102 protein-coding genes and 2 tRNA genes (1 of these 104 running past the window's edge) are annotated in these 115,343 nt (G+C 60.9%); 43 read left to right on the top strand and 61 right to left on the bottom strand.

What is annotated here, in order from left to right; translation table 11 throughout:
• The 3 genes from Q0601_RS02915 to Q0601_RS02905 all read right to left on the bottom strand — a co-directional run.
• A protein-coding gene (locus tag Q0601_RS02915; protein ID WP_305286953.1) for an SLC13 family permease crosses the window boundary here: on the bottom strand, window positions 1-162 show its 5' portion. 1,440 nt of this gene lie to the left of the window's left edge; only the first 162 of its 1,602 coding nucleotides appear in the window; the start codon lies at window positions 160-162; its stop codon lies beyond the left edge, outside the window.
• A 422-nt stretch (window positions 163-584) separates the two neighbouring features.
• Entirely contained in the window at window positions 585-1,055 is a 471-nt protein-coding gene (locus Q0601_RS02910; RefSeq protein WP_305286952.1) for an ABZJ_00895 family protein, read from the bottom strand.
• A 122-nt stretch (window positions 1,056-1,177) separates the two neighbouring features.
• On the bottom strand, window positions 1,178-2,170 hold the full coding sequence (locus Q0601_RS02905; RefSeq protein ID WP_305286950.1) for a hypothetical protein: 993 nt from the start codon (window positions 2,168-2,170) through the stop codon (window positions 1,178-1,180).
• Between the two features lie 671 nt (window positions 2,171-2,841).
• On the opposite strand from Q0601_RS02905, the gene Q0601_RS02900 reads away from it, so the two are divergent.
• On the top strand, window positions 2,842-3,006 hold the full coding sequence (locus Q0601_RS02900; RefSeq protein WP_305286948.1) for a hypothetical protein: 165 nt from the start codon (window positions 2,842-2,844) through the stop codon (window positions 3,004-3,006).
• Window positions 3,007-3,296: 290 nt separating this feature from the next.
• On the opposite strand, the gene Q0601_RS02895 is transcribed toward Q0601_RS02900, so the two are convergent.
• Window positions 3,297-4,064 carry an SDR family oxidoreductase gene (locus tag Q0601_RS02895; RefSeq protein ID WP_305286946.1) on the bottom strand — a complete coding sequence of 256 codons (768 nt, stop codon included), beginning with the start codon at window positions 4,062-4,064 and terminating at the stop codon, window positions 3,297-3,299.
• Between the two features lie 16 nt (window positions 4,065-4,080).
• Window positions 4,081-4,761: a GntR family transcriptional regulator gene (locus Q0601_RS02890; protein WP_305286944.1), complete on the bottom strand. Its 681-nt coding sequence runs from the start codon at window positions 4,759-4,761 to the stop codon at window positions 4,081-4,083.
• 163 nt (window positions 4,762-4,924) lie between these two features.
• Between Q0601_RS02890 and Q0601_RS02885 the strand changes: the two genes are divergently transcribed.
• Genes Q0601_RS02885 through Q0601_RS02865 form a run of 5 tightly spaced genes read left to right on the top strand, consistent with a single transcriptional unit; the run spans window position 4,925 to window position 11,489 of the window.
• Window positions 4,925-6,178: an ABC transporter substrate-binding protein gene (locus Q0601_RS02885; RefSeq protein ID WP_305286942.1), complete on the top strand. Its 1,254-nt coding sequence runs from the start codon at window positions 4,925-4,927 to the stop codon at window positions 6,176-6,178.
• 54 nt (window positions 6,179-6,232) lie between these two features.
• Window positions 6,233-7,111, top strand: coding sequence for a branched-chain amino acid ABC transporter permease (locus Q0601_RS02880; RefSeq protein WP_305286940.1), 879 nt, complete (start codon window positions 6,233-6,235; stop codon window positions 7,109-7,111).
• Window positions 7,112-7,115: 4 nt separating this feature from the next.
• On the top strand, window positions 7,116-9,638 hold the full coding sequence (locus Q0601_RS02875) for a branched-chain amino acid ABC transporter ATP-binding protein/permease (protein WP_305286938.1): 2,523 nt from the start codon (window positions 7,116-7,118) through the stop codon (window positions 9,636-9,638).
• 10 nt (window positions 9,639-9,648) lie between these two features.
• Complete coding sequence (locus Q0601_RS02870; RefSeq protein ID WP_305286936.1) at window positions 9,649-10,557, top strand: 3-hydroxyacyl-CoA dehydrogenase; 909 nt, start codon at window positions 9,649-9,651, stop codon at window positions 10,555-10,557.
• A complete protein-coding gene (locus tag Q0601_RS02865; RefSeq protein WP_305286934.1) occupies window positions 10,557-11,489 on the top strand; it encodes a 3,5-dioxohexanoate:acetyl-CoA acetone transferase in 933 nt (310 codons plus the stop codon). The genes Q0601_RS02870 and Q0601_RS02865 overlap by 1 nt, the downstream gene beginning before the upstream one ends.
• A gap of 153 nt (window positions 11,490-11,642) precedes the next feature.
• On the opposite strand, the gene Q0601_RS02860 is transcribed toward Q0601_RS02865, so the two are convergent.
• Entirely contained in the window at window positions 11,643-12,653 is a 1,011-nt protein-coding gene (locus Q0601_RS02860; protein ID WP_305286932.1) for an ABC transporter substrate-binding protein, read from the bottom strand.
• Between the two features lie 136 nt (window positions 12,654-12,789).
• Here Q0601_RS02860 and Q0601_RS02855 point away from each other — a divergent pair, with 136 nt between their 5' ends.
• From Q0601_RS02855 to Q0601_RS02830, 6 genes are all read left to right on the top strand, one after another.
• Complete coding sequence (locus Q0601_RS02855) at window positions 12,790-13,452, top strand: TetR/AcrR family transcriptional regulator (RefSeq protein WP_305286930.1); 663 nt, start codon at window positions 12,790-12,792, stop codon at window positions 13,450-13,452.
• A gap of 89 nt (window positions 13,453-13,541) precedes the next feature.
• Complete coding sequence (locus tag Q0601_RS02850) at window positions 13,542-14,351, top strand: ABC transporter permease (RefSeq protein ID WP_305286928.1); 810 nt, start codon at window positions 13,542-13,544, stop codon at window positions 14,349-14,351.
• Window positions 14,348-15,415 carry an NAD-dependent epimerase/dehydratase family protein gene (locus Q0601_RS02845; protein WP_305286926.1) on the top strand — a complete coding sequence of 356 codons (1,068 nt, stop codon included), beginning with the start codon at window positions 14,348-14,350 and terminating at the stop codon, window positions 15,413-15,415. The genes Q0601_RS02850 and Q0601_RS02845 overlap by 4 nt, the downstream gene beginning before the upstream one ends.
• Window positions 15,402-16,235: a GNAT family N-acetyltransferase gene (locus Q0601_RS02840; protein WP_305286924.1), complete on the top strand. Its 834-nt coding sequence runs from the start codon at window positions 15,402-15,404 to the stop codon at window positions 16,233-16,235. Before Q0601_RS02845 ends, Q0601_RS02840 begins: the two co-directional genes overlap by 14 nt.
• A gap of 12 nt (window positions 16,236-16,247) precedes the next feature.
• Entirely contained in the window at window positions 16,248-17,312 is a 1,065-nt protein-coding gene (locus Q0601_RS02835; RefSeq protein WP_305286923.1) for a dihydrodipicolinate synthase family protein, read from the top strand.
• A complete protein-coding gene (locus Q0601_RS02830) occupies window positions 17,309-18,106 on the top strand; it encodes an ABC transporter ATP-binding protein (protein WP_305286921.1) in 798 nt (265 codons plus the stop codon). Before Q0601_RS02835 ends, Q0601_RS02830 begins: the two co-directional genes overlap by 4 nt.
• A gap of 9 nt (window positions 18,107-18,115) precedes the next feature.
• Here the strand turns inward: Q0601_RS02830 and trhA are convergent, their stop codons facing one another.
• From trhA to sauS, 13 genes are all read right to left on the bottom strand, one after another.
• Window positions 18,116-18,808, bottom strand: coding sequence for a PAQR family membrane homeostasis protein TrhA (gene trhA / locus Q0601_RS02825; RefSeq protein WP_305286919.1), 693 nt, complete (start codon window positions 18,806-18,808; stop codon window positions 18,116-18,118).
• 154 nt (window positions 18,809-18,962) lie between these two features.
• A complete protein-coding gene (locus tag Q0601_RS02820) occupies window positions 18,963-19,256 on the bottom strand; it encodes a CcdB family protein (RefSeq protein ID WP_305286917.1) in 294 nt (97 codons plus the stop codon).
• An 11-nt stretch (window positions 19,257-19,267) separates the two neighbouring features.
• Window positions 19,268-19,489, bottom strand: coding sequence for a type II toxin-antitoxin system CcdA family antitoxin (locus Q0601_RS02815; protein ID WP_305286915.1), 222 nt, complete (start codon window positions 19,487-19,489; stop codon window positions 19,268-19,270).
• Window positions 19,490-19,596: 107 nt separating this feature from the next.
• Complete coding sequence (locus tag Q0601_RS02810; protein ID WP_305286913.1) at window positions 19,597-20,487, bottom strand: dimethyl sulfoxide reductase anchor subunit family protein; 891 nt, start codon at window positions 20,485-20,487, stop codon at window positions 19,597-19,599.
• The gene (locus Q0601_RS02805; RefSeq protein ID WP_305286910.1) at window positions 20,487-21,245 is read right to left on the bottom strand and encodes a 4Fe-4S dicluster domain-containing protein; all 759 of its coding nucleotides are present in this window, start codon (window positions 21,243-21,245) and stop codon (window positions 20,487-20,489) included. Before Q0601_RS02805 ends, Q0601_RS02810 begins: the two co-directional genes overlap by 1 nt.
• Window positions 21,242-24,031, bottom strand: a complete 2,790-nt coding sequence (locus Q0601_RS02800) for a molybdopterin oxidoreductase family protein (RefSeq protein WP_305286908.1) — start codon at window positions 24,029-24,031, stop codon at window positions 21,242-21,244. The genes Q0601_RS02805 and Q0601_RS02800 overlap by 4 nt, the downstream gene beginning before the upstream one ends.
• Complete coding sequence (gene pta, locus Q0601_RS02795; RefSeq protein ID WP_305286907.1) at window positions 24,028-25,074, bottom strand: phosphate acetyltransferase; 1,047 nt, start codon at window positions 25,072-25,074, stop codon at window positions 24,028-24,030. The genes Q0601_RS02800 and pta overlap by 4 nt, the downstream gene beginning before the upstream one ends.
• A complete protein-coding gene (gene xsc / locus Q0601_RS02790; protein WP_305286906.1) occupies window positions 25,074-26,852 on the bottom strand; it encodes a sulfoacetaldehyde acetyltransferase in 1,779 nt (592 codons plus the stop codon). Before xsc (Q0601_RS02790) ends, pta begins: the two co-directional genes overlap by 1 nt.
• A 98-nt stretch (window positions 26,853-26,950) precedes the next feature.
• Window positions 26,951-28,453 carry a tripartite tricarboxylate transporter permease gene (locus tag Q0601_RS02785; RefSeq protein ID WP_305286905.1) on the bottom strand — a complete coding sequence of 501 codons (1,503 nt, stop codon included), beginning with the start codon at window positions 28,451-28,453 and terminating at the stop codon, window positions 26,951-26,953.
• 16 nt (window positions 28,454-28,469) lie between these two features.
• Window positions 28,470-29,072 (bottom strand): tripartite tricarboxylate transporter TctB family protein, encoded by a 603-nt coding sequence (locus Q0601_RS02780; protein WP_305286904.1) that lies wholly within the window; start codon window positions 29,070-29,072, stop codon window positions 28,470-28,472.
• Between the two features lie 17 nt (window positions 29,073-29,089).
• Window positions 29,090-30,040: a Bug family tripartite tricarboxylate transporter substrate binding protein gene (locus Q0601_RS02775; protein WP_305286903.1), complete on the bottom strand. Its 951-nt coding sequence runs from the start codon at window positions 30,038-30,040 to the stop codon at window positions 29,090-29,092.
• Window positions 30,041-30,117: 77 nt separating this feature from the next.
• On the bottom strand, window positions 30,118-31,647 hold the full coding sequence (locus Q0601_RS02770; protein ID WP_305286901.1) for an AMP-binding protein: 1,530 nt from the start codon (window positions 31,645-31,647) through the stop codon (window positions 30,118-30,120).
• Window positions 31,644-33,053: an acylating sulfoacetaldehyde dehydrogenase gene (sauS, locus tag Q0601_RS02765; RefSeq protein WP_305286899.1), complete on the bottom strand. Its 1,410-nt coding sequence runs from the start codon at window positions 33,051-33,053 to the stop codon at window positions 31,644-31,646. Before sauS ends, Q0601_RS02770 begins: the two co-directional genes overlap by 4 nt.
• A gap of 171 nt (window positions 33,054-33,224) precedes the next feature.
• On the opposite strand from sauS, the gene Q0601_RS02760 reads away from it, so the two are divergent.
• Window positions 33,225-34,256: a LacI family DNA-binding transcriptional regulator gene (locus Q0601_RS02760; RefSeq protein ID WP_305286897.1), complete on the top strand. Its 1,032-nt coding sequence runs from the start codon at window positions 33,225-33,227 to the stop codon at window positions 34,254-34,256.
• A 96-nt stretch (window positions 34,257-34,352) separates the two neighbouring features.
• Here Q0601_RS02760 and Q0601_RS02755 read toward each other — a convergent pair whose 3' ends face one another.
• Window positions 34,353-35,558 carry an MFS transporter gene (locus Q0601_RS02755; protein WP_305286895.1) on the bottom strand — a complete coding sequence of 402 codons (1,206 nt, stop codon included), beginning with the start codon at window positions 35,556-35,558 and terminating at the stop codon, window positions 34,353-34,355.
• Window positions 35,559-35,584: 26 nt separating this feature from the next.
• Window positions 35,585-37,690: a TonB-dependent siderophore receptor gene (locus tag Q0601_RS02750; RefSeq protein ID WP_305286893.1), complete on the bottom strand. Its 2,106-nt coding sequence runs from the start codon at window positions 37,688-37,690 to the stop codon at window positions 35,585-35,587.
• A gap of 230 nt (window positions 37,691-37,920) precedes the next feature.
• On the opposite strand from Q0601_RS02750, the gene Q0601_RS02745 reads away from it, so the two are divergent.
• Window positions 37,921-38,721, top strand: a complete 801-nt coding sequence (locus Q0601_RS02745; protein WP_305286891.1) for an endonuclease/exonuclease/phosphatase family protein — start codon at window positions 37,921-37,923, stop codon at window positions 38,719-38,721.
• A 30-nt stretch (window positions 38,722-38,751) separates the two neighbouring features.
• Here the strand turns inward: Q0601_RS02745 and Q0601_RS02740 are convergent, their stop codons facing one another.
• From Q0601_RS02740 to Q0601_RS02710, 7 genes are all read right to left on the bottom strand, one after another.
• On the bottom strand, window positions 38,752-39,780 hold the full coding sequence (locus tag Q0601_RS02740) for a phosphate acetyltransferase (RefSeq protein WP_305286890.1): 1,029 nt from the start codon (window positions 39,778-39,780) through the stop codon (window positions 38,752-38,754).
• Between the two features lie 343 nt (window positions 39,781-40,123).
• Window positions 40,124-41,905, bottom strand: a complete 1,782-nt coding sequence (gene xsc, locus Q0601_RS02735; protein WP_305286888.1) for a sulfoacetaldehyde acetyltransferase — start codon at window positions 41,903-41,905, stop codon at window positions 40,124-40,126.
• A 12-nt stretch (window positions 41,906-41,917) separates the two neighbouring features.
• Window positions 41,918-43,309, bottom strand: coding sequence for an NAD(P)/FAD-dependent oxidoreductase (locus tag Q0601_RS02730; RefSeq protein WP_305286885.1), 1,392 nt, complete (start codon window positions 43,307-43,309; stop codon window positions 41,918-41,920).
• 7 nt (window positions 43,310-43,316) lie between these two features.
• Window positions 43,317-43,727 carry a nuclear transport factor 2 family protein gene (locus tag Q0601_RS02725; protein ID WP_305286883.1) on the bottom strand — a complete coding sequence of 137 codons (411 nt, stop codon included), beginning with the start codon at window positions 43,725-43,727 and terminating at the stop codon, window positions 43,317-43,319.
• Window positions 43,728-43,742: 15 nt separating this feature from the next.
• Window positions 43,743-45,083, bottom strand: coding sequence for a TRAP transporter large permease (locus Q0601_RS02720; RefSeq protein WP_305286881.1), 1,341 nt, complete (start codon window positions 45,081-45,083; stop codon window positions 43,743-43,745).
• Window positions 45,080-45,640: a TRAP transporter small permease gene (locus tag Q0601_RS02715; protein WP_305286879.1), complete on the bottom strand. Its 561-nt coding sequence runs from the start codon at window positions 45,638-45,640 to the stop codon at window positions 45,080-45,082. The genes Q0601_RS02720 and Q0601_RS02715 overlap by 4 nt, the downstream gene beginning before the upstream one ends.
• A 93-nt stretch (window positions 45,641-45,733) precedes the next feature.
• Window positions 45,734-46,744, bottom strand: coding sequence for a TRAP transporter substrate-binding protein (locus Q0601_RS02710; protein WP_305286877.1), 1,011 nt, complete (start codon window positions 46,742-46,744; stop codon window positions 45,734-45,736).
• A 113-nt stretch (window positions 46,745-46,857) separates the two neighbouring features.
• Here Q0601_RS02710 and pdxR point away from each other — a divergent pair, with 113 nt between their 5' ends.
• Window positions 46,858-48,327: a MocR-like pyridoxine biosynthesis transcription factor PdxR gene (gene pdxR / locus Q0601_RS02705; protein WP_305286875.1), complete on the top strand. Its 1,470-nt coding sequence runs from the start codon at window positions 46,858-46,860 to the stop codon at window positions 48,325-48,327.
• Window positions 48,328-48,471: 144 nt separating this feature from the next.
• The gene (locus tag Q0601_RS02700; RefSeq protein WP_305286873.1) at window positions 48,472-49,395 is read left to right on the top strand and encodes a LysR family transcriptional regulator; all 924 of its coding nucleotides are present in this window, start codon (window positions 48,472-48,474) and stop codon (window positions 49,393-49,395) included.
• Here Q0601_RS02700 and Q0601_RS02695 read toward each other — a convergent pair.
• The 16 genes from Q0601_RS02695 to Q0601_RS02620 form a co-directional block, all read right to left on the bottom strand.
• Window positions 49,349-50,728 carry an MmgE/PrpD family protein gene (locus tag Q0601_RS02695; protein WP_305286870.1) on the bottom strand — a complete coding sequence of 460 codons (1,380 nt, stop codon included), beginning with the start codon at window positions 50,726-50,728 and terminating at the stop codon, window positions 49,349-49,351. The genes Q0601_RS02700 and Q0601_RS02695 overlap by 47 nt on opposite strands.
• A gap of 3 nt (window positions 50,729-50,731) precedes the next feature.
• The gene (locus Q0601_RS02690; protein ID WP_305286868.1) at window positions 50,732-51,646 is read right to left on the bottom strand and encodes a serine hydrolase domain-containing protein; all 915 of its coding nucleotides are present in this window, start codon (window positions 51,644-51,646) and stop codon (window positions 50,732-50,734) included.
• On the bottom strand, window positions 51,643-52,425 hold the full coding sequence (locus tag Q0601_RS02685) for an ABC transporter ATP-binding protein (RefSeq protein WP_305286866.1): 783 nt from the start codon (window positions 52,423-52,425) through the stop codon (window positions 51,643-51,645). The genes Q0601_RS02690 and Q0601_RS02685 overlap by 4 nt, the downstream gene beginning before the upstream one ends.
• Entirely contained in the window at window positions 52,422-53,288 is an 867-nt protein-coding gene (locus Q0601_RS02680) for an ABC transporter ATP-binding protein (protein WP_305286864.1), read from the bottom strand. Before Q0601_RS02680 ends, Q0601_RS02685 begins: the two co-directional genes overlap by 4 nt.
• Window positions 53,281-54,192, bottom strand: a complete 912-nt coding sequence (gene nikC / locus Q0601_RS02675; protein ID WP_305286862.1) for a nickel transporter permease — start codon at window positions 54,190-54,192, stop codon at window positions 53,281-53,283. The genes Q0601_RS02680 and nikC overlap by 8 nt, the downstream gene beginning before the upstream one ends.
• An 8-nt stretch (window positions 54,193-54,200) precedes the next feature.
• Entirely contained in the window at window positions 54,201-55,253 is a 1,053-nt protein-coding gene (locus Q0601_RS02670) for an ABC transporter permease (RefSeq protein WP_305286860.1), read from the bottom strand.
• A gap of 76 nt (window positions 55,254-55,329) precedes the next feature.
• Window positions 55,330-56,934, bottom strand: a complete 1,605-nt coding sequence (locus Q0601_RS02665; RefSeq protein WP_305286858.1) for an ABC transporter substrate-binding protein — start codon at window positions 56,932-56,934, stop codon at window positions 55,330-55,332.
• Between the two features lie 35 nt (window positions 56,935-56,969).
• A complete protein-coding gene (locus Q0601_RS02660) occupies window positions 56,970-58,394 on the bottom strand; it encodes a M20 family metallopeptidase (protein ID WP_305286856.1) in 1,425 nt (474 codons plus the stop codon).
• A gap of 9 nt (window positions 58,395-58,403) precedes the next feature.
• Entirely contained in the window at window positions 58,404-60,182 is a 1,779-nt protein-coding gene (locus Q0601_RS02655) for a S9 family peptidase (protein WP_305286854.1), read from the bottom strand.
• Entirely contained in the window at window positions 60,175-61,152 is a 978-nt protein-coding gene (gene pip, locus Q0601_RS02650) for a prolyl aminopeptidase (RefSeq protein ID WP_305286852.1), read from the bottom strand. The genes Q0601_RS02655 and pip overlap by 8 nt, the downstream gene beginning before the upstream one ends.
• A gap of 281 nt (window positions 61,153-61,433) precedes the next feature.
• Complete coding sequence (locus Q0601_RS02645) at window positions 61,434-62,201, bottom strand: 5'-nucleotidase, lipoprotein e(P4) family (RefSeq protein ID WP_305286850.1); 768 nt, start codon at window positions 62,199-62,201, stop codon at window positions 61,434-61,436.
• A 121-nt stretch (window positions 62,202-62,322) separates the two neighbouring features.
• Window positions 62,323-63,822, bottom strand: a complete 1,500-nt coding sequence (locus Q0601_RS02640; protein ID WP_305286848.1) for a M81 family metallopeptidase — start codon at window positions 63,820-63,822, stop codon at window positions 62,323-62,325.
• Window positions 63,823-63,982: 160 nt separating this feature from the next.
• Window positions 63,983-64,822 carry a hypothetical protein gene (locus Q0601_RS02635; protein WP_305286846.1) on the bottom strand — a complete coding sequence of 280 codons (840 nt, stop codon included), beginning with the start codon at window positions 64,820-64,822 and terminating at the stop codon, window positions 63,983-63,985.
• A 71-nt stretch (window positions 64,823-64,893) separates the two neighbouring features.
• Window positions 64,894-65,733 (bottom strand): hypothetical protein, encoded by an 840-nt coding sequence (locus Q0601_RS02630; protein ID WP_305286843.1) that lies wholly within the window; start codon window positions 65,731-65,733, stop codon window positions 64,894-64,896.
• Window positions 65,733-68,405 (bottom strand): toxin VasX, encoded by a 2,673-nt coding sequence (locus Q0601_RS02625; protein WP_305286841.1) that lies wholly within the window; start codon window positions 68,403-68,405, stop codon window positions 65,733-65,735. The genes Q0601_RS02630 and Q0601_RS02625 overlap by 1 nt, the downstream gene beginning before the upstream one ends.
• Complete coding sequence (locus tag Q0601_RS02620; protein WP_305286839.1) at window positions 68,398-69,651, bottom strand: DUF4123 domain-containing protein; 1,254 nt, start codon at window positions 69,649-69,651, stop codon at window positions 68,398-68,400. The genes Q0601_RS02625 and Q0601_RS02620 overlap by 8 nt, the downstream gene beginning before the upstream one ends.
• Window positions 69,652-69,940: 289 nt before the next feature.
• On the opposite strand from Q0601_RS02620, the gene Q0601_RS02615 reads away from it, so the two are divergent.
• On the top strand, window positions 69,941-70,987 hold the full coding sequence (locus Q0601_RS02615) for a tyrosine-type recombinase/integrase (RefSeq protein ID WP_305286837.1): 1,047 nt from the start codon (window positions 69,941-69,943) through the stop codon (window positions 70,985-70,987).
• Between the two features lie 83 nt (window positions 70,988-71,070).
• Here Q0601_RS02615 and Q0601_RS02610 read toward each other — a convergent pair whose 3' ends face one another.
• Together Q0601_RS02610 and Q0601_RS02605 are read right to left on the bottom strand one after the other, a co-directional pair.
• Complete coding sequence (locus tag Q0601_RS02610; RefSeq protein WP_305286835.1) at window positions 71,071-72,468, bottom strand: sensor histidine kinase; 1,398 nt, start codon at window positions 72,466-72,468, stop codon at window positions 71,071-71,073.
• A complete protein-coding gene (locus tag Q0601_RS02605) occupies window positions 72,465-73,136 on the bottom strand; it encodes a response regulator transcription factor (protein ID WP_305286833.1) in 672 nt (223 codons plus the stop codon). The genes Q0601_RS02610 and Q0601_RS02605 overlap by 4 nt, the downstream gene beginning before the upstream one ends.
• A gap of 79 nt (window positions 73,137-73,215) precedes the next feature.
• Here Q0601_RS02605 and Q0601_RS02600 point away from each other — a divergent pair, with 79 nt between their 5' ends.
• From Q0601_RS02600 to Q0601_RS02585, 4 genes are all read left to right on the top strand, one after another.
• Window positions 73,216-74,307 (top strand): ABC transporter substrate-binding protein, encoded by a 1,092-nt coding sequence (locus tag Q0601_RS02600; RefSeq protein WP_305286831.1) that lies wholly within the window; start codon window positions 73,216-73,218, stop codon window positions 74,305-74,307.
• 205 nt (window positions 74,308-74,512) lie between these two features.
• A complete protein-coding gene (locus Q0601_RS02595) occupies window positions 74,513-75,454 on the top strand; it encodes a Bug family tripartite tricarboxylate transporter substrate binding protein (protein WP_305286829.1) in 942 nt (313 codons plus the stop codon).
• Window positions 75,451-75,945: a tripartite tricarboxylate transporter TctB family protein gene (locus tag Q0601_RS02590; protein ID WP_305286827.1), complete on the top strand. Its 495-nt coding sequence runs from the start codon at window positions 75,451-75,453 to the stop codon at window positions 75,943-75,945. The genes Q0601_RS02595 and Q0601_RS02590 overlap by 4 nt, the downstream gene beginning before the upstream one ends.
• A gap of 3 nt (window positions 75,946-75,948) precedes the next feature.
• The gene (locus Q0601_RS02585) at window positions 75,949-77,466 is read left to right on the top strand and encodes a tripartite tricarboxylate transporter permease (RefSeq protein WP_305286826.1); all 1,518 of its coding nucleotides are present in this window, start codon (window positions 75,949-75,951) and stop codon (window positions 77,464-77,466) included.
• A gap of 56 nt (window positions 77,467-77,522) precedes the next feature.
• Here the strand turns inward: Q0601_RS02585 and Q0601_RS02580 are convergent, their stop codons facing one another.
• The 3 genes from Q0601_RS02580 to Q0601_RS02570 all read right to left on the bottom strand — a co-directional run bounded on the left by Q0601_RS02580 (window position 77,523) and on the right by Q0601_RS02570 (window position 80,284).
• Window positions 77,523-78,713: an OpgC family protein gene (locus Q0601_RS02580; RefSeq protein WP_305286824.1), complete on the bottom strand. Its 1,191-nt coding sequence runs from the start codon at window positions 78,711-78,713 to the stop codon at window positions 77,523-77,525.
• Between the two features lie 306 nt (window positions 78,714-79,019).
• Complete coding sequence (locus Q0601_RS02575; RefSeq protein WP_305286822.1) at window positions 79,020-79,946, bottom strand: SRPBCC family protein; 927 nt, start codon at window positions 79,944-79,946, stop codon at window positions 79,020-79,022.
• On the bottom strand, window positions 79,943-80,284 hold the full coding sequence (locus Q0601_RS02570; RefSeq protein ID WP_305286820.1) for an ArsR/SmtB family transcription factor: 342 nt from the start codon (window positions 80,282-80,284) through the stop codon (window positions 79,943-79,945). Before Q0601_RS02570 ends, Q0601_RS02575 begins: the two co-directional genes overlap by 4 nt.
• A 323-nt stretch (window positions 80,285-80,607) precedes the next feature.
• Here Q0601_RS02570 and Q0601_RS02565 point away from each other — a divergent pair.
• The 7 genes from Q0601_RS02565 to Q0601_RS02535 all read left to right on the top strand — a co-directional run bounded on the left by Q0601_RS02565 (window position 80,608) and on the right by Q0601_RS02535 (window position 87,698).
• Window positions 80,608-80,697 (top strand) — tRNA-Ser (locus Q0601_RS02565).
• A gap of 132 nt (window positions 80,698-80,829) precedes the next feature.
• Window positions 80,830-81,759 (top strand): LysR substrate-binding domain-containing protein, encoded by a 930-nt coding sequence (locus Q0601_RS02560; RefSeq protein ID WP_119748235.1) that lies wholly within the window; start codon window positions 80,830-80,832, stop codon window positions 81,757-81,759.
• Between the two features lie 120 nt (window positions 81,760-81,879).
• A complete protein-coding gene (locus Q0601_RS02555; protein ID WP_305286814.1) occupies window positions 81,880-82,884 on the top strand; it encodes a Bug family tripartite tricarboxylate transporter substrate binding protein in 1,005 nt (334 codons plus the stop codon).
• Window positions 82,885-82,943: 59 nt separating this feature from the next.
• Window positions 82,944-83,456, top strand: a complete 513-nt coding sequence (locus Q0601_RS02550; protein WP_305286812.1) for a tripartite tricarboxylate transporter TctB family protein — start codon at window positions 82,944-82,946, stop codon at window positions 83,454-83,456.
• Complete coding sequence (locus Q0601_RS02545; protein ID WP_305286810.1) at window positions 83,453-84,964, top strand: tripartite tricarboxylate transporter permease; 1,512 nt, start codon at window positions 83,453-83,455, stop codon at window positions 84,962-84,964. Before Q0601_RS02550 ends, Q0601_RS02545 begins: the two co-directional genes overlap by 4 nt.
• Window positions 84,961-86,847 (top strand): bifunctional sugar phosphate isomerase/epimerase/4-hydroxyphenylpyruvate dioxygenase family protein, encoded by a 1,887-nt coding sequence (locus Q0601_RS02540; RefSeq protein ID WP_305286809.1) that lies wholly within the window; start codon window positions 84,961-84,963, stop codon window positions 86,845-86,847. The genes Q0601_RS02545 and Q0601_RS02540 overlap by 4 nt, the downstream gene beginning before the upstream one ends.
• On the top strand, window positions 86,844-87,698 hold the full coding sequence (locus Q0601_RS02535; protein WP_305286807.1) for a shikimate dehydrogenase family protein: 855 nt from the start codon (window positions 86,844-86,846) through the stop codon (window positions 87,696-87,698). Before Q0601_RS02540 ends, Q0601_RS02535 begins: the two co-directional genes overlap by 4 nt.
• 88 nt (window positions 87,699-87,786) lie before the next feature.
• On the opposite strand, the gene Q0601_RS02530 is transcribed toward Q0601_RS02535, so the two are convergent.
• Window positions 87,787-87,862 (bottom strand) — tRNA-Val (locus tag Q0601_RS02530).
• Window positions 87,863-87,891: 29 nt separating this feature from the next.
• Window positions 87,892-88,443, bottom strand: a complete 552-nt coding sequence (locus Q0601_RS02525) for a histidine phosphatase family protein (protein ID WP_305286804.1) — start codon at window positions 88,441-88,443, stop codon at window positions 87,892-87,894.
• 124 nt (window positions 88,444-88,567) lie between these two features.
• Here Q0601_RS02525 and Q0601_RS02520 point away from each other — a divergent pair, with 124 nt between their 5' ends.
• From Q0601_RS02520 to Q0601_RS02510, 3 genes are all read left to right on the top strand, one after another.
• Entirely contained in the window at window positions 88,568-90,169 is a 1,602-nt protein-coding gene (locus tag Q0601_RS02520) for a bifunctional metallophosphatase/5'-nucleotidase (RefSeq protein WP_305286802.1), read from the top strand.
• A gap of 451 nt (window positions 90,170-90,620) precedes the next feature.
• Window positions 90,621-91,685: a Hint domain-containing protein gene (locus Q0601_RS02515; RefSeq protein ID WP_305286800.1), complete on the top strand. Its 1,065-nt coding sequence runs from the start codon at window positions 90,621-90,623 to the stop codon at window positions 91,683-91,685.
• Window positions 91,686-91,906: 221 nt separating this feature from the next.
• Window positions 91,907-93,046, top strand: a complete 1,140-nt coding sequence (locus Q0601_RS02510; protein ID WP_305286797.1) for a Hint domain-containing protein — start codon at window positions 91,907-91,909, stop codon at window positions 93,044-93,046.
• A 182-nt stretch (window positions 93,047-93,228) separates the two neighbouring features.
• On the opposite strand, the gene dtd is transcribed toward Q0601_RS02510, so the two are convergent.
• The 6 genes from dtd to Q0601_RS02480 all read right to left on the bottom strand — a co-directional run bounded on the left by dtd (window position 93,229) and on the right by Q0601_RS02480 (window position 97,773).
• Window positions 93,229-93,678, bottom strand: coding sequence for a D-aminoacyl-tRNA deacylase (gene dtd, locus Q0601_RS02505; RefSeq protein WP_305286795.1), 450 nt, complete (start codon window positions 93,676-93,678; stop codon window positions 93,229-93,231).
• Window positions 93,675-93,899, bottom strand: a complete 225-nt coding sequence (locus Q0601_RS02500) for a hypothetical protein (RefSeq protein WP_305286793.1) — start codon at window positions 93,897-93,899, stop codon at window positions 93,675-93,677. Before Q0601_RS02500 ends, dtd begins: the two co-directional genes overlap by 4 nt.
• Window positions 93,900-94,207: 308 nt before the next feature.
• A complete protein-coding gene (locus Q0601_RS02495) occupies window positions 94,208-94,966 on the bottom strand; it encodes an iron ABC transporter ATP-binding protein (RefSeq protein WP_305286791.1) in 759 nt (252 codons plus the stop codon).
• Window positions 94,963-95,937 carry an iron chelate uptake ABC transporter family permease subunit gene (locus Q0601_RS02490; RefSeq protein ID WP_305286789.1) on the bottom strand — a complete coding sequence of 325 codons (975 nt, stop codon included), beginning with the start codon at window positions 95,935-95,937 and terminating at the stop codon, window positions 94,963-94,965. Before Q0601_RS02490 ends, Q0601_RS02495 begins: the two co-directional genes overlap by 4 nt.
• Window positions 95,915-96,868 carry an ABC transporter permease gene (locus Q0601_RS02485; protein WP_305286787.1) on the bottom strand — a complete coding sequence of 318 codons (954 nt, stop codon included), beginning with the start codon at window positions 96,866-96,868 and terminating at the stop codon, window positions 95,915-95,917. The genes Q0601_RS02490 and Q0601_RS02485 overlap by 23 nt, the downstream gene beginning before the upstream one ends.
• Window positions 96,868-97,773: a siderophore ABC transporter substrate-binding protein gene (locus tag Q0601_RS02480; RefSeq protein ID WP_305286785.1), complete on the bottom strand. Its 906-nt coding sequence runs from the start codon at window positions 97,771-97,773 to the stop codon at window positions 96,868-96,870. Before Q0601_RS02480 ends, Q0601_RS02485 begins: the two co-directional genes overlap by 1 nt.
• Window positions 97,774-97,926: 153 nt before the next feature.
• On the opposite strand from Q0601_RS02480, the gene Q0601_RS02475 reads away from it, so the two are divergent.
• The 4 genes from Q0601_RS02475 (at window position 97,927) to Q0601_RS02460 (ending at window position 103,448) form a co-directional block, all read left to right on the top strand.
• Entirely contained in the window at window positions 97,927-98,217 is a 291-nt protein-coding gene (locus Q0601_RS02475) for a DUF2218 domain-containing protein (RefSeq protein ID WP_305286783.1), read from the top strand.
• A 71-nt stretch (window positions 98,218-98,288) separates the two neighbouring features.
• Entirely contained in the window at window positions 98,289-99,113 is an 825-nt protein-coding gene (locus tag Q0601_RS02470) for a 2-dehydro-3-deoxygalactonokinase (protein WP_305286781.1), read from the top strand.
• Between the two features lie 145 nt (window positions 99,114-99,258).
• Window positions 99,259-100,362, top strand: coding sequence for an efflux RND transporter periplasmic adaptor subunit (locus tag Q0601_RS02465; RefSeq protein ID WP_305286779.1), 1,104 nt, complete (start codon window positions 99,259-99,261; stop codon window positions 100,360-100,362).
• Complete coding sequence (locus Q0601_RS02460) at window positions 100,359-103,448, top strand: efflux RND transporter permease subunit (RefSeq protein ID WP_305286777.1); 3,090 nt, start codon at window positions 100,359-100,361, stop codon at window positions 103,446-103,448. Before Q0601_RS02465 ends, Q0601_RS02460 begins: the two co-directional genes overlap by 4 nt.
• Window positions 103,449-103,468: 20 nt before the next feature.
• Here the strand turns inward: Q0601_RS02460 and Q0601_RS02455 are convergent, their stop codons facing one another.
• Window positions 103,469-104,455, bottom strand: coding sequence for a calcium-binding protein (locus Q0601_RS02455; protein ID WP_305286775.1), 987 nt, complete (start codon window positions 104,453-104,455; stop codon window positions 103,469-103,471).
• Between the two features lie 130 nt (window positions 104,456-104,585).
• Between Q0601_RS02455 and Q0601_RS02450 the strand changes: the two genes are divergently transcribed.
• Genes Q0601_RS02450 through der form a run of 3 tightly spaced genes read left to right on the top strand, consistent with a single transcriptional unit; the run spans window position 104,586 to window position 108,108 of the window.
• A complete protein-coding gene (locus tag Q0601_RS02450; protein WP_305286773.1) occupies window positions 104,586-105,248 on the top strand; it encodes a tetratricopeptide repeat protein in 663 nt (220 codons plus the stop codon).
• 53 nt (window positions 105,249-105,301) lie between these two features.
• Window positions 105,302-106,627, top strand: a complete 1,326-nt coding sequence (locus Q0601_RS02445) for a PQQ-like beta-propeller repeat protein (RefSeq protein WP_305286771.1) — start codon at window positions 105,302-105,304, stop codon at window positions 106,625-106,627.
• Window positions 106,624-108,108 (top strand): ribosome biogenesis GTPase Der, encoded by a 1,485-nt coding sequence (gene der / locus Q0601_RS02440; RefSeq protein WP_305286769.1) that lies wholly within the window; start codon window positions 106,624-106,626, stop codon window positions 108,106-108,108. The genes Q0601_RS02445 and der overlap by 4 nt, the downstream gene beginning before the upstream one ends.
• Before the next feature lie 146 nt (window positions 108,109-108,254).
• Here der and Q0601_RS02435 read toward each other — a convergent pair whose 3' ends face one another.
• From Q0601_RS02435 to Q0601_RS02425, 3 genes are all read right to left on the bottom strand, one after another.
• Window positions 108,255-108,956, bottom strand: a complete 702-nt coding sequence (locus Q0601_RS02435) for a hypothetical protein (RefSeq protein WP_305286767.1) — start codon at window positions 108,954-108,956, stop codon at window positions 108,255-108,257.
• 187 nt (window positions 108,957-109,143) lie between these two features.
• Window positions 109,144-110,439, bottom strand: a complete 1,296-nt coding sequence (gene serS / locus Q0601_RS02430; protein ID WP_305286765.1) for a serine--tRNA ligase — start codon at window positions 110,437-110,439, stop codon at window positions 109,144-109,146.
• A 132-nt stretch (window positions 110,440-110,571) separates the two neighbouring features.
• A complete protein-coding gene (locus Q0601_RS02425; protein ID WP_305286763.1) occupies window positions 110,572-111,000 on the bottom strand; it encodes a thioredoxin domain-containing protein in 429 nt (142 codons plus the stop codon).
• A gap of 235 nt (window positions 111,001-111,235) precedes the next feature.
• Between Q0601_RS02425 and soxX the strand changes: the two genes are divergently transcribed.
• The 5 genes from soxX (at window position 111,236) to soxB (ending at window position 115,208) form a co-directional block, all read left to right on the top strand.
• A complete protein-coding gene (soxX, locus tag Q0601_RS02420; RefSeq protein WP_305287402.1) occupies window positions 111,236-111,706 on the top strand; it encodes a sulfur oxidation c-type cytochrome SoxX in 471 nt (156 codons plus the stop codon).
• Between the two features lie 6 nt (window positions 111,707-111,712).
• Complete coding sequence (gene soxY, locus Q0601_RS02415) at window positions 111,713-112,153, top strand: thiosulfate oxidation carrier protein SoxY (protein WP_305286761.1); 441 nt, start codon at window positions 111,713-111,715, stop codon at window positions 112,151-112,153.
• A gap of 20 nt (window positions 112,154-112,173) precedes the next feature.
• Complete coding sequence (soxZ, locus tag Q0601_RS02410; protein WP_305286760.1) at window positions 112,174-112,503, top strand: thiosulfate oxidation carrier complex protein SoxZ; 330 nt, start codon at window positions 112,174-112,176, stop codon at window positions 112,501-112,503.
• A 67-nt stretch (window positions 112,504-112,570) separates the two neighbouring features.
• Window positions 112,571-113,443, top strand: a complete 873-nt coding sequence (soxA, locus tag Q0601_RS02405) for a sulfur oxidation c-type cytochrome SoxA (protein ID WP_305286758.1) — start codon at window positions 112,571-112,573, stop codon at window positions 113,441-113,443.
• A 76-nt stretch (window positions 113,444-113,519) separates the two neighbouring features.
• The gene (gene soxB / locus Q0601_RS02400; protein ID WP_305286756.1) at window positions 113,520-115,208 is read left to right on the top strand and encodes a thiosulfohydrolase SoxB; all 1,689 of its coding nucleotides are present in this window, start codon (window positions 113,520-113,522) and stop codon (window positions 115,206-115,208) included.
• Window positions 115,209-115,343 lie beyond the last annotated feature (135 nt).

The raw sequence follows: 115,343 nt of genomic DNA, 5'->3' as shown, positions 1-115,343 counted from the left end.
ATCGGCCGGCAAATCGTCCGAACCACCCAGCAGCAACCACACAGCTCCCGCCGCAACCAGTCCCATCAGGCGCAGAATCCAGGTTAACCGCGCCGACCGTTCACTACCTGCACCGTCGTCGTCGTATTCACCCTGCTGGTGCATTTCTTCCTCGAGCTTCATTTCTGCGCCTTTCCCTACTCGTACGATCTACTCCGTCCGATCAGAGCACGACATCCAGTCGGGTCGATCCGGCCTCTTCCCTTGTTCGGCACTTCATAGCCCCCGGTCCGAACCAACAAACCCCGTGCGTTTCCGGATGGCCGAAATTCCCGGCCCAGCGGCACCGCCGCTATCAAGGTTCTCGTGATAGCCGCAATCCTCCGACACCCGCAGTGATCCGATATTCGCACCGTTCCGTCGCGTCTCCCATCAGAGCCGGACCTTCGGACAAAAAAGGGGCATGAGTCTATTGTGGTTATCCGAAACCATGCGTCACGCCAATTCCGGCGCCTGCGACCTGTTCGGCTTCGGGGCCATGGCATAACGCCGGATTCGCGCGGCGGATTTTCCGGGCTACCGCTATGGGCGGCGGATGGAATCGGCTAACCGCGCGCCTGCATTTTTTCTTTCACTTTCTGCGCTTGCCGGGCACCGAATCCGAAACTGAATCTGCATAAAACCGAAAGAAGCAATGAAACGACGACCAGAATCCCGGCAAGGATCGCAACCGAAGCAGGTTCGCGCAGCATCTCGTCCAATTCGGGGAATAGCCCCAACAGATAAACCGCGATGAACACCGCAACGCCCAGCAGGGTCGAAGTCAATGCAAAACTGAAACCCGCCTTCCAGGCGAAACCGCGCTGGGGACGCTGGCCGGTCCGGTTGAAATACATCGTGCCGACCTGCATCGCCGATAATGTGGGAATGACAACACCCATTGCGCTGCTGTCGAAGCTGAACTGGAAGAACATCTCCAACGCCACGAGCAGCAAAAATACCGCGACCGAAATCAGCAGATACAATCCGGCAAAGATCAGGATCAGCGTTTTCAATGATGCGTTGGACTGTGTCATGCTGATCGATATCCCCTGAATCAGGCCATCAGAATCTCACGGTCTCATGTATGTCGCAAGTGGTATTGATGGTCAGCTTCCCGGAAACAAGAATTGAACCCGCCGACACAATCTTTTCAGGATCACCGGTTACGAACGGGGTTCAGTTGCAGTTCATGGATTGCCCTGAAAACTTTTTGCAACAGTTCCAGCTGTTCTTCCGTAAATGTGCTGGCTTGTTCGGTTTCATATGGCACCTTCAGATCAGACATGTCGAACAACGTGGCCGAATCCACGAAATATTCCTTCCGTATTGCCTCATTCCCCTTGGTGCAGTCATCCATGATTTGACAGCGCAGATCATATGGCAAGATCACCCTTGTCGCGCCGGTATCCGGAATACCCAGCTTATGAAGTCGGCGATAGATTTCTCTGGGCTTGTAGTTCTTGAAACGGGCCAACTGGCTCATCACGGCAAGCGCATCCGCATGAGGCGCATTATTCCCGAATGATCGTCCTTCCGCGGAATAAAGGTTCTCACGGCCGATCAATGACAGGAAATCCGCTGCGACATCCCCGGAAACAAGATGATCCTTCTCGTATCTCCGCACGATAATCCGGGCTTCAGGAAATACATCTTTCCAGCTTTGGATGATGTCATTGTAATTCGTACCCCCCGCAGCTTTTTGTTTTGCAACGTAATCCTCAAGGCTTCCGACGAAACTCCCGGTCTTGGCGCGCTGGGCATATAGAGATTCCAGATACCTGTCCTGCCGCCTGATATAGCAGACGATTTTCAAGTTGATATCGGCCCCGTTGATATGCTCCCTTATGATGGTCGACAATTTGGCAGCCGGAATTCTGAACAACATCTCGCTGGAGACAACGACATCGCGCATATCTTCAAACTGCGCGTTTTTGAAAATCTCGGCGCAGATATTGGCTGCTTCTCCTGTTTTGCCGTTACCAAGGCTGATGGCAAGGCGATTGGACTCCCGCATTTTCGGTGCGGGAGTCACATATTGCAGCCCCTTCTTCTCAAATGCTGCGCGATTCCTAAGCAGATAGGTCTGCAGGGATGACGAACCCGTCTTTTCCGACCCAATATGCAGCCATAAATTCCTTGCATCGGTCATTTATCCTCTCCTGTTTTCCTGTCGCATAAATTTCCAAGCTGTCTCGCGTCCTGAAATCCGCATCGTGATTTCCGTGCTTCTCATCGCCATTCACGCATTGCCCCGATTGTCAGGATCAACAGACACAAGCAAACCAAAGGAAAAACCGGCATCAAAAATATACATCAATATCCCTGCGCCACAGCGGATCCTGCGAAATTTCCGGGCAATAATCCAGCACCAAAAGGCACCGGTTCGATCAACCCATCTGAATGGTCCGGCATGACTGTCTATGCATGATCGGTCTGGGGCCTATCGGAACGACGGTTCTGCCATCAGTGGCTGGTCTAAGACGGATGGGATCCGCTGTACCACGCTGCGGATGGCTGCCGACGCAATAACATATCACGTCAAATGGCTGCACCATAACAAGCCCCGATCCCGGTCAAGCCAAAAGCCTGCGACAGCAACTCGAACCGCGCGGTAAGTTTTCGCGCCTCCATGGCTACAGCGGGAATTCGCCAAGCGAGCTTCATGTAAATGGCTTGTTTTCGCTTGCTAATTCAGTGGAGGTCTGGTCGCTCCGGCGCGAATGGATTAGATCATGACAGGCAGCCTGCGATGCATCACCAGCTAAGCGCATACGCGCCATCGTGGGAAGCGAAACGAAGTTGCAATGGAGATACAGCGGAATGTCTATTAACCCGAAGCCCCTGCGCGCATTTGTTATTGTCGCCGCACTTGCTGCCACCACGGCACTTGGTGCCTGCAAGGAAGAAGGTGAAGGCGGCGATGCCATGACCACAGATCCTGCCGCTGCGCCCGCGACGGAAGAACCGGCTCCGGGCCTTGAGTAGGTTTCTCTTCTGGTAAAAAAGTGTTTCTAAGTTCGGAAATGAACAGTTGCAGGGATCGCCGCTATCTTGCTGGCGATCCCTTCTTTTTGGGGTAGATGATCCCGCAGCCCTGCACTGGACACCATTCCTCCCCTGAATGTTCTCGATAATTCGGGCATACTACCGGATCCACCGCCGTCGACGCCATAAGAGCCGGTGAAGTAATCCGAGCTCTTGTCGATAATCCTTGAAGCTCTTCGGGTGTCGGCATGGATCCGGACCTGCATCCCGATCAGCACCATCCGTAAATGCTAAGCCAGCATCTTCAGATCACCGCAGATCGAGATCGCCTGCCCCGAGATCGTGCCGCCCCTGCCGCTGGCCAGGTACAGGATCTGATCGGCAATCTGCTGCGGGGTGACATAATGCCGGATAGAAGCGAAGGAAAAAGCCTCCGCCTCGATCTCGGCGACGTTGCGCCCCTGGGACTGCGCCTTGGCCTCCAGTACCCGGCGCTGCCGGTCGCCGCTGACCAGTCCCGGCAGGATGGCGTTGACGCGAATATCGTCGGGACCAAGTTCAATGGCCAGCGATTTCGTCAGCCCGATCACCCCCCATTTCGCCGCCGAATAGGGCGTGCGCAGCCGGAACCCCATCCGTCCCGCAGCCGAAGACAGATTCGCGATCGAAGCATTATCGCTTTTCCGCAGATACGGCACGGCGCGGGCGCAGGCCGCGAACTGGCTGGTCAGGCAGATATTCATGCACTGTTCCCACGCCGCCAGGTCGATATCCTCGATACGCGCGGTCGGCCCGGCGATACCCGCATTGTTCACCAGACAGTCGAGCCCGCCCAGATCGGCGGTCGCCGTATCGATAAAATCGCCCAGCCCCTTCGTGTCACCGACATCGACGCGATAGCAGATGGCCCCGGATGGCAGGCTTTCCAGTCCGGCCTCATCGATATCGCAGGTCGCGACCCGGGCGCCCTCGGCCAGAAACGCCTCGACAATGGCGCGTCCTATGCCATTGGCGCCCGCGGTGACGATCACGCGATGTCCTGCTAGCTGCAAGTCCATCCTTCCCCCTCCCGTTTCAGCCGCGCAAGGCGTCACGCGACAGGATGAATTCAGCGGCCGAACGGATATCGGCAGCCAGCGCCGTGGCCGCCGCCCCGCCGTCCCGCCGCTCGATGGCCGCGACGAGATCCGCATGGTTGCGCACCGATGCGGCATTGCGATTGCGGCGCGAAGCATTCCCCAGATCGAGATTAATCACCGGCCCGGCCTTGAGCCACATGGTCGAGATCACCTCGTACAGCACCGGAGATCCGGCAGCTTCATAGATATGGAAATGCAGCGCCTTGTTGGCCCGCACCGCTTCGCGTCCATCGGGATTGACCAGCGAATCGCGAAAACGCCGGTCAAGGTTTCGCATTTCATCCATCGCGCGCACCGGCATGCGTTCGGCGGCAAGCCGTACCGCATATGTCTCGTTATGAATCCGGACCTCGGTCAGGTCCTGAAATCCAGCTCGCGTCAGCACTGGCACCGCCACAGCACGGTTCGGCCTGACCTCCAATGCCCCACTGGCGACCAGCCGGCTGACTGCCTCCCGCACCGGCATGACCGACACGCCCAGCCGGTCAGCCAGGTCGCGCATCGACATGCGGTCATCGGGCCGCAATTGCCCGGACAGCAGCATTTCGCAAAGAATGTCATGCACCTGCCGGGCAAGCGAACCGGGGCGCGTAACGGGGGGAGAATCCGGGATCATTTATTCATCCTGATCATATCACCAGTTTGACGACTGTGATCTCATTCTGCAAGAGATATCCAAATGAATCGTTGACAAATGTTCCATAAAATAAAACTGTGATCTCAGATCGCAGCGGTGGGGAGGCCGCGTGATCCGACACCGAACAGAGGAGGAATGTTCGATGACTCTCCGTTCCAGTTTCGACCGCCGCGGGTTCCTGCGCACCACGAGCGCCGCTGCCCTGGGAACGCTGGCTGCGCCCTCAATCCTGCGGGCGCAGGACGGCCCCATCATCCTTGGCCACCTGACCCCACATACCGGTTTCCTTGGTCCGCTTGGCGAATATGCGGTGATGGCTGCCGAACTCGCGGTCGAGGAAATCAACGCGGCGGATGGCATCGATGGTCGCCAGCTGCAACTGATCAAGGAGGATTCGGTCAATCCGCAGACGGCCTCGACCAAGGCGGAACGGATGATCGGTCGCGACAAGGTCGCCGCCATTATCGGCGAGATCTCGTCCGCTTCCGCACTGACCATCGCCCAAACCGTCGAACGCGGCAAGACACTGTTCCTGAATACCGGCGCCAATTCCGATGCTTTGCGCGGGGCCGATTGCAAGCGGCACATGTTCCATGTCGAGACGCAAAATGCCATGTATGTGAATGCCGAAGGTCAGCATTTGCTGCAAAGCGGGCTGGTCGAGGGCAAGAAATGGTATGTCCTGACCGCCGATTACGCCTTTGGGCATGACCTGCTGGCCGGAGCCAAGGCATTTCTGGAGCGCAATGGAGGCAGCATCGCGGGCGAGGATCTGGTGCCGACCGATGCGACCGATTTTTCGTCTTTCATGCTGAAGATCCGCGCCGCCGAGCCCGATCTGGTCGCCCTGAACCTCGCCGGCACGCAAATCACCAGCTTTTTCAAGCAATACGGCGAATTCGGGCTGGATTTTCCCGTCGGCGGCTTCGGCTTCGACACGGCAATGGCATGGGCTGCCGGGGTGCAGAATTTCCGCGGCACCTGGCCCTGCGTCTGGAACCACCAGATCGACACTGAACGTTCCCAGGCGTTCACCAAGGCGTTCACCGACAAATACGGCATGCCGCCGGAAAATCAGGCCTGGGGCGACTATATGGCAATCCAGATCCTGGCCCAGGCCATCCGCGAGACCAAGGGAACCGATGCCGCAGCGATCATCGAATATTTCGAAGACCCGGAGGCGAAGTTCGACATGATGAAAACGCGTGAGGGCTATTTCAACTCGGAAAATCACCAGCTGCTGCAGGAAATCTACGCCATCACCGCCGTGCCTGCCGGTGATGCGGAAAACGAGTGGGACATCTTCACTACCTCGGAACCGCTGCCTGCGCCGGATCAACCGCTGGAGACCCTGATCGCCGATGCGGTCGGCGGCAGCTGCAGCTTTTCCGCCTGATACCGGCGGGGCGCATTCGCGGCGCCCCGACCCATGCAAGGGAGTACCATCGGGATGAGTCTGTTCCTGTTTCTCTCCCAGCTTCTGAACGGGTTGCTGGACGGCTTCTATTATCTTCTGATCGCTATCGGCCTATCGCTGATCTTTTCCCTCGGCGGGATCGTGAATCTCGCCCACGGGGCGTTTTTCGCCATCGGCGCCTATCTGGCCATCGCACTGACGCCCTATACCGGCTTTTTCGGCGCGGTCATCCTGGTCCCGCTGATCGTCGCCGGGCTGGGCATGATCGTCGAAAGGCTGCTGTTCACGCGTTTCTACAGGGCCGATCCGCTTTATTCGCTGCTGTTGACTTTCGGTCTGGCGATGATCATCGAACAGGCCCTGCGGTGGAGTTTCGGAGCGGCGCCCCTTGCCTACAACATGCCCGAGCTTTTGCGCGGACAGGTTTTCATCGGAGATTTCATCTATTCGCGCTATCGCATTTTCCTGATCACGGTGGCGGTTCTGGCGGTAGCCGCCCTGTGGTTGCTGCTGAACCGGACGGCCTTTGGCCGGATCGTGCGGGCGGGTATCCAGAACCCGGACGTCCTTGGCGCCATGGGTATCTCGCTGCGGCCCTATCTGTCGGTGGTCGCGGGGATTGGCATCGGACTGGCGGGGCTGGCGGGCATGCTGATGGCACCGATCGTTCCTGTTCATCCCGCGATGGGTACCGAAGTGCTGACCGCGGCCTTCGTGGTGGTGGTGATCGGCGGGCTGGGATCGTTCTGGGGGGTCGTTCTGGCCGCGATCCTGGTCGGCGTGGTCAAGGGCTTCGTCATCGGTATCAATCTGCCGTCATGGTCGCTGGCAGCCATCTACCTGCTGATGTTCCTCGTTCTGCTGCTGCGTCCACGCGGGCTGATGGGCGAACGAATCCTGCGTTTCGAGTGATCCCATGCCCGCAAGACATCCGCTTCTTCATCCCCTGGCAATCGCACTGACCGCCACGGTCGCGCTGCCGCTGCTGATGCAGGCGGTCGGCCTGACCATGACCTCGGCCACCGAGGTCGTCATCTTTGCACTGGCCTGCATGGGGTTAAACCTGCTGGCCGGTTATACCGGGCTGGTGTCTTTCGGGCATGGCGCCTGGTTCGGCTTCGGCGCCTATGCGGCAGCCCTGATCGCCCTCGCCTTGCCGGGAAATGCCTTCGTCCTGCCGCTGATTCTGTCGGTAACACTGACGGCGGTGGTCGCCTTGCTGTTCGGCTGGCTGATGCTGCGGCGGCGGGGGGTCTATTTCTCGTTGATGACGCTGGCGCTGTCCGCGCTTGGCTTTACCGTCGCCTTCCGCTGGACCTCGGTAACCGGCGGCGAGAATGGGCTGGGCGGGGTCGAGCGACCGGTTCTGCTGGGCATCGACCTGAACGACAATCTTTACTTCTATATCGTCGTTGTAATCATCGCGCTCCTTGTGGCCGGAGCGATGTGGCGCTTTGTGAATTCCCCGCTTGGACGGGTGCTGGAAGCGGTCCGGGAAAACGAAACCCGCGCCACCGCGCTGGGCTACAGCACGCTGCGCTACAAGCTTGCGGCCTTCGTCCTGTCGGCCAGCGTCACCGCGTTGGCGGGCGGGCTTTTGCTGTACAAGAACCGGCTGACCTCGGCCGAACCGATGTCGATCATCTTTTCGGGCGAATTGCTGGCCATGACCGTGATCGGCGGGATGCGGGGTTTTCTGGGTCCGGCATTGGGGGCGCTGTTCTACATCATGTTCCGCGAATACCTGTCGATCTATACCCAGAACTGGCTGTTCTGGTTCGGGTTGGTCTTCGTGGGATTTGTTCTGTTCGCCCGCGACGGTCTGATCGGCATCGGGCGACAGGTCTCGGCCCGGCTGTTCCCCGGCCCCGATCTGAACGCCGCCATGGCCGAACGCCGGGTCGAGGCGCTGCCCCTGCCCGGGATGCTGCGCGCCAAGGGCGATCCCGCCGGATCGGTGCTGAAGGCGCAGGATCTCGTCAAATCCTTCGGCGCTTTCAAGGCCGTCGATGGCGTCAGTATCGATGTGCAGGACCGCAGCCTGCACGCGCTTATCGGACCGAACGGCGCGGGCAAGACTACCGCCTTCAACCTGATGACCGGGATGCTGACGCCCGATAGCGGGAATGTCACGCTGGCCGGACAGCAGGTCGCCGGCCTGTCCGCCGGGCGGATTGCCGAAATGGGCATGGGCCGATCCTTCCAGATCACCAGCCTCTTCCCCGATCTGAGCGTCGAGGAAAATATCCGGCTGGCCATTCAGGCCGAGGATCCCTTGCGCATGAATCCATGGCTGCGCACCGAGAGTATCGACCGGATCAACGACAAGGCCCGGCAGATCCTGGCCTGGGTGGGTCTTGCCGGGATGGAGCGGGCCAAGGCAAGCTCGCTGTCCTATGGCGGTCAGCGGCTGCTGGACCTGGGACTGGCGCTGGCCAACCATCCACGCGTCCTGCTGGCGGATGAGCCGCTGGCCGGCCTGTCGGTTGCAGAGCGCGAGCGGGTCGGTGATCTGATCAAACAGGTCTCGGCCGATATTCCGGTACTGCTGGTCGAACATGATATCGACCGGGTCTTCAACCTTGCCGATCATGTGACGGTGATGAATGAAGGCAAGGTTCTGCTGGATGGCACCGTCGCCGACGCCCGCGCCTCGGATGCCGTACGCGAGATCTATATCGGCTCAGGCACTGCCGAGGTCGCCGCAAGCGCCAATCCGGGCGAGGTCGGCGCAGCGGTTTGCACGCTGGACAAGGTCAATGTCCATTACGGCAAAAGCCATATCCTTCACGATGCCAGTTTCGATATCCGCAAGGGCGAGATCCTGGCTTTGCTGGGGCGCAATGGCGCCGGGAAATCGACCCTGCTGAAATCCATGATCGGCATCGCTCCGGTCAGTTCCGGTTCGATCCGGCTGGAAGAACGCGAGCTCGCCGGGCTGGATTCGGCCACCATCGCACGGGCGGGGATCGGTTACGTTCCGCAAGGGCGCGGCCTGTTCGCCGGAATGACCGTGCGCGAGAACCTTGAACTGGGTCGGATCAGGCGGCGTACCGGCGCGGGCAGCCATTGGAGCGACGAGCAGATCCTGGAGTTCTTTCCACGTCTGGGAGAACGCATGGAGACCGAGGCCGACCGCCTGTCTGGTGGAGAGCAGCAGATGGCGGCAGTGGCCCGCGCGCTGTCGGGCGATACGAGAATATTGTTGCTGGACGAGCCATTCGAAGGTCTGGCGCCTGCCGTGGTCGAGCAATTGTTTCACAGCTTTGACCGGCTGCGCGAATATCTGTCCATCGTGATCGTCGACCACAATCTGGATTTGGCGCTGGCATTGTCGGATCGCACCGTCGCGCTGGAAATGGGGCGGGTGTTTCACGAAGGACCCTCGCGGGCATTGGCGGAGGATCTCGATCTGCGCCGCAAGGTGCTTTGGCTGTAAAGGAAAAAAGATGACCGCAATCGCTATCGTTGGTGCCGGACTGATTGGCAGATCATGGGCAATCGTCTTCGCCCGCGCGGGGTTGTCCGTGCGGGTCTGGGACCCGGATCCCGATGTTCTGGAACGCCTGCCAGCCGATATCGCGGCAATGATCGATGATGCCGGGGCCGATCCGGCTGTCGCCGATCAGGTCACCGCCATTCCTACCTTGGCCGAAGCATTGGACGGGGCCGAATGGGTGCAGGAAAACGGTCCGGAAAAACTGGAGGTGAAACGCGCTCTCTTCGCCGATATCGACCGGCTGGCCGCGCCCGGGGCCATCCTTGCCTCATCCAGTTCGGCTTTGATGCCCTCGGCCTGGTCCGAAGGGCTGGCAGGCGCCGCGCGCTGTCTGGTCGCCCATCCCGTGAACCCGCCGCATCTGGTTCCCGTTGTGGAACTTTGCCCCTCTGCCCGCACCGCGCCCGAAGCAATGGACCGGGCCGAAGCGCTGTTCCGTGATGTGGGACAGGTTCCCGCCCGGCTGAACCACGAGATCGGCGGCTTCGTGCTGAACCGTTTACAGGCCGTGCTGCTGGCTGAATCGCTGCGGCTGGTCTCTGAAGGCGTGATCAGCGTCAAAGGGCTGGATGACACAGTGCGGCACGGGCTGGGCCGCCGATGGGCATTCATGGGTCCACTGGAAACGATCCTTCTGAACGCCCCGGACGGCGTGCCCGATTACATGCGCCGCTATGGCCCCATGCTCGCCGCCCTGACCGATGGCGCGGCGCGCGGCGAAGCATTCACCGAGGATGCAGGCGGGATCGTTGCCGAAGCCTTTCCCGGCACCCTTATCCGCGACCGGCAGGATTGGCGCGACCGGGAACTGGCCGCGCTGGACAGGCATCTACGCAGCCGTATCGAAAGGAACAATTGATGGCCAAACCCCGCAAGACGATCATTACCTGCGCCGTGACCGGCGCGATCCACACCCCCTCGATGTCGGAATATCTTCCGGTCACACCTGCCGAAATCGCCGAAGCGGCCATCGGCGCCGCCGAAGCGGGTGCGGCCGTCATCCACCTGCATGCCCGCGATCCGCGGGACGGCCGCCCCGACCAGACGCCCGAAGCCTTCGAACCCTTTCTGCGGGTGATCAAGCAGCGTTCTGACTGCGTGGTCAACATCACCACCGGCGGCGCCCCGACCATGTCCATCAAGGAACGCATCCGGCCCGCCGCGACATGGCAGCCCGAGGTCGCCTCGCTGAATATGGGCACGATGAATTTCGGCTTGTTCCCGATGCTGGCTCGTTTCGATGGCAAGCTGAAACATCAATGGGAACGCGACTATCTGGCCAATCGCGACATCGTCTTCCGTAATACTTTCGGCGATATCGAGCATATCCTGACGACACTGGGCGCAAACGGCACCCGTTTCGAATTCGAATGCTATGACAGTGCACACCTCTACAATCTCAAGCATTTCTTCGATGCCGGGCTGGTCAAGGGGCCATTGTTCATCCAGACCGTCTTTGGACTGATGGGCGGGATCGGCGCGCATCCCGACGATGTCATGCATATGAAGCGCACCGCCGACCGGCTGTTCGGCGACAATTACCGATGGTCGGTCCTTGGCGCGGGCAGGAACCAGATGGCCGTTGCCGCCATGGCTGCCGCGATGGGCGGGCATGTCCGGGTGGGGCTGGAAGATTCGCTATGGAACGGTCCCGGACGGCTCGCCCGTTCGAACGCCGAACAAGTGACCCGGGCGCGGCAGATCATCGAGGGGCTGGGGCTGGATATCGCAACACCGGATGAGGCTCGCGAGATCCTCGCTTTGAAAGGCGGCGATCAGGTTGAATTCTGATCTGGTGGCTGGCCGCTCGGGCGGTCCGTACCCTCCGCAAGACGCTGCATGACCGGTTCGCCGGCCGGTCCCCAAGGTCTTTTACGGTTCCCCAAAGAAAACCGCCCCGGAGCAGTCGCGCGGGGCGGTTCCAGCGGTATTTCCGGGACGCGCTCAGTCGGCAGGCATTTTGATCGACTCGTCAAGGAATTCGTTCGTATAGGCCGTCCCGACATCGAAGGGCTGCTCAAGCTCGAAATAGGTTTCGACCGTTTGATAGTCGACTTTCATGCGCTCGTCGTTGAATGCGCCCAGCGCGACGGTCGTCGTGGTCTCGTCTGCCATCAACTCCTTGATGCGGTTCCACTGGTCGACCTGATTGTCGTGATCCAGTCCCGACACTTCGGCCATCAGGGCCTCGAGGCAAGGGTCTATGTCTTCCACGCAGGCAGCAAAGGCTCGCTGCGTGATCGCGGCAAATTGGGCGACGACATCTTTGTTCCCTTCGAGAAAATCGCCATTGACGACGACCGAAAGACCATAAGGATTGATGCCGATGTCGCGCCAGGCGACGAAACCGAGATCGTCGCCGAATTCGCGCAGCTTCAGATCATGCTCGTTATAGAAATCGCTGGTGATGTCGATCGCGCCACTCTTCAGCGAAGTAAGCTTGGCCTGAGGCGAGACATTGACGAACTTCACCGAATCCTCGGCGATGCCCACCGTCTCCGCGAAAAGAGGCCACATGATGCGGGAAGCGTCTGCCGGAGGATTGCCAATGGAATGGTCGGGGAAATCTTCCGGACCCTCGATACCTTTGCTCTTGAGCCAGTAGAAACCCTGTGGGGAGTTGGCATAGACGGCCATGATCGCAACGGCATCGGCGCCTTGACCCTTGGAAAGCAGCACGGTCGCCATGTCGGCAATGCCGATCTGCGACATGCCCGCGCCGACACGCTGGGCAGCCGCGCCCGACCCGCGGCCCGCCTCGATGGTCAGGTTGATGCCGGCCTCCTCATACCAGCCCTGCGACTTGGCATAGAAATAAGGCGAATGGTCCGCTGTGGGAACCCAGTTAAGCACCATGTTGATATCGGCGGCCTGAGCTCCGAACGAAAAGAGCGAGGTTGCAAGTGTCGTGGTCAGTGAAAAGGTTCTGCGAAACGTCATGTGGGTCTCCAGCAATGTAAGCGTTTCTTCCGATGGCGTGTCGGGCGGCCATCCCATCTTTCTTGGAATGAGCCGAGTGGCAAACTATAGGCACCGATGATACAGTTGTTCAACAAACAATCAACCGGTTGGTTATAATGGAGAGATAGCGATGGACGAAACGCCCGTTGCAGGACGGCCCGCAAAGAAGGCGAAGCCGCAGCGCCGAGACCCTGCCGCGACATGGAAGGCATTGCTGGATGCCGCCGTTATCGAATTCAGCAGCCATGGTTTCGAAGGCGGGCGCGTGGACCGCATCGCGCAGCAAGCCGGTGTGAACAAGCAACTCGTCTATCATTATTTCGGCAGCAAGGATGATCTTTATCGCGCAGCGCTGGAGGAAGTGTACCGGCAGATCCGCGAGCGCGAACAGGAACTTCACCTTTCCGATCTGCCGCCAGAGGACGCGATGCGCCTTCTGGTAGGCTTTTCCTTCGATTACCTCGCCGATCATCCCGAATTCGTCGCGCTCGTCAACGACGAGAACAGGATGGAAGCCCGACATCTGAAGGCTTCCGACAAAGTGGCAGAGATGCATTCTCCGATCGTCGAACTTGTCGAGGAAACGCTGGAGCGGGGCATAGCTGCCGGCGTCTTCAATGATCGTTTCGGCCCGGTGAACCTGTATCTTTCAATCGCCGCGCTCTCGTTCTTCTACTTTGCCAATCGCAATACCTTATCCGTGATCTTCGACCGCGACATGGCATCCCCTGCTCAGGCCGCGCGCCGGCGCGAACATGTTGTCTCTTTGATCGTGTCCGCGTTGCGGCCATGATAATTAATCAACCAGTTGGTTGACTGTGACGATTTTGCGAATTAATGTGCCGTTACGAATTGGCATGCCGCGCAAAAAAGGGAACTGGAATGGTCTCAGTAGCCGAGGTTTCACCCGCCGCAGAAATCGCCCGGCTGGAGCGGCGTCGCGCCAACCGGATGCGGCTCGTCGCGGTCATCGCGCATCTGACGGCGTTCGCGCTTTGGGAAATCGTGGTGCGGATGTTCGAGGTGCCACGCTTCATCCTGCCGGCACCTACCGAGATTCTGTCCACGCTCGGCTCGGCCCAGTACGACTGGATCGGCAATAGCTGGGTCACCGGCCTCGAGATCGTGGGAGGCTATCTGCTCGCGCTGGTTCTGGGTGTCGTGACGGCATTGCTGTTTTCGTGGTCGCGGATCCTGCTGATGGTGCTTTTCCCGCTTCTGGTGACGCTTAACATGATCCCCAAGGTGGCGCTTGGGCCACTGGTGATCGTGTGGTTCAGCTATGGCATCTCGACCAACATTCTGATCACATTCTCGCTCTGCTATTTCCCGATCCTGCTCACCACCGTACGCGGTCTGCGCGAGGTAGAGCCCGACCTGCTTGATCTGGTGAAATCGCTGCGCGGATCGCGCTGGCAGATGTTCCAGTACATCCAGCTTCCCGGCGCGTTGCCCTATATCATCTCGGGCATGAAGGTCGCCGCGATCCTGGCCGTCGCCGGTGCGGTCGTGGGTGAGTTCATCGCATCGGATCGCGGCCTTGGCTACCTGATGATCCAGGTGCAGGCCGCGCTTGATACTCCGGCGATGTTCATGGCTGTCATGCTCATCACGCTTATCGGCATCGCGCTTTATCTCGCGGTGCTGCTGCTCGAATACCTGATCGTTCCCAAAGATGCGAGGATGTCGTGAACGCTGATCCCAACCTGAACGGTATCGAGTTGCTGGATACCTCACGCCTGCCCGATCGCTTCGAGAATCCAGAGCAACTGGACGATTTCCTGGCACGTCCTTCACGTGCTCTGGTCCAGGACATGGCCGCTCTGGACGGCGATGTCATGATCCTCGGCGCAAGCGGCAAGATGGGTCCGACATTGGCGCGGCTGGCCCGCAATGCCGCGCCCGGCAAGCGCATCGTCGCCGTGGCGCGCTACAGCGACCCCGCAGCGCGCGCGGAACTGAACAGGCATGGCGTCGAGACGATCGCCTGCGACATGCTTGACCGCACCGCGCTCGGGGCCCTGCCGAACGTGCAGAACATCATCTTCATGGCCGGCCGCAAATTCGGCTCGGGCGGCAGCCAGCCGCAGACATGGGCGACCAATACGCATATGTCGGCGCTCGTCGCCGAGACCTTCAGCAAGTCGCGCATCGTCGCCTTCTCGACCGGCTGCGTCTATGCGTTCGCGCCGGTGGACAGCATGGGATCGGACGAAACCTCGCCACTGGATCCGCCCGGCGAATATGCGCAATCCTGCATCGGACGCGAGCGGATGTTCGAATATTTCTCGGGCATCCATGAAACGCCCGGCCGGCTTTACAGGCTGAACTACGCCATCGACCTGCGCTATGGCGTGCTGCACGACGTGGCGGTGAAAGTGCGCGACGGCCTGCCAATCGACGTCTCCATGGGACATGTGAACGTGATCTGGCAGGGTGACGCCAATGCGATCGCGCTGCGTTGCCTGAAGCAGGCAACCGTCCCGACAAGCCCGATCAACGTCACCGGCCCGGAAGTGATCCCGGTGCGCTGGCTTGCCGAAAGATTTGCCGAAAGGCTTGGTCGCGATCCCGTCATCATCGGTCAGGAAACGCCACAGGCATGGCTATCCAACGCGCGCCAGTCCAATGGTCTGTTCGGCTATCCCCTGGTGTCGCTTGACAGGATGCTGGACTGGACGGCCGACTGGGTCTCCCGCGCGATGCCGTCCCATAACAAGCCAACGCATTTCGAGGCGCGCGATGGCGCATACTGAACAATTCGCTCCGGTCATCCTGTCGGATGATGACATCGCGCAAGCGATGGAATTGTCTGCGGAAGCCGGCTGGAACCAGCTTCCGGCGGATTGGCTGCTTTTCCTGAGACAGGGCCGGGTATTCGGATTGTTCGACAGCGACCATCTGGTCGCCACGGCGGCGATCATGCCTTACGGTGACAATTTCGCCTGGATCGGAATGGTGCTGACGCGCAAAGCCTGGCGCGGGCGCGGATTCGGGACATCCCTTCTGAAAACCTGCATCGCGGAACTGGAAAGTCAGGGCCGCAGCGCATGGCTTGACGCGACGCCGGACGGTGAGCCGATCTATCAGGGTTTGGGTTTCGAACCGGTCAGCCGTTTTACCCGCTGGCAGGGAACCGGTACCGGTAACCGCGGAAACGCGCCCCGGCCAGCCGATGCGGCCAAAACCGACGCTGCCGCGATCGAGGCCGCGAACATTGCCTTCGGCGCGAATCGATCTGCGATCCTCCGCGATCTTGCTGCCCGTTGTCCTGCTGCGCATCAAAGTGCGAATGGCGCTTTCTCGTTCGGACGCGACGGACGGGTCGCCACGCAGATCGGCCCGGTGGTCGGAACCGATGACACGGCCATCGCCGGGCTTGTCGATCATGTTCTTTCGGCACTCGAAGGTCCGGTTTTCCTCGATGTCGCAGAGCGCTGCAGAAAGCTGACCGGACTCCTGAAAGCCAGAGGGTTCACCCGTCAACGCCCTTTCCTCCGCATGAGGAAAGGCTCGCATGGAATTCCCGGAAACCCGCGCCACACCGCAGTGATCGCCGGGCCGGAATTCGGATAGGACGTCTTCGACATGGGTCTTCATCATTCCAATCTGCCGCAAGACGTTCTTGCCATCCTGCGCAAGGGCGCGGTGATCCCCGCGCATCCTCTGGCGCTCGATGCGAATCGCAAATTCGACCCGGTCCGCCAGCGCGCGCTGTCGCGCTATTATGTCGATGCGGGCTCTGGCGGGCTTGCCGTCGGCGTGCATACGACACAATTCGCCATTCGGGATACGGGGCTTTACGAACCGGTTCTCAAAGCTGCGGCAAACGACGCGGCCGGCTGGACGGATCGGCCGCTGGTGATGATCGCCGGCGTGGCGGGCAAGACGGCGCAAGCCGTCAACGAGGCGGTTATCGCCCACGATCTCGGATATCATGCCGTACTTGTCAGCATGGGCGCAATGCGTGGCGCTTCGGGTGACGAGCTGATCACCCATTGCGAAACCGTTGCCCGCGAGATGCCGATCATCGGCTTCTACATGCAGACGGCGGTCGGCGGCATCGATCTTGACGCTGCGTTCTGGACCCGCTTCGCCGCCATCGACAATGCCGTTGCGATCAAGGTGGCGCCGTTCAACCGCTATCGCACGCTCGACGTGATGCGCGGTGTCGTGGAAGCCCGCGCGGAAGATCGCATCACGCTTTACACCGGAAATGACGATCACATCGTCGCCGATCTCGCCACGCCCTTCGATATTCCGCGCGGCAACGATATGGTGCGGTTGCGCTTCCGCGGCGGCCTGCTTGGCCATTGGTCGGTCTGGACGCGCAAGGCGGTCGAATTGCTGGACAGGATTCATGCGGCGATCGATGCCGGGAAGGCGATGCCGGCAGAGCTTATGGGCCTCGACGCGCGCGTGACCGACTGCAACGCGGCCTTTTTCGACGTCGCCAATTCCTTCCACGGCTGTATCGCCGGCTGCCATGAAGTGCTGCGCCGGCAGGGGCTTCTGGAAGGCATCTGGTGTCTCGATCCGGAAGAAGGTCTTTCGCCCGGACAGGCCGCCGAGATCGACCGCATCTATGCCGCCCATCCCGACCTCGCCGACGACGATTTCGTCGTGGCCAACCGCGAAAGATGGCTATCATGAACACTGCCGCGCAAACCGCATCCCACACGGAAGCTTCGCCGCTGATCCGGCTGCAGAATGTACGCAAGGTCTATCGCACCGGAGGAACCGAGGCGCTTGCCATCTCGGATGTGACGCTTGACATCAACGAGGGCGATTTGCTCTCGGTCGTCGGGCCATCGGGATGCGGCAAGACGACCGTGCTGAAGATCCTGGCCGGGCTGCATGACGCGGATGGCGGCACGGTGAGCATCGGTGACGGTCACGGCTCATTCGTAGAGGGGCGTGATGTCGGCATGGTGTTTCAGCAACCGCTGCTGCTCAAATGGCGTACGATCTCGGATAACGTCATCCTGCCGGCGCAGATTCTCGGCCTGCCGATGAAAGCAGCGCGCGAACGCGCGCGCGATCTGCTGCAGATGGTTGGGTTGGGCCAGGCAGGCGACAAATATCCGTTCGAACTTTCGGGCGGCATGCAGCAGCGTGCCGCAATCGCGCGCGCCCTTATTCACGATCCGAAACTGGTGCTTATGGATGAGCCATTCGGCGCACTTGACGCAATCACGCGCGAGAAGATGAATCTCGAAATGCTGCGCATCTGGCAAGAAAGCCGCAAGACATTCGTTTTCGTGACGCATGGTATCCAGGAAGCGATCTTCCTTGGCTCGCATTGTGCGGTGCTGACGGCCGGACCTGCGCGCATGGCGGATTTCTTCCGCATCGACCTGCCTCATCCGCGCCATCTCGACATCAAGACAAGCGCAGCGTTCGGCGATTACGTTAAAAGGGTATATCGCCAGCTCGGCATGGAATAGGGCCAGACGTCACAACCGGTTGACCACCAACAGATCCATCATTGCCGCCAGATGAAGCGCGGAACCCGAGACGACGAAACCGTGCCAGATGGCCGACTGGAACCGCAAGCTGCGCCAGATGAAGAAAAGAACCCCGATCGAATAGGCGACACCGCCCGCAATCGTCAGCCACACGGTGCTGGCAGGCAGGATTGCGGCGAGGTCGCCGGCGATCACGACTCCGCTCCAGCCGATGGCAAGGTAAAAGAGGATGGCCAGCCGGTCAAAGCGGCCGGGCAGAAACAGCTTCGCCGCAATCCCAAGCGTCGCGGCCACCCAGACGAATACAAGCATGGCAGCCGCCGACATGCCGTCAAGCTGGGCAAGGAAAGGCGTGTAGGTTCCCGCGATCAGAAGATAGATCGCGGCATGGTCGAAGCGGCGCAACACGGCTTTGACCGCGGAGACGGGCCACAGATTATAGGCGCAAGAGACCGAGAGCACCGTAAGCAGCGACGCGACGTAAAAGACGACGGCCACATATTCCGCAGGGGCCGCGCGCATGGCGGAAAGCGCCAGCAAAGCCGAACCCGCCGTAATCGCCAGCACGATACCCACGGCATGCACGATGCCATCGGCCCATAACTCGGCGCGCGAAATGCGAAAGCATTCGCGAAAGAGATCGGGCGTCCCTGCCGGGGGGCGATTGCTATCCTTCATCATGTCAATATGGCACTTTGCGGTGAAAATAATACCGGCGTTACTCTACGACAGAATCGCCTTCGATTCGATCTTTCCCATCTGCCATTGGACAAGCCGCTGTCAGTTGATCATTCTCCGGTGCCGGGTAACACGCTGGTCTGACGGAATAATCCTGTCAAACGCCGTCAATCAGAATGTCCAGAGCCCGTTTGAGCGGATCACGCGCATGATTAAGATTGCCGACGCAATCACGCAATTCCGACCCGGGCACGGCGGCCATTTCCTGAACCCTCACGATCCATCTGCGTCCGCCGACCTCCACAGCGGGCGTTAAGCCGGGAAAGGCGGCATAGGCTCCCTCTTCCCGAAGCGGTGCGACGATCCGCGTAGCATCGATCCCGATCAGATCGGTCTGCAAATCGACGACAAGAAGATCATCAGACAGGCGAAAAACGTCAAACTGCGCCATTGAAAACCCGATCAGAAGCTACGGTAACGCGCCAGCGGCACACCATTCTGCTCGACCTCATGGCTATATGCATGAATTGCTTCGCGATTTTCCTCGCGCCACCGCCGATTACGTTCCTCTTTGGCGGCTGCGGCGATCGCGGATTCCGCCAAACGCGACATGTTGAGCCCGTAAGCGCGCGCCGCCCGCGAGAGTTCTTCATCGATCGTCAGATTTACCTTGATGCGCCCCATGAAAGACCTCTTCTCATATAAGTATGAAACAGGAGTATATACTGACCACATCAATTCCGCAACCTGCCACTGAACGCGCCGACAAGGCAAATCCTTTCATTGCCTTATCAGGTGCCAAGTGGCGCCGGAGCGTTCCCGTAATATAGCTGCACCACATGTTCCGCTTCGGCGAAGAACAGCCATCGCGATACACATATGCCGGCAAGATGGAATGCGAAGGCCAGAATCAGTGAAACGATACCGCCTCCCAGGAAGATAAGCAGAACCGGGATCATGCCGAGGGTCGCAATACAGATGACCTTCAGCTTCACGGCGTGGCGGCGGGCAACCTGAAAGCCGAACTCTTTCAGCAGATAATTGCTGCCGCTATGCGGGGCTTCGAAGAGCCGGATACTTCCGGGCGTACCCAGACCCGTCGCCGATGCGATGCTGTGACCGCGCTCCGCGAAGCGGCGATCACCGCGCAACCAGCAGGCAATCTGAATCAGCGTCAGAACAAGCAGCAACAGAATTGCCGTCGCGCCTTGCCCTGCCAGCATCGCTCCGGCGGCAAGTGCGGCGGCAACGAAATAGATCGGCGTCAAAACCGTGTTCCACCGGGGAACAGTCGCCATCTGCGCATAAATCATCGAGGTTACGAAAACCGTCGCGATACACATCGCCGCGACCAGCCATCCCAAAGACGTAATACGGGTAGCGAAGAATATCACGCCAATCGCATAAAACCCTGCAATCAGCAGGGTGGCGACCGCCGCCCATGCCTCACGGCTGAGCCAGCTTGTCCGCCACTGGGTAAACGCCAGCAAAGCGCGCTGCGGATTGCCAAGATGGAATGTCGATGAAATCAACCCGCCTACCGCCATCGAGAATGCCAGAGTGAATTGCCAGAAGGCCGTAAAACCGGTGTCCAACGACAGTCCAAGGCCAAGAAACGCCAGATAGCCGAAGCCCGCTCCGGAAAGGACGGTGAAGATGATGACGGAAGGTGCCGGATGCATCAGATTTTCTCCAAAGCGCGGTCAAGCCAGGCAAAGAAGCCTTGCGCATCTGTCGCGCCGGCGGAAGGGCTGGCAAGGGGTGCGGATCTCGGGCCCGCGCCGTTCAGCCGATCCTTGGGCCGGGGTGGCAGATATTTGTTTACCGGGCGGGTTCCCATCTCGGGCATCAGGTCGAAGCCGCCCCGTTCAGTGACCAACTGACTAACGGCGCTTTCCCTGTCGCCCAAATCGCCGAAATGACGGGCGCCGGCAGGACAGGTGCGAACGCAGGCAGGCACCCGGTCCTCCTCTGGCAGGTTCTCGTTATAGATACGGTCCACACAGAGAGTACATTTCTTCATCACCCCCGCTGCACTATCCATCTCACGCGCGCCATAGGGGCATGCCCAGGCACAAAGGCCGCATCCGATGCAGGCATCTTCGTTGACCAGAACGATACCGTCCTCGGCCCGTTTGTAACTGGCGCCTGTCGGGCAGACGGTGACGCAGGGCGCATCTTCGCAATGCAGGCAGGATTTGGGAAAATGCACGATCTGCGCGGGACTGTTATCCTCCGGTTCGATCTCGAAGCTGTGGACACGGTTGAGAAAACTGCCCGAAGGCTCGGCGCCATAGGCATCCGTGTCGGACAGCGGCGCGCCATAATTCTCGGTATTCCAGCCCTTGCAGCTGATGACGCAGGCATGGCAGCCGACACAGGTATCCAGATCGATCACCAGTCCCATCTTGCGCTCGGTACTCTGCGGCAAAGACGTCATTCGCTTACCTTCCATTGCAGGTTTTTCGGCCCTCGCCCCACAGGCGAGCCAATCGCGGCGAAAGCCGGGTCGGTTTCGGCCTGCGGCGCGACTTTCTCGATGCTGACACGCAGATCGAACCACGCCGCCTGACCGGTGATCGGATCGGAATTCGTCCAGCGAAGGCCATCGCCACGCGGCGGCAGCAATTCGTGGATAAGATGGTTCAGCAAAAAGCCTCGTGTCGCTTCGGGGGCGTCAGGATCCAGAGCCCAGGCCCCTTTGCGTTTACCAATCGCATTCCATGTCCAGACCGTTTTCGCGTTCAGCCCGCCATGCAGCGCGACCGGCACGGTGATGCTGCCGTGGACCGAACTGACCCGCGCCCAGTCGCCATCCTGAAAGCCATGCCGGTCCCAGACATCACGCGGGACGTAAAGCGGGTTATGACCATGAATCTGGCGCAGCCATGCGTTCTGGCTACCCCAGCTGTGATACATCGCCATAGGTCGCTGCGTCAACGCGTGCAGGGGATAATCGGCGGGATCCGTATGATCATCTTCAAATGGCGGATACCAGATCGGCAGCGGATCCATGATCCGGCGCAATTGTCCGCGCAGATGATCCGGCGGCTGCCGTTCGCCATGCCCTTCGGCGGCACGCTGGAATTTGCGCATCGTTTCCAGATACAGGTTGAACAGGTACGGCTGCGGCTTGTCGTAGAAGCCCATGCCCACCGCCCAATCCTGATAGACCATGTTCCACGGCTTGTAGAAACCGGCCTCCCCGGGAATGTGGTTCACAAAGAAGCCCCCATTCTCGATATAGCGCTGCAACTGATCCGGGTTCGGCGCCCCGCGTCCAGTCTGATCGCCATTGCCGCGAAAGCCGGCCAGCGGACCGATGCCGGGCTTGCGTTCGTGGTTCACGATATAATCGGCATAGTCACGCCATTTCGGCGCTTTGCCCTCGTCCACGAATCCCGGCAATTCCATAAGATTCGCCAATTGGATCAGAACGGTCTGGAAGCCGCGCACATCGCGATCCGGCTCGACCACCGGCCAGCGGATCGCATCCGCCGCAGCCTCGGCCTCGCAGATCGGACGATCCAGCAGGCTGATGCAGTCATGCCGTTCCAGATAGGTCGTGTCCGGCAGGATCAGATCGGCATAGGCAACCATTTCGGAACTGTAGGCATCGGAATAGATGATCCGGGGGATGACATAATCGCCGTTTTCATCCGTATCGGTCAGCATCTCGATGACGCCACGGGTATTCATCGAGGAATTCCACGACATGTTGGCCATATACAGGAACAGCGTGTCGATCGGATAGGGATCTCCCGCATGGGCGTTCGAGATGACCATATGCATCAGCCCATGCGCCGACATGGGATTTTCCCAGGTGAACGCCTTATCGATCCGCGCAGGGGTGCCGTCTTCGGTCAGGGCCAAATCCTCGGGGCCTCTTACGAAACCCAGATGCGGGCCGTCCAGCGGGCAATCGGGCTGCGTCTTGCAATGCGGCACGGGATGCGCCTCGACGGGCTTGGGGTAAGGCGGCTTGAAACGGAAGCCGCCCGGCACCTCGACCGAGCCCAGCAGGATCTGCAGCACATGCAACGCCCGGCAGGTCTGGAACCCGTTGGAATGCGCCGAGATACCGCGCATCGCATGGAAAGCGACGGGACGTCCCGTCATGGTTTCGTGCCTTTCGCCGCGAAAATCGGTCCAGGCACGGTTCAGCGTGATTTCCTCTTCAAATGCCACGCGGGCTATCTCGTCCGCGATGGCGCGGATGCGCGGGGCCGGGATGCCGCAGCGACCGGCCACGGCTTCGGGCGCATATTCCGGGCACAGATAACGTTTCGCCATCAGTTGCAGCACGGTCTGATGACCGGGATGGCGGGCATTCGGATCGGGGCGCACGGCCTTGCGGTCAAAGGGCGCAAGCTCGCCTGTCGCGCGGTCGATGACCAGCGTCTTGCCATCACTGTCGCGCAGGAACAGGCCGGTTTCGTCATCGACCAGCAGCGGCGCATCGGTGTAACGGGCCAGATAGTTGAGATCGATCTTGCCCGCCGACATCAGGCAATGGATCAGCGACAGGATGAACAGCCCGTCGGTGCCCGGTGTAATACCCAGCCATTCGTCGGCCACCGCGTTATAGCCCGACCGGATCGGGTTGACGCCGATCACCCGCGCGCCGCGCGCCTTGAGCCTGCCGATGCCCATCTTGATCGGATTGCTGTCATGATCCTCGGCCACGCCGAACAGCATGAACAGCCGGGTTCGTTCCCAGTCGGGCTGACCGAACTCCCAGAACGCGCCACCCATCGTATAGATCCCGGCCGTCGCCATGTTGACCGAACAGAAGCCGCCATGCGCGGCATAATTCGGCGTCCCGAATGCCTGGGCCCAGAAGCTGGTGAAGGACTGGGACTGATCGCGCCCGGTAAAGAAGGCGAGTTTCGAAGGATCGGTTCCGCGAATCCGGCTTAGCCAGTCGCCGGCGATGCCAAGAGCTTCTTCCCATGATATTTCCTCGAACTCGCCCGATCCGCGCGGCCCAACCCGGCGCAGTGGCGCGCGCAACCGCGAGGGGGCGTTGACCTGCATGATGCCCGCCGAGCCCTTCGCGCACAGGACGCCCCGGTTCACCGGATGGTCCCGATTGCCCTCGATATAGGCAACGCGGCCGTCCTTCATGTGGACATTGATGCCGCAGCGGCAGGCGCACATGTAACAGGTCGTCTTGCGAACCTCGTCCGAAACCTTGGGCGACGTGTCTAGCTGGGGCTGGGTCATGGCAGGGCTGCTCCTTGGCGGACAGGTTGCGGCTGGGTCGTGGAATGGCTGGCCGCCTGAAGGGCAGTCAACGCGATCATATGAAATACATCTTCGGCGGAACAACCGCGCGACAGATCGTTTGCAGGCTGCGCCAACCCTTGCAGAACGGGTCCGATGGCAATCGCTCCCCCCAGTCTCTGGGCGATTTTATAACCGATATTGCCGGCATCCAGATTGGGAAAGATAAACACATTCGCGTTGCCGGCAATGGGTGAGTTCGGGGCCTTCCTCTGTGCCACCTCGGGCAGAAGCGCGGCATCGAACTGCAATTCGCCGTCGATCAGCAAATCCGGCGCCCGCTGCCGCACCAGCCGCGTAGCCTCGGAAACCTTTTCCGACGAGCGATGGGAAGCACTGCCATGAGTCGAGAATGACAGCATGGCGACACGCGCCACCTTGCCCGTCAGGCTTGTGAAGGAAGATGCCGAATCCAGCGCGATCTGGGCCAGTTGTTCGGCATCTGGATCTATCACCAGACCCGCGTCGGAAAATATGCAGCCATGATTCCTGCCATCGGCACGGTCGCAGAACATCATCAGGAAATAGCTCGAGACCAGCCTGCTGCCCGGTGCCGGACCAATGATCTGCAACGCGGTCCGGACGATCTGGGCGGTCGATAAGACCGCGCCGCCCACCGTGCCATCTGCATAACCCGCACGAACCATAAGCGCCGCATGAACATGCGGCAGACGGGCTGTCCGTGCGGCCTCGTCAGGCGTAATGCCCTTGCCGCGGCGAAGATGATGGAACAGCATCGCCAGTTCTTCCGAAAACGGAGTGACCGCAGGATCGAGGATGCGCAAGCGATCACTCTCGCCGCTCCCCGCCTCGGCCAGGCGCGCGGTCACGGCATCGGGCGCGCCCAGCAGAGTCACATCCGCCACCCCCCGTTCCACCGCCATCGCCGCGCCCTGTGCGATCCGTGAATCGTCACCCTCGGGCAGGACGATATGGCGGCGGGCACCCTGGGCACGCAGCAGAATATCAGCCAGCAGCTTCATCAGTCAATTTCGGGCAATCGCATGTCGGCAGCGTCTATTCCGGCCACGACAACCGGTTTCTTCATGGCATCGCGGCGGAAGGGTTCGCCCAGCTCCTGATTCAGCAACACCTCGATGAAGGTGGTTTTCCTGTCCTTCATCTGTGCCTCGACAGCGTCATGCAACGCGGCGGTCAATTCGGTCATATCACGCACCTGCACGCCCTCGACACCGCAAGCCCGCGCGATATCGGCATAGCGGACATTCTGCGACAATTCGGTGCCGACGAAATTATCGTCGAACCAAAGGGTAGTGTTCCGCTTCTCCGCGCCCCACTGATAATTGCGAAAGACCACCATGGTGATCGCCGGCCAGCCATCCCGGGCAAGCGAGACCATCTCGTTCATCGATATCCCGAAAGCGCCATCCCCCGCGAAACCGATCACCGGAATATCCGGACAGCCGATCTTGGCCCCCAGGATCGCCGGGAAACCGTAACCGCAAGGACCGAACAGGCCCGGAGCGAGATATTTCCGCCCCGCCTCGAAGCCGGGATAGGCGTTGCCGATGGCGCAGTTATTGCCGATATCGCTGCTGATGATCGCGTCTTTCGGCATCGCGGACTGGATGGCGCGCCATGCCATTCGCGGAGACATCCGGTCGGAATCCCGCTTGCGGGCACGCGCGTTCCAGTCAGTGCCGGGATCGTCCTCTTCGTGATCGAGGCTGGACAATTCCTGCGCCCAGCGGGATTTGGTCGTCGAGATCAATTCACGCCGCTCCTGACGACCCTGATCACCGGCGGTCTCCGATAGCTGCGACAGGATCCGCCGCGCCACCTTACCCGCATCGCCGACGATCCCGACGGATACCGGCTTTGTCAGCCCGATCCGGTCGGCATTGATATCGACCTGGATGATCTTCGCATCCTTCGGCCAGTAATCGATCCCATAGCCCGGCAGGGTCGAGAACGGGTTCAGCCGCGTACCCAGCGCAAGCACTACATCAGCTTTGGAAATCAGTTCCATCGCCGCCTTGCTGCCATTATAGCCAAGTGGCCCGACAGCCAGCGGATGCGATTGCGGGAAGGCGTCGTTATGCTGATAGCCGCAGCACACCGGCGCATCAAGCCGCTCGGCCAACGCGCGGGAATCACCGATGCCATTGGCCAGAACGACGCCGGCACCGTTCAGAATCACGGGAAAACGCGCCTTGGACAACAGGCTGGCCGCTTTCGAAATGGCTTCCTCGCCGCCCCCGGGGCGCTCGAACTCGACGATCTGCGGCAGATCGATATCGATGACCTGCGTCCAGAAATCGCGAGGCACGTTGATCTGTGCCGGGGCCGAAGCCCGCCTGGCCTGCAGGATCACCCGGTTCAGCACTTCGGCCATGCGCGAGGGATCGCGGACCTCCTCCTGATAGGCGACCATATCCTCCATCAGGGCCATTTGTTCGACCTCCTGAAAGCCGCCCTGCCCTATGGTCTTATTGGCCGCTTGCGGGGTCACGACCAGCAACGGAGTATGATTCCAGTAGGCGGTCTTCACAGGCGTCACCAGCGACGTGATGCCCGGCCCGTTCTGCGCAACCAGCATCGACATGCGGCCGGTCGCGCGGCTGTATCCATCCGCCATCATCCCCGCATTGCATTCATGCGCGCAGTCCCAGAAGGTGATGCCCGCTTTGGGAAACAGGTCCGAGATCGGCATCATGGCCGAACCGATAATCCCGAATGCATGCTGGATGCCGTGCATTTGCAGGGTTTTGACGAATGCTTCCTCGGTAGTCATTTTCATGGGTGATTTCCTTCTTCGGTCTTTGGCCAGAAGCGGTCGATCCGATCCGGCAAGCGGATTTGATGTGCCCTGCACGGGTTGAACTGAAGCCTTCCTGCTCAGGAGGCTGCCGAGCGGCGCCCGATCCGCGCCCTGACCGACGGCCATAGCGACCACAGCACGAAAAGGGCGGCGATAAACAGGATCGACCCACTGATCGGCCGGCTGAAGAACACGGTATAATCCTGATGCGAATTAGCGATCGATGTCAGGAAATAGCGCTCTGCCAGCGGCCCGAGGATCACACCCAACACCAGTGGCGCCGAGGGGAAACCCACGCGCTTCATCACCCAGCCGATAACGCCGAAGACGAGGCAGACATATACATCGAAGATATTGTTCCTCACCCCGTAGGCGCCGATCAGGCTCAGGATCACGATGAACCCGGCCAGAATTGCCGGCGGCGTTCGCATCAGAAACGAAAATATCTGCGCGACGCCGACGCCCGCCCCGATCATCAGGATATTGGCGATGATCATCGCCGCGAAGATAGTATAGACCATGGACGGGTCCATAACAAACAAGAGCGGCCCGGGATTGACGCCCTGCAACATCATCGCGGCAAGCATGATCGCGGTTGCCGCACTGCCCGGAATTCCCAGTGTCAGAAGCGGAATCATCGCAGCCCCGGTGGTGGCATTCTTGGCGGCTTCCGGCGCGGCCAGACCGCCCTCGACGCCGGTGCCGAACTCTGCGCCGCGCGGATTGACCTGTTTTTCCACCCCGTAGGATATGACGGCCCCCGGCGTCGCGCCCGCGCCCGGGATGATGCCGATAATGCAGCCCAGACCCGAGCCACGCAGGATCGCGCCCTTGACGTCAAGTATGTCGCGGAAACTGGCGCCGACCGCCTTGCCCTCGGTTTTCTTGGGGCGCAGATCGCGATCCGTGGCGACCAGATCGATGACCTCGCCGATGGCGAAAAGGCCAATCATGACGACAACGAAGCGAATGCCGCTTTCGATTTCGGGTACACCGAAACTGAAACGGGCCTGTCCGAAAAGCGGATCGACTCCGACCGTACCGATAGCCATGCCCACGAGCAGCGAGATCATGGTGATGACCGGCTTGTCCTTTGCGATAGCGATCACGCTGACCAACCCCAATACCGTCGCGGCAAAGAATTCGGGTTGCGAAAATTTCATCGCGAAGCTCGCGAAGGGCGCAGAAAGAAATGTCAGCATCAAAGCACTGATCAGCCCTCCGATAGCTGACGCGGTGACGGCAATGGTAAGTGCCCGCTTGACCTGCCCCTTCTTGGTCATCGCATAGCCATCCCAGGTGGCGGGCAATGACGCTGGCGTTCCCGGCACGTTGATCATGATCGCCGAGATCGAGCCTCCGAAGACGCCTCCGACATAGATGCCGCCCAGAAACAGCATCGCATGGGTGACATCCATCGTATAGGTGAAGGGCAGCGCCATCGCCATTGCGTTGACAAAGGAAATCCCCGGCAGCGCGCCCGCGATCACACCGACGAGCAAACCGATGACAACGGTCAGGAAGGCAGCGATCTGGAAGACGGACTGAAAGCCGCCCAAGATGAATTCAAGGGTCTGCATCACGTGCGTCCTTCTCTCAATAGATCCCGATAAGCTGCAATAGCGCGATGGTGAAACCTTCGAACGCCCCCATGCCACGGCTTAGCGGCATCAACGCCAGACCCATGAACACCCATAGCAGCGCAACCGTGCCGATACCCGGAACCAGCAGCAATACCAGCGGATTGCGCAGCCCCCCGTAGAGGCACCAGATGAACAGGAACAGCATCGTCGCAAGCGGGAAGCCCAGGACGGGCAGCAACCAGCCAAAGGCAATCACCAGCACGATGCCGATAATCGCCTTGCCGTAGTGATAAACGTCCTCGTCATGCGGGGCGGAGAGGCTGGCCGATTTCCTCGACCTGGCAAAGCCCCAGATCTCGATCGCCAGCCAGATCGCCGAAAAAACAGCAAGCGCCGCAAGAACCGCACCGGGCCAGGCAGCGGGGCCAAGGCCCGGAAGGCTGCCTCGCTGGCCGGCATGAAACATGAAACCAGGCAAAATCAATGACGCCAGCAGCAGCAAGGCCGGAACCAGCACCGGGATCAACCGCACCACTATCCCTTCGTCCTGCTGATTTTCGCTCGTATTGCTTTGGCTATCCCTTTCGGGCGCTCCATCTGCGTAAGAATCTGTCATTGCTGCCTCGCCCCGCCTTAGCTTTCAAGCTGCTCGGTGATCAGTTGCAGGAAATCCGTGACCATGCTCTGCGCTGCATCGCCGGTCACCGGCTCGATGCAACTGTAGGTTTCCGTGCAAAAATTCTGCCATTCCTCGCTGGCAAGAACATTTCCCAGCGCAGCTTCAAGTTTCTCGACGATGGCCGGATCGGTACCGGCGCGCACGGCAATCGCGCGGAAATTATCCAGTCCCGAAATATCGTGCCCCAGCTCGGTCGCCGTCGGCACGTCGGGAAACGCCGGATGACGCTCCGCCGAGAAAGCCACGATCGGTTTCAGCTGCCCGGCCTCGATAAATTGCGCGATATCGCCCGGTTCTTCATACAGTACCGCCGTATGCCCACCGATAGGCGAGGCATAACGTTCGCCCGGGGCCTGGAAGGGCACATTCTCCATCTGGATGCCATCCCTGGCCAGCAACTTGAGCGTGACATCGTCCTGCGTGCCATAGCCCGAGGTCGCGACGGTCAATTCCCCGGGATTGGCCTTGGCATATGCAAAGAGATCTTCGGCGGTCTGATATGGACTATTGGCCGCGACGAACAGAAATGACGGAGAGTTCTGCACGACCGAAAGCACATGGAAATCCTCGGGCTTGCTGTCGCCCAACCCTGCCGCCCAAGAAGCGACCGTCAGCGAGATCAAGGTACCGATCGTGTAGCCGTCAGCAGGATCGGTGCGCATCTGCGTCAGTCCGGCATTACCCGAAGCACCCGCGACATTGGAAGCCGGGATAGATACCCCAAGCTCTGCCTCCAGCATCTTCCCGATCTGACGGCCCATGATATCCGTGCCGCCGCCGGGACCAAAGGCCACCACCATCTGAATGGGCCGCTGGGGATAGTCCTGCGCCATCGCCGCCGGCGTGATCAGCCCCGCCGTGACAGCGCCGGCCAGCACCGTTTTAAGTGAATGATACAGCGTCATTTATGTCTCCTCCCTTTGTGACCGACATCCCTCATGGGGCTCCCCCGCCCCATTCCCTCCCACGGGCAGGCGCGGCGTCACTCGGTCATTTGTGCCAGCCGCAGGCGTTGAATCTTGCCGGACGGTCCTTTCGGTAATTCGTGCAGCAGATGAATGACATCCGGCGTCTTGAACTTGCCCAGGCGCTTCTCGCATAGCAGCGAGATGTCCTCGGCCCTGAGTACCGATCCCTCGCACAGGACCACGGCGGCCTCGACGCGTTCGCCATAGGTGGTGCATTTGCGCGCGAAGGCCGCGGCTTCGATCACATCCGGCAGCGCATAAAGCGCCTCGTCGATCTCGCGCGGGGCGATGTTCTCGCCGCCCTTGATGATCAGCTCTTTCAGACGGCCTGTGACGAAAACATAGCCATCCTCGTCGATCCGGCCCAGATCGCCGGTTCGCAGCCAGCCATCCGGCGTTAGCGCGACGGCGGTCGCCTCGGGATTATTCAGATAGCCCCGCATGATATTCGGCCCCCGCACGCATATCTCTCCCTCGGTCCCGGCAGGCAGGGGCGTCATGTCGCCGGACATGATCGCGACCTCGACGCCAATGCCCATACCGGGCGAGCCGATCTTGCGCAGCCCTGGCGGCAAGGGGTTCGACAGGATCTGTGCCGCCGTTTCCGTCAGCCCCATTGTTTCGATGATGGGAATGCCGAACCGCTCTTCGAAGGCGTTCTGTACCTCGACGGCCAAGGCAGCGGAAGCCGAGCGGCCGAACCGGATACGCTCGCGCACGGCCTTATCGGGCATCTGTGTGCCATGCAGGAGATGTGAAATGATGGTCGGGACGACCGAAAACCATGTTGCCCCGTGCTGCGCACAAATCTGCCAGAACCGGCTGGCCGAAAAACGTTCGCAAACGATCGCCGCACCGCCCGAGACAAGCGGCGCCATGATCGTCACGCATAAGCCGTTGATGTGATAGATTGGCAGGACGCACATCGCCCGGTCCGCGCGCATCAATTCATGCGCTTTCGCCGAGGTCCATCCGCCTGCAAGAAGGCTCGAATGGCTGTGCAGCACCCCCTTGGGACGCCCGGTCGTCCCCGAGGTATACATCAGCAGGGCATGGTCCGAGGCATCATGAAGGCACAACTCGCCGGGCATGGCATCCGCAGGCCAGGCAAATCCGCTCTCATCGGATGCGACGATCACCAATGGCCCGCCGTTTCCTTCAAGCGCCTGTTCCAGCAATTCGCGCTGCGACGCCGCAACCAGCACGATCCGCGCGCCGGAATGGCCAAGCGCATAGCCTATCGCATCCGCGCCCGCGACAAGGTTGATCATCGTCGCCCTGAACCCGCCGTAAAGCGCGCCGAACAGGCCCGCGACCGCGTTGCGCCCGTTCGGCAGCATCAGTGCAACGCTTTCACCCGGCGCCACACCCAGTCCCGCCAGCCGCACGGCGATATCCCGGGCTGCGTCGCGCAATTCGGACCAGCTCATGCGGGTATCGTCATCGGCAAAGATATGGCTGATCCCGTCCGGATCGTTACCGGCGCGGAAATCCAGCCAGTCGCGCACCGTTCCCACGGGCGGCCGGTTGGGATCGAACCTCATTCTCCGGCCTCCGCCCAGTATTCGCCGAAAATCTCTTCCACGGTCGGTTCACGTGACGGGATCTGCCGCACGATACGGGTACGCTGCATGAAATTCCGCCAATGCAGGTTGGAATCGATAGAGTTGCCGCCCCAGCTTCCGCAACCCATCGACAACGAGAAAGGCAATCCGTTGTCGAAAGCGCCGCCTGTCGCGAAACAATGCGCCTGATTGACGATGACGCGGCAGACCGGAAGGCTCTGGCCCATGCTGATCGCGCGTTCATCGTCCTGCGTATGCAGGCCGATGGAATGTCCCGTTCCCTGATGGGCAAGGATACGGTGGGCGATATCCACCGCGTCCTCGAAATCCCGCGCCCGGTACAGCGCCGCGACACGACTAAGCTTTTCGCCGGATAGCGGGTGATCGGGGCCGATGCCCGCGGTCTCGACGGCAATGAAACGGGTGCTGGCTGGCAACCGGTCCGATAGCCCCAGCTTTTCCAGAAGCACATCGGCATCGCTGGCAATGATCTCGCGGTTCAGATGGCCATCGGGCCACAGCTGCGAAACGATCTCCTGCTCTTCAGAGGGCGGAATGACGGCGCCGCCTTCGGCCTCAAGCGCGGCACGGAACTCATCGAAGACGCTATCCGGCACGATCAGGGCGTTCTCCGAGGAACAGGAGGTCGCGTTGTCGAACGTCTTGGACGCGGCGATCTTGCCCGCCGCGCTCGCCAGCTCCGCGGTTTCATCCACGATTACGGCGACATTCCCCGCACCCACACCGATTGCCGGTGTGCCGCTCTCGTAAGCCCGGCGCACATTGTCCTGACTGCCGGTGACGACAACCAGATCGGCGGTTTCCAGCAGGCGCTGCGTCTTGGCCTTGGATCCCGGCGCAGGCAGCATCTGCACCAGCCGCTTGTCCTCGCCGATCCTGTCGAACTCCGCATGGATGAATTCCAGCAACAATTCGCAGCACGCGACCCCTTTGGGCGAGGGCGACAGGATGATCGCATTCCCGCATTTCAAAGCATTGATGACATTGTTCGCCGGCGTGGCGGCTGGATTGGTCGAAGGGACCACAGCGCCGATCACTCCGATGGGACGCGCAATTTCAATGATGCCGGTCGCAGGATCGTCCGACAGGATGCCAAAGGTCTGCGCCTCGCGGATATCCCGCATCAGGCCAAGCGTCTTCCGATGGTTCTTGATGATCTTGTCGGCGACGTTGCCAAGCCCGGTCGTCTGCACCGCCAGTTCGGCCAGTTGCCGGTTGCGTCCCGGCTCCATGATCGCCCATCCGGCAGCCTGCGCCGCCCGGTCATAGCGCTGCTGGCTGCCGCCTGCCTCATACCCGGCCTGCGCGGCGCGTGCCCGCGCCATCATGGAATCTACCGCCAACAAGTCGTCGGGAACATTCATATGCGCCACATACCTTTGCTTCTGAACGATGAAGCCGGCCGGAAACCGGCTGCCGGATCCGCCGCCTTATCGTTTGCAAAAAAGCGGTTACCGACTTGCGAATCTGACGATAAGGGATGAAAATAGTTATGCAAATGTTTTCATTAATTTTGTATAGAGGGCATATAAATAATGAAAAAACAGCGGCATAAAACAGATATCGTTTCCGTTGCAAACCTTGCGGGCGTCTCTGCCGCGACGGTTTCGCGGGCACTGAATCATCCCGATCTGGTGCAACCGGCGACCCGCAAAAAGATCGATCAGGCGATTCGCAAATCCGGATATATCCGCAATCGCGCGGCACAAACGATCCACGGGCGGCGCAGCGGCACGATCGGACTCGTGGTGCCAACGGTGGCCTATGCGATCTTTGCCGAACTGGTTCAGGCATTCAATGACGCGGTCAGCGAACGCGGTTTCACCCTGCTTCTCGCGTCACATGGCTATGATCTGGATACGGAATACGGGCTGGTGCGCAAATTGCTGGAACATCGGGTCGATGCCTTGGCATTGATCGGCCTGGACCACAGCGCGGACACCTATCGGGTACTGCGCGAGCAGAACGTGCCGACCCTGGCGATCTGGAATTTTGACGCGGAATCCCCGGTCTCCTGCGTCGGCGTGAACAATGCCGAGATCGGGGGTATCGCGGCCGATCATCTCATCATGCTGGGGCATCGTCGTATTGGTACGATCTTCCCCTCGACTGGCGAGAACGACCGCGCCCGTTCCCGGAAATCGGCTGCCTTCGAGCGTTTCCGCGCCGCCGAAGCCGATCTTGACGAAACCTGGCAGATACAGACCCCTTACAGCATCGCACAGGCGAAAGATGCCTGCCTCGATCTGCTGGCACGACAGGACCGGCCGACGGCACTGTTATGCGGCAATGATGTCATCGCGCAAGGAGCGATCTACGCGGCAGTGAAGCTTGGTTTATCGGTGCCGAAGGATATCTCGATCATTGGCATAGGCGATTTCGCAGGCTCTGCGGAACTGGAGCCCGCCCTGACGACGGTACGCATTCCGGCGCGGCGGATCGGCGCGATTGCGGCAGAGCATCTGGCCGCCGCCGTTGACCGGGCCGAGGAAGATTTCCTTGTCCGCACCCGCTTCGAGGCCGAACTGATCATGCGCGCAACCACAGCCGTGGCGCGCACGAAGTGACGCTTAAAAATCTGAATATGCGCCGCAGCGTCAGGGGAAGTGACGGCTGCTGATCAACGCCCGCGTCAAACGGAACCGCCCGGAAACACGTCGCGATCAGCCTGCCTGTATCGGCGCAGGCAGCAAGGCTTTCAGCTTCGCGAAACAGGCTGCTGACAGAAGCAGCGACAGCCCGAATTGCGCGGGATAGCCCAGCCAATGGATGATTTGCCCCGCAAGCACTCCGAACGCCATGCTTATCAAAGCATCGGCGCATTGGAATATGGTGAAGTCGACGCCGGCCTGCGCGGGATCTGACCATGCCATGAACCGCGCATATAGCGCCACGAACCCGACCGCCATGAAGGCGGGCGAGACGATCTGCACCATCCACGGCAATCCCGGCACCAGCATTGCCACACCCGAAGCGGCAAGCAGGCAATAAATCAGCACTACCGCCTGCGCCCCAAGCGCCGCCAGAAGCACGAAAGGCGCGCCAAGGGCGGATACGATCACCCCGCCCAGCAACGCTCCTGCCAGCCCGGTGATCATCGCTCCGGTCGCGCCGAAAACGCCGATATCGGTCAGGCTGAAACCGTTATCCACCAGAAACGGCCCGAAATACCCGGTCGAGGATTTCATGGCCGAAACGTAAAGCGCGGTAACCGCAAGTCCCTGCAAGGTCGTGGGCCGTACCAATGCCGCGCGCAGGCTGGGTCCGGCGGGTGCCGGCGGCCCCAAAGGCCGGGGCTGGCGAAGCAGCACAAAGGGCATGCTGCAGGCAAGCATCAAGGCCAGCATCGTCATCATGCCCGGCCCCCAGCCCCAGCGGCCAAGCGCGACCAGCACCAACCCTCCGCCAAGGGCCGCGCCGACATAGGCGCCGCCCACCTGCATCGCATTGGCCCAGCCGTAATCCTTTGGCGAAAACGCTTCGACCGCATGACCATCGCAGGCGATATCGACCGTGGCGGTCGCCGTGGCGATCAGCATCAGCCCGGTCAGCATGACAGCGAAAGGCGCGGTTTCCGCCCGGATCAGCATGATCCCGATCAGCACGGTTGCGGCCCAGCCAAACATGATAACGCCGCGCGTCCGGGTCCTGCCCGGAGCGGGACGGCGCCAGCTTTCGACCTGCGGGCTCCACAGCATCTTCAAAGCCCATGGCAGCACCAGCAGCGACAGCAGACCAAGATGGTCCAGCGCCATGCCCTGACTACGCAGATAGGCAGGCAGGGCCGTCCACATGAAACCGCCGATGACACTTTGCGCGACATAAAGCCCACCCAATGAGATCAGGGCAACCGGAAGGGCGTTTCTCATCGCTCGGGTCCGTATCCGCAACGCTGTCAGAAGCGGCGCGACAGATTCAGGTCGATGGTGCGACCCTCATCCTGGTAACACCAGCCGGCGGTGCAGGTCTGTTCCCTGCGGTCCAGCAGATTGCGCACGTTCAGTTGCAGCAGCGTCCCCGCATGGCCCTGCTTCGCAAAATCATAGGACAGGCCAAGATCGACATAGGTACGGCTGGGATTGCGCATTGTGTTGGTATCGTTCCCGAAGCTTTTGCCGACATACCGAATGCCGCCCATCAATGCGAGATTCTCCATCGCACCCGAGGGAATGGCGTATTTGGCAAACAGCGACAGCGTGTCATTGGGCGTGCCCGACAGTTCCTTGCCCTCGGTCCCCTCGGTTCCCTTGTCGATCGTCACTTTCATATGCGTATAGGAAGCGACAAGATTCAGGCCATTGTCCAGGGTGCTGTTCGCCTCCAGCTCGAACCCGCGCGAGGTCAGATTGTAATCTATGCCACGATTGCGCCCGTCATCCCCCACGACCAGCACCATGCCATGATCCTGCCGGATATCGAACACGGAAGCGGTAATCATCGTATTGCCATCCGGCAACTCGTATTTCAGGCCGACTTCCTTTTGCAACGCCTCGGTCGCCTCCGCCGGAGCGCCTCTGCTATCCGAAGCATTTTCATAGACCTGGCTGATATTCGGCGCGAATGAGGTGGATATATTCGCAAATGGCGTCACGCCATTGGCGAATTCATAGGAAATGCCCAGACGACCGGTAAAGGCTTCGTCTTTCTGCTGACCCGCACTGACCTCGCCGGTCTCAAGATCCACGTCGGCATAATCCGTCGTCACCCAGTCATAGCGCGCCGAGGCCGAGATGGTCAGTGCATCCCGCTCGATCTGGTCGGCAAGGTAGATACCTTTTTGCGTCTGCTTCCGCGAGGCATAAAAAGGCACATCCATGGCATCGTTTGCCGCCTGCCCCAACACCGTGCTGCCGGTATGCGCGTCATATTTCGCCAGCGTGTAATCCGCACCGAAGGCCAGGGTATGGGCGAAGCTGCCGGTCTCGAACCGATGCTCAAGTATGGCGTCGATCACATGCGTGCTGGCATCTTCATGGTAGCGCGTCCAATTGACCGGAACCAGATCATCTGCCGATGTGCCCGCCCGGGCGGCATAGCGCATGTCGCTGCGCACTTTCGTATAGCGATAGCTTTGGCGGAACTGCGTGCTGCTGCCCAGATCCTGCGTGTATTCATAACCCAGCAGGAATTGTTCCTGATCGTAGATATTGTAATCGGGATCGCCCGCAGGCTCGTCCGTCACCTTCCAGTCCGATGCGGGAAGACTGCTGTCGAACCAGTTATATGCCATCGCGCCGGTGCGGCTTTTGGCATATTCGCCCATGACCAGCAGCTTCTGGGTGTCGGAAATCTGATAGGAAACCGAAGGCGCAATCAACACATGGTCGTCGGCATAACCGTCCAGATGCGTATCGGCATCGCGCGCCACTGCGGTAAAGCGGTAAAGCAGGTTCCCGTCCTCATCCAGTGGCCCGGTAAAATCCACCGATGCCTGTGTCCGCGCATTGCTGCCATAACTAAGACTGGTTTCGTGGAAAGGTGTATCCTTGGGCCGCTTGCTGACAAGATTCACCACCCCGCCCGGCGTGCTGACTCCGAACATCGAGGATGCCGGGCCTTTCAGCACCGCGATGCCTTCCAGCGTATAGGGATCGTTCCGGTACCACGATGAAAGCCCGTTGAAGCTGCGCAACCCGTCGCGGAACACCCCCGTCTGATAGGCAGGGAAACCGCGCAGGTAAAAGGCGTCGTAGCGGGTGTCAAAGCCAAACACGCCCGGCGTTGCCGACGACGTATAGCTAAGCGCCTCAAGCATGGTGCGCGGGGCCTGATCTTCAAGCTGATCCTGCGTGATGACACTGACCGACTGCGGCAGGCGTTTGATTTCGGTATCGATCCGCATCGCCTGACGACCGGACCGGGCAAGATAGCCATATTGATCCAGCGTATCGCCACTTTCGGCATTCAGCACGATCTCGTCCAGCACCACGGTTTCCTGCGCAAGGACGAATGAAGGCAGAACCGTGCCGGCAAGCAGCACTCCCAGAAAGCGATTAAGCAATTCAGATCTCCTGTCAGGGCAACATGTCGCGCAGCTGGCGCGTGTGCGGGCACCATAGCGATGCCCGTTACCAGAGAAAATTGATTGAGTGTTTTTATCGGAAATTGCGACTTTCCTGCCACAGTAATCTTGTTGCGAGGTTACGACATCGTATGGCTCTGCCCGATGGATACCGTGACCGGCTTTCGATATGTAACCCGGCATGGCCCATTAAACCTGAGGGGGACAAATTGCGGATCACATGTCTCAACGGCTGGGGAGGAAAGCTTCACGCTGAATTGGCCGCCTATCTGTCCGTGAACAGCCCGGATCTTTTATGCCTTCAGGAAGTCATCCACAGCCCCGGCAGTGAAAAGGAATGGCTGACATACAGGGATGGCGATCACATGCTTGCGCAAAGGGCGAATTTCTTCAGGGATATCTGCGAAATTCTGCCCGACCATATAGCAATCTTCTGCCCCGCGGCCCAGGGGGTTCTGTGGGATGATGACAAGCCTGTTCCCTCGCAATGGGGGCTGGCGACCTTTGTCCACAGATCGCATACCATCATAGGACAGGTTCAGGGATTTGTGCACAAGGATTTCTCGCCCGATGGCTTTGGCGAACATCCGCGTTCAAGAAATGCGCATGGCGTTCGTATCCATGATAACAGCGCCGGCCGGACGATCAGCGTCACCCATATGCACGGCCTGCGCGATCTCAACGGAAAGATGGATACGGCCGCACGCGCGGCACAGGCCCGCCGGCTGCTGGAAATCTCGCAGCAGGTTTCGCGGGCCGACGATCTTGCCGTGATCTGCGGCGATTTCAATGTAGAGCCAGACAGTGAAACCATCGCCCTTCTGGAACAATCGGGAATGACCGAACTCGTAAGAAGTTGCGGCTTCGAAGGCACCCGGACCTCTCATTACAGGAAGCCCGGAAAATTCGCCGATTACATGCTGATCAATCAGCCAGAGGCGGTGCGGGCATTCGATGTGGTCCATGCACCCGAGGTCTCGGATCACTGTCCGCTTGTCCTGGACTTGTAGCGCCTCCCTCCCCCTGGCGTTTATTGCGGGTCATCTCCTCTCACATTTTTCGGTTATGTGCCGGTTGTGTTTTGCGGGATCGGGGCTGTGTTGTTGTTGATGTTTTCCGGCCTGCACTGCGGTGATCGCGGTGGCGTATATGATGTCCTCGGTGGTGCATCCTCTCGACAGGTCGTTTGCGGGCTTGGCCAGGCCCTGGAGGATCGGGCCGATGGCGGTCAGTCCGCCCAGGCGCTGGGCGATCTTGTAGCCGATATTGCCGGCGGCCAGATCGGGGAAGATGAACACGTTCGGGCGCCCGGTCAGGCGGCTGCCGGGGGCCTTGCGGGCCCGGATCGCCCCGTCAAGCGCCGCGTCGAACTGGATCTCGCCATCCACCTCCAGATCGGGATCGGCGGCGCGGATCAGGGCCAGCGCCTCGTGAAGCCTGATCAGGCTGGGATGCTGGGCCGAACCGGCGGTCGAGAAGCTCAGCAGCGCGATCCGCGGCGTCTCGGCCAGCACCTGCCGGCAGCTTCCGGCCGCCGAAAGCGCGATGGCGGCCAGCTCATCCGCATCGGGCGCGACCACCAGCCCGCAATCGGCGAAGATCATCCCGCCCCGGACCGGCGCATCCGGCGCGCAGGACAGCATCAGAAAGAAGCTGCTGACGATCCCCGCATCCGGCGCCCGGCCGATGACCTGCAGGGCCGCGCGCACGGTCTCGGCCGTGGTGGCCACCGCCCCGCCCACCGTGCCGTCGGCCTGACCCAGCCGCACCCGCATCGCCGCCTGACGGATCGGGTCGCGCATCTCCTCCAGCGCCCGGGCCGCCGTCATGCCCTTCGGCGCCCGCAGGCGATGCCAGTGATCGGCAAGCGCCGCCAGATCGGGCGCATCCGCGGCGCGCAGGCCCCTCACCCCCGGCAGATCCGGCCCGTCCATCAATGTGATCCGCGCCAGCCCCTCTTGCGTCAGCCGCAGCGCGGCCCCGGCCACGCGCGGGTCCCCGCCCTCGGGCAGGATGATATGGCGCGGAGTGGCGCGGGCATCGGACAGGATGCGTTCCAGCGGTTTCATGGATGTTCCTCATGCTGTGACATGCGGGCAAGTGACGGTGAAAGACGGCAGCCGCGACGGCAGCGGCAACGAGCGCGCCCGGCGGCGGCGGACATCCCGGCCGCAACATGGTGGGCGCGCCGGAATGTCCGGGCAGGAATTGCGCCGTCACCGCCACCGGAACCAGGGCGGCAAATCCGGGACAGACGGCCCCCGGCACATGCCCCGAGAGAAGCGGGCCCCGAGAGAAGCGGGCCCCGAAAGAAGCGGGCCGCGAGAGAAGCGGCGCCGTTCCCGTCATGATCGCCGGCCCGCGGAAAGAGAGCCGGCGGACACCCCGCCGGCGCCGCTCATGCGGGGGGTCTCATGCGGCGCCCTGCTGCGGGCGCATATCGGCGGGATCGATCCCCGCCACAACCACCGGCTTCTTCATCGCGTCGCGGCGGAAGGGCTCGCCCAGTTCCTGGTTCAGCAGCACCTCGATAAAGGTGGTCTCCCGCGACGCCATCTGCCGTTCGACCGCCTCGTGCAGCGCCGAAGTCAGCTCTTCCTGCGAGCTCACCTGCACGCCCCGCGCCCCGCAGGCCTGCGCGATCCCGGCATAAGAGGTGCCGCGGTCCAGTTCCGTGCCGACGAAATTGTTGTCGTACCACAGCGTCGTGTTCCGCTTCTCCGCGCCCCATTGATAATTGCGGAAGATCACCATGGTGATCGCCGGCCAGTCGTCGCGCCCGCAGGCGGTCATCTCGTTCATCGAGATCCCGAAAGCGCCATCCCCCGCGAAGCCGATCACCGGCGTGTCGGGATTGCCAAGCTTGGCCCCCAGGATCGCCGGGAAGCCATAGCCGCAGGGGCCGAACAGGCCCGGCGCCAGATATTTGCGCCCCGCCCCGAAGCTGGGATAGGCATTGCCGATGGCGCAGTTATTGCCGATATCGCTGCTGATGATCGCGTCTTTCGGCACCGCCTGCATGATCGCCCGCCAGGCCTGACGGGGCGACATCAGCCCGGCATCGCGGGTGCGCGCGCCGGCATTCCATTCGGTGCCCGGATCGTCATCCTCGTGATCCAGGCTGGACAGTTCCTGCGCCCAGCGCGATTTGGTCTGCGCCACCAGATCGCGCCGCTCCTGGCGCCCCTGATCGCCGGCGCTCTCCGAAAGCTGCGCCAGAATGCCCCGCGCCACCTTGCCCGCATCGCCCTGGATGCCCACCGTCACCCTTTTTGTCAGCCCGATCCGGTCGGCATTGATATCGACCTGGATGATCTTCGCATCCTTCGGCCAGTAATCGATCCCATAGCCCGGCAGGGTCGAGAACGGATTCAGCCGCGTGCCCAGCGCAAGCACAACATCGGCCTGCGCGATGATCTCCATCGCCGCCTTCGAGCCGTTATAACCCAGAGGGCCCATGGCCAGCGGATGCGCGCCGGGGAAGCTGTCATTATGCTGATAATTGCTGCAGACCGGCGCATCCAGACGCTCGGCCAGCCCGACCAGATCGGGGATCGCCCCCGACAGCACCACGCCCGCCCCCGACAGGATCACCGGGAAGGCCGCCCCGGACAGCAGCCTTGCCGCCTCGGCCACCGCCTGCTCGCCCCCCGAGGGGCGCTCGAACGCCACCACCTGCGGCAGATCCACATCGATCTCCTGCGTCCACATATCCCGCGGGATATTGATCTGCGCCGGCGCAGAGTTGCGCCAGGCCTGCAGGATCACCCGGTTCAGAACCTCGGGAATGCGCGAAGGGTCGCGCACCTCTTCCTGATAGCAGACGCAATCCGCGAAAAGCCGCATCTGCTCCATCTCCTGGAACCCGCCCTGACCGATCGTCCTGTTCGCCGCCTGCGGCGTCACCAGCAAAAGCGGCGTGTGGTTCCAATAGGCCGTCTTGACCGGCGTCACGAAACCCGTCACCCCCGGACCGTTCTGCGCGATCGCCATCGACATCTTCCCTGTCGAGCGCGTGAAACCATCCGCCATCAGACCCGCATTCGTCTCATGCGCACAATCCCAGAAACGCACCCCGGCACGCGGAAAAAGATCGCTAACAGGCATCATCGCAGAACCGATGATCCCAAACGCATGCTCAATACCATGAAGCTGCAATACCTTAACAAAAGACTCCTCAGTCGTCATTCGCATCACTATTAATCCTTATCTGCGCTCATCGCGGAAGTGGTAGAGTTTGTAGAGGCCCCATTGACCAAGCCGCCGGAACGGCGTCTTCCAGCCTTCATGCGGCAATTCGTTGTTGAAGATCGGCAGGTCGGGCAGGGTTTCCCCCGCGACAAGCTGCGCCATGCGGCGTCCGGCCATCGCGGAATACATCACGCCGTTGCCGCCATAACCAAGCGCATAGAACGCGCCCGGCAGGTCGGGCAGGCCGGTGATGCGGGGCATCATGTCATGGCTGACATCCACCCAGCCCCACCAGCTGTAATCCAGTTCGATCCCGCGCAGGGCGGGGAATTTGCGTGCCATACCTTCGCGCAAAGCGTTCAGATGCGTGGGATTTGCCGCATCACGCCCGGTAATCGCGGCGCGTGAACCGATTTGCAGCCGGTTGTCGGGCAGCAGGCGGTAATAATGGCGCAGCGTCCGCGTATCCGTCAGCGGCGAAAGCTTCCGGATGCCGATGGCTTCCAGTTCTCCCGCGTCCAGCACGCGGGTGACGATGCTGTTCGACATGATCGGCATCAGCCGGTCCTTCAGTTGCGGATGCAGCCCCCGCGGCGCATAGGCTGCCGTCGCCACCGCTACCCGGCGGGCGCGGACGGTGCCGCCCGGTGTGCGCAGATGATGGATCCCGTCGCGATAGTCCCAGCCCTGCACCGGGCTGTCGGTATGGACCTTCGCCCCAAGTTCCCGCGCCACCCGCAGATAGCCGAAGGCCAGTCTGGCGGCGTGGACGCCAAGACCGTCGGGTTCCCACATCGCGCCATGAGCCTCCATGTCGCGGGCGACGGTCTGGTGCAACTCATCGCGGGTCAGGATCCGGGCATCATAGCCGAAGCTGTCGCGCAGCAATGCGGCTTCCGTTTCCAGCGACGGCAGGACCGAGGCCTTGTGGGCGATGTAATAATGCCCGCCATCCTGTGGATCGCAATCGATCGCGTGGTCGCGGATCAGCCCCCGGAACAGATCGAAGGCTTCGCTGATCTCTGTATGAAGCCCCCTGGCCACGTCCAGACCCCAGCGGTCGATCCACTGGCTGCGCTTCAGCCGGCCGGAGCTGATCTGCGCCTGCCCGCCATTGCGGGTCGAGCAGCCATAGGCGACGCCGTTCGCCTCTAATACCGTGGCCTTGATGCCGTGCATCTTGGCCAGATGGATCGCGCAGGACAGGCCGGTATAGCCCGATCCGATCACCACCACATCGGCATCCATATCGCCCGTGACCCGGCCGTCATCCTCGGGCGCGGGACCGGCGGTGCCGATCCAGTAGCTTGGCGCATAATCGCTGCGCGGACCCAGTACGGGTGCGGTCATCGGATCGTAGAACGGATCGAAATCGACCGAACCCGCGCGTTTCGGGATTGCCTGCATCGCGGCCTCACCCTGCCGGAACGACCGGGGCCGGAATCGCCGGGCGCTGTTTGCGGATGGCCTGTTTTTCGACGATCCAGCCATCCCTGATCCGGAAAAGATCCACGCCCTGCACCTCGGTCCGGGTGCCGTCGGGATTGGTGGCGCGGAATGTCCATTGACTGACGCCGCGGGTGCCGTCCTCGGACAGGAAATGGCTGTGATCGGCCCATTGCACGTCCGGCATCGCGGTCCAGACGCCTTCGAAAGCCTTTGCAATGGCATCCCTGCCTTCGATCCGGTTACCATATTCGTGGTCGCCCGCGACGGTATAGAATACGCAATCCTCGGCGAAATGGGTCATCACCCCGGTGATGTCATGGCGGTTGAAGGCGTCGAAGGTGGCCTGCAAATCCTTGGCTGTCAGTTTATGGGACATGAAATTCTCCTTGGGTCAGTAGCCCAGCGCCCGTGGCAACCACAGGGCAATCTGGGGAAAACAGGCAATGACGAAGATCGCGCCGGTAGAAGCGAGCGCGAAGGGCAGCGCGCGCATGCTGAGCCGCTCGATCGAGGCCCCGGAAATGCCCGAGGCGATGAACAGGTTCTCGCCCAGTGGCGGGGTCTGGAAACCGACCGACAGCGTGCAGATCATGACGATGCCGAAATGGATCGGATCGATGCCGACCATATAGGCGACCGGTAGCACCACCGGCACAAGGATCATGATCGCGGCCAGCGTTTCCATGAACATGCCGACGATCAGCAGCAACCCGATGATCAACGCCCAGATGGCATAGATGTTTGTCGTCAGGCTCAGCACGCTTCCGGCGATCATGTCGGGAACGCCGTTCTCGACCAGGACCCGGCCGAAGATCGTCGCCGAGAACAGCACCAGCAGCACACGGCCGGAAAGCCATGTGGTTGCCTCCAGCGCCTTGCCTATCTCGTGCAGGTCAAGCTCGCGATAGATCACCGCGCCGATGAACAGCGTGTAGAAGATGGCGATGATGGCGGCCTCGGTCGGGGTGAAGAAACCGCCATAGATGCCGCCCAGGATAATCACCGGGGCAAGCAGCGCCCAGAAGCCCTGATAGCAGGCGCAGAAGAATTTGCGCAGCGACAAGGACTCGGCTGAGCCGCGGAAGCCCTGCATCCGGCAGCGGATATAGTTCATGATCAGCAATCCGCCCGCCATCACCACGCCCGGCAGGAACCCGGCGATGAACAGCTTCGAGATCGAGACGGACTGGAACTGCCCATGCGCCTCGACCGCTTCGGGTGCGGGCGCGATCCCCATGGCCGAGATGCCGAAGATAACCATCGGGATCGAGGGCGGAATGACGATACCCAGACCACCCGCCGCCGCGGTCACCGACCCGGCGTAATCCTTGCTGTAGCCGGAACGGACCATGGCCGGGATCATCAGCATCCCGACTGCGGCCGTCGTCGCAGGTCCCGAACCCGAAATCGCGCCGAAGAAAAGGCAGGCCAGAACCGTGGCGGCGGAAAGACCGCCGGTAAACGGCCCCGCAAGGCTTTCGGCCACGTTGATCAGCCGCCGCGACAGGCCCGCGGCCTCCATCAATGCGCCGGCAAGGATGAAGGAGGGCAGCGCCATCAGCGGGAAGGTCCCCACCGAGGACCAGGCCATCTGCACCATCTTGATCGGGCTGTCGCCCAGATAAAGCATGGCGGCCAGCGCCGCGACGCCCAGGGCCACGGTAATCGGCGCACCCAGCGCCATCAGCAGGACGAAGGCGCCGAACAGGACCTCTACAAGATAATCGTTCATTTCCTGTGCTCCCGCTCGTAGGCCCTCTGTTCATCCTCGGCCAGTTCAAGCATTTCCTCGATCTCGACCTTGTCCGGGTCATGCGGATCCTTCCCCATGACAAGCTTGAGATAATTCACCTGCAGGATACGAATGGTCATCAACGCGAATGCGATGGGCAGCACCAGATAGACATAGCGCATCTCCCAGCCCAGGGTCTGGGCCTTCACGAAGGGCCGCAACCGGCTGATGAAGATGGTGGCCTGCCAGATGAAGACGATGTTGAAGCCAACCCAGATCAGGTCGCCGATGGCCTCGATGATCCGGGCGGTCCGGCGCGGCATGGCCTTCAGATGAAACAGGACCCGGTTATGCGCCGATACCCGGGCGGCGTAGGATGCGCCAAAATAGGCGAACCAGACGAACAGGATCACCGACAGTTCCTCGATCCAGGTGACCGAGAAGCCGAATAGTTGCCGGGCAACGATCTGCGCGAATAACAGCGTCACGAAAACCGCCAGCAAGGCACGGCATATATAGCTTTCAAGCTTGTCCAGATGTGTCCAGAGCGTAGACATGACTGCCCTCCGCTGAAGGTTCAAAAGAGTGACGGGCGGGAAATGGCAGCGACGGGCGACATGGCGACGCCCGCTGCTGCTGCCGGCCTGTTCCTATTCGACCGGATCGCGTCCCAGCGCGGCCAGCACACCGTTCAGCACGTCCTTGCCACCGATCTGGTCATAGAATTTCGGCCATACGGTCGTCGTGGCCAGCTCGATGAATTCCTGTTCGTCATCTGCGGGCTCGGTGATTTCCATGCCGCGCTCGACCAGATCGGCCTTGATCTTGTCTTCTTCCTCGCGCAGGAACGACGCCGAGAACTGCGTCGCCTCCTGCCCGGCCTCCAATATCTGCTGCTGCTGTTCCGGCGACAGGCTTTGGAACAGGCTTTCCGAGACGATCAGCGGCTCGATCGAGAAGATATAGCGCAGGTTCGTGATATGCTTCTGAACCTCGTCGAATTTCATCGCATTGATGGTCATGTAGGGGTTGTCCTGCCCGTCCACGACGCCCTGTTGCAGCGCGGCAAAGGTTTCGCCCCATGCCATCGGGGTCGGGTTGATACCCCATGACTTGTAGCTTTCGATCATGATCTCGTTGCGCGGCACACGAACCACCAGCCCCTGCATATCGGCCACGCTTGCCACCGGGCGCTTGGAATTGGTCAGCACGCGAAAGCCCGAATAGCCCCAGGCAATGATACGCACCCCGGCGTCATTGATGGTCTGCTCGATCATCTGCTGGCCGACCTCACCCTGGGTCAGGGTCTCGGCATCGTCCTGGCTGAGGATGACATAAGGCAGGGTCAGCGTGCCGACACTGGGAGAAAACGGCATGACGTTGTTGATCGCAAGGATCGAGAAATCCAGCGTGCCGGTCGCAGCGGCGGTGACAGTGTCCTGTTCGTCGCCCAACTGACCGTTGAGAAACAGCCTGCCGGTCATCTCGCCGCCGGATTTTTCCTGAAGCGCTTCGACAAAGGCCTTGCCAAGCGCCTCTTGCGTGCCGCCGGCGCCGTCGCCGACGGCGATGCGGTATTCGGTCGCTGCGGCAGGAAGAGCAGGCAGGCCCAAAGACAGGGCAAGCACGGTTCCACCGAGGATCCGGGTGATGAATGACATGAAGACCTCCTTGTTGTGTATCGCGCCGCATTATTCGCGGTCGCCGGTGTGGCAAGATGTTGCAGGTGACGGCGCGTCAGGATAGGTCCAGTTGGAAACAAAGATAGGTCCAGATGAGCAATCGCATCCCCGTCGAGATGATCTTCCTGCGCGACAAGGATGCACCGACTCTGCAGGGCCGGCTGGCCGCCGCGATCGTGCGGGCGATCCTGGAAACCCGCGCCCGGCCCGGCATGCGGCTGCCCTCAAGCCGCAGTCTGGCCGCCGCGCTGGGTTTATCGCGGATGACGGTCACGCTGGTCTATCAAGAGCTTGTCGGACAGGGCTATCTGGAAACCCGCGCCCGGTCGGGGATCATGGTGGCGGGAACGGTACCGCATCGAAGACTTCGGGTTCAGCAGCCGCAGCAGGGCGGCACCACGCTGGACTGGGAAAGCTGGCTGGCGGATCATCATCCGCAACAACGGGTCATCCGCAAACCCGCGAACTGGCGCGAATACCGCTATCCGTTCATCTACGGGCAGCCCGATCCCAGCCTGTTCGATCACAACGCCTGGCGCGACTGCGCGCGGCGGGCCTGGGGCACGCGGGATTTTTCCGATCTGGCGGTGGATCAATACGGAATCGACGATCCTTTGCTGATCGATTTCATCTGCTCCAACACTTTGCCGCGCCGGGGTATTCATGCGCAGCCAGACGAGGTTCTGGTGACGCTTGGGGCGCAGAACGCATTGTTTCTGGCCATCGAATTGCTGGCCCGCCGCGACCGGCTGGCGGTGACCGAAGAACCCGGCTATCCCGACTTCGCCGAAACCCTGCGCCGGGCGCAAAGCCCGACCACTTTCCTGAACGTGGATGAGGGCGGCCTGAACCCCGAGATGCTGCCCGAAGGGACCCGGCTGGTCATCGTCACCCCCAGCCACAACATCCCGACCGGCGCTACCATGCCGCTGGAGAGGCGACACGATTTGCTGGCCCGCGCCGCCAGCCATGATTTCCTGATCGTCGAGGATGATTATGATTTCGAAATGTCCTATCTGGCGCCACCTGCCCCGGCGTTGAAATCGCTGGATCAGGCGGGGCGGGTCATCTATATCGGCAGCTTCTCGAAATCGCTGTTTCCCGGGCTGCGCATCGGCTACATGGTCGCGCCTGCGCCGCTTATCACGCGGGCACGCAGCCTGCGCTCGATCATGCTGCGCCATCCGCCGAACCATTTGCAGCGCATTACCGCCTATTTTCTGGCATTGGGGCATTACGACGCGCATATCGTGCGACTGCGCGGCGCATTGAAACACCGGCGCGAACTGATGAAGACCGCTCTTGCGCGCACATCGTTGCGGATCGCCGGGGCATCGCGGTCCGGCGGATCCAGCATGTGGATCGAGGCCCCCTCTGGCATCGACAGCCGCCTTCTGGCCCTGCGGCTGCAGGAGGACGGCGTGCTGATCGAGCCGGGGGACGTGTTCTTCGAAACTCCGCCCGATCCTTGCCCATTCTTCCGTCTCGGCTATTCCTCGATCCAGGACGCCAATATCGAGCCGGGTATCGGGATTATCGCCCGCCGCGCGCTGGACATATGACGCCTGCGCGAGCAGGGCGACGGCGTTCATCCTGCTGCGCAAGGCTTCCCGGAACGCTCTTCTTGCCGAACACCGCCTTGATCGATACCAAAGTCCGACAGAGCCCTTAATGCGGTGACGCCGGGTCAGACCGAAGGCGGGAGAATGATAAATACCGACCTGTTCAAGGACTTTCTGCATCTCGTGCAAAGCCGTAACTTCTCGACCACGGCACGGGATCGTGGCATGTCGCAATCCACTCTGTCGCGCCGCATCGCCACTTTGGAAGCCTTTGTCGGCTCTGTCCTGTTCGACCGGGCCATCCAGCCAGTCTCGCTGACCGAGGCAGGCGAAGCGTTGTTGCCACTGGCGCAGGATATTCTGGAAAAGATGGATACGGTTCACGGCATCGGCCATCCCAACGCCCGGCGCCCCGACCAAAAATGCCATCTCATCGCGCTCAGCACATTGGCGCTGCATTTCTTTCCGGGCTGGCTTGCGCAATACGAAACCGATCGGGTCTGGCAGGTGGACCTGCTGAACACGGAGCCGTTGCTGGCGGCCAATATCAGGAATTTCCTGAGGGGGCAGGCCGAATTCCTGCTGACCTTTGCCCATGACAGGGTGCCCGACCTGCAGGCGCTGCGCCACCACCGGTATATCGTTCTGGGACATGAAACCGCGGTGCCGGTCACCCGTTCCGATGGGTATGGGGGGCCGCTGTGGTCATTGGAAAGCAAAAACGAGATCGCCTATTGCGGCTACACCAGAGGCAGTTTTTTTCAGCAAGCGCTGTCACCATTCTTCAACAGGCTTGGGCCCCGGCTCCGCAAGGTCCGCGACAACTCGATGGCGGCGGTGATCCATGGGTTGGTCCGGCAGGGGCACGGAATGTGCTGGCTGCCCCGCATGATGATCGGCGACGACCTGAAATCCGGCATTCTCGTCAGAGCGGGCGGGACAGAATTCGACCTTGAAACCGAGATACGCCTTTATCGAAGCCACAACATGGACCGCTATGCCCAAAGCGTCTGGAACGCGGTCAGCGAGGGCCATCAGATCTGCCGAAAAGCGGTGCGAATTGCCTGAGATCGGGAGCCAGATCCAGCACCATCAGCCAGTCATGCAATCCTTTGGCCCAGGGCGCCCCGTCGCAACAGGCCATGAATTTGGCACGCATCGCGTCATCCGGGAACGGATCGCGCAGATCACCGCGGGCAAAAAGGCGTTCGGCCCGATATGTCTGGCCGGATGCCAGACGCAGCGTGACCTGATGGGGCAGCCGCGTGCCATCGGCGGCGGCTTCCTCCTCGGCGGTCCAGGAGGTCATGGTCAGACAGGACAGCAAAGGATCGCCGCGACGGGCGCGCACGGCCTCGGGCGTGAAATCCTGCAAGGTCAGATGCCCTTCCCGCAAAGCAACGGCGACGCAATAATTCATTGAAAAGCGGGCCTGCATTTCGTTTTCGGGAAGGGTATATGGCAGGTTGCGCAAATTCGCGATTCCGACCCTGATATCGATGGAACGCACCGCGTCGGCGCAGAAGTCATGTTGCCCGCGCAGATCGGCGATGGCATCGATGATCAGATGGGTCGAACCGCAACAGGGATGCAGCTTGGGCACCACCCCGTCGGTCTCGATGACATTGCGATCGGTCGCCTCGATTTCATGCGGGTCATAGCCGGGCATATTCGGGCCACGGAACATGTGGGAAAACCCCTGAGCGCCTTCGAGGGCTATGGGGCTTCCCTCGATCCCGGCAAGCGCAAGCCGGGCGGCCTCGACAGCGTTGCGCGCAGCAAGACCCGCGTGAAAAGGCTTGGCCGGCGTGCCGAACTGCCCCTTGGTCCCACAGGCGAAACTGCAGGCCAATGTCAGGGCGCGGCGCAGACCATCGATATCGGCGCCCAGAAGATGCGCAACCCCGGCGGCTGTGCCGACCGATCCGACCGTGGATGTGCCGTGCCAGCCCGCGGCATAATGCCCGGGGCCCATCCCTGCCCCCACGAATGCCTGTGCCTGCAGCGCCACCAGATAGGCATCGATCAGTTCACGCCCCGGTCGTGAGATGTCGCAGACCGCCAGCAGCGCGGGAAGGATCACGGCGGAAGCATGGGACATCCCCGGCCCGAAATTATCGTCGTAATCCAACGCATGCGCGGCGGTGCCGTTGACCATCGCCGCCATGGCCGGATCGGCAGTGCCGCCGGTCACCAGCCAGGCATCGCCCGGCGCCCCGGCAACGCTTGCCACGGCGCGGACAACGTTATCCTGGCGACTGGCATACATGCAGCCCAGAGTGTCGGCGATTGCCATCTGCGCCAGCGCGCGCCCCTGAGGTCCGGCCGCAAAGGGCCCCCGGTCATGGGATGCATGGAACCAGCGCGCTATCCGGCCGGCAATCGTCTCTTCATGTTTCACGGATCAGTCCAGATGTTGAAGGAGTGCGGCCAGCAATGCGCCGAATTGAAAATCCGATACCCTGTCGTCCTTTTCGGTATCCACGCGATGCAGGACGATGGCATTTCGGGCAGGCATGACCAGCGCGTAATGCCCGCCCGCCCCCATCGCGAAATAGCTGCCTTCGGGCAGCACCACATTGGGAATCCCGCAACCTGCACGCTCCAGCCACCACATATATCCATAGGCGCCATGCGTTCCGGCCTCGCTGTTGCGTAAGGTGCAAAGCCCTGTCCAGCCCGCTGGCAGAAGCTGGCGCTTTTCCCATATGCCACCTTGCAGATAAAGCTGGCAGAACCGGAGAAGATCGCGATTGGACAACCGGAACGGATAGGCGGCGTGCCGGGATTCGGTAAAGGGCTCGACCCAGGCGTCGGGCGTGGGCCCCTGCAATTGGAAATCCTGCATGTCCAGGGGCTTGGCAAGATGGCGGTTGAAGCCCTCGGCCACGCTGTGACCGCTGGACTGGACATAGATCGTTCCGAGCGCGTTGAAATCCCAGTTATTATAGCACCAGAATGTGCCCGGCGCATGGGAATGGCGCTTTTCCTTGATCATCCGCATCCATTCGGTTTCATACCCCGCCGGATGGTAAATGCCCGATCGGGCGGTCAGCAGGTCATAGACCGTCGCCTGACGCTCGACGGTCGACAGGGGATCGTGATCGTCGATACCCAACTGCTCCATCGTCGCGGCCAGATCCAGACGTCCGGCATCGACTTCGATTCCGATCAGGGCGGCCAGAATGCTTTTGCGGATTGAATGGCACAGAAACTTGCGGTCCTGAGGGCCGAACTGAGCTGCCAATCGGCCATTTTGCCAAACCAGAAGCGCGGCGGTCGGTTGTCTGTCGATATGCGGAAGCAATTGCTCGATCATGTGGCGTCCCCTTCCAGCGCGGCGGCAAAGGCCGCGCTGGCGTCCAGAAATTCGCGTGTATATTGCTTTTGCGCCTGTCCGTTGCGAACGGCTTCGGATGTCATCTCTTCGATGATACGGCCATGCTGCATCATGCCGATGCGCTGGCAGACATGCGCGATCACCGCCATGTCATGCGACACCAGAAGATAGGTCAGACCCCGCTCGCGCTGCACCCGGGTCAGCAGATTCAGGATCTCGGCCTGCACCGAGACATCCAGTGCCGAAGTCGGCTCGTCCAGCAGCAGAATCTCGGGCTCCATGATCAGGGCACGGGCGACGACGACCCGCTGACGCTGCCCGCCTGACAACTCATGCGGGTAACGGTAGCGGAACGAGGGATCCAGCCCTACTTGCACCAGCACTTCATCGATCCGTTGCCGCTGGCGGTCGAACCCATGGATCTGCAACGGTTCGCGCAGCACTTTATCGACCATTTTTCGGGGATGCAGCGACGCATAGGGATCCTGGAACACCATCTGCACGCGGCGCAGGAAACCGGCGCCGCGTCTTGCCTTTGGCTGCTTTTGAGCGTCCAGCAGGATCGAGCCGTCATAATCGGAATTCAAACCGGCGATTGCGCGCAGCACCGTGGTTTTGCCACAGCCGGATTCTCCGATCAGCCCATAGCATTCGCCGCGCCCGATGTGAAAGCCGACATCCTTCACGACATGATGACGCTCGTCCTCTTCTCCGAAGGACACATTGAGATCCGTCACCTCCAACAACGATTGCGTCATGATCCTTCCTCCGGTCCGAAAACGGGGCCATCCAGCCAGCTTGGATCGCGTTGCGGCACACGCAGCGGATCGACATGCCGGTCAAGGCGCGGCAGGCTGTCCAGAAGCGCGCGCGTATAGGGATGGCGCGCGTTTCGCAGGTTGCTGGCCTCGATCTCTTCCAGCACGCGCCCTGAATACATCACCAGAATGCGGTCGCAGAAACTGGCGACAAGGTTCAGGTCGTGACTGATCAGAATCAACCCCGTATCCCGCGCCTCGACCAACTCGTTCAGCACGCAAAGCACCTGTCTGCGCACCGTGACGTCCAGTGCCGAGGTTGGCTCGTCCGCGATGATGATGTCGGGTTCGGGGATCAGCATCATCGCGATCATGATGCGTTGGCCCATCCCGCCCGACACTTCATGCGGAAGCAGCGAAAACACCCGCTCGGCATCGCGGATATGCACCGCCTCCAGCATCTTCAGGGCCCGTTCCCTTGCGGTTTTCTGATCCGCCTGATGATGAACGCGATAGGCTTCGACGATCTGCTCGCCCACTTTCATCAGCGGGTTCAGCGAGAATTTCGGATCCTGCAGGATCATCGAGATCGAGCGCCCGCGGATCTCGCGCATCCGCCGCTCGGACGCGGTCAGCAGATCCTCTCCGCGAAATCGCATCCGGGTGGCGGTAACCTGTGCCGATCGTGGCGTCAGCTTCAAAAGCGCGCGCCCGGTTTGCGACTTGCCGGAACCGGATTCGCCCACGATGCCCAGCTTTTCGCGCCCGACCCGAAAGGACACGCCGCGAACCGCGTCCCGCCCGGTGCGGTTGCCCGCAAAACGAATGCGCAGGTTTTCAACCTCCAGCAGTGGTTCAGTCATGGCGGGGGTCCAATACATCGCGAAGCCCGTCGCCGGCCAGATTGACGGCAAGGCTGGTCAGAAGGATGGCGATGCCCGGCATAGCGGCAACCCACCATGCGTTCATCATGAATTCCCGGCCTGTGGACAGCATCGCGCCCCATTCCGGGCTGGGCGGTTGCGCGCCCAGACCCAGAAAGCCCAGACCTGCCGCCGTCAGGATCACGATGGCCATGTTCAGCGTCACGCGAACGACGACCGAGGGCAGGCACATCGGGATCACATCGGACCAGATGATCCGCAGATGCGACGCGCCCTGCATGCGCATGGCTGCCACATAGTCGGATTTGCGGATGGTCAGGGTTTCCGCACGTGCAAGCCGCGCGATTGGCGGCCAGGCGGCAAGCGACAACGCGATCACGGCATTCTCGATTCCCGGACCCAATGCGGTGACGAAGGCCAAGGCAAGGATCAGCGAAGGGAAGGCCAGAAAAACATCCACGATCCGCATCAGCACCAGATCGATCCAGCCGCCGAAATAGCCTGCAATCGTGCCGACGATCAACCCGACGGGGGCAACGATCCCGGCCGTGAGAACAGCGATATAAAGGGTGATCCGCGTGCCGTAGATGATCCGCGAAAGGATGTCGCGCCCCAATTCGTCAGTGCCGAACCAATGCGCGGCCGAGGGTGGCGTGAGCCGTGCGGAGAGTGATTGCTGAAAGGGATTGTAGGGCGCGATAAGCGGCGCCAGCCAGGCCACGATCACCAGCAGCAACAGGAAAACAAGGCCCGCCAGCGCCGAACGGTTGGCGGCGAACCGTTTGCAGCCCAACCAGATCTGCTGCGCCCGCGCTTGCGCCGCCGAGGCCGGGACCGGCGCAGCAAGCCAGCCGCGAAAGCCGTGCTGATGCATATCATCCATCGTCGCACCTACCGGGTTCTGGGATCGAGGACGCGATAGAGCACGTCGCAGATCAGGTTGATCGTCACGAAGATGATGCCGATGATCAGCGTGCAGCCCACCACGGCATTCATATCGCCCGCCAGCAGCGCGCTGGTCAGATAGCGGCCAAAGCCCGGCCATGCGAAAACCGTTTCGGTCAGCACGGCCCCTTCCAGCAGGAAAGCATAGGAGAGCGCGATGACGGTCAGCACCTGCACCGCAATGTTGCGGAACGCATGACGCCAGACGGTGCGGCGCCAGGACAGGCCCTTGACCCGCGCGGTGATGATATATTCCTGCGTAAGTTGCGCGGCCATGAAACTGCGCGTCATCCGGCTGATATAGGTCATCGCACTGAAGGCAAGGATCGCCGCCGGCAGCACGATATGCGACACCGCATTGCGAAAGGCGTCCCAATTGCCCGCCATGATCGTGTCGATCAGCAAAAGGCCCGTGCGCTGCTCGAATCCGTATTCATAGACAAAATCGATCCGCCCCGGGCCGGACACCCAGCCCAGACCCGCGTAGAAGATCATCAGCCCCATCAGTCCCAGCCAGAAGTTCGGTGCCGAATACCCGATCAGGCAGACGGTGCGCACGACATGGTCGATCCAGCTATTGGCATACATGGCCGACAACACGCCCAGCGGCACGCCAAGCCCGGTGCCGATGACCATCGCCACGGTCGCAAGCTCGATCGTTGCGGGAAAAACGCGGCCGATATCCTCCAGAACGGGGCGCCCCGAGGTCAGGGAGTTGCCGAGATCCAGGGTCACGGCGCTTTTGAGATAGCCAAGGAACTGGACGATCAGCGGCTGATCCAGACCCAATTCACGATAGACCCGGTCATAGGCCGCCTGCGGGGCGTTCTCGCCCACGATCTTGATGACCGGATCCAGCGGAAGCATCCTGCCGATGAAGAAGGTTAGTGCCACAAGGCCCAGAAGCGTCACACCGATCGAGGCGATGGCGACCAGCGTCTCCCTCAATCGCCGCCTGCGCCGGGGCGTCAGATATCCTCCTTGCGCTGCCACTCGCATGGTCCGGTCCTCCGTCTTGCAGAAAGTTGTCCGATGCCCGCCTGAAACGGCAGGCGGGCATCATGCGCATGGGGGCCTATTTCGAGACCATGTTGTAGAAAGCCCTGAACCCGTGGAAGGTCCAGCCCTTCAGCGCTGTCCGATAGGCAACGTTCTGGCTTGTCTGGAAGATGAAGACCTGCGGACCCTCTTGCATCTGGTCCAGTTGCAATTGGTGATAAAGCTCCTCGCGCTTGGCGGTGTCGGGCTCCAGCAAGGCATCCATGACACGCTGATTGTATTCTTCCGAGAAATAGGCCGAACGCCAGCTTGGATATTGGGTCAGCTTGGCCTCGGCGGCATTGTCGGGATTATAGAGCTGGCGCGAGGCCATTCCATGCGCGTCACCGACCGAGGTCTGCCAGCTCATCAGCGCCATCTCGAATTCGCGGCCGCGCACGCGCGCGAATAGCTGGGCGTTGGCCATCCGCTCGACCGTCACGTCCAGCCCCGCCTCGGCTGCATTTTCCTGAAAGTGCTGGCCGATAGGCATCGAATAGGGATGCGTTCCCAGAATCAGCGAGAACTTCGTTCCCGGTTCGACGCCGGCCTCGGCCAGCAATTCGCGGGCGCGTTCTATATCCAGAGAGAATGCCCGCCCCTCTTCCTCGCTCAGCGCCCCGAACGCGCCGAGTTGCACGGGGCTTTGCCGGATCACGCCAATATCGCGCAGGAACGACTGGCCCATCGCATCATAGTCCAGCAGATAACGCAGCGCGAGACGTGCCCGGGGGTCGGTGAACGGCCCGAATTCGTTGTTGAGGGCAAGATAGGTCAATTGCGGTTTCAGGGTCGTGGCAATCTCGATGCCCTCGATCTGCGACACATCCGCGATATCCTCGGGGGTCAGGTCGCGGGCGACATCGATATCGCCGCTGGTCAGCATCAGGCGCTGCGTGGCGGCCTCTGCCACATGGCGGATCAGGATTGTCTTCATCGCCGGCTGCTCGCCCCAATATTCCTCGTTGCGTTCGAGGATGACGACCTCGCCGGGGTTCCAGCGCGCCAGATGATAGGGCCCCACGCATTCGGTCCGCGTGGCCAGATATTTGTTGCCCATGTCGCCATCGACCTCATTGGCCATGATCGTATCGCGGTCCATAAGCGTCGCCACCGGATAGGCCGCGATGGCCTGCAACACCAACGAGATCGGATAGGCCTGATCGAACTGCATCACCAGCGTGGTGTCATCGGGCGCGGTAATCCGCTCTTCAGCGTTCTCGGCGGTGAACCCGTATTCGGTCAACGCGGCCGCGGCGCCCAGGCCGATTTTCAGAACGCGATGCAGCGACCATGCCATCTCCTGCGCGGTGGCCGGGTTGCCGGAAGGAAAGGTCAGACCCTCGCGAATCTTGAAGGTGATGGTGGTGCCATCCTCGGAAACCTCATAGCTTTCAGCAAGGCCGGGGACGATATTGGTCTCGTCCTCGGGATCATATTCCATCAGCCGGTCGCAGGTATTGGCCAGCAGTTCGATGGTGACGACCTCGCCCACCTGGGCCGGATCGAATGTCGATATGGCGTCGATATTCCACGCCATCGCCATGACATCGGGCGGTGTCTCGGCAGCGGTTTGCAGCGGAAAAGCCGCAGCCACAGCCGCCGCAAACGCCGAGGACAGCATCATGTGTTTCAGTTTCATCTCTTTGGTTTCCCTGTTGTTTTTTTGACGGTTCGTCAGGCCGGTTCCGGCCGGGGCTGAAGCGGTGGCCTGACTTCGGACGGGATGGGGCAGGTATAGGGCGCATCCGCCAGCTTACGATCAAGATCGGCGCGCGCACGGGCAATCAGATCCGGATCCGTCAGGCAGTCCTGCGCGGTCGCCGCCATCACCTTGGCCACATGGGTCATGGCCTTATGTGCCGAAGGCGTCTTGCCCTGCGCGGTCACCTGCCAGCTATGTCCGGGCGTCCCGATCGCCAGGGTGGCCGCATGAGCCTGAACGGTGGGCACGATCCAGCTGACATCGCCGACATCGGTAGAGCCGATCATCAGATCACGGCTGGTATCCCGCGGCACGATGAAATCGCAAAGCGGCGTGTTCCGGGGCGCCATCCCTATGCCACGATAGGCGCTGGCGATATCGGTGGGGGACAGGGTCGCCTGTATTTCGGCGGCGAATGCGCGGTCCCTCTCATCGAATGGCGGCGGGCCAAGGCGTTCGAAATTGGCCTGCATCGCCTCTTCCAGAGGGGTGTTCGGCAATAGGTTCGACACGGCGCTCATGATGGAAATGTCGACGCTGGTATCGGTCATCATCGCGGCCCCCTGTGCGATCCGCTTGACCCGTTCGTTCAGTTCGAACATGCCCGGCAGATCGGGCGCGCGGATGGCAAAGCGCAGCTTGGCCTTGGCCTGCACGACATTCGGGGCGACGCCACCTGCATCCAGGAAGGAATAATGGATGCGGCTTTCCTGCGGCACATGTTCCCGCAGATACTGCACCCCGGTGCACATCAGTTGCGCGGCATCCAGCGCGGAACGGCCCAGATGCGGAGCCGCCGCCGCATGGCTGGCCCGCCCGGTGAATTCGAAATCCATCCGCGTATTGGCAAGCGACTTTGCGGGCGCCACTTCGTTGAAACAATGCGGATGCCAGGTGATCGCGGCGGCCACGCCGTCAAAAGCCCCTTCGCGGGCCATAAAGGATTTGGCAGCGCCGCCTTCCTCGGCCGGGCAACCGTAATAGCGCACCCGCCCCGGCGTTCCCGTTTCAGCCAGCCAGTCCTTGAGGGCGCAAGCCGCCAGCATCGCGGCCGAGCCCAGCAGATTATGCCCGCATCCATGCCCTTGCCCGTTGCCCGGCAAGGGACGCGGTTCAGCCACGCCGGCCTCCTGGCTAAGGCCGGGCAATGCGTCATATTCCCCGAGAAAGGCAATGATCGGACCGCCCTCGCCCGCTTCGCCGATGACTGCCGTGGGAATGCCCGCTACGTTCTCGGTGACGCGAAACCCCTTTTCCTTCAGCATTGCCGTATGTTCGGCAACCGAGCGGTATTCGGTATAGCAGATCTCGGGCATACCCCAGACGCGGTCGGACAGGCCGATCAGATCGGGCGCGTGCTGGTCGACGCTGTTCCAGATATCGGGTTCGTTCTTCATGGTGCTTCCTCAGAGTTCTTTTGCGATGAAACCGGCCAGCGCCTGAAACACGCGGCGAATGTTCTCGATACGTTTGAAACCATGCCCCTCATGCGAGATGCGCATGAAATCGCAGCGCTTCCCCAGTCCGAACATCAGCGAATGGATAATCTCGCTTTCGCAGGGGGGAACGCGGGGATCACGGTCGGCATGGACCATCATCAGGGGCGCCCGCACCCTGTCGATCCGGTTGATCGGCGAGATGCGCCGCAGCAAATCCGCCTGCGTGTCGGGATCCCCGTATTCCGCCACCCGGATCAATCGCGCCCAGGGGCCGGTTGCCATCAGATGGGTGAAGAAATTCCCGATTCCGTAGAAATTGACGCCGCATCGCCATAATTCGGGATTCTCGGTCAACGCGGCCATGACCATATAGCCGCCATAGGATCGCCCGAAGATCGCGCAGCGGCCGGCATCCACCATATGCCGATCCGTCAGCGCTGCGCGCAAAGCGGTCAGGTCCGCCAGACTGTCCAGCCTTTTCTCGTGATCGTCCAGCGAATGAAAGGCCCGTCCATAGCCGGTCGAGCCGCGTATATTCGGCGCCACGACCATCACGCCCTGCGACAGCATCCATTGCACATCGGCACGCCATTCCGGCCGCCATTGCATCTCCGGGCCGCCATGAATGATGAACACCGCCGGCCACCCTTCCGGCGGGCGCGGTCCCCGGGGCGTATAAAGAAAATAGGGTACCTTCAGACCGTCAAAGCTGTCGAATGTCGCGATTGAAGGCGCCACCCCCTCGCCCAGTGCAGGCGATCCATGAAGACAGGCGGGGGCCTGACCGCCGAACGGAATTTCCCATATCGCGGGGGCGGAACCGGCCGAACTGACCGAACAAAGCACAGCGTTCCCATCGCCCGGAACGCTTAGCCCGCTGACGACGCCCGGCACAGGCATTTCAATGGATGAGACCTGCCCGGAGGCCAGATCAAGACCCGCAAGACGGCTATAACCGTCTTCGTTTACCGCGATCACCGCGCTTTGCTGATCTGGCGCCAGTGCAAGGGCATCCAGATCGCGGCCCGCGACCTGATGAAGACAGCCCAAGGAACCACCATCAGCACCAAAGCGCCAAAGCGCGATCCGGTCACCTTCCAGATCGCATAATGCCAGCCCGCCGCCCGCTTTCAGCAACCGCGCCGCCACGAACTTGACGCGATGGGCGGCATCCAGCACCGGCACCCGCCGCCCCGAGGCGATTTCGACCAGCTCCAGCTTCTGGTCGCTTGCGGCGCCCAGGGTGCGGCGCACCAGCAAACTGGCGCCATCGACGGCAAAGCCCAGCACTTCCTGATAACCCGAAGGATCGGCGACCGAGGTCACGGCTCCGGTCGGGATATCCATCACGCAAAGATCCAGCCGGTCCTTTTGCCGATGGTTCGCGGAATAGGCAATCCGGCTGCCATCCGGGGAAAACGCCCCCCACATATGGACCGTCATCGGATCGTTCGTCAGCGCGCGGATCGCGCCCGTCTTCACGTCCAGCAGGTGAAACTGCCATCGCTCGTCCCCTCCGCAATCTGCGGTGAACAGGATGGAATGTCCCGCCGGGTGCCAGGCAAAACTGTTGACCGGTTCGGCATGACCGGTCAGTTGACGGATTCCGGTCGTGTCCTCGATCCAAAGCTGCGGCATGCCGCTGGCATCATGGATGAAGGCCAATCTTCTGTCGCCCGGTGATCGGGAGGGGGCGCAATAGGACGGGATTTCCAGCAGTGGAAGAATGGTCTGCGGGTCAATCATCGGCAAGGCTCCCGATCCTGTCCGCCAACCGGTCCGAGGCCGCGCGCTGCGCTGCCAGCATCGCCGGAGAGCTGGTATGATTTGCAAGGGTAACGGTTTCGAACCGGGCCTCGGGCCAGGCCCGGTGCAGCGCCCAGGCCGAAACCATCGGCGTCACCATGTCATAGCGCCCCTGCAGGATCTCTGCCGGGATATGGCGGATCCGGTCGATACCGGCCAGCAATGCGCCTTCCGCCATGAAGGCATGGTTGATGCAGTAATGCGTGAACAGCCGCGCGACGGGCAGGTATTTGCCGGGGCTTTCCAGAAGCTGGGCGACATGCGCCTCATCCGGGCAAAGCGTCTGGGTGCGGGCCGAGAAGTTCCTTAAATGCCACGCGGCCTCTTGCGCGACGGTCGTATCCGTGGACATCAGCCGCCGGTAATATGCCTGTAGCAGATCGCCCCGTTCCTCGGCGGCGACAAAATTCGCGAAACGCTCCCAGTGATCGGGAAAGACCTGCCGGACACCGTGAAACCACCACTGAATCTCTGCCTGTCCGCCAAGAAAGATACCATGCAGCCGCAATGCCGATACCCGATTTGGATGTGCTTGCGCATAGGCCAATGCAAGGCAGCTTCCCCATGATCCGCCAGCGACCATCCAGCGCTCGAAGCCGAAATGCGCCCGGATCCTTTCCAGATCATGCACCAGATCGGCCGTGGTATTGCCCCGGATCTCTGCCAGGGGAGTCGAACGGCCCGCCCCACGCTGATCGAACAGCACGATGTCATGGCGCGCCAAGGCAAAACTGCGCAGCGCCGCCCGATTCAGCCCGCCACCCGGCCCTCCGTGCAGGAACACCGTCGGGATAGCGCCGCGTGTGCCATGCCGCTCAAGGTACAGATCATGCTGGTCATCGACCTTAAGACGATGCGCAGAAAAACTGTCCGCATCGGTGCCGGCCGGCAAAGAACTTGTGGATTCCATATGAAATTTCTAGGGACCTGAAGTCTGGCCCGTCAAATGCGAAATTCGCATGGACTATCCGTTTTAAGGATGGCATCGCGCACCGGCCCGCCCAGGCCCATGTTTTGCTGCCGCCCGGCTTGTTTTCCGGAAATTCGACCGATGCCGCGGCACCGGAAACATGATTACGAATTGAGCACCAAGTCGAAAACCCTTGCAAAGCGCAAAGCTTCCTGCGCGGGCAGAAGCCACCCGCGAACAGGATCATCTCTTCCGGAAGAGCTATTCCCGGCTTTCCGGATTCACCATTCTTCGATGACGGGTTCGGCATCCCATGCGGTCAGCGGAGCCTCGGACCAGGGGCCATAGCTGGCATTGGGCAGGACAATCCATTCGGCACCCCATTTCGCCGCTTCCTCGGCCACAGTCGCCTTCTGATCTTCCAGTGGCGTCTTGCGGAAACGTCCGTCGAAATCGTGCAGCGTATCGCCGATCAACAGGACGATCTGGTGATCCGCACTGATGATATCGCGCCGCTCGACCTTGGGCGGGCCAAGAAGCAGCACCGATTCCGGGCTGACCTGCGGCAGGCCAAGCTCGGTCAATGTGGCGATCGTATGCTCTTTCTGTTCATCCGACCGGTCCGAGACATAGCGGATCGTCACGCCAAGGCTATCCGCATGATCCAGAAACTCCTTGGACCCCGGGATCAGCGTCGGCTTGCCGTCACGCTCCCACGGAAGCCAGGTGTCCCAGGCGTCGTACATATGGCAATCGTTCAGATCGCGGGCCAGAAGCGGAGTGTTGTCGATCACCGTTTCATCCAGATCGGTCACCACGGCCAGTTTCGATGGATCCTCGGCGCCCTCGACCGCGGAATCCAGCCGTTCAGTCGCGATATTATAGGCCTGCAATTGCAATGCCCGCACCTCGGCCGATTGCTGCTGATAGCGCAGGCCCATGGTGAATTCGGCCACCGGGCAGTCCGCAGGTTCCGCGCCCGCGTCCTGTGCGACAGCGCCCTGGGCCGTGAATGCCAGAAAGGCACAGGTCAGCATAAGTTTCTTCATGTTGTTCCCCTGTTGGTGCTGGTCTTCCGATAACCATTGTAAATATTGATTGATTAGTCAATCAATATTGCTCACCGAAACAACGCCGCTTCTTCGCGACACGGGGCGCCGTCAGGAAGAGCTATCCGAAATCGCGATCCAGCGGCCAGAGAGGTCGTGGAACGCGGGTATAGGAACGGCGATCAACGCAAGGCGTCGCGAGGGCGCCCGAATCGCATATGATGACCCGGTCCGCGATCGGCTCAAAGGCGGCGCGGAAATGTTGCATTGATTTCAGCGCCAATACGCGCCGCTCCGTCGGCTCGATCCCAAAGGCGCGCAATTGCTGCAGATCGACCATCTGTTGTGCCTCGGACACGATCAGAACCTCGACGCCGCCAAGATCGATCACCGCGACCGGACCGAATGTATGCGCAAGCCCGCCCTGAATTGGCCCGTCGCCGATATAATTCCCATCCGACAGCCTGCGGATCGTCCCGGTTACCGTCAGCGGCGCGCCTCCGAATTGCGGATCGCCCTTGCCTCCGATGGTGACGGTCACGGTTTCCCCTTCACGATGGGAATGAAGTTCCGCCGCCGCCCCGGGATCGATCATCGGCGCGAAAACGGCAGCTTCGAGACCGGCATCCAGCAGGCCCTTTAACAGTGCGGTCGCGTCGCCATAGGCGCCCGCGCCGGGATTATCGGCATAATCCGCAATGACCAGTGGGCCGTTCGCCCCGTCATGGGCCAGCGCCTCGGCGCAGGCATCGTGCACCTCCAGAAAGTCGCGGTCATTCCGGTCACGGCCGTTCCAGATCGCCGTGGCGAGTTCTTCGGTTATCGCCTGCGCCGCCGCCTCCGCCGCAGGATCGCCGCTGTCATAGGTGGCCAGCACGGTCGGCCCGACGCAAAAGACATCCGCCCCGGTGAACGCGGCATTGACGGACACCGCCAGCAGCCCGTCGGCCTCTGCTTCGCGCGCACGCTTATAGAGCGCAAGGGTTTCGGGAATATCCGTCCGGCCGGAATTCGCCTCGTCCAGCATCGGAACATGGCTGCGTATCGTCCGCGGCGCGATCTGGCCTTTCATCGCCCTGTCGAGAAGCCGGGCGGCATGTGCGCCGGTCTCGCGCATATCCACATGCGGATAGGTCTTGTACGAAACCAGGATCTGCGCATCGCGCGCCATATCCGCGGATACCATCGCGTGCAGATCCAGCGTGACGGCGATGGGGATTTCCGAACCCAGCTCTGCCCGCAGCAGTCCAAGCAGATAACCTTCGCCATCCTGACAGAACTCGGGCACCATCGCGCCATGCAGGCCCAGAAGCACCCCGTCGATTTCTTCGCGATGCCGCCGCGCGGTCTTTAGAATGACGTCGGCAATGTGATCGAACGCAGCCCGCGCCACCTGCCCCCCCGGGACCGCATGGGCCGAGATACTGTGCAGCAAGGACCAGCCGGACGCATCCGCCACATCCATGAAACCGGCCAGTTCGGTATTCGCCTGCCGCCGCGCGCGTATCGCGTCGTCTCCGTAAAGCAACGTATCCGCACCGAATTGCGGCAGGTCGGTGCGGTAGCGCGAAAACGTGTTGCTTTCATGCATGAATTCGGCGCTGAGGACAGTTGGTTTCATAGGCATTCGAGCTTCTCTGATCTGCCGGCCGTCATGGTCCGGCCTGCGCAGATTATGCCTGTGATCTTGATGCCGGCAAGGGCCGAAGCGGATGGCCGCATAATCCGGCGCGGGCGACAAGCTTCCTTTCACGCCGGAACTTGCGACCAAACCCGCTCAGCTAGCCATCAGCATCATCCGGATGCAGACCATGCTCACGAAGCCAGCGTTCCGCCTGCGCATCGATATCAGCCGGCAGGCGGTGAGGAGGCAGCAGCGACCATTCCCAGAACGGATAACTCAGCCGCCGAGGCCGCGCCTCTGACAGCGTCGGGCCTTCGTAACCCAGCAGAAAATTCCGCATCTGCCCCAGCAATCGCGCAGGCTGGGATTCCAGTCGGCTGACATAGGGACCGACCTTGAATTTTCCCTTTCGCGCAGGGCTCCGGCTGTCTGTCAGTTCGATCACCGCCGGGCCGCGGCGTGAACTTTGCGCTATCGCGTCGTAAAAGTTCTTCTGTTTGAATTCGATATAGTGGCCGGAATGAATGAACAGCCTGCCCCGACGCCAGGAATAGATCGCCTTCAGGGCCTTGTTGCAACGTATCGGAGCAGGGCGGCGCCAGAACAGGAATATGGAGGGCAGGCCAAGAAAAACGCCCAAGTAGAATACATAATCCCAAATTTTATCCTTAGCCCGTGCAAGAAAATATTCTTGCGGCGTCACATCCGGACCGCATATCGGAAAATAATCAGCCCCTTCTTTGCAGGCCTCATAGGTATTGCTCATTAATTCGTTTTTACCCCATAAAACACCCTGCCCTAACAGTCCCAAAAAGCGATCATGGGTCAAGGGGCTGGTCATGATAAACCAGATCAGGACCCCGATCCCTATAATGGCCAAAGAACCGAAGACGATTTTCATCTTGCCGAAATAGGGCTTCAAATCCACACTATCCGGCCCAGACCATGCCGAGCCTTCCACAAGATAACGAGGATCGTCGTCCCGATTGGTTGACATCAGGGATTCTCCAAAATTTCACTATTTAAAAACACATGCAAGCCCGCTTCCCTGCTACCAAACCCGCTCAGCTAGCCGTCAGCATCGTCCGGATGCAGACCATGCTCACGAAGCCAGCGTTCCGCCTGCGCATCGATATCAGCCGGCAGGCGGTGAGGAGGCAGCAGCGACCATTCCCAGAACGGATAACTCAGCCGCCGAGGCCGCGCCTCTGACAGCGTCGGGCCTTCGTAACCCAGCAGAAAATTCCGCATCTGCCCCAGCAATCGCGCAGGCTGGGATTCCAGTCGGCTGACATAAGGACCGACCTTGAATTTTCCCTTTCGCGCAGGGCTCCGGCTGTCTGTCAGTTCGATCACCGCCGGGCCGCGACGTGAACTTTGCGCTATCGCGTCGTAAAAGTTCTTCTGTTTGAATTCGATATAGTGGCCGGAATGAATGAACAGCCTGCCCCGACGCCAGGAATAGATCGCCTTAAGCGCTTTGTTGCAACGTATCGGAGCGGGGCGGCGCCAGAACAGGAATATGGAGGGCAGGCCAAGAAGCACCATCGAGTAGAGTAAAACTCCCACGATTTCCTGCTTGATCATGGCAAGCATGAATTCTTGTTTTGTAACTTCGGGGCCACATACCGGAAAGAAATCAGCCCATGTCCGACAACTTTCATAGGTGTGACTCATTAATTCGTTCTCTCCCCAAAAAATACCCTCTCCCAATAATCCAAGAAAATTATCTTGGGTCAGAGGGCTGGTGATAACAAACCAAATATGGACCCCGATCCCTATAATGGCCAAAGAACCGAAGACGATCTTCATCTTGCCGAAATAGGGCTTCAAATCCACACTATCCGGCCCAGACCATGCCGAGCCTTCCACAAGATAACGAGGATCGTCCTCCCGATTGGTTGACATCAGGGATTCTCCAACATTTCGACGGTTTTCAACTCCATGCCGGTTCGCTTTCCTGTGACGGTCGCGGTTACCCTGACCGGTTTTGCCGTCGCGATTTGATCCGTCAAGGTGATGCGTATGGTATTCGCCCCGGGTATTGCGGTCTTGGCCGTGCGTAAATCACGCCAATAGGTGCTGAACTGCGGCCCCGACATTTCCTGTTCGACCTTGATGGATATCGCATCCGCGCCCATTTCGGTAATGGCTTCGCTGCGCACAAGGAAACTGCCGTCTCCGCTTTCAAGGTTAACAATTTCGGGTGCCCAGCCGAATTCCGCGAAACGGGCAACTTCTTCCTTAAAATGATCTTTGATCTCGCCCGGCAGGCCACGAGCGGTTTCAATCTGTGCGCTGAAACTTGAGCGTTGCCGGTCCCCCCAATACGGCACAGCCCACCCCCAGAAACTCAACCGAACGACATCTTCCATCGGTGTATAGGTTCCCAGCGTGAACAGGAAGCCGATAAACAGCAGAACGCCCCCTACCAATGCGGCGACCCAGCCAAACCCCGGGAACAACAGCAGGCCGCCGATCAGCATGGCGATGTTCCCGACGATCTCGTTATTATCCTGCCTTTCATAGCCCCGATAAGCGCCAGCAAGGGCAACCACGGATCCGACCGCCACGCTCACCCGTGGCAGCCAATACCCGACTGCGCGCCCGATTGCGCCTTGCGTCGGTTTGGCGATATCGACAAGCGCATTTCTGTTGGCCGCCCCTTCGTATAAGGTCGACAATGCTTCCGAAGAGATCTGGGACACCGTATGCCGGGTCGCGCGAAACTTGGTGTAGGTCGAGTTGAGCGCTTCCGCCATGCCGACCGCAGCCACACCAAGCTTGAAGTCGTTCCTTGCGGCAAAGCTTGTAAGCAGCCCCCGTTCGATCAATTCAGGGGTCTGGGCTTTGGCGCTTGCCTTTGTCGTCTCTACCAATGCCCAGGTGGCCAGAAACAACCCGAAGCCCGCACTGGTCATATCGGCCATTGCGATCCGGCGATGGGCGTCAATTCCTCCGACGAAACTTGCCGTCGTATTCGTCTCGATGAACGGAATATCGGCGGTCTGGCCTGCATCGATGACTCTTCGGGTGGCCAATACACCTCCGCCATGGTCAAGCGCGCCGGATACGTTGCTTGCCCGGTAGGAGGTCTGATCAAGATTGCCGGTGACGAATTTGACGGCATCTTCAAGGTTCATGGATCTTCGCGAAAATCTTAGCGCCTCTGATCCGTTGCGCTTGTATCCCGCATCCAGCGCGGCTTCCCAGCTTTCGATTGACTGGGTGCCCGCGGACAATTCCTGTGCAAGTTCTACCCCGATGGCCTCGAAGACGATCTGGAAGGAATATTGCTTTTGCTTGTACAGCTCGAAGGGTCGCTTGCTGACACCGTTCCAAAGGCTCCGGAACTTTCCAAGCCATGCCCGGAGTGACTGGCCCGCAGTCTCGATATCGCCGCCCAGACCCCCGCGTATCGCGCCCGATCCCTGCGCGGTGAAGCAAAGCGTCTCGACCGCACGTCCAAGGAGCACGCTGTAATATTCAAGCGCATCGAGATCACCGGCTTCGGCCTCCTGACTGCCCAGGGCAAGATGTTTGCCAAGCTGATGATCGGCCTCGTTGCCGATCATGTTCTGCGCGGCCCGCACAGTATCCCTGGTCTGAATGACCAGAGCATCCAGAATGCTGCGCAATCCCAGATAAGATGCCTGCCAATCTTCGCGCAGGGCGAATTTGTTGAACACATTCAGCAATCCGTCACGCTTGGGCAGAACCGTCTCCAATTGCTCGCAAAAGGCGCCGATCGTCAGCGGATAGGTGTTCTCCGAGCTGAAACGCGTCTGGTGATCATTCAGCAATTCAAGCCGGTAGCGCAGCTCGGCGATATCGCCCATCGGATCGAACAGGGCCGCCATCGCCACGCATTGCTCGGACTGGGCATTCTGGCTGATGGGAAAGTTCTGACGCGGCTCGAAACCGGTCTGCGACAGGTTGAGCCGCGCCTTCACGACCATATTGCGCCCCGATTCCGGTTTGAATTCTTCCACCAGCTCAGGGGCTTCACCAATATATGCCGCCCATTGGTTCTGGCCGCGCAGGTCGATCTTCTGCATGATCTGCGAACGGAACGCCTGACCGTGGCCCTTCTCGAAAAAGACCGGGGGCCAGCGATATTCGCTATAGGCGATCCAGACCGTGCTAGCCCATCGGGGAACCCAGCAATAGGGATGCCGCTCGCCGCTATAGGTCCAGTCTCCGCGTCCGTAATTATCGGTCCATTCATATTTGGAAAACATGAACTGGCCGGCATTTCGCGTATCCGTTCCTTCCGGGGCGACATCGGAATTGACATCCTCGGACGCCGTGCTGTGCCGGAACACATACCATCTGCCGTCGCGCGCCGTGGCATCTTCCCGATCCTCGGGGGATTCGATGAAGATATAGACATAGCCCTGGCGCAGCGTTCTGATGATTGAACTGCCCGGATTGCTGATCGAACTGGGTGGGACGACATTGCCAAGATCGAAGGGCTGCTGGGAGAACCGCACAGGAAAGATCGGGATCAGGCCGGGCGTACAATGCCAGGCATCGGCTTCGGCATCCGCATTGGCGGAAAAATTACCGTGTTCAGACATGACGTTCCCCCTCATTTTGCACTAGTTTCAACAATTCCCCCGCACGATGCGTATCGCTTAGGGTATGGGTCGCACGGGCCGCATCCAACGCAAGCAAATCCGTCTCTTTCCACCCGCGCCGCTCGTTCAGCCACAAGGTTTCCATGTAGCGTGCAACCGCCCGCTCACTGCGATAGCCACGGGTACGGGCGCGCAGATAGAACAGCGCAAGCCGTTCCTGTCCCGGTGCCTGTCCATGGGTTTCTTGCAAATGATCCCGAACCTTCGCCAGGAACCGCAGGCGAATCCGTGTACGACAGAACCAGCGGAACTCTTGCGTAAACCCGTCAGGGGGAACTGTCCGATCAGGGCGCAGTGTGGCCATCTGCCATCGATCTTGCTGAAGGCGGCACAATACGGCGCTGAAAGGGCTCAGGAAACCGCGCGGCAAAGCCCGCAGATCCGTCGAGCAGAGATAGGCCCGGAAATGCGACGACCAGAAACGCAGGAACATCCAGCGCCCTGTCTCGTCCCTGAACTTTGTATAGCGGCGGAAATGGCTTCGAATACTGTCGAAATCGGCAGTGCTGCGCAGGAAAAGACACGCGTCCAGATCATACAGATTGATCCAGTCCGCCTCGGTCCGGCGCGTGCTGAACAATCTGCGCAGGAAGCTTTCATGCCCGGAAAACTCAACAAGATATGGCGAGACATCTGCCAGAGACTCGGCCGCCTCTCCCTTGAACAGATTGTTGTGGTGCAGGCCGGATGAGGCAAGCCGCTCGGGCAGGCCCGGACAAGCGGCAGCATCGATCACGGCATAAAGGCTTTCCCCCTGCCCGGTCTCTGTTTTCAACCCGGCAAGGAATGCCTCTTCCAGTCCGGCAGGAACGGTTGCGTCATTGCCGATGCTTCCTTTGCCGGCGAAGGGTGGGATCCTGCCCAGATCGCGGACTCTCACCGCCCCCTGGGGATCGTGTGAAAAAACCTCTCCTGTATCGTGCCTGACCAAGGCAACCGGATGCTCTGGCGAAAGCCGCAGCAGGGGCTCGGTCAGTTCCGCCGGAATGTCTGTCCTGTTGTCCAGCACCATGTTGGCAGAAACGAGTCGTCCGGAAGAAACGATCCGGCCCAATCCGGGAAACGCGTCGGCCAATTGCGCTTCGATCGCGGCTGGCCTTGATGCCAGTATCGCGACCGAGCAGTCGATGGGAACGGAAATCTGGTCTGACTGCAGCCTGACCGGACCAAGGAAGATATCCTTCATGATTGTGGCTCATAGGATAATTAAGAAATATGGTGGCGTTCACCCTGAAAATAGGGATCGAGAATTGCGATCCCGTCTATGACCACATGGTCTTTGAAACTCGTACTGCTTCGTTCAGTATTTTGCAACGACACAACTCAAAAGCGAGAAAACCATGAATGAGTCAACGGAGTTATGACCGGTGATCGCATGCAGCCATCCGCATCACGACAGCCTCTCTGCCTTCGTCACTCTGGTTCCGATAAGCGATCATTATCGAAGATATTGACGAGGCCCGGGAAGCTTGGGCATGATCACCGCCATGACCCTGCCCATCGCCCCCTTTCACCTCTCTTCCGCCGACGAGGCCGCTTTGGCCGATCTTTACAGGCGCGGCACGCCCCAGAACACGTTGCGCGCGTGGGAACGGGATCTGGCCTATATTACGGCGTGGAAGCAGGCCGCCTTTAACGCGCCGCTGGATTGGCCGGAAAGTGAAAATGTCGCCTTGCGCTTCGTGCTTGATCACGCCGTTGACCTGAATGACGCGCAGGGTCCGGCGCGTGAGGTTGCCGAAGCCCTGATCGGGGCCGGATTGCGCCGCAGCCTGTCCTGCCCGGCACCCGCAACGCTGGACCGGCGCATTGCAAGCTGGCGCGCATTCCACAGGATGAAGAATCTCGCCAGCCCGTTTGAAGCGCCGCTGGTCGCGCAGGCCCGTGGGCGGGCTCGCCGCGCTGCAGCCCGGCCACGCCTGCGCAAATCCGAACATCCCATCACCCGCGATGTGCTGGAAGCGATGTTGGCCAGTTGCGATCACAGTCATCGGGGGTTGCGGGACCGGGCGGCGTTGATGCTGGGCTGGGGCTCGGGCGGGCGCAGGCGGTCCGAGATCGTGGCCTTGAATCGCGACGATATCGATAACGAGGAATTCGAGGATCGCGGGTTGCTGCGCATCCGTCTGCTGTCAACCAAAACCACGGGCAAGAACGCCGCCCCGCGTTTGCCGCTGAAGGGGCGTGCCGCGCGCGCCGTGATGGCCTGGATCACCGCCGCGAGAATCGACAACGGCCCGTTATTCCGGCCCATCAGCCTGTCCGACCGCCCCCTGCCGCGCCGCCTGACGCCCGAAGGTTTCAGCGAAATCATCCGCCACCGCCTTGAACGCGCGGGCTATCCTCCCGGCTTCGCCTCTGCCCATGGGCTGCGCGCCGGTTTCCTGACGCAGGCCGCCCTTGACGGAGCGCCCCTGCCCGCCGCCATGCAGCTTTCCCTCCACCGGTCTGCCAATCAGGCCCAACAATATTACGCAGATGTCGAAATCGCGGAAAATCCCGCAACGGATTTGCTGGACTGAGAATCATGCGTCTCTGTTGCCCATCGCGGCCTCCCTGCTCCGGCATCGGCAAAAAGGCATCCGCTGAACCCAAACCTGCCCGCTCAGCGATCCGGCTGCGCGGGTAACGCGACGACCGCCAGAAGACCACGACCCTCCGCCCCTCCGGACAATGTCAGCCTGCCGCCGAACAGATTGGCGATTTCCTCGACCACAGGCAGACCCAACCCCATGCCTGCGCCGATGGCCCGGCCTCGGAAAAAGCGGCTGATCACGGCCGCATGGGCATCGGATGGGATGCCGGGGCCGTTATCCTCGACCTCCAGCAGGACAAGATTGTCGTCGCGCCGTACACGTATGGTCACGACCGTATCGCGGCCACCATGCAGAATGGCGTTCGAGATCAGGTTGCGCAGCGCCTCGCCCAACAGGATCGGATTGGCATGAACCGACAAGGCTTCGGCACCTTCGAAGCCCAGATCAATGCCGGCTTCGGCGGCGGCGGGGATATGCTCGGCCGTCAGGTCGCGCGCCAGCGCGGTCAGGTCGACAAGTGCGCTGTCGGGCCCCGCTCCGGCCGCCCCGTCCACCCTTGCCAGCAGAAGAAGCTGCGCCAGCACGCGCTCGGCATGGCCGACCGCGGCATCACCTTTCTGCGCGGCCTGTTGCGCCTCGGACAAGCTCGATGCGCGTGCCATCAAGGCAAGCTGGGTGCGCACCACGGAAAGCGGCGTACGCAACTGATGCCCCGCATTGCCAGTGAAATTGCGCAACCCGTCCATCGACGATTTCAGTCGCCGCATGAAGGAATTGATCGTCTGGACCAGGCTGCGGACCTCTGACGGCACATGTGTTTCGATCGGGCTCATATCGGCCGGGTTACGTTCGGCGATGGCATCGCTTAGACGGTAAAGCGGCCGCAGCGACACGGTGACGGCGATCCAGACGATGGCGGCGGCGCCCAATATCATGGCCAAAAGCCGAAGCGCGGAACGGATCATGATGGCCCGCGTCAGCTCCTGCCGGGCAATGGTGGTTTCCGCAAGGGTAACGGTAAAGGGAATCTCATCGATGCCGGTCGAGGCCGCGCCGGAAACGCTGGCCACGCGAACGGGCGCGCTGCGAAATGTGGCGTCCGCGAAAGCCGGCCCCTGACCTTTGGCATGCGCCACGGGCAGATCGTCATAACCCGTGACCAGATGGCCGGGCGGACCGTCGACCCGGTAGAACACGCGATCCTGCGCGGCCGAACTGAGCATTTCGAGCGCCCCATAAGGGATTTCGATCGCGATCGTCCCCTCTTCGTCCAATGAGACACGCTCGGCGATGATCATGGCCGATCCGACCAGCAGGCGGTCGGCCAGCGCATTCGCCATGCGGACCGATTCGCGCCAGGTATCGATCAAGGCGCCCACGCCAAGAACTGCAGTCGCAACCAAAAGCCAGACCAGCAGCCTGCGCCGAAGCGAGAAGGATTCCCCTGCGGGCCATGGCAGTTTCATTCGTGAACCCGGTCAAGGAAATAGCCGATGCCCCGCGCCGTGCGGACAGTCAGCCCCAGTTCGGCCAACCGCTTGCGCAATCGGCTGACATATTGTTCGACCGCATTAGAGGACAGATCCGCATCAAGCGTCGTCAAGGAGGCAATGATCGATTCGCGCGCCACCACCTTGCCTGCGCGCAGCATCAGCAGTTCCAGCAGATCGCGCTCGCGGGTCGGCAATTCCAGCGGCAGGCCCGAGGCCGAGAAGCTGCGGGCATTCAGATCGAATTCGAGCGGGCCGAAACTGACGACAGAACTGCGCAACCCGGCCTGCCTGCGAAGAATCGACCTGATACGCGCTTCGAACTCGCCGATATCGAAGGGTTTGATCAGATAATCATCGGCGCCCAGATCCAACCCCCGGACCCGTTCTTCCGGGCTGCCACGAGCGGTCAGGATCATCACCGGCGCCGAATTTCGCCGCGCCCGCATTTTGCGCAGCACATCAAGCCCGTCCATTTTCGGCAGGTTCAGGTCCAGAATGACCAGATCGAAATCCACCGCCGCCGCCAGCGTCTCGGCCGTGGCGCCGTCCTGAACCATATCCACGGCATAACCGGACTGACGCAACAACGCAGCCAGGCTTTCGGCCAAGGACAGATTATCCTCCACAAGCAAGATGCGCATGGCTCATTCCCCCCGGCATGGAATCTAACCTTCGCCGTCAGGCTTGTGAACGGGTTATGGCTGTTTCAATATTCCGCCCATGCGGTTACCTGTTTCACGCCTGTTTGCCCCGATGATCGCCGTCATCATCCTGTCGCTGTCCGGGACCGCGCGGGCCGAGCTTGCGGAATTTCCCGCACCCTCCGACCAGGCCGAGGGATCAGTGAGGATCTATTCCTCGCTTGATATCGAACTTGCCCAACCTCTGATCAGGGCGTTTCAGGCCAGGCACCCTCAGATGAGCGTCCAATACGAAACCTTGCTGACGGAGGAGGTGCATGACCGGATCGTCGCTGAAAGCGAGGCGGGCACCGGTACGGCGGATTTCGCTTTCTCTTCGGCGATGGACCTTCAGGTGAAACTGGCCAATGACGGTTTTGCCCGGCCTGTCAGAACGCCCGACACGGCTGGTTGGCCGAATTGGGCAAATTGGCGCGACACGGCCTATGCGCTGACATATGAACCCGCAGTCTTTGCCTATCACAAGCCCAGTTTCGCCGGACAGGAATTGCCGACCACCCGCGCGGGACTGCTGCGCTGGATGGCTGAACATCCCGCTCAGGCGCAAGGCCGGATCGGCACCTATGACGTCGCACGTTCGGGTGTGGGCTACCTGTTCATGGCACGCGATCAGGATCTGTACCCGGATATCTGGTCGGTCGTGTCCGCAATGGGCAGGGCAGGCGTAAAGCAATACCCGACCTCGGCCGAAATCCTGCGGCGTATTGCCGATGGCGAACTGGTCCTGGGCTATAATCTGCTGGGCTCCTATGTGGCCGAATTCGCGCGCAAACATCCCGAGAAGGTTGGCCTGATCCTGCCGCGCGACTTCACGGTCGTCGTCTCGCGCATCGGACTTGTCCCCACAGCGGCACGCTCACCCCATGCAGGAGAGACATTCCTTGCCTTCCTGATGTCGCCCGAGGGTCAGATGCTGCTGTCGCGCACATTGCGGCTATCCGCCGTCAGCCTGGAGGTTGCGGGCCAGACCGGTCCGGCCGGCGGAATGCAGGAGCTGGCAGGGCTGCGGCTGAAGCCGGTCCCGGTCAGCCCGGGATTGCTGGCATATCTTGATCAGGCCACGCGGGCGCGTTTACTGAAACGATGGAACGACGCCCTGCGGGGCGATTGACCGCAATCTCCCGATTCATGAAAAAAACTGTTCCGATGTCAGGTGGATGACAGCTTTCTATGCTGGAATAACGCGCGGAACGGGTCATGACGCAATAAACCCTTCCTTAAGGTTGCAGCGTTTTGGGAGAGACGCAGCGTTCAGACCGACAATAACAATCAGCACCGGGGCGAAGCTGCAATCCCGGACTCGACGGAGGAATATCATGAAGACTTTTATACTGGCCAGCCTGTTTGCGGGTGCAATGGCGCTGCCTGCGGCGGCCGATTACACAATTATCGCGCCCGCCAATCCCGGGGGCGGCTGGGATCAGACCGCGCGCGCGATGCAGACAGTCATGCAGGAGGAAGGGATCTCGCCTTCGGCGCAGGTCCAGAACGTGCCGGGCGCAGGCGGCACCATCGGGCTGGCGCAATTCGCAAGCCAGAACCGGGGCAACCCCGATGCGCTGATCGTTGGCGGTTATGTCATGGTCGGCGCGATCCTGACCAACAATTCGCCCGTCACCCTGCAGGACGTCACCCCGATCGCACGGCTCACCGGGGAATATGAGGCCATCGTCGTTCCCGCCGCCTCGCCCATCCAATCGATCGAGGATCTGATCGAGCAGTTGAAGGCCGATCCCGGCTCGGTCAGCTGGGCCGGGGGTTCGGCCGGAGGGGCAGACCATATCGCGGTCGGGCTGATCGCCAAGGCCACGGAAGTCGATCCGACGACGATCAATTACATCGCCTATTCGGGTGGCGGCGAAGCGCTTGCAGCGATTCTGGGCAATCAGGTGACGGCGGGAATCTCGTCCCTGGGTGAGTTCGAGGCGCAAATCGAGGCGGGAACGCTGCGGCTTCTGGCGACCTCGGCCCCGGAACCCATCGAGGGCGTGGATGCGCCGACCCTGAAAGAGGCCGGGCTGGATGTCGTGCTGGAGAACTGGCGCATGGTGGCCGCCGCTCCGGACCTGACGGATGAGCAGAAAGCGAAGGTTTCAGCCGATATCGAGGCTATGGTGACCTCTGACAGCTGGCAGAAACAACTGTCCGACAAAGGCTGGGCCGACACTTATCTGGCCGGCGAGGAATTCGACGCCCAGCTGGAAAGCGACATCACCGCGACCGATGCGGTGCTCAGGGATATCGGTCTGATCAAATGAGACCCGCAACGCAGAACAGGAAGCGCAGCCGGGATACGGCTGCGCTTTTCATCGCGGCCGGCCTTGTCGTCCTTGGGTTGGTGATAATCTGGGACAGCGCACGGCTTGCCGATCTGGGCGGCTATTCCGGGCTGGGTCCGGCCAGCATGCCGCGTGTCGTGGGCTTTTGCCTGATCTTGCTGGCATTGTGGACGGCGACCGCCGCGTTGCGCGGCGAATTTCCCGAGCGCCCCCCGCAGCAGGCGGCGCCGGTCCTGTGGATCGTCGCGGGGCTTGCCGCGCAGATGCTGCTGCTGCACGCAGCCGGCTTTTCAATCGCAACGGGAATTCTGTTCGCCTTCACCGCAAGAGGCTTCGGCAAGCGGAACCTGGCAATGACGATTCCGATCGGCATCGTGCTGTCCTTCGCGGTCTGGTGCGTATTCTCGCAACTTCTGATGCTGCATCTGCCCGCCGGGCCGGTCGAGCAGCTGATCTTCCCAAGAGGTTAGCACATGGACGCTTATTCATTCCTTTTGCAGGGCCTTGTGACGGCGTCGGATCCGATGATGCTGTTTTACGCGCTGATCGGGGTGACGCTTGGCACGGCGGTGGGCGTGCTGCCCGGCATCGGTCCGGCGCTGACCGTAGCGCTGCTTCTGCCCGTTACCTACCGGCTGGACCCGGCCGGCTCGCTGATCATGTTCGCGGGCATCTATTACGGCGGCATGTATGGCGGTTCCACCACCTCGATCCTGCTGAATACACCGGGAGAAAGCGCCTCTATCATCACCGCGCTCGAGGGCAACAAGATGGCCCGCAAGGGGCGCGGGGGGCCTGCACTGGCCACCGCCGCCATCGGCTCGTTCATCGCCGGGCTGATCGCGACGCTCCTGCTGGCGTTCCTTGCGCCATGGATCGTCAAGATCGCGCTGGTTTTCGGGCCTCGCGAATATTTCGCGCTGATGGTGCTGGCCTTCGTCACGGTATCCGCCGCCTTCGGAGATTCCGCGCTGCGGGGGCTGACTTCGCTGTTTCTGGGCCTTGCCCTCGCCTGTATCGGCATCGATCAGCTTACCGGACAGGCGCGCCTGTCTTTCGGGGTGCCCGATCTGCTGGACGGGATCGAGGTCACCACGATGGCCGTCGCCATGTTCGCGGTGGGTGAGGCCCTGTATATCGCCGGACAGGGCATGCAGCACGATGATCAGGTGACGGCGGTCAAGGGATCGGTCTGGATGAACCGGCTGGACTGGATGAGGTCCTGGAAACCGTGGCTGCGCGGCACCGCCATCGGATTTCCCATCGGCGCCATGCCCGCGGGCGGGGCCGAGATCGGCACTTTTCTGTCCTATGCCGCCGAAAAGAAGCTGACCAGACATCCCGAAGAGTTCGGCGAGGGCGCGATCGAGGGTGTCGCCGGTCCCGAGGCCGCCAATAACGCCAGCGCGGCGGGGACATTGGTGCCGCTTCTGACGCTGGGTCTGCCGACTTCGGCCACTGCGGCGATCATGCTGGCAGGGTTCCAGCAATTCGGCCTGCAACCCGGCCCGCTGCTATTCGCGACCAACCCGACATTGGTCTGGGGATTGATTGCATCACTGTTGATCGCCAATGCGATGCTGCTTGTGCTGAACCTGCCATTGATCGGGCTGTGGGTGAAGCTGCTGACCATTCCACGCCATTGGCTTTATGCGGGGATCCTCTTATTCGCCACGCTTGGCACCATTGGCGCCAATCCTTCCAGCTTCGAGCTTGGCATGCTGCTTGCCTTCGGTGTTCTTGGCTATGTGATGCGCCTTTTCGGTTATCCGATCGCGCCAATCGTGGTCGGTCTGATCCTTGGCCCAATGGCCGAGCAACAATTGCGCCGGGCGTTGTCGATCAGCCAGGGCGACTGGACGACGCTGGTGCAGTCGCCGATTGCCGCTGTTTTGCTGGGCCTGGCGGCGCTGGCCTTTATCGTGCCGCTGATCATGCGCGCGCGCGGCAAGGGAGAGATGCTGTCGCAGATGGCCGGAGACGAGGACTAAACGAAGATCCCGCCCCCTGACCGGGGCGGGATCTGTCTTTTACGCTTGCTGCCTGTTCACGCCGCGGAAGAAGGGGATTTTCCGAAGAATCTTGCCCGTTCCCGGTAAATGGCGGGGATGGCAAGTGAGGCAACCGCCAGAAGCGCGATCGCGGTCTTGGTCAGTTCGTTATAGGGGCCGTTATGATGCTCGAAGCCCTTCAGCAGATAGATCACGACCACATGCCATGCATAAACCTGAAGTGAATGCCGGCCGATCAGGCGCAGGAAGGACAGGGTGAAGATCCAGCGCAGCCCGTTGCCCAGCGCCCTTACGATCCGGGGGCGCGCATATGGACCGGCAATGACCATCCAGGACACCAGATATCCGGTTGCCATGAAATTCACGAGATAGACGAAGCTGAACCGGGTCCGGTTATCCAGACTTCTGATCGCCTCGGCCATGTTCTCGGGCATGAACTTGAAGGTGAAGCCCATGCGTATGGACAGGAAGCAAAGCACAAGGACAAACGCCGCCCATGCCAGAACGACCGCTCCGTCCCGCGCGAAGACCTCGCGCCAGTCAATCTTCTGCGTCGCTGTCACCGAGCCCAGCACGAGACCGGTCATGAAAACGATCTGCCAGGCAAGGACGTTGAAGGCGGCCCGCATCAATTTGCCATCGTAAAGCTGGTCAAGCATCATGCGGATCCCGTCCGCCAGCGGAAAATGCAGGGTAAGCTGCACCGCGACCCATGTCACGACAGAGAAAGCGATGACCCAGGACCAGCGGCCGGTGACACACAGCCACACCAGCGGCGGCGATACCAGCATGTAAACGATATATTGCGGCAGGATGTCCATATAGGTGGGCTGATAGATCAGCAGCAGGGACGCCACCGCATAAACGGGATCATGGCTCGCAAGATCCCAAAGCCAGGGCTCCCAATAGGTGGCGGATTCCTTCAAGAACAGGCCAAGCACCATGATCAGCAGCAGGGAACCGGCCGCATATTGGTAAATGTCGAGGGCTCGTTTGCGGATCTGGCGGGCGCCCGTTTCGTAACCCGCTTTCAGCATGCGGCGCGCATAGACCATGCCGACCAGCATGCCCGAAAGGAACACGAAGCCCTGCGCGTCCTGCACATAGCCCAATTCGCCGTGATTGAACTTGACCAGCAGATAGCCGCCGGCAAAGGTCAGGTGATTCAGCATCATGAAAACGAGGAAATACCCTCGCATGCCATCCAGTATTTCCAGCCGCTGCATAATGCCCTTTCGGCGCTATGTTGTTTCGTGATCTTGGGATCAACGCAACTCGCGCAGGATCAGTTGCATGGCAATCTGTTCAGCGCATTTCCATGGCCGTTATTGCCCGGTCAGGAAATGCCGCCCATTTCCGTGGGTCACGCTTGCCTGCGGACCGGTCCGGCGCGGCACTCATTCCGCCAGGACGCCGACAGCTTTCAGCATTTCGGGCCGCAAGCCGGTAGCGCATCAGGTTTCCTTCCCGAAGCGCCGATATCGGCAATCGTTGCATTTGCTGCTATTCCCGCCCATGGAAAATGCAGTATTTCAACCGGATGTAACGAAGCGCTCCAGCTTGCCCAGCGTTTGCAGGCCCAGTTCCGCCGCACCGAATCCCTTTGCCTCCTGAAACTCGGCAGCCGTGCTGAACACCATGCCCAGCGTTACCTTCGTTACCCCGTCCTGCTCCTCGAACGAGACCCAGGCGTCGGCATGTTTCGGCCCGTTTTCACCCCAATGCAGCGTATAGCCGATCCTGTCTTCGGGACAGACCTCGTGATAGCGATGATGATTCGGGAAAACCGTGCCGTCCGGCGCGATCATGTCGAATACCCATTCACCGCCCGTTCGCAAATCGATCCTTTGCGTCCGGCAAGAGAAGCCATCCGGCCCCCACCATTGCGGCAGCGTTTCAGCGTTCATCCATGCCCCCCAGACGACGGATCGCGGTGCCTGAATCCGCCGCTGCAGCACCATGGTCCGTTCAGCCGTGCCCGCGAGATTATCCAGTCCGGCGGCGAAACCTTCCTGGTAGCCTGCCTCCATGTCCTCTGCCAGCGAGGAAAGCTGCACCGTCAGGGCCAGCCGGCTACGTTCCTGCGTTCCCGAAATATCCGCTGTCACCAGCGCGACCGATTGCGTTACGCCTTCGGATGAGATCACCTCGTAATTCACGCTGCGCAACATGGGCTGCAACTCCAGCCAGCCGCATTCGCAGCGGATATCCGGATGGCCCGCCACCTTGCAAAGCGACAGCTCGCGCCCACCCACCCTGGTATCGGCCTCCAGAAACTCCACGGTGACCGAAGACGATGGCGCAGCCCAGATCGCCCGCGCCGCCGGAGTCGTCCATGCTTCCCACAGCACGGCCACTGGCGCGGCCACATCCCTGTCGAAAGCAAGTGTCGCAAAGCGACCCTTCCTGTCATCAGGTACCGTTCGGGGCGCAATATTTGTCGCGGGGTTCCGTGTCATTCTTTGCCTTCCTTCATCACATTCATCACAAATGCATCCAGCCGGTCCAGCCGGGCCTCCCAGATGTCCCGCTGTTCGTCGAGCCATGTCCGAACCGGATCCAGAGCCTGGGGCACGATGGCGCATGTGCGTATCCGCCCGTCCTTGGACGTCGTGATCAGCCCCGCCTGTTCCAGCACGGAAAGATGCCGCATCACCGTGGGCAGCCGCAGTCCCGTAGGCCCGGCCAGATCCGTTACCCGCGCCGGTGTTTCGGCAAGCCGGGTCAGGATCGACCGGCGGGTCGGATCGGCAAGCGCGCGAAAGAGCAGCGAGAGATCGGAATCATGCTTAGCCATATCGCTAACTATTCCGAAATTTTCCGATGACGCAAGCAAAACTTTGTCAAGTTGCTAAGTTTTATGCTCAGACCGGGTGGCGGTTAGCAGTTAGAAGACAGGAGCAGTCGGCGCTGCGGGTTATGTCTCTTCGCGATGCGGCAGCGGAAGGGGCTAGGGCTGGGGCAAAACAAGAACAACCGTTGACGAATTCCCCCCGCAACATGCTGCGCGGTGTTGTGTTACTCTGCCAGATAGCATCACGGCGCGAAAATCCGGCCTTCGCATGCAAGCATCGATTTTTGCCCTTGTTTCCTTGCCTGCCGATCCATATACGGATCGGTGGAGACGTGGCCGAGTGGTCGAAGGCGCTCCCCTGCTAAGGGAGTAGGCCCGGAAGGGTCTCGAGGGTTCGAATCCCTTCGTCTCCGCCATCAATCATACGATTGAATGCCCCTGCTCTGCCCCGCGGGCGGTGTCGCTCACCTTCTTCGGCTATGGACTGCGTGGCGGAAATCTGGCCTGTTGGTTTCGGTGGAATTCATCTGCAGCGGGCGGCCCGGTTCATGCATCAACTGACCTTGCGCCAGATCGAAGTCATCCGTGCCGTGATGCTGACCGGGACGATCAGCGGGGCTGCGCGGATGCTGAACGTATCCGCGCCCGGGATCAGCCGATTGGTCAAACATACCGAAGAAGCCCTGGGGCTGCGACTTTTCGAGCGGCGCGGCGGTGTCTACCTGCCGGCAGTCGAAGCCGGTTCGATCTTCGATCAGATTGGCAGGGTGTTCGGCAATGTCGAAAACCTGAACCGCGCCGTTGCTTCATTGCAGCGGGGCGAGGCGGTGGATCTGTCCTTCGCCTCGGCGCCGTCGGTTGCGCAGTTCATTGCCGCGCGGGCGGCGCGGTCGATCCGGCAACGCTATCCTGATCTGTTCATCGATCTGAATATCCTGAAGATCGAGGAAACCATCGACTATCTGATGCTGGAACGCGGCGAATTCGTGTTGATGAGCACCTCGGTGGAAAATGCCGGAATCAGCAATGAAATCGCCGCCCGCGGCCGTCTGGCCGCCATTGTCCCCGAAGATCACCCACTGGCGGCTTCCGTGCGGGTGTCGATCCATGATCTGGCGAAATATCCGATGATCGGTGTCGATCCCGAGGATCCCTATGGCAGGGTTTGCGCGACTCCGTTACGAGATGCCGGATTGCCCGTGCGCTATTCGATGCGCGGCCGTTTCGCCCAGACCGTCGTCAGTCTTGTGCGCCACGGGCTGGGCGTGGCGGTGATCGACGAATTCTCCGTGGCAGAGCTTTACATGCCCGGTGTCGTGCGGCTGTCGCTGATCGAGGAAACGCCGATTACCATCTATATCGTGACCAAGGCAGGGCGCGTGCTTTCCGGTTTTGCCGAATACGCGATTCAGCAGTTGCGGCGGGAACTGTCCCGCGCCACAGAGTCCCGCCCCTGGGAGCAGCGCAAGGCAAGGTGAGTCGGGTATATTAACATCATGTTAAGGATCGTGCCGAATTTGTATTTGCCGTAACTGAATTATAGCCAGATGATGCGTTTCAGGAGAACCGGGATTCGCCCGGAACAGGGGAGGAGCATCATGAATAAAACCCTTATCAGGCTGATTGCCGTCACCGCCTTGGGCATCGCGACAGGTTCAGCAGCATTCGCGCAGGACTATCCTGGCAAGGAAATCCAGGGCATCATCCAATGGGGCGCAGGCGGTTCCACCGATACGGTGATGCGCACCGTCACGCCGCATGCCGAAAAGATTCTTGGCGGCAAGGTGGTCATGAAGAACATGACCGGCGGGGTCGGCGCAATTGCGACGAAATTCGTCTATGCGCAACAGCCGGACGGCTACACCCTTCTGATGGGTGCTGAAAATCCGTTGCTCTACAAGGTTATGGGACTGGGCGACATCGACTATTCCGAATTCACGCCGATCAATATCCTGGCGCGGGGCGTTCCGATTCTGGTGGCCAATAACGACGCGCCCTTCGACAGTTTCGCCGAAATGATCGAATATGTTCAGGCGCATCCGAACGAGGTGAAATTCGGCTCGACCGGACCCGGGGGCGTGCCGTCGGTGGTCACCTCGATGATCGCCTCGAAAACCGAACTGCCGGTCACGCAGGTTCCCTATGACGGCGATGGCCCGGCCCTGACGGCGCTGCAAAGCGGCGCGGTGGATGTCATGCCTGCCGTGCTGGGCGCCGCGATCGAGGCAATCCACGGCGGCAGGATCAAGGCAATCACGATGATCGACAACACGCCAAGCGATATTCTGCCGGATGTGCCCGCGTTGGGCGAGACGAATCCCGAATATGCCGATTACTTCCCCTGGGGACCCTTCTTCGGCGTATTCGTCAAAAACGGAACCCCCGATGAGATCGTCGCCAAACTGACCGAGGCATATGCCAAGGCCGCGGAAAGCGAGGAATTCGTCAAGCTGATGGCCGACCGGGGTTATATCATCGAAAGCCTGTCGGGGCAGGAAGCACAGGATTTCCTGTCGACATGGCAATCGCTTACGACCTGGCTGCTGCATGACGCGGGCGAAACCAAGGCTTCCCCCGAAGAATTCGACATCCCCCGACTGTGACGGTAATCCGCTCCGGCCTGTACCGGGGCGGCCCATTCTGATCGAAGGAAGGGTCAGACATGCATAACAATCGTATTCGCAGCGCCGGAGAGCTTGCTTTCAACGCTGCAATGTTCGTCTGCAGCGTCGTGCTTCTGTGGTCGTCATATCGAATCTCGGGTTTTGAATCGCTCAGTTCACCGGGGGCGCTTCCTATGGCCGTCGCCCTGGTCATGATGATCAGCTCGGGGCTGATCCTGCTGAATTGCTGGCGCGGGGCCAAGCGTGACCGAACCCGCTTCATGCAAGATATTCTGCCGCCGGCAGTGATCGTGATGATGCTGTTCATCACCGGCTATGCGCTGCTGCTGACATCCTTGGGCTTCCTGCCGACCTCGCTGATCTTCCTGATCCTGTCCGTCCTTTACCTGCGGCGCGGCGGGCTGATCTTTGCGGTTGGCGTATCGCTGCTGGCGCTGGTTCTGGTCTATATCGTCTTCAGGCTCGTCTTCTCGGTGCTGATGCCCGCCGGTATCGTGCCCGAGGCCGAGATCCTTGCCACCATCGGCCAAATCTTCGGAGGTACCCGGTGATACAGGCGCTTGAATATTTCCTGATCCCGTGGCTGGACCTGAAGCTCCTGTTCCTGGTTGCAGCGGGCACCTTTGCGGGCGTCTATGTCGGCGCGATTCCGGGGCTGTCCGTTACCATGGCGGTGTCGATCCTGATCGGGTTCACCTTTACATGGGATGTCAATTCGGCGCTGTGCCTGATGGTCGGCATCTTCATGGGGGGCGTCTATGGCGGTTCGCGCACGGCGATCCTGCTGAATATCCCCGGCGCTCCATCGGCGATTGCCACTGCGATGGACGGCTACCCCATGGCGCAGAAAGGGCTTGCCGGCGAAGCGATCGGGCTGACGACGGTCATGTCCTTTATCGGCGGGCTGATCGGTATCATCGTGCTGGCCGTCGCGGCACCGGCGGTCAGTGATTTCGCCCTGACCTTCCAGCCGCGCGACTTCATGCTTCTTGCGGTCCTGGGTATCCTGCTGGTTGGGTCCTTATCGGGCGAAAGCCTTGTGAAGGGCATCTTTGCGGGCGCACTGGGGCTGCTGATCGGCACGGTCGGACTGGACCCGCTGACGGCGGAAGAGCGCCTGACTTTCGGGTTTACCGGCCTGTGGGGCGGCATCAGCTTTATCGCTGTCATGATCGGCATGTTCGGCGTCTCCGAGGCGCTGCTTCAACTGCATCATGTGGACAAGACCGCCGTCAAGCAGACCATCCGGCGTATCGTCCCGGACTGGGTCTCGGTCCGTCGTTATCTGCCGCTGTCGCTTCAGACATCAGGCATTGGCGTTATCATCGGAGCATTGCCCGGCACCGGCGGGGATATTGCGGCCCTGATGGCTTATGACCATGCCAAGCGCGTCACTCGCAATCCCGAAGTGCCCTTTGGGCAGGGCGCGAAAGAGGGTCTGGTGGCGCCCGAGACGGCGAATAACGCCGCGGTGGGCGGCGCCTTCATCCCGATGCTGACGCTGGGCATTCCGGGCGATGCGGTCACCGCGATCATGATCGGCGCCTTGTATATCCACGGGCTGAACCCCGGCCCGATGCTGATGGTCGAACAGCCGCATATGTTCTGGTTCATCACCGGCGCATTGATGCTCGCCAATATCTTCATGCTGATCTTCGGCCTGACCGGTATCCGGATCTTCACCAAAATCGTCGAGATGCCGCGGACGGTGCTGATCCCGCTGATCCTGCTTCTGTCCATCGTCGGCGCCTATGCGGTCAACAACTCGATCAGCGATGTCTACTGGATGCTTGGCTTCGGCGTGCTGGGCTATTTCATGAAATCTTACGGGTATCAGCTTGGTCCCGTGATCCTTGGTGTGATCCTGTCGCGGCTTCTGGACGAAAACTGGCGCCGTGCGATCATATCCGAACAGGGCAGCGTCTCGGGGCTGTTCAAGGGCATGCTGACCAGCCCCCTGTCGCTTGTGCTGCTGACGATGGTGGTGCTGATCTTCATCAGCCAGACGCCGATATGGCGCGGCATCCGCCGCAGACTGAAATCAGAGAGCAGGTCATGAAGACCTCGATCGCGACGGTTTCAATTGCGGGGAATCTGGCCGAGAAACTGGCGGCGATCGCTGCCGCCGGTTTCGACGGGCTGGAGATGTTCGAGCAGGATTTCCTGCAGGACGCTGCAAGCCCGCACGAGATCGGGGCGATGGTCCGCGATCACGGGCTGGAGATCATGCTGTATCAGCCCTTCCGCGATTTCGAGGGGCTGCCCGGGCCTTTGCGCGCCCGCGCCTTCGACCGCGCGCGGCATAAATTCGACCTGATGGCCGAACTGGATGCGGAACTGATGCTGATCTGTTCCTCGGTTCATCCGCAGGCCATGGGCGGCATCGACCGTGCCGCCGACGATCTGGCGGAACTGGCGGGAATCGCGGCCGAGCGGGGGCTGCGGATCGGATATGAGGCATTGGCATGGGGCCGCCATGTCAACGATCACCGCGACGCATGGGAGATCGTCCGCCGCGCCGATCATCCCGCGCTTGGATTGGTTCTCGACAGTTTTCATAGCCTTGGCCGCGGCATCGATCCCGATACCATCCGGCGCATTCCCGGCGACCGGATATTCTTCGTGCAGCTGGCCGATGCGCCGCAAATCAACATGGACCTGCTGTATCTGTCCCGCCATTTCCGGAACATGCCGGGCGAGGGTGATCTTCCGGTTACGGATTTCATGCGCGCCGTCGCGGCAAGCGGTTATGACGGTCCGCTGTCGCTCGAGATTTTCAACGATCAGTTTCGCGGCGGCAATCCCGCCGCCATCGCCCGCGACGGTCATCGTTCCCTGATCTGGCTTATGGATCAGGCCCGCCGTGCCGAACCCGCGCTGACCGCCGGCCTGCCCGACCTGCCCGCCAATATCCGTGTCGCCGGCATAGAGTTCATCGAATTCGCCTCGAGCCCCTCGGAGGCCCGCGAATTGGAGACGGCACTGACGCAGATGGGCTTTCACCGTGAAGGCGAACACCGCAACAAACAGGTCGCAGTGTGGCGGCAGGGCGATATCCGCATCGTCGTGAATGTCGAGGAAACCGGGTTTGCGCATAGCTTCTTTCTGAATCACGGCACCGGGGTCTGCGATGTCGGTCTGCGGGTCGCCGATGCACGAGCCACGGCGCAGCGGGCACGGGCTTTGGATGCGACCTTGTTCAGCCAGCCTCTGGGGCCGGGCGAGATGGAGATCCCGGCCATTCGTGGCGTCGGTGGCTCGATCCTGCATTTCATTGACGCGAAAAGCGGGCTGAATGACGTATGGGATGTCGAATTCAGGCCGACGGGGGAACAGGTATCCGATTTCGGGCTGATGCGCGTGGATCATCTGGCCGAGACGATGAATTACGATGAAATGCTTAGCTGGACCCTGTTCTACACCTCGATCTTCGAGATGGAGCGCCGCCCGATGCTGGACGTCGCCGATCCCGATGGGCTGACCCGCTCTCAGGCTATCGCTTCGCCCGATCGCGGCACCCGGATCACTCTGAACGGAGCGCAGTCGCACCGGACACTGGCCGGAGGCTTCCTGACGGATTCGATGGGTTCGGCAGTGCAGCACATCGCGCTGGCATCAAAGGATATCTTCAACTCCGCCGAAAGCATGGCGGGAACGGGTTTCCAGATGCTGCCGATCCCCGAGAATTACTATGACGACCTGCAAGCCCGCTATGGGCTGGACGACCGGGAAATCGCCCGCCTGCGTCGCTGGAACATCCTTTATGAAGCCGAAGGCGAGACCGAGTTCTTCCAGTTCTACGGCAAGCCGCTGCAAGGCGGGCTGTTCTTTGAAATCGTCGAAAGACGCGGCGGATATGACGGTTACGGCGCACTGAACGCCCCGTTCCGTATTGCCGCGTTGAAACGCCTGCTGCGCGGCAAGGACATGCCGCGTAAATGACATATGAGGAAAAGCAGATGATTTCCGGCCATACCCGGGTGATCGCCCATATCGGCGTGCCGACCGAAAGCTTCAAGGCGCCGATGATCTACAACCCCTGGTTCGAGGCCCGGGGAATCGACACGGTGGTTGTGCCGATGGGATGCGAATCCGGGGATTTTCCTGCCTTCATGCCTTTGGTTGCAAGGCTGCGGAACTTTGCCGGAGCGTTGATCACCATGCCGCACAAGGTCGCCGTCGTCGATCTGCTGGACGAGATCAGCACCGCCGTCCGCATATGCGGCGCCTGCAATGCGGTGCGCCGCGATTCCGACGGGCGATTGATCGGCGAGATGTTCGATGGCGAGGGTTTCGTGCGTGGTATTATGCGCAAGGGCTGTGAAGTAACGGGCGCGTCGGCGCTTGTGGTCGGAACAGGCGGCGTCGGTTCGGCCATCGCGGCGTCCCTGGCAGCCGCGGGCGCGGCACGGTTGGGGCTCTATGACATAAATGCCGCCTCGGCCAAGCGGCTTGCCGCCAATCTGCGCCGGACCTGCCCGTTTCTCGAAGTCACCACCGGCTCCAGTGATCCCGCAGGCTGGGAGATCGTCGTGAATGCAACGCCGATGGGGATGCAGGAGGGCGATCCGATGCCTTTGGACGTGACCCGGCTCGACCCGGCCAGTTTTGTCGGCGAAGTGGTGATGAAGCGCGAGGAAACCGCCTTTCTGGCCGCCGCCAGGGCGCGGGGTTGCCGGATCCAGATCGGCACCGACATGCTGTTCGAACAGATCCCCGCCTATCTGGAGTTCTTCGGCTATCCGGCGACTTCGGCGGAAGAGCTGCGCCAATTGGCGACGATCCGGTACTGAGCCGGTCACGCTTCCGCCGGTGGCGGGGACCACCCCTTCCGGAAACGCCCCAATCCCCCCGAAACAGCCTGAAACCATCTGACGGGAATGGTGGGCGGTGAGGGGCTCGAACCCCCGACATCTTCGGTGTAAACGAAGCGCTCTACCAACTGAGCTAACCGCCCGTCCGGGGGCTTTTAGCCCGAACTTCCGGCTAACGCCAGACCTCTTGTGCAGCATTGCGGATCACGTGAACGGCGCCCTGTTCCACCGTAAGCTCGCCGATCCGCGAAAGGGGCCAGCCAAGCGCGTGAATGCGCAGCATCCGCAGCGTGATGCCATGGGTGACGATCAGTGCCGGACCCGGCAGACCGGCCAGAAAACTGCGGCAACGTGCGGATAGCTGCTCCAGATGCTCTCCTCCGGGTGTGCGGTCGTACCAGTCTATCGGCGCACCGGTGAACAGCTCCGGCCTTTGCCGCTGCAAATCTTCAAGCGAATGCCCGGTGAACTCGCCCACATCGATCTCGCGCAACCGGTCGTCCGTTGTAAAGGGCATGTCGCCAAAGACGATTTCGGCTGTGCGGACCGCACGCCCCTGCGGGCTGGAATAGCGGGCCGCGCCGATCCCCGCGATCAGCCGCGCCTGCCGCCCGGCCTGCGCAAGCCCCCGCGCAGTCAACGGCGAATCGCGCAGGCCCTGCAACCGCCCCGCAAGGTTCCACTCGGTCTGCCCGTGGCGCATCAGATAAAGATCGGGGAACATCGCCTGCTTTCCTTCGGGCAAGACATCACGCGGCTGACACATGTTTCGCTTTGGGGTTTGACCACTTATCACGGTTGCGTCAATCTGCCACCGGGGAACCCAACAAGGCGGAAGGGAACGAACCATGAGTTTTCGCGTTCTGACGGCGGCCTCGGTCGTGGCCATGTTTGCCGGGACGGCCCAGGCCGATTACGTGCTGCATATCCTGCATACCAACGATCTGCACAGCCGGATCGAGCCGATCAACGAACAGGACAGTACCTGCGATGCCGAAACGAAAGAGGCGGGCGAATGCTTTGGCGGCGTGGCGCGGGTTGCCTCGAAAGTCAAGGAACTGCGGGACAGGATCACCGCCGAGGGCGGTAATATCCTGGTCCTCGACGCGGGCGACCAGTATCAGGGATCGCTGTTCTACACGACCTACAAGGGCGAGGATGTGGCCGAATTCATGACCGCCATCGGTTATGACGCGATGGCGCTGGGCAATCACGAATTCGACGATGGCCCCGAAGGCGCAGAGGTGCTTGCCGACGGAGTCGAATTCCCGGTGATCTCGGGCAATCTGGATCTGTCGCAGTCGAATATTCTCAAGGACAAGATCGGCGATACCCTGACGCTTGACGTCGGCGGACACAAGATCGGGATCGTGTCCGCGCTGGCGATGGATACGCCTGAAACCGCCGCGCCCGGGCCGAACGTCATTTTCATGGACGATATCGAAAGCCTGAAAGGCGATGTGCAGGAACTGACCGATTCGGGCGTGAACAAGATCATCGCACTGACCCATGTGGGCTATCTGCGCGATAAGGAATTCGCCGCGCAGGTGCCGGGGATCGACGCGATCGTTGGCGGACATTCGCATACGCTGCTTGGCGATATGGATGGCGCCGCGGGCGCCTATCCGACCATGGTCGAGGGGCCGGACGGCGCTCAGGTTCCGGTGGCGACCGCTTATGCCTATTCCAAATATCTCGGCCATCTGGAACTGACCTTCGACGATCAGGGCAATCTGACCAAGGCCGAGGGAGAGCCGATCCTTCTGGACAACTCGGTCCCCGAGGACGAGAAGATCGCCGCGCGCGTGACCGAGATGGCCGCCCCGATCGAGGAACTGCGCGAGAAGGTCGTGGCCGAAACCGCGCGCCCCATTGGCGGTGACCGCGAGACCTGCCGGGCCCGCGAATGCGAGATGGGCACCCTTGTCGCCGATGCCATGCTGGACCGGGTGAAGGATCAGGGGATCAGTATCGCGATCACCAATGGCGGCGGCTTGCGCGCCTCGATCGACGCGGGGCCGATCACCATGGGCGAGGTCTATACAGTGCTGCCCTTCCAGAACACGCTGGCGACATTCCTGCTTGACGGCGCGGATGTGGTTGCCGCGCTGGAAAACGGCGCAAGCCAGATGGAAGAGGGCGCGGGCCGTTTCGCACAGGTCGCCGGGCTGAAATATACCGTCGATCCGGCGGCGGAACCGGGCGGCAGGATCAGCGATGTGATGGTCATGCAGGATGGCGACTGGGCGCCCATCGATCCTCAGGCGGAATATGGCGTCGTGTCGAACAACTACATGCGCACCGGCGGCGACGGCTATGACGTTTTCGCCAGCAATGCACGGGACGCCTATGATTTCGGCCCCGATCTGGCCGAGGTTCTGGCGGAATATCTTGCCGCGCAGGGGCCGGATTACGCGCCATCGGTGGATGGGCGGATTACGGTGAAATAGGGCGGTTTCCGGGAGGTTCGGAAATTGTTGTGGGAAGGTAGGCCTGTGGGGCTGCCTTTTTCGCTGCGATTGGTGCGGGCCATCTGAAAAGCGGGAGTGACAGTGATCTGGTGATTCGCGGGAGTGTTGGAGATGAGGGCGCGTGACCGAGAATCGCCGAGGATGTGGCCTGCCTATATGGTTCAAAGAGGTGTTAATTAAATAGAAAAGATACCCGGATCTGTTCCGGGATCGGAACAGTTTCGCGGCATCAGGGGTGATGAACGGATTGCGGGAATAAAATAACGCTGTATCCATAGCGATATGGATTGTTGCAGTGAGTAGTAGCAACCTGAACCGAATGCGAAACAATTCAATCTCAATGGTGCGAAAGTCAGGTTGACTCTGAGAAAACATCGTTATTCATACTGCTGATGTTTCGGAAACTTTAGTGATGTTAATAGGTGAAAGTATGGCTGAATATACATTTACGCTAATTCGTGAATCTGCTCTCGTATTTACTGGAGCCAACCTTCTTACCTCATCATCTTTACGAATTGTTAGTGAAGATGACGCAATGCAAGTTACTGTTACTGACAATGATAGCTATTTGGAAGATAGCTCTGGCGGTGGAGGGCCAGATAATAATGGTGGACAATATCTGACTTCCGACTTTGATGGCCACGCCGCCGGTAGCTCCATTAGCACATCGATTGCAAAGAGTCTCGATGGCGATGGGTTACCAAGCAATGCTATTGCTGTACGCGTAAGTATTGGTGGTATTAGATATACTGGCTTCTACAATGCAACAGGCATTCAAGCTGGGGTAACGTATCGAACAAGCGGTTTAAGTCATACCTATGGGGTTACTAATGGCCAGGTTCCTGATCTTCTCTATACCGGGTTTAGTGACATCGTCTGCTTCACCCTTGGCGCCCTGATCGAAACAAACGAAGGCAACAAACCCATCGAGGAACTCCAGCCCGGCGACATGATCGCCACCATGGATGACGGCTATCAGCCCATCCGCTGGATCGGGTCCACCACCCGCGACGCCATCGATCTGGCGCAGAACCCGAAGCTGAAACCGATCCGCATCGCCGCCGGAGCACTTGGGAATGGCCTGCCGGAACGTGACCTGACCGTCAGCCGTCAACACCGCGTCCTGATCCGCTCGAAGATCGCCCAGCGCATGTTTGGCGCCGAAGAGGTCCTGATCCCCGCCATCAAGCTGGTCGGTCTGGACGGCATCGAGCTCATCGAGGATTGCGAAGGAGTGACCTATTTCCACATCCTGTTCGACAAGCATCAGGTGATCTTCTCCGAGGAAGCCCCCACCGAAAGCCTGTTCACCGGCCCCATCGCCCTGCAAAGCGTACCGCCAGAGGCCCGCAAAGAGATCGAGACCCTGTTCCCCGAGATCACCAAACCGGATTTCGTAGCCCGGTCAGCCCGCCCGATCCCTGAAAAGGGCGCGCAGATCAAGCAACTGGTCGCACGCCACAAGAAACGCGGCATGCCGCTGCTGAACGGCTGATTGGACGAATCCTTTCTTTTCAGAGGGCAGCCCATTTCGGGCTGCCCTTTACCATGAATCAATTATCGGTTGACTGGCTTATTTCCCTGCAAATGATATGGCAATCGTCCCGCCGCATCATCGAAATCTGTTAAATACGGAAAAAACGAAGCTCTTTCAGGTCGTTGTTAAGATAATCACAATAAATTTCCGCCATCATCATTGCAATGAAAGGTGGTGTAATGAGTAATTATTATCTTTACGAAAAAATTATTCTTGGCTCTCAAAGCAGTATAAATGGAGGTAGGGCAGATTATTCTGAAAGCTTACGTGGCGGGCAAGAGTGGAGTTATAGTGGTACGACATTCAAACAAATCGTTCGTTCGGATGTTCCTATCGAAGACGGTGCCGATTCCAGTAAATTTGAAGGCGGTTATAATAAGGACGATTTCAATCCATCTCTTCGGGTGGGAGGAGATAAAGAACAATCTATAAAAATAGACGGTGAATATCACACAGCCAGCTACGATTACAGCTTTGCGTTATATGATGAGAATTTCAATATCTACGAAATCGCTGTCATCGATATTGATCTTGATGACAGCAATGACTTTCGCTGGAATGGGGTGCCCGGCCAAGAGATACTTGAAGGAGGCCATTATCTGATTTTTTTAGGGGATATTCCACCACCAGATACAATATTGAGAATTCGGGGATATACAGGCCCGAAAAGTAATCATTTCGAAATGGGCGCGCAATCTGTCTGCTTCACCCTTGGCACCTTGATCGAAACCAACGAAGGCAACAAGCCCATCGAGGAACTTCAGCCCGGCGACCTGATCGCCACCATGGATGACGGCTATCAGCCCATCCGCTGGATCGGCCACACCACCCGCGACGCTATCGATCTGGCCCGGAACCCGAAGCTGAAACCGATCCGCATCGCTGCGGGCGCACTTGGGAATGGCCTGCCGGAGCGTGACCTGACCGTCAGCCGTCAGCACCGCGTCCTGATCCGCTCGAAGATCGCGCAACGGATGTTCGGCGCCGAGGAAATCCTGATCCCCGCCATCAGGCTGGTCGGTCTGGACGGCATCGAGATCATCGGGGATTGCGAAGAAGTGACCTATTTCCACATCCTCTTCGACAGGCATCAGGTGATCTTCTCCGAGGAAGCCCCCACCGAAAGCCTGTTCACCGGCCCCATCGCCCTGCAAAGCGTACCGCCAGAGGCCCGCAAAGAGATCGAGACCCTGTTCCCCGAGATCACCAAACCGGATTTCGTAGCCCGGTCAGCCCGCCCGATCCCTGAAAAGGGCGCGCAGATCAAGCAACTGGTCGCACGCCACAAGAAACGCGGCATGCCGCTGCTGAACGGCTGATCCACGCGTTTTATTCCGTCTCTGAAACCACGCTCTGCCCGATGCGAAACGATCGGGCAGAGCGATCCTGAACCGTCAACCCACCTGTCGCTGGTCACCTGTAACCGGCATCGACCGGTGTGACCCGCAGGGCCGTCAGGCCCCGCACGATCAGGCCCCGAGCTGTTAAGATTCCCGAACCGTCAGACCCGGTCCGCCGTATCCAGCCAGATCGTCACCGGTCCGTCATTCAGAAGCCGGACCTTCATATCCGCCCCGAAACTGCCCGTCTGAACCGGAACGCCAAGCTGGCGCAGGCTTTCAGCGAAATGCAGGTAAAGCCGCTCTCCCATATCGGGCGGTGCCGCTGAAGAAAAACCGGGCCGGTTTCCGCTGCGCGTATCGGCGGCCAGCGTGAACTGGCTGACGACAAGCGCCTCGCCCGCGATATCCGGCAGCGCGCGGTTCATCCGACCCTCGTCATCCCGGAATATCCGCAGTTTCGCGGCGCGCGCGGCCAGTTTCCCGGCGGCGGCCGGATCATCATCCCGCATCGCGCAGACCAGAATCAGCAGCCCCTGCCCGATCTTGCCGATGATCTGGCCGTCAACCTCGACCGAAGCCTCGCTGACCCGCTGGACAAGCGCCCTCATCCCAGCATGATCCCCAGCACAACGCACATCAGGCCGATCGCCGAGACCATCAACGCGCCCATGTTCACCGCAATGACGCGCTGCATCCGGGCGCGGAATTCCTCTGGCTCGGGCGCGGCGCGGCGCAGGCGGAAAACCGTGACGATGCACCAGAACAGCGCCGCCAGCCCCAGCAGCGTCAATGCCGCACCGCCCCAGACGAGCATATCGAAAATGGTCAAATCACGTTCCTTCTGATTGATCGCCGAAGACCCAAGGGCCCGCGCCCGCACCGGATTCGACGGCAATCTAATGCGTCATCATTGCGCTGGCAAACAGGGTTCCGAAGAGGGCGGATCGACTTGAAGGCATATACCGCGCTACAGTTTATCGACTTCGGATAACCGCATTTCTTCTTTGTAAAAATACCTCAGAGGCGCCGGAAGGTCGCGCCATTGGTCCAAGAGAGCTGTCGGCGACGGGACAGCGTCCCACCGCTTCCCGGCTTCGGAGATCACCGAAGAACGGTTCCCTCCAGACCCCGACAGCCCTAACCGTGGTGCAGCACAAGCGGGCGATCCCGATGGCGCGAGACCTGCACATCGGTATCGTAAAGCTCTGACAGAATCCGCTCTTTCAGCACGGTATCGGGATCACCCTCGGCCATGATCCGGCCATCCTTCATGGCGATGATATGATCGGCCCAGGCGGCGGCATAATTGATCTCGTGCACGACCATGACGACGCTGCGGCCCTGCCGCGTCACCAGATCCCGGACCCGTTGCATCAGGCCGCGGGAATGGGACATGTCCAGATTGTTCAGGGGTTCGTCCAGCAGAAGCCACGGCGTGTCCTGAGCAAAGCACATGGCGATATGGGCGCGCTGCGCCTGCCCGCCCGAGATTTCGTCAAGGAACCGGTCCGCAAGCGGCGTCAGGGCGAAATTCTCAAGCGCGGTCTCCACTCTGGCATGATCATCCGCGCGGGGACGGCCATTGTGATGCGGCCAGCGGCCGAAAGCCACCAGTTCACGCACACGCAGGCGGCTTGCAATCGCGGTATCCTGCCCAAGGATCGCCATCACCCGGGCCAGTTCCAGGGTCTGCGTTACGGCCAGATCATGTCCGTCAACAGAGATCCGGCCCGATTGAAGATTTTCCAGCCGGCCGACAAGCCGGACAAGGGTCGATTTCCCCGCCCCGTTCGGCCCGATCAGGGCGGTCAGGCCGCCTTTGGGAAACCCGGTGCGGATATCGTGCAGGATCCTTGCCGGGCCGATGGAATGGCTGACATCCTCGATACGGATCATCGGATGCGTCCTTTCAGCAGAAGGTAAAGGAAGAACAGGCCGCCCGCGAATTCGATCACCACCGACAGGAAGCTCGCCTGTCCAAGCAGCCGTTCAAAGACCAGCTGGCCCGCAATCAGCATGATGGCGGCGATCATTCCGGCGGCGGGAAGCAGCAGCGCGTGGCGGGGATTGCGCAGGATGCCGTGGGTCAGCCCGGCAACGATCAGCCCGAAGAATGTCACCGGCCCGATAAGCGCCGTCGGCACCGCGACCAGCACGGCCACCAGCCCAAGCGTCACGAAGACGACCCGCCGGTGCCGAAGCCCCAACGCAACCGCCCGGTCACGGCCAAGCCCCAGCACGTCAAGCTGACCGGCCATCGACAGCGCAAGGCCGACAGCGGCGGCGGTCAATATCGCGGCGACCGGAAGCAGGGCCGCATCCAGATGACCAAAGCTGGCAAAGCTGGATTGCTGGACGACGGCGAATTCGTTCGGGTCCAGCACCCGCCCGATAAAGGCGGAAAGCGAGCGGAACATGACGCCAAGAATAACCCCTGTCAGAATGGTACGGGCGATATCCCGGCTGCCGCGGCCAAGCAGGCTGCCGAACAGGATGCACCCCAATGCGATCATGACGGCGGTATCCAGCAGAAACTTGCTCCAGGTCGGAATGCTTGCAAAACCGGTGATGCCAAGCCCGGCGACGAGAATGGTCTGAAGCAGGATATACAGCGAATCGAAGCCCATAATCTGCGGTGTCAGCACCCGGTTTCCGGCAAGGGTCTGAAACATGACCGTCGCCACCCCCGTGGTGACGCCGACAAGCAGCAAACCTGCCAGTCGCTCGGCCCTGAGGCCAAGAACAAAGCTGCGTGCCCGGCCTTCGGGCAGGCCCTGCAGCATCCAGACCGCAATCGCGACCATCAGCACAAGCCCAAGGCCGGCGAAGATCAGGCGCAGACGCTTATCCACGGGCCGGCCTTGCATAGAGCATCCACAGGAAGATTGCCGCGCCGATCACGCCAAGAATCGTGCCTACGGGGATTTCGTAAGGATAGCGGATCAGGCGTCCGATCAGGTCGCAGGCCAGCAGCAGCGCCGCTCCGAACACCGCGACCACAGGGATCGAGGCGCGCAGATTGTCCCCCATGATCCGGGCGACGATATTGGGCACGACCAGTCCCAGAAACGGGATCAGTCCAACTGTCGTCACCACCATCGCCATCACCACCGCGACGACCGCCAGCCCCAGCCGCATCACCGCCTGGACCGACAGGCCCAGCCCGGTCGCCACCTGATCGCCAAGCCCCAGTATCGCAAAACGGTCCGCCGCGAACCATGCCAGCCCCGCCGCCAGTGCGGCGATCCACAGCAATTCGTAACGCCCCGCGATCACGCCCGAGAATTCGCCAGCCATCAGCCAGCCATCGACATATTGCAGCAGATCCGTTTGCCAGCCGATAAAGGTCGCGATGGCGCGCAGCACCCCGGCCAGAACCAGCCCGGCTATCGGCACCAGCATCACCTCGCGCACCGGAAGGCGCCGGATGATGGTCACGAACAGGGCGGTTCCCGCCATTGCGGCAAGGCTGGCCACCCCCATTCGCGCCCAGATCGGCGCGCCCGGCGCAAGGATGGTGATCGCCAGCAGCCCAAGCGCCGCGCTTTCGGCGGTGCCCGTGGTTTCAGGCCCGACAAACCGATTGCGCACCAGGCTTTGCAGCACCACCCCCGCCACGGCCAGCGCCGAGCCGGTCAGGGCGACCGCCAGGGTCCGGGGCAGTCGCGATTCCAGCAACACCAGCATCGCATAGGGATCCTGCCGGATCGTCGTCAGATCCACGCTGGCCGCGCCGACCGTAAGACTGGCCAGCATCAGCACCGCAAGGACCAGAATTGCCCCCGGCAGATATCGCATCAGTTTTCTGAAACGCTGTTCAATGCCTTGGCCAATTGCTCCAGCCCTGTACTCAGCGACCTGTAGCCGCCGCCCGAAATATAGCTGCTGGCCGGGTCAAGATAGATGATCTGGCCGGATTTCCACGCTTTGGTTTCTGCGATCAGAGGGCTTTTCAGCGTCGCCTCGGCGGATTGCCCGCCTTCACCCACGGCAACGCTGCGATCCAGCACGATCAGCCAGTCGGGATCGGCCTCGGCGATGAATTCATGGGTAATCGCATCGCCATGGGTGTCGCCCTTCAGCCCGTTGCTGGCCTCTTCAAGGCCGGTCGCGTCGAAAATCCAGCCAAAGCGCGAATTCGTACCGTAAGCCGCCATTTTCGGGCCGTTGGTCATGACCATCAGGGCGCTACCCTTCCCTTTTCCGGCGTCCCGTGTCCTGGCAAGTTTTTCATCAAGCGCCGCAGCCATCCTGGCCGCCTGATCCTCTTTGCCGAACAGGGTGCCATAGGCGGCAAGACGGGACTTGGCATCGGATATCAGATCGATGCCGATCGTCATGTCGATACTGGGCGCGATCTGCGACACCGACTCGAGCTGCCCGGCCGAGCGTCCGCCGATGATGATCAGATCGGGGTCAAGAACGGCAAGCGCTTCAAGATTCGGCTCGAAAAGCGTGCCTACGGGGGCCGCCGCCTCTTCGACATCCGGAAGGTAATCGATGTAAAGCTCGTTCGGCCGGCCATCGGGCATCACCCCAAGCGCCTGCAACGTGTCGATTGCGGCCATGTCCAGCACGGCGATCACCTTGGGTTCGGCGGCAACGGAAACCTCTCCCTGTGCGGTCGGGATCGTGACATCATCGGCAAGGGCTGCCGATGTCAGGGCAAGGGTCAGCAGGCCCGGTAAAATGAAACGACGCATGGCGGATTCCTTCAGGTCGGCGGGTTCCGGGCCTGATTAGCCCCGAGTTCCGGATAGGTAAAGATTTGCCTTAATGAATTTGTCGGGAATTGCGCTCATATCGCCCAGCGGTTAAGCCGGAATTTCCCTTGCCATGCAGATCCAAGGAACGTCATGAAACAGACCGCCGACTTTCCCACCGCCCGCGGCCCGCAGCTTCTGGCCACATTGTCGAAACATTTCGGCCACAAGATCGATGTGGAGATGCAGGATGATCGTGCGCAACTTCATTTTGAAATGGGTGACGCCACGATCGAAACGACCTCCGAGGGGTTGCGCCTGACTGCCGATGCCGCAGGGGAAGATGATTTGCAGCAATTGCGGGATGTGCTGGAAAGCCATCTCCTGCGCTTCGCCTTCCGGGAAGACCCGCAACCGCTAAGCTGGAGCGCACCCGCCTCCTGAGCCGCAACCGGGCTGACCTTGTCCGTCATATCTGATATCCGGCCCATGTAACCGTCGCCAAGGATCGATGAATGAGCGCCGCGAACTGGATAGCTGCTGAGTATGACGGAAAATCCCTGCGAAGCTGGTCGATGCAGGGGCCGACTCCGGCCGGACAGGACCAATGCGCCTGTGTTGGAATTCCGGGGCTTGCCGATGCGTTGCAGACATTCCCCGACCTGCCGTTACTGCTGGCGGATATGAGCGGGACGTATCCCGCCCGGGATTTCGCAGCCGCGCCGACCTCCGCAAAGCTTACATTGGTCAATACCACTGCAGGGGAACGACCGTTCCGGATCGCGCGGGGCGTGACGCAGGCCGAACCAGCGGCGCGGCTTCACGGTCAGACCGCGCTTGTCGCCGGGCTGGTGGCAGCCGATCCGCAATTCGATGGCGTGATCTGCATCACCGGCAGGCACAGCCATTGGATACGGGTATCGGCGCAGGAAATCTGCCATTTCCACGGCTATCTCAGCGGCGAGTTCATGGAATGGATTGCCAGCGATTGCGCAAATGCCGCTATCGCGGAACCCGATATTTTCCTGTCTGCGCTTGACGATGCGCTTAGCCGCCCGCACCGGGCGCATGGCCGCCTGCTTGCCTTGCGGGGGGCCATGGGATCGGGCGCGGCGCAGCTTGCCGGGCTGCTGATCGGCTGCGAACTGGCCGATGCCAAGCCCTATTGGCTGGGCGAAACCGTCGCAATCTGCGGAAACGGGCCGCTTGCCGGACTTTACGCGCTGGCAGTTGAACGACAGGGCGGCGCGGTTCTACGCCCCGATCACGATGCCGCATTGCTGGCAGGGCTGCATGCGGCGTGGAAAATACAGCCCAGGCTTCGGGCAACCCGGGCCTGATCGCATCACCCAAGCCTAAAATTGCCGGCATACACGCGAATATCAGTTGCCGCAGCCTGTCATTTGCGCGATTTTGACGATGGTTATCACATGTTATTGTCAGGCTTCGTCCCGTGGCCTCATTGCGTGCTGTCTGGAGTGAGAGATGCGTGCCCTCAAGGTGATTCTGGGTGTTTTGGTCATTCTGGCCGCAGCCGCGGGCGGCCTTTACGTGACCGACCGCCTGATGGCTGCACCCAATCTGGCCGTTGCGCAGGGGCCCGAATCCTCTTCTTCCCCCCTGACGGTCGAGACGATACCGGTCGGAACCGGGAATTTCCGCGATACGGTCCGCGCGGTCGGCACGGCGCGGGCGCGGAATGCGGTCAATCTGGTTGCCGAGACCGCGGGCCGGATCACCCATATCGGCTTTCGTCCGGGGCAAAGCGTGGCGAAGGGCGATGTTCTCCTGACGCTTGACGACCGCGCCGAACAGGCCGACGTCAAGGCCGCCGAAGCGACGCTTGCCGAAGCCGATACCGCCTTTACCCGGCAACAGCAGCTTAACAAAACCGGCAGCGCATCGGACGCCGCATATCAGACGGCCAAGGCCGCGCTGCTCAGGGCCGAGGCAGAGCTTGACCGGGCAAGGGTCATTCTGGACGACCGCCGGGTTCGCGCGCCGTTTTCCGGTGTCGTGGGGCTAACAGATCTGGTCGAAGGACAGGTTGTCGATGCCACGACCACGGTTACCACGCTTGACGACCGCTCGCTGATCGAAGTCGATTTCAGCGTGCCCGAGATCCAGCTGTCAAGGCTTGAACCCGGGCTTCGGATCGAGGTGACGACAGCCGCATGGCCGGGCCGGGTTTTCGAAGGCAAGGTCAGCCGGATTGATACGCGCGTCGATTCCGCCACCCGCTCGATTGCGCTGCGGGGCGAGATTCCCAATGACGACCGCGCACTGACCGGCGGAATGTTCCTGCAAGTCGATCTGGTTCTGGCAGAGCGGCAGCAGATCGCCATCCCCGAACAGGTCCTGACCGTCGAGGGCGACCGCCATCTGGTGCTTGTCGCCCGGGATGGCGTGGCGAAACAGGCCGAAATCTCGGTCGGCCAGCAGGTCGACGGATTGGTCGAGGTGGTTTCCGGCCTGTCGCAGGACGAGCAGATCATCGTGACTAATTTGCACCGCGTCGCGCCGGGAATGGAAATCGACGTCGTTGCCCGCGCCGCCGATGCGCCCGCGACGGCGGGTATCGACGGATGAGCTTGCCCGATCTTTCACTGCGTCGCCCGGTTCTGGTGACGGTTCTCAATCTTCTGATCGTGCTGATCGGCGCGGTTGCCATGACCCGGCTGCCGGTGCGCGAATTGCCGCAGGTCGAGGCCGCGCAGGTGACGGTCCGGGTGGATTACACCGGCGCCTCGCCGGATGTCGTGGACAGTCAGGTCGCCACGGTAATCGAAGGCGCGCTTGCCGGCGTGTCCGGCGTCGTCTCGATGTCAACCTCATCCGAACGTGGGCGCATGCGTACGGTTCTGGAATTCGATCCGTCGCGAAATATCGACAATGCCGCAAATGATGTGCGGAACGCGGTCGAAAGGGTGGTGAACAACCTGCCCGAAGAGGCCGACCGCCCCCGTATCGACAAGAACGACAGCGAGGGCGATCCGGTGCTGCGGCTTGCCCTGTCCAGCCCGGGCATGACGCCGCTGGAACTGTCGGATTATGCCGATCGCTATATCAAGGACCGTCTGGCGCGACTGCCCGGCGTCGCGAATACGGTCATTTACGGCGAACGCGCGCCATCCATGCGGCTCTGGCTGGATCAGGCGCGCATGGCGGCGCATGGGATCACGACCACCGATATCATCTCGGCGCTTGAAGCCAATAATGTCGAACTGCCCGCCGGCGAGATCGAGACAGGTGCAAGACAGTTGCAGGTTCTGGCGCAGACCCGCTTTACCACGGCGGATGCCTTCCGGCAGATGGTCGTGCGCGACGGCGGCGCGCGCCCGCTACTGCTTGGCGATGTCGCCCGTATCGAAGAGGGCGCAGAGCAGACCGAGTCGAATTTCCGCTCGAACGGGGTTCTGGCGCTGGGCATGGGAATCCAGCCGCAGGCGCAGGCGAACACGGTAGCCATTTCGAACGCCGTCCGGGCAGAGCTGGACCTCATTCGCCCCACCCTGCCCAATGGAATGACGCTTCAGGTGACAGCCGACGAGGCCGTGTTCATCGAAAGCTCGATCAAACAGGTCGCCAAGGTCTTCGGCGAAGCAGTGTTACTGGTGACTGCCGTGATCTTCCTGTTCCTTGGCTCGGCGCGGCTGTCGATGGTGCCGGTCGTCACCATCCCGATCTCGGCCCTTGGGGCGGGGCTGGCGATGATGATGCTGGGCTTTTCGATCAATATTCTGACGCTGTTCGCCCTGATCCTTGCCATCGGTCTGGTCGTGGATGACGCGATTGTCGTGCTGGAAAATATTCAGCGGCACCGCGCGATGGGTGCAAGCCGCGCCGAAGCCGCCCGGCGCGGCGCGGGTCAGGTCAGCTTCGCGGTTATCGCCACGACCGCCGTGCTGATCGCAGTGTTCCTGCCGGTCAGCTTCATGGAAGGACAGATCGGCCAGCTTTTCGCGGAATTCGGGATCGTCCTTGCGGTCGCCGTCGCGGTATCGGGTTTCGTCGCATTGACCATCTCGCCGGTGCTGGCCTCGATTGTTCTGCCGCGCGACGACAAGCCCGGCTTTCTGACCCGCATCGTGGACCGCGTGATCCACTGGCTGGAACGGATTTATGGCCGCCTGCTTGCCCGGATGATCGCGCGCCCGGTTCCGATCCTTGCCATATGCGCATTCGCCGTGGCTTCGGCATTCGCGATTTATCAGGGCCTGCCCCGCCAGTTGCAACCCGACGAGGATCGGGGTCAGTTCATGATCACGATCAACGCGCCGCAGGGATCGAACCTTTCCTTCACCGACGCAGCCACCCGCAAGATCGAGGCGATGCTGGAGCCGATGCGGGAAGAGGGTACGATCAGCAATGTGACCAGCATTGTCGGCACATGGGGCGAGTTGCGGCGCGCGATCCTTATCGTGACCCTGTCCCCCTGGGAAGAGCGCACGGAAAGCGTGAGCGATGTGATCACCGAGTTGCGGCCAAAACTCGACGCCGTCACAGAGGTGGCCAGCTTCATCAGACCGGCGGGTGGGCTGGGGATGCGGGGATCGCAAGGCAATATCAGCTGGATGCTGAGCGCGCCGGATATCAGCCGGGCCGAGGAATGGGCCAATCAGGTCGCAAGCGTGCTGGAAGAGGATCCCAGACTCGCCGCGGTCGAGGTGAATTACTCGGCGAACCAGCCGGGGGCCAATTTGCATATAGACCGGGCCCGCGCGCAGGATCTGGGCCTTACCTCGCAATCCATCGCACAGACACTGCAGGTTCTGTTCGCCTCGCGCTCGGTCGGGGAATACAGTTCGGATGGCAGGCAATATCCCGTCGTCCTGCAAGCCGCCCCCGAGGATCGCGATTCGGTCGAGGATATGCTTTCGGTGCAGTTGCGCAATGATCGCGGCGATCTGATCCCGCTTGCGGCCTTTGCCTCGATCAGCACGGGCGCGACCGCGCCCGAGATTAACCGCTACGACCGATTGATTTCGGTCGAGATGCAGGCCGACCTGCCCGAAGGCACCGATCTTGCGACCGGCATGCGCGCCGTGCAGGAAGCGACCGCCGGATTGCCTGCGGGCGCCGCGCTTTCGTGGAAGGGGCAGGCGCGGAATTACCTTGAATCCTCGGGCGGGGTGGCAACGGTCTTTGCAATGGCGCTTGCCATCGTGTTCCTTGTGCTGGCGGCACAATTCGAAAGCTTCCGCTCGCCCCTGACCATCATGCTGACCGTGCCTTTGGGGCTGGCGGGCGCGGCGGTGACGCTTTTGATCACCGGGATGTCGATCAATATCTTTTCGCAGGTGGGGATGATCCTGCTGATCGGGATCATGGCCAAGAACGGCATCCTGATCGTGGAATTCTCGAACCAGCTTCGCGCCGAGGGGCATTCCCTGCGCGACGCCGCGCGGGAAGGCGCGGTCACGCGCCTGCGCCCGGTGATGATGACCACGATCGCGACGGTTCTGGGCGCGGTCCCCCTTGCGCTGGCCACCGGGGCGGGCGCGGAAAGCCGCCGCGCCATCGGTGCGGTCATCGTCGGCGGCCTTAGCCTTGCATTCATACTGACGCTTTTGCTGACGCCGGTCATCTATGTGCTGATCGAGGGCGTCAGGCTCCGCCCCGACGACAAGGCACTGGCCAGGGATGACAAGCCGCAATCGCTTCCGGCGGAATAGCGCGCAACACCCGGTTTGCGTCAGGCCAAGGGAACCGGCTGTTCTTCCGGTTGCGGTTCATCCTCGGACGGGAACTCGGTCACGGTCTGGATATCCAGATCGTCCCCCGCGCCTGCCCCGGTCACCTGCGCCACTTCGACACCGTTGACCAGAATAAGCCGATCCTCACCGTTTTCACTGACATTCTGAGTGATCTCCGGCGGTTCCTCACCCTCGGGTGTGGGATCGACCAGCAGGTAGATCTGATCCTCATCGGCATTGTAATCCGAAATAATGGCGCTGCCTTCATCAATCCCAAAGCGATGATCGGTTATGAATGTGTCCGCCCCGGCGCCGCCTTGGCCGGTATCGTCGGCGGCAAGCCACAATTCGTCATCGCCATCCCCGCCGATCAGAATATCCGCACCATCCGCATCGGGATCGGCCGCGTTGCTGATGGCTGCCTGACCGGTTTTGAAACCGCTCAGCGTATCGTTGCCCGCGCCGCCGTCGATCGTATCCTGCCCGTCGAAACCGATGATCTGGTCGTTCCCCTCATCGCCCAGAAGAACGTCATTGCCATAAAGCCCGTTGATCGTGTCATCGCCGCGACCGCCCGAAACGAAATCATTCTGCCAGCCGGAATTCACGAAATCATTGCCGTCCCCGGCATAGACGATATCGCTGTCCAGACGCGACATGATCTCATCATCGCCGGCGCCGCCAAGGATATAGTCACGCTCATACGACCCGGTCAGCGTATCGTTCCCCCCAAGCCCCGCCATGGCATGAGAGACATCCCTGTCAGCCGTCAGGGCATTATCACCGCTGTCGCCGACCCAGATTTCGTCATATGCGTTGGGATCGAAATCCTCTCGGCCCTGAAACGGTTCAGGAACGGGATCGGGATCAGGGCCGGGCGAAGAACTGTGATTATCGTCATCATCGCTCAGGCTGAGGCCAAGCGTCACCGTAAGGCCGAACAGGGCCCACCATGACATGAGATGCATCGAATATTGATCATACATGAACCTTGCTCCGTAACCCTGAACTTCCCGACAAACACCCGGACAGGATTGCTGTTTCGGTCGGCATTGGCAATTGCCTTTCACGCAGTATAAGACGAACTGCAAGGAAAAGACAAAAGCAAGGTGCCTCATGGCTAATCAGAACGACAGCTTCTTTAACGAGGTGACAGACGAACTGCGCCGCGACAAGCTGTTCGGATTGTTCCGCCGCTATGGCTGGATTGCGATCCTGGTCATTCTGGGCATCGTGGGCGGCGCGATATGGCGGGAATGGTCATTGTCGCGCGAACGCCAGGAGGCCCGGGCATGGGGCGACGCGATCCTTGCCGCGCAGGCATCCGGCGATCCGGCCGCACTGACCAAGGTCGATCCGGATGGTTCTGACGGACGCAAAGCGCTTGGCACGCTGCTTGCGGCAGGCGAATGGGCCGAATCCGGCGGAACGGATGCCGCGGTTGAAGCCTTGCGGACGTTGGCCGGGGACAGCGAATCGGATGGCGTGCTGAAGGAACTTGCGCAACTGAAACTGGTGATGCTGACCGGATCGTCGATGGATGCCGCCGAAAAGGACCAGATCCTGACCCATCTGTCCCGGGCCGGCGCGCCTTTCGAATTGCTTGCGCTGGAACAAAAGGCGATCGCGTTGCTGGAAGCCGATCGGGAAGAGGATGCGATTACCCTGATTCGGCAGATTCAGCAGAAAGAGGGGCTGAGTGAAGCCTTGCGCCAGCGCCTTTCCGAGATGATGATCGTGTTGACCGGCGAACCCGAGTCCTCCGTTCCGGGTGAATGAGAGCCTGTATGATGACCGGACGGCAAATGATGAAAGACAAGGGAGGGACAAGCATGACCGCCACGCTGAAACTGACCATCGCGCTTGCCGCCATGGCGACTTTGACCGCCTGTGGAGAAAAGGAAATCATCCTTGCCGGCGAGCGACTTGATCCGCTGGCGGTGACATCGCCCGACGGCCCTGCGGTCGAAGGCAATGCCGCTGTAAGCTCGACCGCGCTTTCGCTGGCCGCGCCTCGGGTGAACGGCGAATGGACCCATCGCGGAGGCAATGCCGCGCATGAGCCGGGACATGTCTCGCTTGCCGCCGGGACCAGCCGCATCTTCTCGGCGAATATCGGGCAGGGCGACGATCGCCGCCATAGGATCACTGCCGATCCGATCGTGGCGGGTGGACGTGTCTTCACACTGGACAGCCGCTCGACCGTGACCGCGACCGCGCTTTCGGGCGGCACCGCATGGTCGACCAACGTAACCCCGCAGGGCGATAATCCCAACAGTGCCTCGGGCGGGGGGCTGGCATATGAGGGCGGGCGTGTTTTCGCGACAACCGGCTTTGGCGAACTTGTGGCGATTGATGCCGCATCGGGCGGTATCCTGTGGCGGCAACGGGTGGACGCCGCCATCGGAGGCGGTCCCGCGGTGCAGAACGGCACGGTCTATGTCGCGGCGCGCAACAATATCGGCTGGGCGGTGCGCGCCTCGGACGGCAAGGTGCTGTGGCAGACATCCGGTACGCCGTCCAATGCCGGGGTCATGGGCGTATCCGCGCCCGCCGTTCAGGGCGGCACGGTCGTGTTCCCCTTCACCTCGGGGCAGCTTCTGGGCGTGGACACCGAATCCGGGGAAACGCTGTGGTCCGCGCAGGTCGCCGGAACCCGCCCCGGACGGGCAATCGCCACGATCCGCGATCTGACCGGCGATCCGGTGATATCGGGCGGAGCGGTCTATGGCGGCACCTCTTCGGGCCGGATCGACGCGGTCGATATGGCAACCGGCATGCGCAACTGGACCTCGCGCGATGGGGCGAACGGTCCGGTCGTGGTTGCCGGCGGCTCGGTCTTCGCGGTCAATGACCAGGCCGAACTGATCCGGCTGGACGCGGCGACCGGCGGCCTGATCTGGCGGGTGCCGCTACCCTATTACACCGACGAGAGGGTCAAGAAACAAGACCGCATCTATGCAAGCTACGGCCCGATTTTGGCCGGTGGGCGGCTGTTCGTCGCCTCGACCGACGGGGTGCTGCGCGCCTTCGATCCGGCCTCGGGGCAACTTGTCGGACAGACCGAGATTCCCGGCGGCGCCGCAACCGCTCCGGTCGTCGCGGGGCAGACATTGTTCGTTGTCTCTCGCTCCGGACAGTTGCACGCTTACAGATGAGCTTTACCCTCGCCATCGTAGGCCGTCCCAATGTCGGCAAATCGACGCTGTTCAACCGGCTGGTCGGCAAGCGGCTTGCGTTGGTCGACGATCAGCCGGGCGTGACCCGCGACCTGCGCGAAGGCGCGGGCAGGCTGGGCGATCTGCGTTTCGTGGTGATCGATTCCGCCGGGCTGGAGATGGCCGATGACGACAGCCTTCAGGGCCGGATGCGCCGCCTGACCGAACGCGCCGTGGACGAGGCCGATATCTGCCTGTTCGTCGTCGATGCCCGCGCCGGCGTGACGGCGGCGGATGAATATTTCGCCGAGATCCTGCGCCGCCGCGCCCGCCATGTGATCCTTGCCGCCAACAAGGCCGAAGGTCACGCCGGAGAGGCGGGCGCGCTTGAAGCCTATGCGCTTGGGCTGGGTGAGCCGCTGCGCATCTCGGCCGAACATGGCGAGGGGATGGACGATCTTTATCGCGTGCTTGCGCCGCTGGCGGATTTCGTCGATGCCGAACGTCCCGCGCCGATCGAGGCCGCCACCGAAGTCGATCTGACCGAAGAGGAGGCCGAGACAGGCGGGGGCGCCGAAGATTGGCGGCCCTCGGCGAAGCGCCCCCTGCAACTGGCCGTGATCGGGCGGCCCAATGCCGGAAAATCGACGCTGATCAACAAGATCATCGGCGAAGACAGGCTTCTGACCGGCCCCGAGGCCGGAATCACCCGCGATTCCATCAGCGTGACGAGTGAATTCATGGGCACGCCCATGCGGATCTTCGACACGGCCGGAATGCGCAAACGCGCCAAGGTCACGGACAAGGTCGAAAAGCTGTCCGTGGCCGACGGGCTGCGTGCCGTGCGCTTTGCCGAGGTCGTCGTCGTGCTTCTGGACGTCGCCATTCCCTTCGAGCAACAGGATCTGCGCATCGCCGATTTCGCCGAGACCGAGGGCCGCGCCGTGGTCGTGGCCGCGAATAAATGGGATCTCGAGGACGACAAGCCGCATAAGCTGAACGAACTACGCGCGAATTTCGAGCGCTTGCTGCCACAACTGAAGGGCGCGCCGCTGGTAACGGTTTCGGCGCGAACGGGCAAGGGGCTGGACCGGCTGCATGCGGCTGTGCTGAAGGCGCATGAGGTCTGGAACCGCAGGATTTCCACGGCGCGGCTGAATCGCTGGCTGGAGGTGATGACCGAAAGCCATCCGCCCCCGGCCCCCGGTGGCCGCCGGATCCGGCTGCGTTACATGACGCAAGTCAAGACGCGCCCACCCGCCTTCATCGTCAAGGCGACCCATACCGACAAGATCCCGGACGCCTATCAGCGGTATCTGGTGAATGGGTTGCGCACGGATTTCGACCTGCCCGGCACCCCGATCCGACTGTTCTTCCGCGATCAGGGCAAGGATAACCCTTACCGCGCCAAGGCGAACAAGATCAGCCAGTCAGGGGCGCTGGCGAAGCACAAGAACCGGCAGAAGCCCAAGGGAGGGTGAGGGGCTATATCGCCCTGCGCCTTCGGGACGGCTGCCTTGCTTCGGTTGTTGGTCATTGGTGGCCAGAGGCGAAGGAGAATGCGCGAAAGGGGATGTTGCGGACGGAGCTGCCATTCACCGCGTTCGGTAGGGTCGCGCACCTATCGTTAGTCGCTGAAGTCTCCAAGTGGACCACTCACGGCAGTTAAAATTCCGCTTTGTTGCCCGTCCGTCGCAATAGTTCCTTCGTTGTAGGCGCCCCTGTAACTAAGTCTCGTTCGCCTGATGCCCAAGCCTTCAGCAACTGTTTTGTAATCGAGAACGACTTCTATCAAAATATCATATGCTTTCTCTCGAAGCTGTTTTGTCTCTTGTTCGTTAAGATGTATATCAAAGTGGCGCTCTTCTCCGGGTGCGAGCATCATCTGACCACATGTGCGATCTTCGCTAAAATATTCTTTGAAACTGAGTTGCGACCGCGGTACGATATCATATTTGGATTGTGCGTGAACCTGAAGCGCAGGTGTTTGGCCGCAATTTTTATATGCGATTCTGATTATTATGCCGTCGAGGACAAGTGAGCCATCAATAATCGATTCAGTCAGTTCCCCGCTTCTGTAGCTACTATGCGCGAGCCATGCGCGCCCAATAGAATGAGAAAGCTTAAGGGCTTCATTGGCAGATCTGACTGATTTTCTTGTTAAATACGCCGTCCAAAGTGCGGCGATGATGCCAAGTGATGAAATAACAGACACCGCGATAGACAGAAAGAAGCTTGCGCGGGCTAGATAAAGACCACCCTGCTGTATTTCCAGTGACCTTAAGGCAACTATCGTACTCGGGTTAAGGAGTTCTTCAATCCATTCCATAATCATCCGGCACCAGTTTTTGGCATGTAAAACCACTATACCTTAGCTAGCCATCGAATGCCCGCAAAGGGCTTTAAACCACATTTCGCAGCACCTTATTTACAATCGCCGTATCTTATCCCGCACAGGTGCAAGGCGTTCCGGCATGGAGTAGCCTTTACGCTCCATAGCCCGACTGCCACCTCGTTCAAACCAGCTTCCCCTCGGCACTCAACCGGGTCGCCCCCATCAGATAAGGATGCAGCGCAGCGGGCAGCTCGACGGAACCGTCCTCTTGCTGACCGTTTTCCAGAACCGCGATCAGGGTGCGCCCGACCGCAAGGCCCGAGCCGTTCAGTGTATGGACGAATTCCGTCTTCTTGTCCCCGGTTTCGGGACGATAGCGGGCATTCATGCGCCGGGCCTGGAAATCGCCGCAATAGCTGACGCTGCTGATCTCGCGGTATTTGTCCTGACCGGGCAGCCACACCTCAAGGTCATGGGTGATGCGGGCACTGAAACCCATATCGCCGGTACACAGCGCGATCGTGCGGTAAGGCAGTTCAAGCGCCTCAAGCACGGCCTCGGCGCAGCGGGTCATGCGGGCATGTTCGGCCAGACCGGTTTCCGCATCGGTGACCGAGACCATCTCGACCTTCTCGAACTGATGCTGGCGCAGCATGCCCGAGGTGTCGCGCCCGGCGCTTCCGGCTTCCGAACGGAAGCACTGGCTATGCGCGACCATGCGGCGCGGCAGGCTGGCATGGTCGACAAGATCGCCATGCACGGTATTGGTCAGCGTCACCTCGGCGGTCGGGATCAGCCACCAGCCCTCGCGGGTCTGATAACTATCCTCGCCGAATTTTGGCAATTGCCCGGTGCCGGTCATCATATCTTCCAGCACCAGAACCGGGGTCCATGTCTCTTCCAGATCGTGCCGGGTCACATGCAGGTCGATCATGAACTGCGCCAAAGCCCGATGCAGCCGCGCCACGCCGCCTTTCAGCAATACGAAACGGCTGCCCGAAAGCTTTGCCGCCGTCTCGAAATCCATGCCGGGCCGGACAGCCGCGATCTCGAAATGCTCGACTGGGGTAAAGCCGAAATTGCGCGGATTGCCCCAGCGGTGCAATTCGACGTTATCCTCTTCGTCCTTGCCGTCTGGCACTTCGTCAAGCGGCAGGTTCGGAATACCCATCAATAGCTCGCGCAGGCGGGCATCCATCTCGCCCGCTTCTTCGTTCAGGCGCGCAATATCCGCCTTTTTCTCGGCGACCAGGGCGCGCAGCCGTTCGAATTCGGCCTCATCGCCGCGCGCCTTCGCCGCGCCGACCTCTTTGCTGGCCTTGTTCTGATCGGCCTTCGCCGTCTCGGCCTCGACGATTTTCGCCCGGCGCTCGGCATCCAGCGACAGGATCGACGACGACATGCCCTCCAGCCCCCGCCGCGCAAGGGCGGCATCGAAACCTTCAGGGTTGTCCCGGATGGCGCGAATGTCATGCATGTCTGTCACCGTCTGATGTTGTTTTACCGCGCTTTCCCTACCCCAAGCCAGTGACGGACAAAAGCCGCTTCTTCACGACAGATATCCGGCGCTGCCCGCAAAGGGGCATTCACCGAAAGATGCCGGACAGGATCACCCCCCGGCCTTTCCGATATCTGCGTCGGACAGCATCTCGTCGATCAGGGGATAGAAATATTCATCGCCGGGATAACCCTCCAGCCGGGCAAGCTCGATCCCGCCGCGCAGCAGGATGAAGGTCGGCGTGATGGTCGGGCGACGGTCAAGCACGATACCATCGGGCCACGGGCCATCGATATTCACGCGCAGCAGCGGAGCGGCCTGCCCTTCGCTGGATTTGGGAAAACCGGGGCCGATCTCGCGGTCCCATGCGGCGCAATAGATGCAGCCCGCCTGCTCGATCATCATCAGCCGGACAGGTTGTGCCCGCCAGTCCACGGCATCGGCAGCCACCTGCGCCCTTTCCTCTGCGAAAACCGGCAGGGCGGACAGGCCCGCAAAGCCGAGTAACGCGATCACGGCATATCTGATAAGGGATGTCACGAAGCTTTCCCGTTTTTCTGCGGTATTCCTTGACCTTGGATATATGCATATCTACTCATCTTTGCATACCGGAACAATAATTCCGTCGGTCCCGCCCGTCAGAGAAGTGGATTTCATCCGCTTCGATACGGGCATATAGAGAATGCGGATTTTTACCGCCCAGCACGAGGATTGCCTCTGACCCATGAGGGTGAATGTGAGATACCGGATAGAAGACTGGCTGCCGCGTCACGCCATGACGGCGGCATTGGCGGCGCTGCTGGCGGTGGTTTTCGCCCTGCCACTGATCGCCGAGACAGCGCCACAGGACGTCGCTTTCGATGAAACCGGCGCTATCGCGGCCCCGCTTGGCGACATGCCCGGGGATCCCCGGGAAGGCGCCCGGATTTATGGTGACAAGGAAAGCGGCAATTGCGTCGCCTGTCATCAGATCAGCGGCCGCACCGATACCGAGTTTCAGGGCACGATCGGACCGGCGCTTGACGGGGTGGGGGATCGCTGGGAAGAGGCGCAATTGCGCGGGATCGTGGCCGATGCCAAGAGGACCTTTCCCGAATCGATGATGCCGGGTTTCTACAAAAGCACGGGCTATATCCGGCCCGGAGACGAATTCACCGGCAAGGCCGGGACCGAGCCACTGCCGCCCCTGCTGACGGCTCAGCAGGTCGAGGATGTCGTGGCCTATCTGGCGACACTGAAGGAGTAACAGGAAATGATATTGGACAGACGAGACGTTCTGGCAGCAGGTGCCGCCAGCGCCGTGGCCGGAATATTGCCATGGGCCGCCCGGGCGCAAGAGGCAGAGGCGGCGAAGGCCGTGGATGACCTGATCGCCGAATTCACCGGCGGGGCTGAAGTGACCGAAGGCGATGGGATCACCCTTGACGCGCCCGAGATTGCCGAGAACGGCAATACCGTACCGATCTCGGTCGAGGCCGAAGGGGCATCGGAAATCCTTGTGTTGGCACCGGGAAATCCCGTTCCGCCGGTCGCGACCTTCACCTTTGGCGAATTGGTCGGCAAGCATATGGCCTCGACCCGGATCCGGCTGGCCAAAACCCAGGACATCACCGCCATCGCCAAGCTGGCGGATGGCAAATTCGTGCGGACGGCACGGAATGTCAAAGTCACCATCGGCGGCTGCGGCGGCTGACCGGACAGGAGAACAAGCAAATGGCAGATAACGTCAAACCCCGCGTCCGTGTGCCGAAAACGGCCAAGGCCGGAGAGGTGATCACCATCAAGACGCTGATTTCACATCAGATGGAATCGGGCCAGCGCAAGGATCAGGACGGCAATGTCATCCCGCGCTCGATCATCAATCATTTCAGTGTCAGCTTCAACGGCACGCCGGTGCTGGACGTGAAAATGGAACCCGCGATCAGCACGAACCCCTATTTCGAATTCGAGGTTGCGGTGCCGGAATCTGGAGAATTCCTGTTCACATGGAAAGACGATGACGGCTCGGTCTACGAGGACAGGCAGTCCATCGAGATCTCCTGACCGCATGAATCGACAGGCAGCGCGGCCCCTCCGAACGGCCGGACGCCACCAGCAAAGGAAAACCCAGATGAGCTCGATCCGCATGAAAACCTGTGCCATGACGGCTGCGGTCGCCGCGCTTTTCCTGTCCGTGCCCTCCCATGCGGAAACGGAGCCTGAAACGACGGATCCGATCGTGATCAATGGTGGCGAGCTGGAACTGCCGACCGTCGCGCCCGCGCCCGCGCATCTGGAAGGCGTGTTCGACCAGATCTATTCTGGCTGGCTGTTCCGCGATGCCGCGACACAGGCGATGCAGATGGATGATTTCGAGAATCCCGGCATGATCTTCGTCGATCAGGGGATCGACGACTGGAACACGGTCGAGGGTAAGGCCGGCAAAAGCTGCGCCTCCTGCCACGAGGATATCGAAAGCATGAAAGGCGTGCGGGCCGCGATGCCAAAAGTCAACGAGGCTGGCGACCTGTGGTCTATGGAAGATTACATCAACGATTGCCGCACCAGCCGAATGCAGGCCGAGGCTTTGGAATGGGACAGCGACCGGATGAAGAACCTGACCGCCGCGATCTCTGTCCAGTCGCGCGGAATGCCGATGGATGTGGCCATCGACGGCCTCGCGGAACCCTATTGGGAACAGGGCCGCGAGATGTATTACACCCGTTACGGCCAGCTTGAACTGGCTTGCGCGAATTGCCACGAAGGTCATTATGGCGATTGGATCCGGGCCGATCATCTGTCACAGGGCATGACCAACGGTTTCCCCGTCTATCGCCTGAAACAGGCCGCTCTGGTATCGCAGCATAACCGCTTTCGCGGCTGCATCCGCGACACCCGCGGCGAGACATTCGACATGGGCAGCGACGAATTCCGGGCGCTTGAACTTTACGTGGCCTCTCGCGGCAACGGCCTCCCCGTCGAGGGAGTCAGCGTCCGGCATTGAACGCCACCCGCGCGGGCGTGCCGTGCCGTTTTTGGGCCCACAAGGTCCAATCATATGAATATGCAGGAGAATGCCGATGTTTTCGCGTCGCGAGATGTTGCAATACGGTCTTGCCGGTTCGGCCGTGCTGACAGGGTTGGGCTGTGGCAATCTGACCCGGGCCTTCGCGCAGCAGGCATTGACGCAGGACCAGTTGCTGCAATTCGAGGATTTCGGCAATCTGACGCTGATTCACCTGACCGATTGCCACGCCCATCTGCGCCCGGTCTGGTTCCGCGAACCCGATACGAATATCGGCATGGGCCAGGCGCGGGGTCGGGCTCCGCATGTGGTGGGCGAGGCGTTCCAGAAGATGTTCGGCATCGCGCCGGGCAGCCCCGAAGCCTATGCACTGACCTGGCCCGATTTCGCCGATCTCGCGAAAACCTATGGCCGGATGGGCGGTTTTGACCGTATCGCCACGGTGGTCAAATCGATCCGCGCGGAACGGCCCAACACGCTTCTGCTGGATGGCGGCGATACCTGGCATGGCAGCTTTACCAGCCTGAAAACCCGTGGCGAGGACATGGTGCGGGTGATGAACCTGCTGGGGTCAGAGGCGATGACCGCGCATTGGGAATTCACGTTCGGCACCGACCGCGTGCAGGAACTGATCGGGATGATGGATCAGCCCTTGCTCGGCGCCAATATCTTCGATGCGGAATGGGACGAACCCGCATTCGAGCCATCCCGGATATTCGAGAAGGGAGGTCTGCGGATCGGCGTCGTCGGGCAGGCTTTCCCCTATACTCCGATCGCCAACCCGAACTGGATGTTCCCCGAATACAGTTTCGGCATCCGCGAGGAACGGATGCGGCAGGTGGTGTATGATCTGCGCGCCGAGGGCGTCGATCTGGTCGTCTGCCTGTCGCATAACGGTTTCGATGTCGATCACAAGATGGCAAGCCGGGTCAAGGGAATCGACGTGATCCTGTCAGGCCACACCCATGACGCCATCCCCGAGCCTGTGCAGGTCGGCGAGACGATCATCATCGCCAGCGGCAGTCACGGCAAGTTCGTCAGCCGCGTCGATCTGGATATCCGCGATGGCAGGATGCAAGGCTTCCGCCACAAGCTGATCCCGGTATTTTCCGATGTCATCGAGCCCGATGCCGAGATGGCAGACCTGATCGCGGAAATCCGCGCGCCCTACAAGACCGAACTGGAAGAGGTGATCGGCAGGACCGACGGGCTTCTTTATCGCCGCGGCAATTTCAACGGCACATGGGACGATCTGATCTGCGACGCGCTGCTGTCCGAACGCGACGCCGAAATCGCCCTTTCGCCGGGGGTCCGCTGGGGCGCCTCGGTTCTGCCGGGCGATATCACCCGCGAAGACATCCATTCCGTCACTTCAATGACCTATGGGCAGGCCTATCGCAGTGAAATGACGGGCGAGACGCTGAAAGCCGTCATGGAGGACGTGGCCGATAATATCTTCAACGCCGATCCTTATTACCAGCAGGGCGGCGACATGGTCCGCACGGGCGGTCTGGGTTACAGCATCGATCCCCGGGCCGAAATCGGCAATCGCATCTCGGATATGATCCTGCTGAAGGATAACAGCCCCATAGACCCGGCACGGAATTATACGGTCGCCGGCTGGGCCTCGGTGAATGAGGGCACCGAGGGTCCGCAAATCTGGGATGTGGTCGAGAATTACATCCGCGCACAGGTCACCGTCAGCCCGGCACCGAACAGCGCAATCACCATCATGGAAGGCTAGAACGTGTCGCGCTGAATCGGAAATGCCGGTTATTTGCGTCCCGCGATGGGGGGGGGGGGGGGGGGGGGGGGGGGGGGGGGGGGGGGGGGGGGGGGGGGGGGGGGGGGGGGGGGGGGGGGGGGGGGGGGGGGGGGG

Origin of the sequence: Paracoccus wurundjeri, from assembly GCF_030678915.1 — a bacterium.
Classification (GTDB): domain Bacteria; phylum Pseudomonadota; class Alphaproteobacteria; order Rhodobacterales; family Rhodobacteraceae; genus Paracoccus; species Paracoccus onubensis_A.
Note: the sequence above shows the minus strand (reverse complement) of the source record. Positions and strands in the feature narration are given on the sequence as shown.

Coding starts and splice junctions, on each gene's coding strand:
- Q0601_RS02910 (WP_305286952.1), bottom strand. CDS start 1,055: ATGACACAGTCCAACGCATCATTGAAAACGCTGATCCTGATCTTTGCC.
- Q0601_RS02905 (WP_305286950.1), bottom strand. CDS start 2,170: ATGACCGATGCAAGGAATTTATGGCTGCATATTGGGTCGGAAAAGACG.
- Q0601_RS02900 (WP_305286948.1), top strand. CDS start 2,842: ATGTCTATTAACCCGAAGCCCCTGCGCGCATTTGTTATTGTCGCCGCA.
- Q0601_RS02895 (WP_305286946.1), bottom strand. CDS start 4,064: ATGGACTTGCAGCTAGCAGGACATCGCGTGATCGTCACCGCGGGCGCC.
- Q0601_RS02890 (WP_305286944.1), bottom strand. CDS start 4,761: ATGATCCCGGATTCTCCCCCCGTTACGCGCCCCGGTTCGCTTGCCCGG.
- Q0601_RS02885 (WP_305286942.1), top strand. CDS start 4,925: ATGACTCTCCGTTCCAGTTTCGACCGCCGCGGGTTCCTGCGCACCACG.
- Q0601_RS02880 (WP_305286940.1), top strand. CDS start 6,233: ATGAGTCTGTTCCTGTTTCTCTCCCAGCTTCTGAACGGGTTGCTGGAC.
- Q0601_RS02875 (WP_305286938.1), top strand. CDS start 7,116: ATGCCCGCAAGACATCCGCTTCTTCATCCCCTGGCAATCGCACTGACC.
- Q0601_RS02870 (WP_305286936.1), top strand. CDS start 9,649: ATGACCGCAATCGCTATCGTTGGTGCCGGACTGATTGGCAGATCATGG.
- Q0601_RS02865 (WP_305286934.1), top strand. CDS start 10,557: ATGGCCAAACCCCGCAAGACGATCATTACCTGCGCCGTGACCGGCGCG.
- Q0601_RS02855 (WP_305286930.1), top strand. CDS start 12,790: ATGGACGAAACGCCCGTTGCAGGACGGCCCGCAAAGAAGGCGAAGCCG.
- Q0601_RS02850 (WP_305286928.1), top strand. CDS start 13,542: ATGGTCTCAGTAGCCGAGGTTTCACCCGCCGCAGAAATCGCCCGGCTG.
- Q0601_RS02840 (WP_305286924.1), top strand. CDS start 15,402: ATGGCGCATACTGAACAATTCGCTCCGGTCATCCTGTCGGATGATGAC.
- Q0601_RS02835 (WP_305286923.1), top strand. CDS start 16,248: ATGGGTCTTCATCATTCCAATCTGCCGCAAGACGTTCTTGCCATCCTG.
- Q0601_RS02830 (WP_305286921.1), top strand. CDS start 17,309: ATGAACACTGCCGCGCAAACCGCATCCCACACGGAAGCTTCGCCGCTG.
- trhA (WP_305286919.1), bottom strand. CDS start 18,808: ATGATGAAGGATAGCAATCGCCCCCCGGCAGGGACGCCCGATCTCTTT.
- Q0601_RS02820 (WP_305286917.1), bottom strand. CDS start 19,256: ATGGCGCAGTTTGACGTTTTTCGCCTGTCTGATGATCTTCTTGTCGTC.
- Q0601_RS02815 (WP_305286915.1), bottom strand. CDS start 19,489: ATGGGGCGCATCAAGGTAAATCTGACGATCGATGAAGAACTCTCGCGG.
- Q0601_RS02810 (WP_305286913.1), bottom strand. CDS start 20,487: ATGCATCCGGCACCTTCCGTCATCATCTTCACCGTCCTTTCCGGAGCG.
- Q0601_RS02805 (WP_305286910.1), bottom strand. CDS start 21,245: ATGACGTCTTTGCCGCAGAGTACCGAGCGCAAGATGGGACTGGTGATC.
- Q0601_RS02800 (WP_305286908.1), bottom strand. CDS start 24,031: ATGACCCAGCCCCAGCTAGACACGTCGCCCAAGGTTTCGGACGAGGTT.
- pta (WP_305286907.1), bottom strand. CDS start 25,074: ATGAAGCTGCTGGCTGATATTCTGCTGCGTGCCCAGGGTGCCCGCCGC.
- xsc (WP_305286906.1), bottom strand. CDS start 26,852: ATGAAAATGACTACCGAGGAAGCATTCGTCAAAACCCTGCAAATGCAC.
- Q0601_RS02785 (WP_305286905.1), bottom strand. CDS start 28,453: ATGCAGACCCTTGAATTCATCTTGGGCGGCTTTCAGTCCGTCTTCCAG.
- Q0601_RS02780 (WP_305286904.1), bottom strand. CDS start 29,072: ATGACAGATTCTTACGCAGATGGAGCGCCCGAAAGGGATAGCCAAAGC.
- Q0601_RS02775 (WP_305286903.1), bottom strand. CDS start 30,040: ATGACGCTGTATCATTCACTTAAAACGGTGCTGGCCGGCGCTGTCACG.
- Q0601_RS02770 (WP_305286901.1), bottom strand. CDS start 31,647: ATGAGGTTCGATCCCAACCGGCCGCCCGTGGGAACGGTGCGCGACTGG.
- sauS (WP_305286899.1), bottom strand. CDS start 33,053: ATGAATGTTCCCGACGACTTGTTGGCGGTAGATTCCATGATGGCGCGG.
- Q0601_RS02760 (WP_305286897.1), top strand. CDS start 33,225: ATGAAAAAACAGCGGCATAAAACAGATATCGTTTCCGTTGCAAACCTT.
- Q0601_RS02755 (WP_305286895.1), bottom strand. CDS start 35,558: ATGAGAAACGCCCTTCCGGTTGCCCTGATCTCATTGGGTGGGCTTTAT.
- Q0601_RS02740 (WP_305286890.1), bottom strand. CDS start 39,780: ATGAAACCGCTGGAACGCATCCTGTCCGATGCCCGCGCCACTCCGCGC.
- xsc (WP_305286888.1), bottom strand. CDS start 41,905: ATGCGAATGACGACTGAGGAGTCTTTTGTTAAGGTATTGCAGCTTCAT.
- Q0601_RS02730 (WP_305286885.1), bottom strand. CDS start 43,309: ATGCAGGCAATCCCGAAACGCGCGGGTTCGGTCGATTTCGATCCGTTC.
- Q0601_RS02725 (WP_305286883.1), bottom strand. CDS start 43,727: ATGTCCCATAAACTGACAGCCAAGGATTTGCAGGCCACCTTCGACGCC.
- Q0601_RS02720 (WP_305286881.1), bottom strand. CDS start 45,083: ATGAACGATTATCTTGTAGAGGTCCTGTTCGGCGCCTTCGTCCTGCTG.
- Q0601_RS02715 (WP_305286879.1), bottom strand. CDS start 45,640: ATGTCTACGCTCTGGACACATCTGGACAAGCTTGAAAGCTATATATGC.
- Q0601_RS02710 (WP_305286877.1), bottom strand. CDS start 46,744: ATGTCATTCATCACCCGGATCCTCGGTGGAACCGTGCTTGCCCTGTCT.
- pdxR (WP_305286875.1), top strand. CDS start 46,858: ATGAGCAATCGCATCCCCGTCGAGATGATCTTCCTGCGCGACAAGGAT.
- Q0601_RS02700 (WP_305286873.1), top strand. CDS start 48,472: ATGATAAATACCGACCTGTTCAAGGACTTTCTGCATCTCGTGCAAAGC.
- Q0601_RS02690 (WP_305286868.1), bottom strand. CDS start 51,646: ATGATCGAGCAATTGCTTCCGCATATCGACAGACAACCGACCGCCGCG.
- Q0601_RS02685 (WP_305286866.1), bottom strand. CDS start 52,425: ATGACGCAATCGTTGTTGGAGGTGACGGATCTCAATGTGTCCTTCGGA.
- Q0601_RS02680 (WP_305286864.1), bottom strand. CDS start 53,288: ATGACTGAACCACTGCTGGAGGTTGAAAACCTGCGCATTCGTTTTGCG.
- nikC (WP_305286862.1), bottom strand. CDS start 54,192: ATGGATGATATGCATCAGCACGGCTTTCGCGGCTGGCTTGCTGCGCCG.
- Q0601_RS02670 (WP_305286860.1), bottom strand. CDS start 55,253: ATGCGAGTGGCAGCGCAAGGAGGATATCTGACGCCCCGGCGCAGGCGG.
- Q0601_RS02665 (WP_305286858.1), bottom strand. CDS start 56,934: ATGAAACTGAAACACATGATGCTGTCCTCGGCGTTTGCGGCGGCTGTG.
- Q0601_RS02660 (WP_305286856.1), bottom strand. CDS start 58,394: ATGAAGAACGAACCCGATATCTGGAACAGCGTCGACCAGCACGCGCCC.
- Q0601_RS02655 (WP_305286854.1), bottom strand. CDS start 60,182: ATGATTGACCCGCAGACCATTCTTCCACTGCTGGAAATCCCGTCCTAT.
- pip (WP_305286852.1), bottom strand. CDS start 61,152: ATGGAATCCACAAGTTCTTTGCCGGCCGGCACCGATGCGGACAGTTTT.
- Q0601_RS02645 (WP_305286850.1), bottom strand. CDS start 62,201: ATGAAGAAACTTATGCTGACCTGTGCCTTTCTGGCATTCACGGCCCAG.
- Q0601_RS02640 (WP_305286848.1), bottom strand. CDS start 63,822: ATGAAACCAACTGTCCTCAGCGCCGAATTCATGCATGAAAGCAACACG.
- Q0601_RS02635 (WP_305286846.1), bottom strand. CDS start 64,822: ATGTCAACCAATCGGGACGACGATCCTCGTTATCTTGTGGAAGGCTCG.
- Q0601_RS02630 (WP_305286843.1), bottom strand. CDS start 65,733: ATGTCAACCAATCGGGAGGACGATCCTCGTTATCTTGTGGAAGGCTCG.
- Q0601_RS02625 (WP_305286841.1), bottom strand. CDS start 68,405: ATGTCTGAACACGGTAATTTTTCCGCCAATGCGGATGCCGAAGCCGAT.
- Q0601_RS02620 (WP_305286839.1), bottom strand. CDS start 69,651: ATGAAGGATATCTTCCTTGGTCCGGTCAGGCTGCAGTCAGACCAGATT.
- Q0601_RS02615 (WP_305286837.1), top strand. CDS start 69,941: ATGATCACCGCCATGACCCTGCCCATCGCCCCCTTTCACCTCTCTTCC.
- Q0601_RS02610 (WP_305286835.1), bottom strand. CDS start 72,468: ATGAAACTGCCATGGCCCGCAGGGGAATCCTTCTCGCTTCGGCGCAGG.
- Q0601_RS02605 (WP_305286833.1), bottom strand. CDS start 73,136: ATGCGCATCTTGCTTGTGGAGGATAATCTGTCCTTGGCCGAAAGCCTG.
- Q0601_RS02600 (WP_305286831.1), top strand. CDS start 73,216: ATGCGGTTACCTGTTTCACGCCTGTTTGCCCCGATGATCGCCGTCATC.
- Q0601_RS02595 (WP_305286829.1), top strand. CDS start 74,513: ATGAAGACTTTTATACTGGCCAGCCTGTTTGCGGGTGCAATGGCGCTG.
- Q0601_RS02590 (WP_305286827.1), top strand. CDS start 75,451: ATGAGACCCGCAACGCAGAACAGGAAGCGCAGCCGGGATACGGCTGCG.
- Q0601_RS02585 (WP_305286826.1), top strand. CDS start 75,949: ATGGACGCTTATTCATTCCTTTTGCAGGGCCTTGTGACGGCGTCGGAT.
- Q0601_RS02580 (WP_305286824.1), bottom strand. CDS start 78,713: ATGCAGCGGCTGGAAATACTGGATGGCATGCGAGGGTATTTCCTCGTT.
- Q0601_RS02575 (WP_305286822.1), bottom strand. CDS start 79,946: ATGACACGGAACCCCGCGACAAATATTGCGCCCCGAACGGTACCTGAT.
- Q0601_RS02570 (WP_305286820.1), bottom strand. CDS start 80,284: ATGGCTAAGCATGATTCCGATCTCTCGCTGCTCTTTCGCGCGCTTGCC.
- Q0601_RS02560 (WP_119748235.1), top strand. CDS start 80,830: ATGCATCAACTGACCTTGCGCCAGATCGAAGTCATCCGTGCCGTGATG.
- Q0601_RS02555 (WP_305286814.1), top strand. CDS start 81,880: ATGAATAAAACCCTTATCAGGCTGATTGCCGTCACCGCCTTGGGCATC.
- Q0601_RS02550 (WP_305286812.1), top strand. CDS start 82,944: ATGCATAACAATCGTATTCGCAGCGCCGGAGAGCTTGCTTTCAACGCT.
- Q0601_RS02540 (WP_305286809.1), top strand. CDS start 84,961: ATGAAGACCTCGATCGCGACGGTTTCAATTGCGGGGAATCTGGCCGAG.
- Q0601_RS02535 (WP_305286807.1), top strand. CDS start 86,844: ATGACATATGAGGAAAAGCAGATGATTTCCGGCCATACCCGGGTGATC.
- Q0601_RS02525 (WP_305286804.1), bottom strand. CDS start 88,443: ATGTTCCCCGATCTTTATCTGATGCGCCACGGGCAGACCGAGTGGAAC.
- Q0601_RS02520 (WP_305286802.1), top strand. CDS start 88,568: ATGAGTTTTCGCGTTCTGACGGCGGCCTCGGTCGTGGCCATGTTTGCC.
- Q0601_RS02515 (WP_305286800.1), top strand. CDS start 90,621: ATGGCTGAATATACATTTACGCTAATTCGTGAATCTGCTCTCGTATTT.
- Q0601_RS02510 (WP_305286797.1), top strand. CDS start 91,907: ATGAGTAATTATTATCTTTACGAAAAAATTATTCTTGGCTCTCAAAGC.
- dtd (WP_305286795.1), bottom strand. CDS start 93,678: ATGAGGGCGCTTGTCCAGCGGGTCAGCGAGGCTTCGGTCGAGGTTGAC.
- Q0601_RS02495 (WP_305286791.1), bottom strand. CDS start 94,966: ATGATCCGTATCGAGGATGTCAGCCATTCCATCGGCCCGGCAAGGATC.
- Q0601_RS02490 (WP_305286789.1), bottom strand. CDS start 95,937: ATGCAAGGCCGGCCCGTGGATAAGCGTCTGCGCCTGATCTTCGCCGGC.
- Q0601_RS02485 (WP_305286787.1), bottom strand. CDS start 96,868: ATGCGATATCTGCCGGGGGCAATTCTGGTCCTTGCGGTGCTGATGCTG.
- Q0601_RS02480 (WP_305286785.1), bottom strand. CDS start 97,773: ATGCGTCGTTTCATTTTACCGGGCCTGCTGACCCTTGCCCTGACATCG.
- Q0601_RS02475 (WP_305286783.1), top strand. CDS start 97,927: ATGAAACAGACCGCCGACTTTCCCACCGCCCGCGGCCCGCAGCTTCTG.
- Q0601_RS02470 (WP_305286781.1), top strand. CDS start 98,289: ATGAGCGCCGCGAACTGGATAGCTGCTGAGTATGACGGAAAATCCCTG.
- Q0601_RS02465 (WP_305286779.1), top strand. CDS start 99,259: ATGCGTGCCCTCAAGGTGATTCTGGGTGTTTTGGTCATTCTGGCCGCA.
- Q0601_RS02460 (WP_305286777.1), top strand. CDS start 100,359: ATGAGCTTGCCCGATCTTTCACTGCGTCGCCCGGTTCTGGTGACGGTT.
- Q0601_RS02455 (WP_305286775.1), bottom strand. CDS start 104,455: ATGTATGATCAATATTCGATGCATCTCATGTCATGGTGGGCCCTGTTC.
- Q0601_RS02450 (WP_305286773.1), top strand. CDS start 104,586: ATGGCTAATCAGAACGACAGCTTCTTTAACGAGGTGACAGACGAACTG.
- Q0601_RS02445 (WP_305286771.1), top strand. CDS start 105,302: ATGACCGCCACGCTGAAACTGACCATCGCGCTTGCCGCCATGGCGACT.
- der (WP_305286769.1), top strand. CDS start 106,624: ATGAGCTTTACCCTCGCCATCGTAGGCCGTCCCAATGTCGGCAAATCG.
- Q0601_RS02435 (WP_305286767.1), bottom strand. CDS start 108,956: ATGGAATGGATTGAAGAACTCCTTAACCCGAGTACGATAGTTGCCTTA.
- serS (WP_305286765.1), bottom strand. CDS start 110,439: ATGCATGACATTCGCGCCATCCGGGACAACCCTGAAGGTTTCGATGCC.
- soxX (WP_305287402.1), top strand. CDS start 111,236: ATGACGGCGGCATTGGCGGCGCTGCTGGCGGTGGTTTTCGCCCTGCCA.
- soxY (WP_305286761.1), top strand. CDS start 111,713: ATGATATTGGACAGACGAGACGTTCTGGCAGCAGGTGCCGCCAGCGCC.
- soxZ (WP_305286760.1), top strand. CDS start 112,174: ATGGCAGATAACGTCAAACCCCGCGTCCGTGTGCCGAAAACGGCCAAG.
- soxA (WP_305286758.1), top strand. CDS start 112,571: ATGAGCTCGATCCGCATGAAAACCTGTGCCATGACGGCTGCGGTCGCC.
- soxB (WP_305286756.1), top strand. CDS start 113,520: ATGTTTTCGCGTCGCGAGATGTTGCAATACGGTCTTGCCGGTTCGGCC.